This window comes from Alkaliphilus serpentinus (genome assembly GCF_009017255.1).
GTDB lineage: Bacteria > Bacillota > Clostridia > Peptostreptococcales > Natronincolaceae > Alkaliphilus_D > Alkaliphilus_D serpentinus.
The window spans coordinates 1-84,923 of sequence record NZ_WBZB01000016.1 but is presented as its reverse complement, the minus strand read 5'-3'; the positions used below and the strand labels follow the sequence as shown (position 1 = coordinate 84,923).

The 84,923-nt window shown below is 36.0% G+C and carries 75 protein-coding genes and 1 pseudogene; 16 read left to right on the top strand and 60 right to left on the bottom strand.

Annotated features, from left to right (window positions below):
• Window positions 1–222: 222 nt before the first annotated feature.
• From F8153_RS06500 to F8153_RS06485, 4 genes are all read right to left on the bottom strand, one after another.
• Window positions 223–1,329, bottom strand: coding sequence for an endonuclease/exonuclease/phosphatase family protein (locus F8153_RS06500; protein WP_151865568.1), 1,107 nt, complete (start codon window positions 1,327–1,329; stop codon window positions 223–225).
• Between the two features lie 167 nt (window positions 1,330–1,496).
• Window positions 1,497–1,943: a GatB/YqeY domain-containing protein gene (locus F8153_RS06495; protein ID WP_151865567.1), complete on the bottom strand. Its 447-nt coding sequence runs from the start codon at window positions 1,941–1,943 to the stop codon at window positions 1,497–1,499.
• A 20-nt stretch (window positions 1,944–1,963) separates the two neighbouring features.
• Window positions 1,964–2,146, bottom strand: coding sequence for a 30S ribosomal protein S21 (gene rpsU / locus F8153_RS06490; RefSeq protein ID WP_151865566.1), 183 nt, complete (start codon window positions 2,144–2,146; stop codon window positions 1,964–1,966).
• 128 nt (window positions 2,147–2,274) lie between these two features.
• Complete coding sequence (locus F8153_RS06485; RefSeq protein ID WP_151865565.1) at window positions 2,275–2,622, bottom strand: histidine triad nucleotide-binding protein; 348 nt, start codon at window positions 2,620–2,622, stop codon at window positions 2,275–2,277.
• A gap of 419 nt (window positions 2,623–3,041) precedes the next feature.
• On the opposite strand from F8153_RS06485, the gene F8153_RS06480 reads away from it, so the two are divergent.
• The gene (locus tag F8153_RS06480; protein ID WP_151865564.1) at window positions 3,042–5,513 is read left to right on the top strand and encodes an ABC transporter substrate-binding protein; all 2,472 of its coding nucleotides are present in this window, start codon (window positions 3,042–3,044) and stop codon (window positions 5,511–5,513) included.
• A gap of 226 nt (window positions 5,514–5,739) precedes the next feature.
• Here F8153_RS06480 and F8153_RS06475 read toward each other — a convergent pair whose 3' ends face one another.
• The 13 genes from F8153_RS06475 to lepA form a co-directional block, all read right to left on the bottom strand.
• Window positions 5,740–6,945: an ABC transporter permease gene (locus F8153_RS06475; protein ID WP_151865563.1), complete on the bottom strand. Its 1,206-nt coding sequence runs from the start codon at window positions 6,943–6,945 to the stop codon at window positions 5,740–5,742.
• A gap of 6 nt (window positions 6,946–6,951) precedes the next feature.
• Window positions 6,952–8,130, bottom strand: coding sequence for an ABC transporter permease (locus F8153_RS06470; RefSeq protein ID WP_192929694.1), 1,179 nt, complete (start codon window positions 8,128–8,130; stop codon window positions 6,952–6,954).
• Window positions 8,131–8,247: 117 nt separating this feature from the next.
• Window positions 8,248–9,312: a DUF6583 family protein gene (locus tag F8153_RS06465; protein WP_151865561.1), complete on the bottom strand. Its 1,065-nt coding sequence runs from the start codon at window positions 9,310–9,312 to the stop codon at window positions 8,248–8,250.
• 82 nt (window positions 9,313–9,394) lie between these two features.
• A complete protein-coding gene (locus F8153_RS06460) occupies window positions 9,395–10,108 on the bottom strand; it encodes an ABC transporter ATP-binding protein (protein WP_192929693.1) in 714 nt (237 codons plus the stop codon).
• Between the two features lie 98 nt (window positions 10,109–10,206).
• Window positions 10,207–11,511, bottom strand: coding sequence for a tRNA (N(6)-L-threonylcarbamoyladenosine(37)-C(2))-methylthiotransferase MtaB (gene mtaB / locus F8153_RS06455; protein WP_151865559.1), 1,305 nt, complete (start codon window positions 11,509–11,511; stop codon window positions 10,207–10,209).
• Window positions 11,512–12,267, bottom strand: coding sequence for a 16S rRNA (uracil(1498)-N(3))-methyltransferase (locus tag F8153_RS06450; protein WP_151865558.1), 756 nt, complete (start codon window positions 12,265–12,267; stop codon window positions 11,512–11,514).
• Window positions 12,260–13,213, bottom strand: a complete 954-nt coding sequence (prmA, locus tag F8153_RS06445) for a 50S ribosomal protein L11 methyltransferase (RefSeq protein ID WP_151865557.1) — start codon at window positions 13,211–13,213, stop codon at window positions 12,260–12,262. Before prmA ends, F8153_RS06450 begins: the two co-directional genes overlap by 8 nt.
• Window positions 13,214–13,345: 132 nt before the next feature.
• Entirely contained in the window at window positions 13,346–14,485 is a 1,140-nt protein-coding gene (gene dnaJ / locus F8153_RS06440; RefSeq protein ID WP_151865556.1) for a molecular chaperone DnaJ, read from the bottom strand.
• A gap of 354 nt (window positions 14,486–14,839) precedes the next feature.
• Entirely contained in the window at window positions 14,840–16,675 is a 1,836-nt protein-coding gene (gene dnaK / locus F8153_RS06435) for a molecular chaperone DnaK (protein WP_151865555.1), read from the bottom strand.
• Between the two features lie 57 nt (window positions 16,676–16,732).
• Complete coding sequence (grpE, locus tag F8153_RS06430; protein ID WP_243136921.1) at window positions 16,733–17,335, bottom strand: nucleotide exchange factor GrpE; 603 nt, start codon at window positions 17,333–17,335, stop codon at window positions 16,733–16,735.
• A 91-nt stretch (window positions 17,336–17,426) separates the two neighbouring features.
• Window positions 17,427–18,455 (bottom strand): heat-inducible transcriptional repressor HrcA, encoded by a 1,029-nt coding sequence (gene hrcA, locus F8153_RS06425; protein WP_151865554.1) that lies wholly within the window; start codon window positions 18,453–18,455, stop codon window positions 17,427–17,429.
• Window positions 18,456–18,635: 180 nt separating this feature from the next.
• Window positions 18,636–19,790 (bottom strand): radical SAM family heme chaperone HemW, encoded by a 1,155-nt coding sequence (hemW, locus tag F8153_RS06420; RefSeq protein WP_151865553.1) that lies wholly within the window; start codon window positions 19,788–19,790, stop codon window positions 18,636–18,638.
• Window positions 19,791–20,025: 235 nt separating this feature from the next.
• Window positions 20,026–21,834 carry a translation elongation factor 4 gene (gene lepA / locus F8153_RS06415; RefSeq protein WP_151865552.1) on the bottom strand — a complete coding sequence of 603 codons (1,809 nt, stop codon included), beginning with the start codon at window positions 21,832–21,834 and terminating at the stop codon, window positions 20,026–20,028.
• A gap of 233 nt (window positions 21,835–22,067) precedes the next feature.
• On the opposite strand from lepA, the gene F8153_RS06410 reads away from it, so the two are divergent.
• The gene (locus tag F8153_RS06410) at window positions 22,068–23,375 is read left to right on the top strand and encodes a helix-turn-helix domain-containing protein (RefSeq protein WP_151865551.1); all 1,308 of its coding nucleotides are present in this window, start codon (window positions 22,068–22,070) and stop codon (window positions 23,373–23,375) included.
• Between the two features lie 208 nt (window positions 23,376–23,583).
• Here the strand turns inward: F8153_RS06410 and F8153_RS06405 are convergent, their stop codons facing one another.
• The 3 genes from F8153_RS06405 to gpr form a co-directional block, all read right to left on the bottom strand.
• A complete protein-coding gene (locus F8153_RS06405) occupies window positions 23,584–23,889 on the bottom strand; it encodes a hypothetical protein (protein ID WP_192929692.1) in 306 nt (101 codons plus the stop codon).
• Between the two features lie 90 nt (window positions 23,890–23,979).
• On the bottom strand, window positions 23,980–25,188 hold the full coding sequence (gene spoIIP, locus F8153_RS06400; RefSeq protein WP_192929691.1) for a stage II sporulation protein P: 1,209 nt from the start codon (window positions 25,186–25,188) through the stop codon (window positions 23,980–23,982).
• Between the two features lie 74 nt (window positions 25,189–25,262).
• Window positions 25,263–26,237, bottom strand: coding sequence for a GPR endopeptidase (gene gpr, locus F8153_RS06395; protein ID WP_151865548.1), 975 nt, complete (start codon window positions 26,235–26,237; stop codon window positions 25,263–25,265).
• A 171-nt stretch (window positions 26,238–26,408) separates the two neighbouring features.
• On the opposite strand from gpr, the gene rpsT reads away from it, so the two are divergent.
• A complete protein-coding gene (gene rpsT / locus F8153_RS06390) occupies window positions 26,409–26,672 on the top strand; it encodes a 30S ribosomal protein S20 (RefSeq protein WP_151865547.1) in 264 nt (87 codons plus the stop codon).
• A 94-nt stretch (window positions 26,673–26,766) separates the two neighbouring features.
• On the opposite strand, the gene holA is transcribed toward rpsT, so the two are convergent.
• The 5 genes from holA to F8153_RS06365 all read right to left on the bottom strand — a co-directional run bounded on the left by holA (window position 26,767) and on the right by F8153_RS06365 (window position 31,885).
• On the bottom strand, window positions 26,767–27,804 hold the full coding sequence (gene holA / locus F8153_RS06385) for a DNA polymerase III subunit delta (protein ID WP_151865546.1): 1,038 nt from the start codon (window positions 27,802–27,804) through the stop codon (window positions 26,767–26,769).
• Window positions 27,801–29,237, bottom strand: a complete 1,437-nt coding sequence (locus tag F8153_RS06380) for a ComEC/Rec2 family competence protein (RefSeq protein WP_192929690.1) — start codon at window positions 29,235–29,237, stop codon at window positions 27,801–27,803. Before F8153_RS06380 ends, holA begins: the two co-directional genes overlap by 4 nt.
• 219 nt (window positions 29,238–29,456) lie before the next feature.
• Window positions 29,457–29,768: a hypothetical protein gene (locus F8153_RS06375; protein ID WP_151865544.1), complete on the bottom strand. Its 312-nt coding sequence runs from the start codon at window positions 29,766–29,768 to the stop codon at window positions 29,457–29,459.
• Between the two features lie 73 nt (window positions 29,769–29,841).
• Window positions 29,842–30,579, bottom strand: coding sequence for an MBL fold metallo-hydrolase (locus F8153_RS06370; protein ID WP_151865543.1), 738 nt, complete (start codon window positions 30,577–30,579; stop codon window positions 29,842–29,844).
• Window positions 30,580–30,604: 25 nt separating this feature from the next.
• A complete protein-coding gene (locus F8153_RS06365; protein ID WP_192929689.1) occupies window positions 30,605–31,885 on the bottom strand; it encodes a tetratricopeptide repeat protein in 1,281 nt (426 codons plus the stop codon).
• A 381-nt stretch (window positions 31,886–32,266) separates the two neighbouring features.
• Here F8153_RS06365 and F8153_RS06360 point away from each other — a divergent pair, with 381 nt between their 5' ends.
• Window positions 32,267–32,947 (top strand): hypothetical protein, encoded by a 681-nt coding sequence (locus F8153_RS06360; protein WP_151865541.1) that lies wholly within the window; start codon window positions 32,267–32,269, stop codon window positions 32,945–32,947.
• Between the two features lie 112 nt (window positions 32,948–33,059).
• Here F8153_RS06360 and F8153_RS06355 read toward each other — a convergent pair whose 3' ends face one another.
• Window positions 33,060–34,499, bottom strand: coding sequence for a TolB-like translocation protein (locus F8153_RS06355; protein ID WP_151865540.1), 1,440 nt, complete (start codon window positions 34,497–34,499; stop codon window positions 33,060–33,062).
• Window positions 34,500–34,925: 426 nt separating this feature from the next.
• On the opposite strand from F8153_RS06355, the gene F8153_RS06350 reads away from it, so the two are divergent.
• Window positions 34,926–35,786, top strand: a complete 861-nt coding sequence (locus tag F8153_RS06350; RefSeq protein ID WP_151865539.1) for a ComEC/Rec2 family competence protein — start codon at window positions 34,926–34,928, stop codon at window positions 35,784–35,786.
• On the opposite strand, the gene F8153_RS06345 is transcribed toward F8153_RS06350, so the two are convergent.
• The gene (locus F8153_RS06345; protein ID WP_151865538.1) at window positions 35,776–38,019 is read right to left on the bottom strand and encodes an Eco57I restriction-modification methylase domain-containing protein; all 2,244 of its coding nucleotides are present in this window, start codon (window positions 38,017–38,019) and stop codon (window positions 35,776–35,778) included. The genes F8153_RS06350 and F8153_RS06345 overlap by 11 nt on opposite strands.
• 243 nt (window positions 38,020–38,262) lie before the next feature.
• On the opposite strand from F8153_RS06345, the gene F8153_RS06340 reads away from it, so the two are divergent.
• Window positions 38,263–38,919, top strand: a complete 657-nt coding sequence (locus F8153_RS06340; RefSeq protein ID WP_151865537.1) for a hypothetical protein — start codon at window positions 38,263–38,265, stop codon at window positions 38,917–38,919.
• Between the two features lie 9 nt (window positions 38,920–38,928).
• Here the strand turns inward: F8153_RS06340 and F8153_RS06335 are convergent, their stop codons facing one another.
• On the bottom strand, window positions 38,929–39,810 hold the full coding sequence (locus F8153_RS06335) for a hypothetical protein (protein ID WP_151865536.1): 882 nt from the start codon (window positions 39,808–39,810) through the stop codon (window positions 38,929–38,931).
• 418 nt (window positions 39,811–40,228) lie between these two features.
• Between F8153_RS06335 and F8153_RS06330 the strand changes: the two genes are divergently transcribed.
• Window positions 40,229–40,690, top strand: coding sequence for a hypothetical protein (locus F8153_RS06330; protein WP_151865535.1), 462 nt, complete (start codon window positions 40,229–40,231; stop codon window positions 40,688–40,690).
• A gap of 59 nt (window positions 40,691–40,749) precedes the next feature.
• On the opposite strand, the gene F8153_RS06325 is transcribed toward F8153_RS06330, so the two are convergent.
• Window positions 40,750–41,199: a hypothetical protein gene (locus F8153_RS06325; protein ID WP_151865534.1), complete on the bottom strand. Its 450-nt coding sequence runs from the start codon at window positions 41,197–41,199 to the stop codon at window positions 40,750–40,752.
• A gap of 95 nt (window positions 41,200–41,294) precedes the next feature.
• Between F8153_RS06325 and F8153_RS06320 the strand changes: the two genes are divergently transcribed.
• Both F8153_RS06320 and F8153_RS06315 read left to right on the top strand, forming a co-directional pair.
• Complete coding sequence (locus F8153_RS06320) at window positions 41,295–42,293, top strand: hypothetical protein (protein ID WP_151865533.1); 999 nt, start codon at window positions 41,295–41,297, stop codon at window positions 42,291–42,293.
• A gap of 44 nt (window positions 42,294–42,337) precedes the next feature.
• Window positions 42,338–43,549, top strand: a complete 1,212-nt coding sequence (locus tag F8153_RS06315; protein ID WP_151865532.1) for an alanyl-tRNA editing protein — start codon at window positions 42,338–42,340, stop codon at window positions 43,547–43,549.
• Window positions 43,550–43,695: 146 nt separating this feature from the next.
• On the opposite strand, the gene F8153_RS06310 is transcribed toward F8153_RS06315, so the two are convergent.
• Window positions 43,696–45,321, bottom strand: coding sequence for an amidohydrolase (locus tag F8153_RS06310; RefSeq protein WP_151865531.1), 1,626 nt, complete (start codon window positions 45,319–45,321; stop codon window positions 43,696–43,698).
• A gap of 147 nt (window positions 45,322–45,468) precedes the next feature.
• Between F8153_RS06310 and F8153_RS06305 the strand changes: the two genes are divergently transcribed.
• The 4 genes from F8153_RS06305 to F8153_RS06290 all read left to right on the top strand — a co-directional run bounded on the left by F8153_RS06305 (window position 45,469) and on the right by F8153_RS06290 (window position 49,893).
• Window positions 45,469–45,951: a phosphatidylglycerophosphatase A family protein gene (locus F8153_RS06305; protein ID WP_151865530.1), complete on the top strand. Its 483-nt coding sequence runs from the start codon at window positions 45,469–45,471 to the stop codon at window positions 45,949–45,951.
• 233 nt (window positions 45,952–46,184) lie between these two features.
• Window positions 46,185–47,690 carry a spore germination protein gene (locus F8153_RS06300; protein WP_151865529.1) on the top strand — a complete coding sequence of 502 codons (1,506 nt, stop codon included), beginning with the start codon at window positions 46,185–46,187 and terminating at the stop codon, window positions 47,688–47,690.
• On the top strand, window positions 47,672–48,793 hold the full coding sequence (locus F8153_RS06295; RefSeq protein ID WP_243136920.1) for a GerAB/ArcD/ProY family transporter: 1,122 nt from the start codon (window positions 47,672–47,674) through the stop codon (window positions 48,791–48,793). Before F8153_RS06300 ends, F8153_RS06295 begins: the two co-directional genes overlap by 19 nt.
• Window positions 48,790–49,893, top strand: a complete 1,104-nt coding sequence (locus F8153_RS06290; RefSeq protein WP_151865527.1) for a Ger(x)C family spore germination protein — start codon at window positions 48,790–48,792, stop codon at window positions 49,891–49,893. The genes F8153_RS06295 and F8153_RS06290 overlap by 4 nt, the downstream gene beginning before the upstream one ends.
• A gap of 93 nt (window positions 49,894–49,986) precedes the next feature.
• Here the strand turns inward: F8153_RS06290 and F8153_RS06285 are convergent, their stop codons facing one another.
• The 10 genes from F8153_RS06285 to F8153_RS06240 all read right to left on the bottom strand — a co-directional run bounded on the left by F8153_RS06285 (window position 49,987) and on the right by F8153_RS06240 (window position 59,933).
• Window positions 49,987–50,511, bottom strand: a complete 525-nt coding sequence (locus F8153_RS06285) for a peptidylprolyl isomerase (RefSeq protein ID WP_151865526.1) — start codon at window positions 50,509–50,511, stop codon at window positions 49,987–49,989.
• A 394-nt stretch (window positions 50,512–50,905) separates the two neighbouring features.
• Entirely contained in the window at window positions 50,906–51,631 is a 726-nt protein-coding gene (locus F8153_RS06280) for a hypothetical protein (protein ID WP_151865525.1), read from the bottom strand.
• A 2-nt stretch (window positions 51,632–51,633) separates the two neighbouring features.
• A complete protein-coding gene (locus F8153_RS06275) occupies window positions 51,634–52,359 on the bottom strand; it encodes a fluoroquinolone export ABC transporter permease subunit (protein WP_151865524.1) in 726 nt (241 codons plus the stop codon).
• Complete coding sequence (locus F8153_RS06270) at window positions 52,352–53,203, bottom strand: ABC transporter ATP-binding protein (protein ID WP_151865523.1); 852 nt, start codon at window positions 53,201–53,203, stop codon at window positions 52,352–52,354. Before F8153_RS06270 ends, F8153_RS06275 begins: the two co-directional genes overlap by 8 nt.
• A 32-nt stretch (window positions 53,204–53,235) precedes the next feature.
• Window positions 53,236–53,559 (bottom strand): transcriptional regulator, encoded by a 324-nt coding sequence (locus tag F8153_RS06265; protein WP_151865522.1) that lies wholly within the window; start codon window positions 53,557–53,559, stop codon window positions 53,236–53,238.
• A gap of 3 nt (window positions 53,560–53,562) precedes the next feature.
• Window positions 53,563–54,231 (bottom strand): hypothetical protein, encoded by a 669-nt coding sequence (locus tag F8153_RS06260; RefSeq protein WP_151865521.1) that lies wholly within the window; start codon window positions 54,229–54,231, stop codon window positions 53,563–53,565.
• 294 nt (window positions 54,232–54,525) lie between these two features.
• Window positions 54,526–55,389, bottom strand: coding sequence for a putative beta-lysine N-acetyltransferase (gene ablB, locus F8153_RS06255; RefSeq protein WP_151865520.1), 864 nt, complete (start codon window positions 55,387–55,389; stop codon window positions 54,526–54,528).
• Window positions 55,390–55,839: 450 nt separating this feature from the next.
• Window positions 55,840–56,934, bottom strand: a complete 1,095-nt coding sequence (gene mnmA, locus F8153_RS06250) for a tRNA 2-thiouridine(34) synthase MnmA (RefSeq protein ID WP_151865519.1) — start codon at window positions 56,932–56,934, stop codon at window positions 55,840–55,842.
• Between the two features lie 168 nt (window positions 56,935–57,102).
• Window positions 57,103–58,188, bottom strand: coding sequence for a TMEM165/GDT1 family protein (locus F8153_RS06245; protein WP_192929688.1), 1,086 nt, complete (start codon window positions 58,186–58,188; stop codon window positions 57,103–57,105).
• 392 nt (window positions 58,189–58,580) lie between these two features.
• A complete protein-coding gene (locus F8153_RS06240; protein ID WP_151865517.1) occupies window positions 58,581–59,933 on the bottom strand; it encodes an MATE family efflux transporter in 1,353 nt (450 codons plus the stop codon).
• Between the two features lie 176 nt (window positions 59,934–60,109).
• Between F8153_RS06240 and F8153_RS06235 the strand changes: the two genes are divergently transcribed.
• Window positions 60,110–60,790 (top strand): TIGR00266 family protein, encoded by a 681-nt coding sequence (locus tag F8153_RS06235; protein ID WP_151865516.1) that lies wholly within the window; start codon window positions 60,110–60,112, stop codon window positions 60,788–60,790.
• Window positions 60,791–60,861: 71 nt separating this feature from the next.
• Here the strand turns inward: F8153_RS06235 and F8153_RS06230 are convergent, their stop codons facing one another.
• The 6 genes from F8153_RS06230 to F8153_RS06205 all read right to left on the bottom strand — a co-directional run bounded on the left by F8153_RS06230 (window position 60,862) and on the right by F8153_RS06205 (window position 68,038).
• Window positions 60,862–61,065, bottom strand: coding sequence for a zinc-ribbon domain-containing protein (locus tag F8153_RS06230; protein ID WP_151865515.1), 204 nt, complete (start codon window positions 61,063–61,065; stop codon window positions 60,862–60,864).
• A gap of 223 nt (window positions 61,066–61,288) precedes the next feature.
• Window positions 61,289–63,010, bottom strand: coding sequence for an NADH-dependent [FeFe] hydrogenase, group A6 (locus F8153_RS06225; protein WP_151865514.1), 1,722 nt, complete (start codon window positions 63,008–63,010; stop codon window positions 61,289–61,291).
• The gene (locus F8153_RS06220) at window positions 63,003–64,298 is read right to left on the bottom strand and encodes a complex I 51 kDa subunit family protein (RefSeq protein WP_151865513.1); all 1,296 of its coding nucleotides are present in this window, start codon (window positions 64,296–64,298) and stop codon (window positions 63,003–63,005) included. The genes F8153_RS06225 and F8153_RS06220 overlap by 8 nt, the downstream gene beginning before the upstream one ends.
• The gene (locus tag F8153_RS06215) at window positions 64,299–64,778 is read right to left on the bottom strand and encodes an NADH-quinone oxidoreductase subunit NuoE family protein (protein WP_243136919.1); all 480 of its coding nucleotides are present in this window, start codon (window positions 64,776–64,778) and stop codon (window positions 64,299–64,301) included. It lies immediately after the preceding gene.
• 15 nt (window positions 64,779–64,793) lie between these two features.
• Complete coding sequence (locus tag F8153_RS06210; protein WP_151865512.1) at window positions 64,794–65,153, bottom strand: (2Fe-2S) ferredoxin domain-containing protein; 360 nt, start codon at window positions 65,151–65,153, stop codon at window positions 64,794–64,796.
• 227 nt (window positions 65,154–65,380) lie between these two features.
• Entirely contained in the window at window positions 65,381–68,038 is a 2,658-nt protein-coding gene (locus F8153_RS06205) for a sigma 54-interacting transcriptional regulator (protein ID WP_151865511.1), read from the bottom strand.
• Window positions 68,039–68,403: 365 nt separating this feature from the next.
• Between F8153_RS06205 and F8153_RS06200 the strand changes: the two genes are divergently transcribed.
• Window positions 68,404–69,783, top strand: coding sequence for a PhoH family protein (locus F8153_RS06200; protein WP_151865510.1), 1,380 nt, complete (start codon window positions 68,404–68,406; stop codon window positions 69,781–69,783).
• Between the two features lie 325 nt (window positions 69,784–70,108).
• On the opposite strand, the gene F8153_RS06195 is transcribed toward F8153_RS06200, so the two are convergent.
• From F8153_RS06195 to F8153_RS06125, 14 genes and pseudogenes are all read right to left on the bottom strand, one after another.
• The gene (locus F8153_RS06195; RefSeq protein WP_192929686.1) at window positions 70,109–70,315 is read right to left on the bottom strand and encodes a ribonuclease H-like YkuK family protein; all 207 of its coding nucleotides are present in this window, start codon (window positions 70,313–70,315) and stop codon (window positions 70,109–70,111) included.
• 113 nt (window positions 70,316–70,428) lie between these two features.
• Complete coding sequence (locus F8153_RS06190) at window positions 70,429–72,225, bottom strand: GGDEF domain-containing protein (protein ID WP_151865508.1); 1,797 nt, start codon at window positions 72,223–72,225, stop codon at window positions 70,429–70,431.
• Window positions 72,226–72,400: 175 nt separating this feature from the next.
• Window positions 72,401–74,377 (bottom strand): transketolase, encoded by a 1,977-nt coding sequence (gene tkt / locus F8153_RS06185; protein ID WP_151865507.1) that lies wholly within the window; start codon window positions 74,375–74,377, stop codon window positions 72,401–72,403.
• Window positions 74,378–74,568: 191 nt separating this feature from the next.
• Entirely contained in the window at window positions 74,569–74,730 is a 162-nt protein-coding gene (locus F8153_RS06180; RefSeq protein WP_151865506.1) for a DUF1328 domain-containing protein, read from the bottom strand.
• Between the two features lie 103 nt (window positions 74,731–74,833).
• The gene (locus tag F8153_RS06175) at window positions 74,834–75,997 is read right to left on the bottom strand and encodes an aldo/keto reductase (RefSeq protein ID WP_151865505.1); all 1,164 of its coding nucleotides are present in this window, start codon (window positions 75,995–75,997) and stop codon (window positions 74,834–74,836) included.
• Window positions 75,998–76,317: 320 nt separating this feature from the next.
• Window positions 76,318–76,908, bottom strand: coding sequence for a DUF4397 domain-containing protein (locus F8153_RS06170; RefSeq protein WP_151865504.1), 591 nt, complete (start codon window positions 76,906–76,908; stop codon window positions 76,318–76,320).
• 349 nt (window positions 76,909–77,257) lie between these two features.
• Window positions 77,258–78,685 (bottom strand): M20/M25/M40 family metallo-hydrolase, encoded by a 1,428-nt coding sequence (locus F8153_RS06165; protein WP_151865503.1) that lies wholly within the window; start codon window positions 78,683–78,685, stop codon window positions 77,258–77,260.
• 9 nt (window positions 78,686–78,694) lie between these two features.
• Entirely contained in the window at window positions 78,695–79,354 is a 660-nt protein-coding gene (locus F8153_RS06160) for a hypothetical protein (protein ID WP_151865502.1), read from the bottom strand.
• Window positions 79,355–79,365: 11 nt separating this feature from the next.
• Window positions 79,366–80,088 carry a DUF5058 family protein gene (locus tag F8153_RS06155; RefSeq protein WP_151865501.1) on the bottom strand — a complete coding sequence of 241 codons (723 nt, stop codon included), beginning with the start codon at window positions 80,086–80,088 and terminating at the stop codon, window positions 79,366–79,368.
• 13 nt (window positions 80,089–80,101) lie between these two features.
• Window positions 80,102–81,344 (bottom strand): annotated as a pseudogene (locus F8153_RS06145) (Na+/H+ antiporter NhaC family protein).
• 58 nt (window positions 81,345–81,402) lie between these two features.
• The gene (locus tag F8153_RS06140; protein WP_151865498.1) at window positions 81,403–82,065 is read right to left on the bottom strand and encodes a FadR/GntR family transcriptional regulator; all 663 of its coding nucleotides are present in this window, start codon (window positions 82,063–82,065) and stop codon (window positions 81,403–81,405) included.
• Window positions 82,066–82,330: 265 nt separating this feature from the next.
• On the bottom strand, window positions 82,331–82,984 hold the full coding sequence (locus F8153_RS06135; RefSeq protein WP_151865497.1) for a KilA-N domain-containing protein: 654 nt from the start codon (window positions 82,982–82,984) through the stop codon (window positions 82,331–82,333).
• A 313-nt stretch (window positions 82,985–83,297) separates the two neighbouring features.
• Entirely contained in the window at window positions 83,298–83,846 is a 549-nt protein-coding gene (locus F8153_RS06130; protein ID WP_151865496.1) for a Gmad2 immunoglobulin-like domain-containing protein, read from the bottom strand.
• A gap of 304 nt (window positions 83,847–84,150) precedes the next feature.
• The gene (locus tag F8153_RS06125) at window positions 84,151–84,351 is read right to left on the bottom strand and encodes a hypothetical protein (RefSeq protein WP_151865495.1); all 201 of its coding nucleotides are present in this window, start codon (window positions 84,349–84,351) and stop codon (window positions 84,151–84,153) included.
• Window positions 84,352–84,479: 128 nt separating this feature from the next.
• Here F8153_RS06125 and F8153_RS16645 point away from each other — a divergent pair, with 128 nt between their 5' ends.
• A complete protein-coding gene (locus tag F8153_RS16645; protein ID WP_192929685.1) occupies window positions 84,480–84,659 on the top strand; it encodes a hypothetical protein in 180 nt (59 codons plus the stop codon).
• The last annotated feature ends 264 nt before the right edge of the window (window positions 84,660–84,923 follow it).

Sequence of the window (84,923 nt, the reverse complement as noted above, 5' to 3'; positions counted from 1 at the left end):
TTAGCAAAAAAGAACAAAAGCATTTCATGCGTTAAATTTCTATGGTTAAAATGCTTTTGTTTTCCAGAGAACCCATGCGTTCTCTAGGGCGCTTCCCTGTACTCTCCTTATTTCTATAAGGGGGTTACCCCCTTAAAATCCCCCATTTAATAGGAAAAAAGAAAACTTTCCTATTAAATAAAAAAACCTTCCTTTATGGAAGGCTGAGATCACTTTACATTGTTATGGCAAAGTAAGCTTAACCTCTATGGGATAATGATCAGAGGCTCTACTTTTTATTACTCTATAGTCCTTTAATTCAATGGTTGGGGATATAAAAATATAATCTATCCGGCCTGAAATAAAGGGAAAATCAAGGGTAGGTTGTTGATCTTGGCCAGCAGCATAGCCTGTATCCAGCATCTTCTTACTGATGCTTCTAATATCTTCATCCCTAGATGAAGAATTAAAATCCCCTACAAGGATGACCTCTTCTGTAAGGGTTTTTGTATAATCCTGTATTACCCCCATTTGTTTTGCCCTTTCAGCAGAGTTTAGTCCCAGATGGGTAGATAGAAAATGTACCTTTTTTCCATCAATATCGATATCCGCCCTTAGGAGCCCCCTTTGTTCCCGCCTGCTGGGTAATAAAAGATTTTCGCTATAGGTAATGGGATATCTACTAAGGATTCCATTCCCATATTTTCCGCTCAGAAAATTTACATTTTCACCATAAACATAATACATAGATAATCTATCGGCTAAGTATTTTAGCTGATTTCTAAATTTGGATCTATAAACACCTTTATCGATTTCCTGAAGACCAATAATATCAGCTCCGCTGGCTTCAATCAGGTCTGCAATGGTATCTAAGCTATCTCCTCCTAGTAAGCTTTTGCCGTGATGAATGTTATATGACATTACAGATAAGTCCCTCATCATCTTTAATTCATTCCCTCCAATAGCAGCACTGTTTATATCTATTGTTTGTATTTCCTGCATATTATATAGCTTGCTACTACCATTAGGAGGGTATACTGAAAGCTTAGAAAAGTTCTCTAACTGCCCCTTTGATCTTGTTATATAGAAATGGTTTCTTTTATTTCCAGCATGATCTGTTTTTTTTATAGGTTGATTTAACACCGCGTAATGCACAGATTGATTTTCATTGTTTATTGCCTCTGCCACTACTTCCTCTAAGGCACCCGCCGTTACTATTTCAATATAATGGATTTGATCTCCATTCATATACTTCAGTACATTTATATCCTCTTGGGATGTAACATTCATTAAAAAGCTAGATACCATAACAAATATTATCATTGCTGCAACTATTGCCATCTTTTTCATGAATATCACCCTTTCCCTTTTTAGATATGTATCTAATTATAGCATAGGATCTAAGGGGTATTAAATCGGTAAATAATTCAAAAAATTTAAAAAAGGAAGGTAATTCAAGGGTTACCTTCCATATTGGCTAAATTAATAAACCCGGATATAATCCGGGTTTTAAATCATTAATTTTGTAAATGCTCTTTTACAAATTGGTTAACAAGTTTTCCATCGGCCCTACCCTTAAGTTTTGGCATAAGGGCAGCCATAACCTTACCCATTTCCTTTATAGAAGTAGCATTTAATTCTTTAACTGTTTCACTAACAATCTTTGCGATTTCTTCTTCTGATAACTGCTCAGGTAAGTATGTCATCAAGATTTTAAGCTCATCTTGAGTTTGAGCTACAAGGTCTTCTCTTCCGCCTCTAGTAAACTCTTCTAGGGCATCCTTCCTCTGTTTAACCTGTCGAGTTATTATGTCAATTATTTCTTCATCATTAAGCTCAACTCGTTTATCAACCTCAACTTGCTTGATGTCAGAGCGAATCATCGTAACTACATTTTTGCGAAGGTTGTCTTTTTCCTTCATTGCTTCCTTCAAATCAGCAGCTAATCTTTCTTTGAGGGTCAATTTATTCACCTCTACTTATACTAGAATTTCTTGCTTTTATTACGGCGAGCAGCCTCTGCTTTTTTCTTACGCTTAACGCTTGGCTTTTCGTAATGCTCTCTCTTTCTAACCTCTGAAAGGATACCAGACTTTGCACATTGTCTCTTAAATCTACGAAGAGCACTATCCAAGGTTTCATTATCTCTAATTTTTATCTCTGACATTTACTTCTCCCTCCCTCCGCTAGCACCCCTGCGTGCTTTATCATAGCAACATATATGCTATATTGCTGTGGGATTATTACAATACCTTGTTATTATACATTAAATATTTAGGTTATGCAATAAAAATTTTAGCCTAATGATAACTGAAGTTGTTGGCCTCCTAATATATGAAAATGCAAGTGGGTAACACTTTGTCCTCCAAACTGACCACAGTTATTTACGATTCTATATCCCTTTGAATCGAGATTAAATTCTTTAACCAAATGGTGAATTGCAGTAAATATTTCGGGTATAAGCTCCTTTATCTGAATGGCTGTTAAATCTGTTGCAGAAGGAATATGCTCCTTTGGGATGACAAGCAGGTGAATGGGAGCCTGAGGATTAATGTCCTTAAAGGCAACCACATGCTGATTTTCATATAATAACTCACTGGGTATTTCACCCTTTGCAATTTTACAAAAGATACAATCTGACATGATACACCTCCTTATCTAGTATTTAAATATTATTTCAACAGAGGAGAAAAAAATCCTTCTTTAGACTGTTGATACTTTATATTATGGTTATTTTATCAGTCAGTAAACTATTATCTTCATTTTATCCCTTCAATATACTTAGAACCATGGTCATATGCCTAAGATCGGGGTTTTATATTCAATTTATTATACATAATACATGATATGATTTCAATCTACCTATTGCATTCTTCATATGTTATAGGAAGGATTTATCATTATAGTATTAGACTATTTCAGAATATATAGTTGTGTACATTGAAAGAAAGATAAAGGTGGAATAACAGGAATAAAAAACTATTATTGCTAATTTGACAGATTTATTATAATATTTACTTAATATGATTTAATTCGTGGATTTTTGATAAGGGGGATGGTTTATGTTTTCATTTGCTAAGAAGAGAAGCAAAACAGATACTGCCAAAAATAATGTATTAGATGTGGAATTTCAACATGATAAAGAAAAAAAGTTCAATATCTTAAATCATAATCAAAGTATCAATGTCAAAAAACTCTATAATCGTATTGAAGAAGCCGGTTTTGCAACAGATAACCTAATCGATGTTATTAACACCATCTCAAAAAATGTAGAAATCCAAATTAAAGCGGTGGATATGTTAACTGAGGCAATGGATAGTTACTCAGCCATATCACAAGAAGTTTTTGCAAGTACTGAGACCTCAGCAAATATCGCAGCGGGAACTATGGAGATTGCAAAGGAAGGTAATATTGCTGTAAACAATTCGATAGAAGCCATGAAAGAAATTGAACAATCAGTAGGTTACATAAGAAATGTCGTTGGGAACCTTGAAGATAAAGCCAATGAAATCGATAAAATGTTAAACATTATTAAAGATATATCAGCTCAAACCAATCTCTTAGCTTTAAACGCAGCCATAGAAAGTGCCCGTGCTGGGGAGGCTGGTCGAGGTTTTGCTGTGGTAAGTGAAGAGATTAGAAAATTAGCTTTAAAAAGTGATGAATCTGCTAGAGAAATATCTACCACCATCCAAGATATTAAAAGTAGTGTTATAGCAACAACTGAAACAATTGATTACAGCAGCGCAAAGGTGCAACATGGAGTTGATATAGCCAACGAAACCACCTCAGTGTTTAATAAAATCATAGACTCCATCCAACATACCTCCGAAGTTACAAAAGAAATCAGTACGGCAATCCAAAGTCAAACAGAAAACTTAGAGGATGTTGTTGGACAGGTGGACCATATAAATAGCGCATCTTTAGCTACCATGTCTTTAGTCGAAAAAGCCCTTATGAATACTCAATATACCCAAGCCTCAATAAGTAAGATGACGGAAACAGCTACCTACTTAAAGGGCTTTACCGATAGTATTGTAAAGGAAAAGTCCAGTAAAGTCGAAGAAACATACAGCATTACTACTACCACTCAAGAGCTAGAACAACTTAACCCTATAATGGCCTTCGATCAAAGCAGTGCTAACATATTTAAGAGCGTATATGTAGGCCTGCTGGTTTCTGATGGAAATGGGAATGTGTTGCCTGGCATCGCTAAAAGTTGGCATTTAGATCAAGACAATAAAACATGGATATTTAACCTGAGAAAAGGAGTTAAGTTCCACAATGGCAAAACAGTAACCATCCAACATGTTATTGATTCCTTTGAACGACTTCTTAGCCCTAAAACGAATTCACCCAATGCATGGTTCTTAAACCCCATAGATGGAGCTAAGGAATATAATCTAGGAACAGCAGATTCTATCAAAGGCATTAGGAAACTGAATGACTATGCGTTGGCAATCACTCTGCAAAGTCCTTATAGTGGCTTTATATTAAACCTAGCCCAACCCTGCTGTGCCATTTTTGATACAGAGGACTATAATAAGGGTATTTACACAGGATGTGGGCCCTACAGATTTATTATTGATGAAGTTGAAAAAAAATATATCCTTGAAGCCTTTAAAGACTATTTTGGTGGACAACCCTATGTTGATAGAATTAATATCCGCTATGATGTAACAAGGGAAGCCGACTTGATGGAGGAATTTTTAGCAGGAAAGATTGATGTTCTAACCTTCAAGAATGGTGCTAATCTAGAAAGGCTGAAGGAAAATGGATTTGAGAAGAATATTAGAATTAAGGATGCTATGACTACCTCCTACTATGGTTTTAACTTTGACAGAAAATCAATTTTCTCTGAAAGTAGAGAAATAAGGCAAGCAATCAATTACGCAGTTAATAGGCCTAGAATGATTTCTGAGGTTCTAAACAATCTTGCTTCTGAGGCAAAGGGCGTCTTCCCTCCTGCCATTGTTGATAACTCATATCTTAAGGGCTTCCCCTATAACATTAACAAAGCTAAAGCATTACTAAAGGCTGGAGGTTATAATGGACAAACCCTAAAACTGCTTACAAGGGAATCAGATAAGCAATTAGAAAAGAAAGGTATGACGGACTATATCATAGAAGACCTAACTCAGATAGGAATAAAATGCGAGAAGGTTTACGTGGAAGCAAAGGAATATATGAAACCCAATAGTATTGCAAAGGCAGATCTTTATACAATGGGTTGGGTGGCAGATACAGGGGATGCTGACAATTACTTAGAACCCCTATTCACTCCTGATAACTATACCAACTTTGGGAAGTATAATAATCCAAAGGTTGTCTCATTAATGAAGGAAGCTAAGGAGATCATTAATCCAACTAAGCGGCTAAATATGTACAAGAAAATTCAAGATGTAATTATTGATGACTGCCCTTGGTTATTCCTGCATCATCCACAAAACTCCTTTGTTCAAAGTGACCGAGTAGATAATGTTCAATTGGACCCATCGGGTCGGCTACAATTCGAAGATATGATTCCACTTTAAAACTCTAAACCTTCAAAGAAAGTTTCAGAAGAATTTTATATTTTAGATATATCAACAGGAAGGAGCTTTGATAGATTATCAACAGCTCCTTCCTTTTATACTCTATTTTTTATACCTTATTTTTCAACTAACACTTTTCATTCTTCATTCTTAACTCTCAATTTATACCTCCAAATTCCTTTAGTTTATAGTATGAATCAACCAGTATTATAATACAGATTTTAACCTAATTAACTAAAGCCTTTATCCTTATATTACTGATAATCATTAATAATAGTGCAGCTGCTACTATCATGATAAAATATAGCACCACTCCATTAAAATTGTTTAATACAGTCATTTTAAACATCTCCATAGTAATTCCCTGAGGTGTAAATAATGCTAATCTCTGTAGGATTTTAGGCATCAAATCCACCGACCAAAAGCTTCCTCCAATGACAGAGGATAATATCACAAAAATGGAGTATTTATTTTGTAAATTTTCCCCTCTATAAGAGAAGGTAGATATTAGAATTACTAACGAAGAAATCAGTAGAAGGTATGCAAAAACCGTTATTGTCAAATAGATATATGAAACATCTAAATATAAATCAAAAAACTGATTTAGTGTATAAAACAAAATACACCCTTGGAAAGACAAAATAATTAGCAGAGGTATGATATTACCTAAAATCAAAGTCTTTGATGAATTGGTTATCAGATATAGTCTTTTAAAGCTTTCAGATTTATGCTCCTTCGAAAAGGCTCCTAGGCCATATATCCCAGATAAAGCTAAGAAAGTAATTAATACACCAAAGGGGCCTTCTGAAAAGCCCACAATATTGGTTTTTTCATCGGAGGTCTGATTTAAATATAAGGATTGATATTCTAACTTCATAAGCTGCTGCGGATACCAGTAGGACTCAGAATGATTGTATACCTCCATCCATAGTTTCTCTTTCTCATCTTCAGTTAATGACCTTTCCTTATCATATTCCTTAACAATGATATTAGCAGCTCTAGCATTGGATTGTAGCCTAACCAGTCCACTGGCAATTATTTCACTAATGGCATCTGCTCCATAGGAGTTTGAAGATTTTAGCACATCAATTTCTGGATTAGAATCCTTTTTGATTTCAGCCTGAAACCCTTTTTTGATGATGTAAGTTCCCTCCACCTTATGTTCCTTTACAAGGTTTAATCCATGCTCTTCATCAGTTTCTAGGACTTCCAGTAGTTCTTCATTTTTAATTAACTCTATAAGAAATCTTGAAAATTGGCTATTATCCTCATCTACAATGGCTATTGGAATCCTATCACTAGCGGTTTTAGGGCTATATATGCTCCCTGCCAGGAGGGTGAAAAGTAAGGGAATGATAAATACCGTTAACCAAGCTGTTCTAGACTTTAATAGACCCTTAAGCTTAAACAGAGTTATGATTAGAATCTTCATTTATCGTCACTCCTTTCCTTTGGTATAAGCTGTATATGCTAATATCATTGTAATGAAAGCAAAAATCATCATGATTACCAAAGGTTGTAAGCCATCTACAATGTATTTACCCGAAAAGCTAATAACACTTGCCATTACCCAGTAATGTAGGGTTAAAAAGGAAATCTCCTTTATGTAATCTGGCAGATACATGTAGGGAATGAATCCCCCACCAATGATTACCGAAGTCATAATCCCTATACTACCTACGTATTGAAATTTATCTGTTTGGTAAATCAAAACAGACCCAGCCATTGTTAAGGATGTAATTACAAATACACTCACCAACAATATGCTACCTGAATATACCCAAGACACATTGAATTTTGCCTCCAAAAAATAGGCAATTGGAATAAAAAAGATTGAACCTTGAACTAGGGTTATTATAAATAATCCAAGGGCCTTACCTAAAAAATATTTCCTTGGAGAAACTCCTGCCAGAAATATTCTATCTGTTACCCTCTGCTTCATATCCTCAATTATTTCTTTGCCATAAGAAACTCCCTTCAGCATGATGATTACCAAGACCACCGATATGCTGTAAAAAATCACTGGTGGAATGCTATTAATCCCGGGTAAGGTTTTTTTCTGAATGGTATTAGACCTAACAAAATAAGCCCTAAGGGTGATATCATTGATTACAGCTTCTATTTTTTCCCTTCGTTGGTTTCTATCCATACCCATTTCAATATAATAATCCCAAACTGCATTCACTGCACTTTGACCTGCTGAGACACTTTTCATATAACTCTCCATAATAGATTTGATCATATGGGCCTTTACTGGATGCTTTAGGCTGGTAATTAGTCTAACAGAATGATTGGTGCCTTCTTCTAGACTATTTATAAAGCCATCGGGAATAATGACGGCTGCCACAGCCTTGTCGGTTCTAACAAGCTTTTCAGCCTCCTCTTCCCTTTCCAATACTGTAATATCCACTAGGCTTGCAAGGTTTTTATCCTCTTCTACCTGATAAACAAGGACTTTGGATAATTTATGAGTATCCTGATTAACCACAATCACTTCAAAAGGTTCCAAATATATGCCATTATCAAATAGTCCCTTTAATCCATAAGACAAAAAAGTTAATGAAATCAATGGAAGCAAAATATAGATTATGAGTTTTTTCCAATCATGAAAAGCCATCTTTATTTGATTAAATGATATTACTAAAATTTCTCTCAAATAATCACCCCAAAGTTATAGTTAGAAAAAGCTGGTATTTAACCAGCTTTTTCTTTTTAACCTGTTGTATTAATCTAATTAAAACCCGTATAATAATTCAAATACATCTATACTATTTTCTTCATTGATCTCTGGTATTTCTATAGTAACAGGCTTGTTGATGTTCCATGCATCTGAGGTTACATTAAATGTAACATCAAAGGATTCTTCGCCTTCGGTTACCGCTATGGTCATCTCCATTGTAGATCTAACTGTATAGTCATTTTTATCAACATACATTTTGGTTTTAAGCCCTGATTTTGCAAAGTCGACAACCTCTGCCATTTCTTGAAAGCCTTGGTCAATTGCATCTTTAGCTTCCTGTGGGTCCATTGCATTTAACTCTTCTTCAAATTCTTCCCTAGTCATTAAAGGGTCACCACTCTTAACCATTTCAAAAACTAAATCTCTAAAATCTTTATCCTCTAGCAAGTCTACTACTCCAAGGGCAAGGGTCTTCATTTCTTCCATTCCGATGTTCAATTGGATCTCTTCTACCTTAACAGATTCTCCGCCAATCTCGATTGTAGAGGAACCATTTTTAGTTAATGCATTTTCCCCTAACTTATCAATTACAGTATTGAATAGTTTCACTGCAATTTTTTGTGTTTCTTCTATATTGGTCATATCCATTGTACTACCTTGCATTTCGGCCATTTCCTTTAAATCCATAACCAAATAACCATCTGAAAGTCTTGGATCTCCAAGAAATTGCGTAAGGAAAGGCATATGGATTGCTAGCTTTTCATCATACATATACATCTCACCATAAAAGGCCATGCCACCCATATCTGCATTGAACTCAATTGCGTGCTTCTGTTGATCTAGGTCTGATGTATAATTAAAATCTACTTTTAAATTATTGATCATGTTTAGGATTGCAACAGCATTTGGATCATTTAAGCTAGTTACATCGAGTCCATCCATGTTTACATTTAATGTTAGCTCCATACTACCCTGTGAAGTTTTTATTTCTGTTTGCTTTTGAATTACATCCGTCAACATTTCCTTTGCACTTCTACTAGGCTTTGAGCAACCTCCTAAAATCATAGCGGAGGCTAAAAGTACAATCAGTAAAATCGACATTATTCTTGTTTTTTTCATAGGTCTTCCCCCTAAAGTTATATTTATCTACATTATTCATGGTACCACAGGGGGAAATTAAAGTCCATATTCATTACAAAATTCAATCTATTAAATTATCTTCATACAACAGATCTTCATTTAAAAGAGCGGATTTCAATTGGTCTCTTTCCTTCAAGGAGGTCATCCTTCCATCCTTTAAAACTAAGATTTTTGAGCAGACCTTTAGAATCTCATCGTAATAATGGGAGGAGTATAGAACTGTAACCCCACTGTTTTTCATACTGTTTACCGCATTTAAAATTTCATTTCTAGATTGTGTATCGATACCTACAGTAGGTTCATCCATAATTAATATTTCTGGTGAACTCAGCAAGGCAGCTGCAATATTTACCCTTCTTTTCATTCCCCCAGACAATTCTTTAATTTTTTTACCTTCCTTTGTGGATATTCCCGTTAGTTCACAGACCACTTCAATCTGTTTTTTAAGTTTATCCTTCTTTAAGCCATATAATCTTCCAAAGAAGCTTAAATTTTCATTGGGGGTCATATCCAAATATAATGCAATTTCTTGAGGTACCAAACCAATCCTCGTCCTTAAATCTTCAATTTCCTTATTTTCATCATTAAAATAGGTTATTGTTCCTTCAGTGGGCTTTAAAAGAGTTGCACAAAGAGTCATTAATGTGGACTTACCAGCACCATTGGGTCCCAGTATACCCAATACCTCACCACCCTCTATAGAGAAGCTTATATCCTCTAAAACCTTATTTTTCTTATAGGCATAACCTAAATTACTGCATTTTATGATTTCCATGTTATTCCCTCCAGTAAAGTAGATGATCAAGCTATAACCTATTGTATCATAGTAGATTATTAATAAAAAGGAAGGAGCATCCTTCATTCTTCATTTGCCTACTCCACGATACTTCCAATAATCGAATCCTTCCAGATTTCATGAAGGGTAATTCTTCTTATTTCCCCTTCCAGAGGATCCTCAGACTTTACCAGAACCTTTAAGTAATTTTCCGTTAAACCTTCTGTATATCCCGGTTTGTCTTTGACTTCTGCTTCAAAAAGGACCCCTTTAATTTCTCCTAAAAACTGACGTTGATACGCTACCCTCATTTCCTCACCTAGGGTAATGAGCTCCTCACTTCTTCTATGCTTTTTCATACCATCCACCTGTTGCTGATAATCTGCTGCAGGGGTACCCTTTCGAGGGGAGTATTTAAATACATGGATATCACTAAAGGCCATTTCCTTAACAAATTCATAGGTTTCTTTAAAGTCTTCCTCTGTTTCACCAGGAAATCCTACAATGATATCGGTGGTAAGGGCAATTTTAGGATAAACCCTTCTTATGGCCTGGACAATTTCTCTATACTGCTGGGTTGTGTATTTTCTATTCATAGCATGCAATATTTTTTCAGAGCCGCTTTGTAGGGATAGATGAAAATGCTGACAAACCTTTTCTAGAACTGAAAGCTCCCTTAAGAAATCCTCAGTAAAAAGGGTGGGCTCCAGGGAACTTAAGCGAATCCTTTCAAGGCCTTCAATAGCATGGATGCCTTTTAATACCTCGATTAGAGCGTCCTTTTCTTTAAAATCCTTCCCATAGGAGGCAACATGAATTCCTGTTAGTACAACCTCTTTAAAGCCATTGGCTACAAGGGTTTTTACTTCCTTTAGAATGTCCTCCTGCCTTCTACTCCGCACCGGCCCTCGAGCATAGGGAATAATACAATAGGTGCAGTACTGATTACAACCCTCTTGAATTTTCAAAAAGGCCCTTGTCTTCCCCTTTATTTCTGCCACGGTCATCTCTTCAAATTCCCTAACCTTCATAATATCATCAACAATATTAATTTTTTCATCGGGCTTACATTCTTCAACATATTCAACAATTTTATTTCTGTCATTGGTGCCCATGACTATATTAACCCCTTCAATATCCATCACTTCATTGGCGGCGGTTTGAGCATAACAGCCTACAACAGCTACAATGGAATTGGGGTTGTTTCTTTTTACCCTCCGTATAAACTGCCGGGATTTTTTGTCCCCTATGCTGGTTACAGTGCAGGTATTTATCACATAAGCATCGGCAACCTCTGTATCGGCAACAACGGTATAGCCTGCCTTCTGGAAAAGCTCAGTCATTGCTTGGGTTTCATATTGATTTACCTTACAGCCTAAGGTATGAAAAGCTACCTTTTTCAATTAAAGCCCTCCTAAATCTCCCAGCTGGTACATAATCATTGAAAGAAGTGCAAAGCCAGCTGTTTCTGTCCTTAGTATTCTGGGTCCAAGGGTTACGATATGAAAGGCATCTACTGCTGTCCTTTGAACCTCTGCTTCTGTATAGCCTCCTTCGGGTCCAACCCAAATTCCTATAGAGTGAACCTTTGGTTTTCCTGAAAGGGTACTCTTTAAGCTGATATTACGTTCCCCTTCATAGGCTAATATATTCATTTGATTGCCTTTACTGTGGTTTAGAGCCTCAATAAAGGATAAAGGCTCATGAATATCTGGGATAATGCCCCTTTTGCTTTGCTTAGCCGCCTCTAATGCGATTTTTTGCCATCTCTCAGTCTTCTTTTCTTTATCCTTTTTACTCTCCAGCTGAACCACCGTTCTATCAGTTAATACCGGAACGATACTAAAGATCCCCATTTCTGTAGTCTTTTGTATAATTAAGTCCATTTTGGACCCCTTTGGCACCCCTTGGTATAGTGTTACCTTTATTGGAGCCTCTGTAGAAATTTTTACTTGTTCTAGATATTCTACTAAAACCATATCCTTTTGAAGATCTTTTATCTCACCAATATATTGATATTTTTCACCATCGCAAATTTCAATTTTATCTCCTCTACTAAGCCTTAGAACCTTTGAAATATGTTTAACGTCCTCACCAGTTATGGCAATTTCCCTCAAAGATTCATTTACCTGTTTAGGCTCTACAAAAAATCTATTCATGGTTTTCACCCTTTTTTTTAGATATAATTGCAGCCCATTCACCCATCTGATTTACTTCAATTATTTCAAGTCCATTGGCAATAAGCTCCTCTTTAACGAGATCCATTTTTTCTGTAATAATGCCAGAGGCAATAAAAACACCTTCCTCCTCCATAAAGGATGAGATTTCCTTAGAAAGTAATATGATGATATCTGCAATAATGTTGGCTACTACAATATCTGCCCTTTCATTTATAGTATCCATCAAATTGCCATGCTTTATAGTTACAATATCCTCCACTCCATTAATAGCCACATTTTTCTCTGCAACTGCAACTGCTGTTGCATCTAAATCTACTGCAATTACCTTACTGGCTCCAAGCTTTGCAGCAGCAATGGATAAAATTCCACTTCCACAGCCGATATCAAAAACCTTGGAGTTTCCTTTTACGTATTTTTCCTGTGCCTGGATACACATTACGGTGGTTTCGTGGGTGCCTGTTCCAAAGGCCATACCGGGATCAAGCTCTAGGATGATTTCATCTCCTTGACTTTGATATTCCTCCCATGTGGGTTTTATAACTATTTTATCGGAAATTTTGACGGGCTTGTAGTATTGTTTCCAAGCTGAACTCCAGTCTTCCTCTGAAACCTCAATCGTAGTGATTTCCCCAATCCCTATATCCAGGCCAAATTGAGGTAGCAATTCAACGGATTTTCTTATAAGTTCAATTTTATCCACTAAATCAGCAGATGCTGGTAAGTAGCCTTTAACAATGGCACCCTCGTAATCCCTTATTAATAGGGCTTCATCAACATAATCCCACGAGGTTTCTTCTTGCTTCATAAATAAAAAATCTTTAGGATCTTCAATTGCAACACCATTGGCCCCGGCATCATATAAAATATTGGTTACTGCCTCCACTGCCTCAGTTGTGGTTTTTATTGCCACCTCTGTCCACTTCATATAATCACATCCTTAATCATCTTTCCTTACTTACCTTATCATATATTTTATCCATTGTTATGGCAATATCAACATTTTTATTTTAAATAAATAAAATGCGACAATGAGAAGACTCCCCCTGTCGCATATAATTTATACCCCAAAGGCATCCTTTACCTTATCGAAAAAGCTCCTTCTTTGCTCATGAACCTCTTCTCCGCCTTCAGCAGCAAATTGCCTTAAAATGTCTTTTTGTTTCTCCGATAGCTTTTTAGGAATTTCAACAATAACCTTCACATATTGATCTCCCTTACCATATCCCTTAGGACTGACAATTCCCTTACCCTTTAATCTAAAAATTGTTCCACTTTGGGTACCTTCAGGTATTTTGTATTTAACCTTACCCTCTAGGGTTGGAACCTCCAGCTCATCACCTAAGGTAGCTTGCACAAAGGTGATGGGGATTTCACAAATAACATCGGATCCATCTCTAGTAAATATAGGATGGGATAGTACCCTGATTACAACGTATAAATCCCCATGGGGGCCTCCCTTTAACCCAGGCTCTCCCTCTCCCCTTATGGGGATTACCATTCCGGTATCAACACCAGCAGGGATTTTTACTTTTATTTTCTTAAGCTTTCGCACCTTGCCCTTACCTTTACAGGTATTACATGGCTCGTTAATAATCTCTCCCTCACCATGACATTGGGGACAGGTTTTTACATTTACGATTTGTCCAATGGGAGTTCTTTGAGCATAGCGTATTTCACCAGTTCCTTTACAATGGCTGCAGGTATGCTTTTGGGTACCTGGTTTAGCTCCTGTACCATTGCAGGTATCACAATTATCATATTTATGGAATTCTACCGTCTTTTCTGTACCAAAGGCAGCCTCCTCGAAGGAAATCGCTGCTTCATATTTTATATCAGCACCCTTTTGAGGGCCACTTTTTCTTCTTGATGAAAAGCCTCCGCCTCCGAACATATCGAAAATATCTCCAAAAATATCCTCAAAGCCTCCGCCACCAAAGCCTCCAAAGCCTTCAAAACCACCAGCCCCATTACCATTAACCCCTGCGTGGCCAAATTGGTCATATCGCTGCTTTTTTTCAGGTGAACTAAGAATTTCATAGGCTTCGTTTAATTCCTTAAATTTCGCCTCTGCTTCTTTGTCATCGGGATTTCTATCGGGATGATACTTCATTGCCAGCTTTCGATAGGCCTTTTTAATATCATCAGGGTTGGAATTTTTATCTACACCCAGCACTTCATAATAGTCTCGCTTGCTCACCTTCTCACCACCTCTCTTGTCTTAATAAAGCTGTCTAAAATTCATAATTATTATATGTCACTTGAAGGGGTAAATCAAGCTTTTCCTGTCATTATACTCCACTCTATGATCGAAAGAGAAAAAGTTCATTAAAACTCCTATATTCTTAAATAACGAGAAATCTGCGGAGATAAAAATAAAAGAGGGAGAAAATTACGGAAAAGTATTTTCAATGTCTGAGCCGAAGGTGAGTTTTGAAAATGCCCGTAATTTTTGACCTCATCCTGCCTCTTGCCCGAGAGCCAATTTCTCAGTTTTAAAATATAGGAGTGTGTCGATAACCTCAGGACACCCTATGGGTGTCCTGAGTTTTAATTACTTATTCTCGTCCTCTTTTACCTCTTCATATTCTGCATCAACAACATTTTCATCCTTAGGTCCTTCACTAGCACCTTCTTGACCTTCTTGTTGAGAAGCTGTTTGTTGATAGATTTGTTGAGCGATGGCATGGAAGGCATTATTTACATCCTCAATGGCCTTCTTCATATCATCAACATTGTCGGCTTCAATTGCCTTCTTCAATTTTTCAAGCTCTTCCTTAACCTTAGACTCATCCTCTGGCTTAAGCTTGCCTTCAAATTCCTTTAGGGATTTTTCAATTTGATAAACTAAAGAATCTGCTTGGTTTTTAACTTCAATCTTTTCTTTAATCTTTTTATCTTCTTCAGCAAACTTCTCTGCTTCTTTAATCTTCTTTTCGATTTCTTCATTGGATAGGTTGGTTGAAGCAGTTATGGTAATCTTTTGCTCTTTGCCAGTACCTAAATCCTTGGCTGATACATTGACAATACCATTGGCATCTATATCAAAGGTAACCTCAATTTGTGGCACTCCTCTAGGTGCTGGTGGAATTCCGGTTAATTGGAATCGTCCAAGGGTAATGTTATCTGCAGCCATAGGTCTTTCACCCTGTTGCACGTGTATTTCAACTGCTGGTTGATTATCGGCTGCTGTTGAGAATACCTGACTCTTTTTCGTTGGGATTGTAGTATTTCTCTCTATAAGCTTTGTAAATACTCCTCCTAGAGTTTCAATTCCAAGGGATAGTGGAGTAACATCCAGAAGCAATACATCCTTAACCTCTCCAGTTAATACCCCAGCCTGAATGGCTGCTCCAACAGCAACACATTCATCAGGATTTATACCCTTGTGGGGATCCTTACCAGTGATTTTCTTAACGGCCTGTTGTACGGCAGGTATACGAGTTGATCCCCCTACAAGGATTACCTTATCTATTTCACTAGCTGTTAATCCTGCATCACTTAAGGCCTTCTTCATTGGATCTAAGGTTTTTTCAACCAAATGAGCGGACAATTCTTCAAATTTGGCTCTAGTTATATCTAAGGTTAAATGCTTTGGTCCATCGCTGGTGGCTGTTATAAAGGGAAGGTTTATGTTTGTGGTCATAGTGCTAGATAGCTCCTTCTTAGCCTTTTCGGCAGCCTCCTTTAATCTTTGTAGTGCCATTTTATCTTTTCTTAAATCTATGGCCTCTTGCTTCTTAAATTCTTCAGCTATATAGTCAATAAGTACTTGGTCAAAGTCATCTCCACCTAAATGGTTATTTCCACTGGTGGCTAATACCTCAAAAACTCCATCCCCAAGCTCAAGAATGGAAACATCAAAAGTTCCTCCTCCTAAGTCGTAAACAAGGATTTTTTGGTGTTCTTCTGTTTTGTCTAAACCATAGGCTAAAGAAGCTGCAGTAGGCTCGTTAATAATTCTTCTTACATTTAAGCCAGCTATCTTTCCTGCATCCTTTGTTGCCTGTCTTTGACTATCAGTGAAATAGGCTGGCACTGTTATAACCGCATCCGTTACCTTCTCACCTAAATATGCTTCTGCATCTGCCTTTAGCTTTTGTAGGATCATTGCAGATATATCCTGCGGAGAATACTTTTTACCATCTATTGTTTCGCTATGGTCTGAACCCATATGTCTTTTTATTGACATAATGGTTCGGTCTGGATTAATAACAGCTTGTCTTTTAGCAGGCTCTCCTACTATTCTCTCGCCATCCTTGCCAAAGGCGACTATTGAAGGTGTTGTACGATTTCCCTCTGTATTGGGTACAACAACTGGTTCACCGGCCTCTAGCACTGATACGCATGAATTGGTGGTTCCTAAGTCAATTCCTATAACCTTACTCATTTTTGCTACACTCTCCTTTATGAATATTTATAATTATATAATTTACTATTTAAGAAGCTATTTTGCTACCTTTACCATGGCTGGCCTTAAAACCTTATTATTGATTTTATAGCCCTTTTGGAATACCTCTGTAACAATATCAGCTTCAGCGTCAGCTTCTTCTTGTACAACAGCATGGTGAAGATTCATATCAAAGGGTTTGTTTAATGCGTCAATTTCTTCAATGCCATGTCTTCCTAGTGTGTCTGTCAATTGCTTCATGACCAATTGAATTCCTTGGAAAAGCTTATTACTTTTATCCTCTTCAGAGGCGGCAGTAACAGCCCTTTCAAGATTATCTATGATAGAGAGAAGGTCCTCTGCCAATTTTTCGTTGGCATATTGATAGATTTCACTTTTTTCCTTCTCTACTCGCTTCTTATAGTTAATAAAGTCTGCTTGCAATCTTGTCAAACGATTTAGGCAATCCTTTGCTTCATCTTCCTTCTCCACTAGCTGTTTTTTCAATAACTCCACCCCATCATTGGCTCCTTCTTCCTCTTCTGCCTCTTCTCTAATGATCTCTTGTTCTGCATTTAAATTGCTATGTACTTCATCCTCTGTTACATTTTCTCCCCCTATTTTTTGATCCTCTTCCATGACCCTTTTGTTTTTATCCATTTTCTGCACCTGCCTTTTTTATATCTTAATCATCTCTAGTACTAACAAAGAGAGAGTGCAAAATGCCCTTAGCACTTCGCACTATATTATTCTAATATTCATCTTTTAATAACTGATTAATTTGCTTGCTGATTTGACCCATTACACTAATTACATTTGAGTAATCCATTCTAGTTGGGCCAATTAAGCTTAACCAACCAACGGGGGCTCCATTAAGTTTAAAGGTTGCCGTTACCAAACTACAATCCTTCGCCTCTTGACAGGTATTCTCACTACCTATTGAGACAACCATCCCTTCTCCACCGGAGGAAGCAATCAGGCTTCGCAAAAGCTGTTTTTCTTCTAGCATTGTTAAAAAGGATTTTGCCTTAAAGATATCACTGTACTCTGGAAAATTAAATATATTGGTGGCACCATTGAGGAATAAATCAAAGTCATTAATGTCTTCAAGGGTCTTAAAAAGCTCAGGCATAACCCTATTAATGATATTGTTGAATTGGAAGATTTCTTTATCCATATCGTTAGACATCTTATGCTCTATATCCTTAAGGGTGCTTCCAGCCAGTTTATCATTAAGGACCTTTGAAACATTATATATTACTTCTTCATCAAAGCCCCCTTTAATTCTAAGTAGGGGCTTTTTAACGACTCCAGTATCGGTTATTATGATGGCCACTAAGTTTTCGTTATTTATTGGCACCAACTGAAGCTGTTTAAGTCTACTGCCCTTTAGCTGTGGTGTTAGAGCTAAAGTAGTGTAATTGGTAAGTTCGGCTAAAACTCTAGAGCTATATTGCAATAGTTGTTCAAGCTCTCCAAATTGCCTCAGGATATTGGCCTTAATGTAGTCCCTTTGAACCTCTGCTATTTTCTTGATCTCCATTAAGGTATCAACATATAATCTATAGGCTTTGTCGGAGGGAATACGACCAGCAGAAGTGTGGGGTTGCATTAAATATCCCAATTCCTCTAAGTCTGCCATTTCGTTTCGTATAGTTGCAGGACTAACCCCCAAATTGTATCTTTTGGTTATAGTCCTTGATCCTACAGGCTCAGCAGTATAAATATAGTCCTTTATAATGGCCTGCAGTATTTTCAACTTTCTTTCGTTTAACTCCATACTACCACCTCTTTTTATTAGCACTCTTTGTTGTTGAGTGCTAATGGTACCTGTCTTTAAAATATCACTTCATTTTCCATTTGTCAATACCATCATGCTAATTTTTTAAAGTAAAATTACCTTATTTTTTAAGCACAACTATAGCACAATTAGAACCGTCCCCACTGTGCATGTCATTTTTTATTTTTCACTGCTTTGATCAATGATCATTTCACTAAAAACCAAATTTCCTAAATCTAGGCCCTTTGGGGTTAGCTTAACTCTCTCCTTAGAAAGCTCTAGTAACCCCCGTTTTTCTAAATCCGTCAATACCCTTCCATAGATATCTACGGGGGATTTTCCAAAACGTTTGACAAAATCGTCCTGATTTATTCCTTCTAGCATTCTTAGCCCTAAAAACATCGTTTCACTAATTTCATCCTCCCGGGTAAGGATCATGTCTTCTATTATTATATTTTCACCTCTATGAACCTTTTTAATGTAGGCTTCAAGGTTGGCTTCATTAGAAAACCGTCTTCCATTAATACAGGAGTGGGCACCTGCCCCTAAACCCAAATAATTTTGGTTTTTCCAGTAGATGATATTATGCTTACATCTATAGCCTTCTAGGGCATAATTCGATATTTCATAGTGCTCATAGCCCTTTTCCCTTAAGAAACTCATTGTATAATGGAACATTTCTAGCTCCAAGCCTTCTTCCATCTGCTGAAGTTGATTCTCCATTAATAATTTATGAAAGGATGTACCCTCCTCCCATATAAGGCTGTAGGCTGAAATATGGGGAATATCTAATGCAGTAATTTCCTCTAGGGTCCATTGCCAATCCTTAAGGTATTGGCCTGGTAGACCCATCATTAAATCTACATTAATATTTTCAAAGCCCTGCCTTCTAGCTTCTTGTAGGTTCCTGATAAAGTCCTGATAGGTATGTATCCTCCCGAGCTTTTCTAAAAGCCCTTGTTGGCATGCCTGAAGACCCATACTGAGGCGATTGATGCCAGCCCTTCTATAACCATTAAGCTTTTCAGAGTTTAAGGTACCCGGATTCCCCTCCAAGGTTATTTCAATGTCTGGCTGAAGATTGAAGGCCTTATCTATAGCCACCAATAGATCATTAGCCTGCTTGGCCTCCATTAAGGATGGGGTTCCACCCCCTATAAAGATTGATTTGACTGGCCTTTTGTTAACCTCCCTGCTGTAGAGGCTTATTTCCTGTATGAGTCCCTTTAAATAAGCTTCTATGTGGTGATGCTTACCACTAAAAGAGTTGAAATCACAATAATTACACTTCCTTTGGCAAAAGGGGAAGTGGATATATAAGCCTATTGGATCCATGTTATTACCTCCAAACTAAAATGAAGAATGTAGAATGTAAAATATACGTAAAAATTTTCATGGGAAATTTCTATAGTATATTTCTATGTAATCCTTTTAGTGTTAAACTCTTCATTCTTAATTCCTTAATCATTCCTTGTTACTACAAAACCCAGCATTCTCACGTATCTTTATGTACGCTACAATCGCTGGGTTTTCTTGCGCCTAGACTCTGGCGGTTTTAAACAGTCTGGTTTTAGCTATCTAATTTCAGTACTGACATAAAGGCTTTCTGTGGTACCTCAACGCTACCTACCTGTCTCATTCTCTTTTTACCCTCTTTTTGCTTCTCTAATAGCTTTTTCTTACGGGTAATATCTCCACCATAGCACTTAGCTAGAACGTCCTTTCTTAGGGCACTGATGGTCTCTCGAGAGATGATTTTTTGCCCAATAGCTGCTTGTATTGGAACTGGAAACTGATGCCTTGGAATTTCTTCCTTTAACTTTTCACACATAGCCTTACCCCTTGGATAAGCCTTACTTTCATGGACTATAAAGGATAGGGCATCCACCTGCTCGCTATTAATTAATATATCAAGCTTAACCAGCTTAGATTCACGATATCCAATAAATTCATAGTCTAAGGACCCATAGCCCTTTGTTTTAGACTTTAAAGCATCGAAGAAATCATAAATTACCTCATTTAAAGGCAGTTCATAGTGAAGGGTTACCCTGGTAGCATCAATATATTCCATATGCTTCATTTCACCCCGGCGATCCTGACAAAGCTCCATAACAGTTCCAACATAAGTATTTGGTACCATGATGTTGGCCTTTACAATGGGCTCCTCCATCTTATGGATTTCTTGCTGTTTTGGAAGGTTTGCAGGGTTTTGGATCATGACTACCTCACCATCGGTTTTAGTGATTCTATAAATAACACTAGGGGCGGTTGTTACTAAGTCTAAATCAAACTCTCGCTCCAGTCTTTCTTGAATAATTTCCATGTGAAGTAATCCCAAGAACCCACAACGGAAACCAAAGCCTAGGGCTGCTGAGGTTTCAGGTTCGAAAACCAGTGCTGCATCATTTACCTGTAGTTTCTCTAAAGCATCCCTTACATCCTCATATTTTTCTCCTTCTGCTGGATAGATACCACAGTAAACCATAGGGGTTACCTTTCGATATCCAGGAAGGGGTGTATCTGTAGGGTTCTCAGCATCGGTGATGGTATCCCCCACTCTACAATTTCGCACATCCTTTATACTGGCTGCAATATATCCAACATCACCAGCACTTAGGGAGTCCAACTGAATTGCTCCAGGTGAGTATACTCCAACCTCCGTTACTTCAAATTCTTTATTTGTTGCCATCATTTTGATTCTTGTACCCTTTTTAACAGTTCCCTCTACGATTCGTACGTAGGCAATAACCCCTTTATAATTATCGTAGTAAGAGTCAAAGATTAATGCCTTTAGGGAATCCTCTCCACTGCCCTTTGGAGCAGGCACCTTTTCGACTATTGCCTCTAATACATCTATAATATTAATACCGTCTTTTGCAGATATCAACGGTGCGTCACTGGCATCTAACCCTATTATATCTTCTATTTCCCTTTTAATTTCATCAGGACGGGCACTTGGTAAATCTATTTTATTTATAACCGGTATGATTTCTAGATTCTGCTCCAGTGCCAAATACACATTGGCTAAGGTTTGAGCCTCTATACCTTGGGCAGCATCCACCACCAATATGGCTCCCTCACAGGCAGCAAGGCTTCGGGATACCTCATAGGTAAAATCCACATGACCAGGTGTATCAATTAGATTTAAGTAATATTCTTCTCCATCCTTAGCTTTATATATTAAGCGAATAGATTGTAGCTTTATGGTAATACCTCTTTCTCTTTCCAATTCCATATTATCGAGGATTTGATCCTGCATTTCTCGATCACTAACTAGACCTGTATGCTGAATAAGTCTATCGGCTAAGGTAGATTTACCATGATCAATATGGGCTATTATGGAGAAATTTCTGGTTCTTTGTTGTCTTGGACTAGCCATAACAAGTTTCCTCCTTTAATCTGCGTAACTTTATAAATTATATCATAAACTCTCAAAAGGTGGTAGTGAAAATTTCCATTGTTATTATAGGTATATATGTCTACAGATATTAATTTTTTTTTATATTTATAAGTAATTGTCTATCCTTAATTGAATTGTTCTATTTGTTAGTATATATTTAAGTTGAGAATATAATACTGCTTAATCAAGGAATCAAATAGGGGGGTAATTATTTGGAATTTTCAAGCGTAGGAAAAAAGATTAAGAAGCTTAGAAGAGATTTAGGATTAAGGCAGGATGCACTAACCAATAATGAAATTACCAGAAGCCTCATAAGTATGGTTGAGAATAATAAAAGGACCCTCACCTATCATTCTGCCCAAGTCATAGCAGAATCTCTAAATAAATATTATGAAAATCTTGGTAAAACCATTACGGCTGAATATTTATTGGAAACAGAAGAGGATCAAGCCCGAAACTACATTTATGGTCAGTTAAAGGATTTAGAAGAAAACCTACAGGCAAGTAAAGTATATAGCCTTATGGATATAGAGAACATTTTTAATAGATTGTTGGAAATTTCAAAGGAATGGAATTTAAAAAGAGAGCAGGCTGAGGTCCAACTGCTGAGGGGCAAAGTTCATTTTAAAAACAAACATTATTATGAAGCCCTTTCTGATTTTTCTATAGCTTTATTATATTTTACCCAGCAAATGGAGTATAATAGCGCTGTAGATATTGAGTATCATAAGGGCCAATGCTATCAGGAGTTAGGCCTCTATGAGGAGGCATCTATTCATTATTATATTTCCTATCTATTGATGGTGGAGCATAGGATTGATGATAATGAACTAAAACAACGGCTGTTATTATCAACCGTAAAATGCTATATAAAATTAAAAAAATATGAAATGGCCCTTCAATATGTCATTCTTTTCAAGGATTTATATTCATATATTGATGAATACTATGATCAGGTATTATTACAGGAAGCCAACTGTTATAGAGCCATTGGTAATTTCAAGAAAGCTGAAGACTTATATCAAGGACTCATAAAAAGGTCAGCTAACCTTTCAATTGATTTACTAATAGAAGTTTATAGGAATTATTCTATTTTGTTTAAGTTTCACCATAACCCCATCAAATCCTTAGAATATTTTGATATGGCTCTAAAAGAAGCTAAGGATTATCATGTTGAATTGCATTATCAGCTAATACTAGAGAAATCCCAGCTATACATTGAGAACAATCACATTAACGAAGCTATAGAGTTGCTGGAAAATTCAACCATTAGTGTCAATACCTCCATTTGTATATTAATGGATATTTATTTAAAGCTAAGCCATCTTTATATCCAAAGGGGAGACTATAAGCAAGCTGAAAATTACCTTAAAAGGTGTGAGGCATTTATCCTTGAAGGGAAGTATCAAGACAGAAGAAAACAATACTACAGCCTTTACGCTGAGCTTTATGCTTGTATTGGAGAAAGAGAGATGACTGTTGAATATATAAGAAAGCTTAGAGAAGCAATAAACAATTAATGATTAATAATTAATAATTAATAATTCGTAATTAGAGAAATGAGGAATTATATAAGCAGATGACAAATATCCTTTAGTTGTGCTGGTAACTTAAAATCACTTCGGTTTATCGAAGTTACATCAATTCAACATTCAACATTTAACATTCAACATTATAAATGATATATTATTTTCAACAGCACCAATTTTCCATTTTCATTATCCTAAGTTAACCTTCAAAAATACAAAAGGACAAACTCCCCATATTAATCGGCAGTTTGTCCTTTATCCATCTATATCCCTTATCAATCCATTCTCTAATTTCAGAGGTCCAAAGAGAAACCTTTTCCCTAACCAATGCACCATCTATGTAGTAAATGTTCCCCATCAAATATATTCCATGTAAATCTTCCATTCTCTCGTAACCCAAAAGCTTTCCATCATAGATGGCAAGCATTTCCCTCATTGTATAATCAGTTGCCATTAAGCCACCCAAAAGCAATAGAAAGATTAATAGGAATAAAAGTTTTACCATTCTGGTGCTTTTTTTTCGTTGTTTTTTTAACTCCATTCTACTCATAAGCATCACCATTGGTATTTTAGCCTATAAATTGATATTCTAAACCTATTCCTTAAGATCATCTAGGGCTGTAGCAAATATATCTACTATATATATAGCCGATAGCTTAGCCTCTTCTATTGTATTGGCATTACTGCCGACCTCCACCAATGCATAATGGTCTGCTAAAAACTGGTTAAAGCTGCCGTAGGGCTTAACCAATATAGGCTTACTGAAGTCAGGATATTTTATATCACTATAGGCCTTAATATACTTTGCAAAGGTTTCTACCTTTTGACGATTAGGAGTGGCTGAACCGATAACAAGCTGAAATTTCGAAGAGGTTTTATCATTATGAGTATATCTATTATTAGCAGTAATTGTATTTCGATTTGGGTTGGTATCTATTTTATCATAACCGTCCCTATGAATATCTAGTACTACCTTAATGCTAGGATTCTTTTTCAATATGTCCATTACAGTGCTCTCAGATCTAAGATATGAGCCATTATAGGAGGGATAATCATGATAGGTTGTATCATGGATTACTTCATATCCCCTTTTTTCAAACTCCTCTGCCATAATCTTACCTATTTCAATAACTGAGTATTCCTTCCTCTGGGTGTGATAATTCCCTTCAGATGCTGGCTTATAGGATTCAGTTCCATGGGTATGATAAATAAGAATTTGGGGCTTATCCTCTTGAAAACTTAACTTTTGTGGAATTTCTACACCAGAAATCTCAACGTCACCTTCAATACTATCAATTATTGAATCGTCTTCGGGTAAGTAAATACCGTCTATATCTTCCCCTTTATCATCATCATTTATTGGATTTTCTTTATTGCTAGGGTTATCCACTTCCTTTGTTTCATTATTCTCCACAATATCCTTTGGATTAAATGCTTCTTTTTCTACTTCTTTATATTCAATCCCAGTAACTAAAGCTACAGCTGGAAATTGGTTTTTTATAAAGGTTAAAGGATTTTTAAAATCAAAGAAAAAAAGCCCTCCAATTAAGCTTTTATAGGTTTTTTTTAACTGAAGGGAGTTTTTCACACTTTGATTAAAACCAGTAGCTGGAAAAATCTGCTGTATAGATTTATAAAAAATAGGGCTTATTTCCTCTGTCTTGTTTGGGTTTAATTTAGCCAATTGGTTTTCAATAATATTCTTACTTAGTACTGTATTCAGTGTTAGGGCAGTGATCCCAATAATTAACACGATAATTATGATGTTTTGGATAAGCCTTATTCTTTTAATCTTTTTGTTCATCATATAGCATCCCAACCCTTCTGTGGTTTTATCTTATAAATCATATGTGGGCTGCTATAAAATTATACCTCTAGCTATTGAATATATCTATTAACATCCTTAAGGTCTATCCCGGGATGAAGGGCAATGTTTATGCCATTGGCAATTATCTGTGATAAAGTTGATATGACTTCATCCACCTCCTTGGGAGTAACCATTACATTTGCATTGTAGGGCTCCAGCACCTCTCTGATTAATGCATATTTTTCTTCATCCTTCAAATCCATCAGCATATTATAAAACTGTGAGCCCTTTGAGGTTTGCCTTGCAAAGGCCTCTATCACCATTTTAATTGTGTCGTTGGTAAGGGTTGCAGCGTCCACAACAGTAGGAACCCCTATAGCAATAACAGGCACCCCTAAATTTTCTTGATTGAGGGCCTTTCGCTTATTACCAATCCCAGATCCAGGGCTGATCCCCGCGTTTGACAACTGTATTGTAGTATTTACCCTTTCCATCTTACGAGATGCTAATGCATCTATTGCAACAACCACATGGGGCTTGGTTCTTTCTACTATCCCCTTAATGATCTCTGTAGTCTCTATTCCAGTCAGACCCATAACTCCTGGGGATACTGCACTGATTTCTGCCAAATCATCATCCTGATCTTTATTATAAAACTGAAATAAGTGACGAGTGACAAATACTTTTGAAACAGCTTTGGGGCCTAGGGCATCTGGGGTTACATTCCAATTACCCAACCCAACCACCAGAGCCTTTAAATTTTTTTCTGGCCCAACAAGAGCCCGTAGCTCCTTTGCCAATAGCTGACTAATTTCATCCCTTAAATCTGCATCACTCCTCCTTAAGGCTGAAGATTCAATGGTGATATATTTTCCTATGGGTTTACCCATGATGGCTTCTGCTTCCTTTTCTAAGACCTCAACTCTGGTAATGGTAACATCCTTAAAAAAATCCTGATCAACAGCCACACCGGGTATTTCAATTTGCTTCTCTTCATGGTATAATTCTCTTGCCTCCATCGCAAGGTCAGTTCTAACTTGAAACATTTCTTCACCTCATCTCATTTTTTATTAGTATTTGATTAAATGTTATAAAATATAAACAAATGTATCATATTATTGTTAATGGCAATAAAACAAATATAATTTTTTTATTGCATTTTATATGCTTTTCTGATAAAATTACTGTGTTAATGACCACGCAAGGGGGTGAATAGGTTGGCAAATATTAAATCAGCAATGAAGCGTATTAAGGTTATTGCTAAGAAAACTGCAAGAAATAGAATGGTTAAATCTCAATTAAAAACTGCAGTGAGAAGATTTGAAGAAGCAATAACTGCTGGAGCTTTAGATGATGCCAAGGCAAGATTAAAATTTATCGAGAAGAAGCTACACCAAGCTGCTGCTAAAGGTGTAATTCACAAGAAGAAGGCCTCAAGAAAGGTATCAAGACTAGCTTCAAGATTAAACAAGGCAATGTAATTCCTGTGTTGAAAAAATCCGTGTCTCGATTCCATTCAATACTTAGAATAAAAAAACAGCGTACAAAAGTACGCTTTTTGCTTTTTTTGATTTACTATCCCTTACACAATTCCATAATTAATATTTCAAAGGCTAGTCGATCATTAATTTTTCCCGATTTAATCATGTACTCCATTTCCAAAGCTTTATTTAATAATTCCTTAAGTCTACTTACAGTAAAGCCTTTGCTATGGGTTGCAGCCTTAGATGCGACATAGGGGTGAATTCCGATCTTAGTTGCGATCATTTTAGAATTATATCCCTCCTCCATTAGGAGCTTCACCATGAGAATATTTTTTGTTTGGTTGACAATTGTGGCCATTAGCTTAAATACAGTTTCTCCACCATCAAGGATATCAGTTACCCCCACCATAGCTTCCTTCAAATTCTTTGCCCCTATGGCATCTAATAGCTTAAAAATATCACTTTGATGCTTAAATACAGATATATCTTCAATATCCTGCATTTCTATCCTTTCCTTGTCTCCTACATATGCAATGATTTTATTCATCTCATTTTCAATATCTAAAAGACTCTGGGTGGCATTTCTCCCAATATAGTCTAAATTACTCACCAATGTCATGGAATCCTTTTGGGGGAGTGTTTTCCCTCTTTTTTGAAAGTACTTTATAATCCATGTTTCCAATTCTTTATCCTTTAATTTGTTGATTTGAACTACTTCACCATATTTACCAATGGCTTTAACCAATTTTCTTCTTGAATCAACGGAGGGCAATCCATAGAAAACCAAACAGGTGGTATCCGGTAACCCCTCAAGATATTTTATCAATTCCTCTTCTTCTTCATCTGATAGCTTCTTTTTTCCTTGTAGGACTTCAAAATCCTTTACCATTACTAGTTTTTTATCCGCCATAAAGGGTAGGGTTTCACAGGCATCTATCAGGGTAGACACCGATATGTCCTTACCTATTAGATTTGTATAGTTTAGCTCTATAAAATCAGGGGAGATTAGGTGCTTAATAATTCTTTTAACACTGTCCTCCATAAGATAGGGCTCTTCTCCATAGATTAAATATAAGCCTCCTAAAGAGTTGGCTTTTATTTGTTTTAAAAGGTCCTGATAGTTGATCATTTGTTAGTCCCCCATATCCTTTTACTTGATAAATGATAGATGACAATAAGAAAAATATAATATGTAATGAATGTGATGACATTGATGTTGGTTATTTCAATGCTACTGTAGTTAAAGCTGCTTAGAAATTCAACAACCCATAAGGTATAGCTTAGAAGCAGGTTGGTTAATTGATTTATAATGACTGCAAAGCTCAAATTCAGAATGCCTAAAATAATACTAAAAAGAGCTAGACCTAGAATAATAGACATAAAGGGTACAATTAAAAGATTTGCCAACCATGCTACAATGGATATTTCCTTGAAATGATAGGCTATTATTGGTATGGTGGCAAGCTGTGCTGAGATAGTAACCGCCAGAAGTCCTCCAATAACCTTTGGTACAAAGGCAAATAGCTTATTCAGTTTAGGATAAAGAAGGATAATCCCCATAGTGGCTGCAAAGGATAGCTGAAAGGATACCGAAAATATTGCAATTGGATTAAATAAAAGAATAATAAAGGCTATTGCAGATAGACCATTAATAGAATCATAGGGTCTGTGGAGGTTATATCCCAAAATGAATACTCCAAACATTGCTATGGCCCGTATAATGGATACAGGAAAGGCTGCAATATATCCATAAATTAAGAGAAGGGCTAAACTTATTAGATATCCTGTATTCTTACTGAAGCCCATCCAAGCCATAGCCCTACCAAGAATCAGGATGATAATGCCTACATGGAGGCCGGATATGGCAATTACATGGGCTGTGCCACTGCGAGAAAAGGTTTTTAGAACCTCCTCTGATAAATATCCTTGATTCCCAAATACCATACTCTTAGCTAAACTCCCTTGATTATAGCCCAAGGTTTGATCAAAAATCTCCTCTGCAATCCCTTTAAACCTCAAACTGCTTATTAATGGATTCCATTTTACTGTATCGATAACTTCTATAGAATTGGCGGAAGCGGATAGGATATGGTCTATTCGATTAGACTTTAAATAAAGGTTATAACCCTCTGGTCTGTACCCTTCTATATACTCATAAGAGGATATATCCTTTAGTTTTATCCATTGGCCACCCTTCATGGGCGGAGTGTCACCATCATGATAGATTAACAACCTTGCTTTTTCCTGAAGCTTCATCTCCCACTTATTAGTCTGTAGCTTTGTAACCTTTATATCCACCTGCCAGTTAAAATCACCTTTTATTGGATCCCTTAATACCTTAGCAATTCCATAGTGATGATCCTTTGTTAAAGGAACAAGTCTACTTTCTTGGGTAAATTGTAACTGATATAAAATAATTCCCAGAATGAATAGGATAACCCCTATGAAGAATGTAAACTTTTTATCTATAGTAATGATACAAAATAATGCTCCTAACATTATGATCACTAAAAAAGCTACATTTACTCTAATTGCAATCCAATATGAAAATACGATTCCCATAGCTAGAAAAATGAATAAAAATAGAAAAGGTCTTTTTTTCAGCTTCAACAAAAATTCCATCACCATACTATTTACCCATAGAAGTGATCTTCTCTTTATTTACTAAAATAAAAATTATTATAGAGGCTTTCATCCATACTCCCCCCAAATATTTAAACAGCTACTTTATGCCATTATACAAAAAAAAAAGCAGAAAGTCACGTAGACCTTCTGCACCCATTATTTTAACTTCTTACTGGTAATACTTAGATATTGATGGGGAGTATAATATTCATCGGTATGGGTATTATCCTCATAGTTTAAAAAGGCATAGATGTTTATAGAGTGATTGGCTTTATCATGCTTAATTTTAATAGAGTCCGGTCTACCATCATCCCTATGGTAACCAAGAAATAATTTAAGAATATTTGTAGCTGCTTCATCGTTTACATCTTCATAAATATTGAGATATTCCTTTTCAGGTATTTCTAAATACAAATCATAACCACCATCATCCTTTTTAACTCTTCTCTCCATCATACTATTTAACATAATATAGCCACCTTTCCTTTAAAGGTTCTCTATATTATTTTTACCCTATAGCTTAAATTTATGAATTACAGATTTAAATATAATAAGTCTTTCCTTCCTCTGCAATTTCAATTATATTAGGGAATATTTCACGGGCTTCTTCATAAAGATTGACAACCTTAACCGGTGGGTAAATATGGGTAAGAATCAGTCTTTTTAAAGAAACTTTTTGGGCAATTTCTGCTGCCTGTAAAGCGGACAAATGGGGAGTGTCATCCTTTCGATTGGCTTCAAGAAAGCCACCCTCACATAAAAACAAATCGCATTTTTTTACATAATCATTAAGCTCTGGAAAATATTTTGTGTCGCCAGAATACACAAATTTTTTAATTCCCTTATCAAAAATCATCCCATAGCATTCAATAGGATGATTGGTTCTAAAAAAGGTTATTTTAATCCCTTTAATTTCTATCCTCATTCCATCGTCTATGATATGTCTATTAAAGGCCTCTTTATAGGGTATTCTCTCATATTCTTCCCTTGGACTTGAAGGCAGATAAAGGTCAATTGACTTTTTCACCCGACCTTCCATTTGGCCAATTGCTATGGCGTATCTCAGTACCATTAGGTCACTCATATGATCAGGATGTAAATGGCTTATTAATATTGCATCAAGGATATTCAAATCTCCACAATGGGCAAAATACTTTGATATTACGCCGTTTCCACAATCAATAAGAATTTTAGTATCCATATCCTCCAACAGATAGCCTGAGCATGCACCTTTAGCCTTTGGATAGGGTCCGTAGCAACCTAAAACTGTTAGCTTCATTTGTTTAACACCCCTCTACAAATCTTCATTCTTCATTCTTCATTCTATTAGTACCCTCTTCCAAAAACTGCTTCAGCATATTAATGGCTTCATGAACGGGCTCATAGCCTGGCATCATTCTTCTGGCTTTATAAAGATACCACTTAGCCTTTTCATAATTTTCTAGTTGAAAGTAAATAATTCCCATTTGATATTGAGGGTAACCATTCTCTGGGATAAGGTCTAAAAGCTTTTTTGTATAGCTTAAGGCAGAATCATTATCCTTTAGCTTATACAGATAAATCTGAGATAAGCTTAAAAGAGTGTAAGAATCATCGGGGGAGAGCTTTAAGGACTTTTTATAGTTTTTAACCGCCTCTTGGTAATCCTCCAGTTCATAATAAACCGCAGCTATACCATTATACAAATCTATAGTAAAATCATCGATATTCTTAACCTTCATTTTCTTCAAAGCCCTTTGGTAGCAATCCAGAGATTCTTCATTCATTTCCTGCTCGTAATATATGTCTCCCAATAGCTTCCAAAAGAAGGCGTTGTTTGGATGTATATGAATTACTTTTTTCAAATAATCGATTGAATATTCGTAGTTTCCCATGTTGTTTAATGCAATTATTAGATTACTGATTAAGTACTTGTTATAGGGCTTCTTCTTTAAAGCAGTTTGACAAACCTTTACTGCCTCCTCCTCCATTCCATTTATGATAAAGAAGCTGCTCATATTTAAATAGGGTTCTATGGAGTCGGGTTGTAACATGATGTGAAGCTTTAGGCATTTAATAGCCTTGCCTAAGTTATTACTTTCTTCAAAAAGATAGGCTAGCTCCTCAAATATATAAAATCTCTTATATTTCTTTAAGAAAAAAGGATTATATTTTAAGATCACCTTTAAACCCCAATAGGCCACCATGTATCGTTTTTCCTTCATATGACTCTTAACCTCGGCATAGAAAACCCGCCATTTATCTTCCTCCTCATCTAAGCTTGAAATATGATATTTGTTTATCCATCCATTTTCCAAATCTATGGCTTTTTCAAAGGATTTTGGATAAAAAATTCCTTTATCAGAGGTACCTTCTTTATTTAAGCTATGATATAGCCCAACACCCTTTAAGCTCTTGCAAAATTCTATCTCTAGCCAGTATCCAGGCATATGCTTGTAGCTACCCTTGAGCTTCAGTCCCTGAACTCCAGAAACATCTGGATCTATCTGCTTGTTGCCCTCTATTGTAGCTTTACTTATGTTAAAGTGGTCTATCATAAAGTTTGTTCTATTGGCTTTACTGGTAAAAAATAAGTTTAACTTCATGTTTAAAGCCTCCCTTCTAGTCAGCTTGTGCATCTATTATTCTACTATAAGTATGCTGATTTGTTAACCATAAAAAGTAAATTCATTGAAAAAGGGCTAATGATTCATTAGCCTTAGGTTAAAATTACTAAGAAGGGGCTATGTACAAAGACCCAATTAACAAACGATGAAATAAGACTTTAGTTGGAATTTGTTATTTTTATACTTTTGCTATTTACATTGAGGATTATAACTGATAATATACATTTAATTACAATATTTTCTTTATTTTTCTATTTTATTTATTTATCGTTATTAATGTTTTTATTTGTGATTTCGTAGCCATGTTATCATATTTTATATACCCAATTAAGTAAATAGCAACCCTCAGGAGATGATTGTATGAAGTTAAAAAATACTAAATATTTAGTAGTATTTCTCCTTCTAATTTTACTTACTTCAAGTTGTTCTCCAGCAAAGAAAAATTTGGAAGATAAAAATTCTAATGATATAAATGTGGAGGAAGCAATAATACCAGCAAATAATACGGAGAATGGAAAAAATGAGGAAAACCCAGAAAATCCTTATGCCTTTACAGGAGAATTGACAAACAATCCTCTTGATGAAGTTAACATTTATGTTTTCAACTACAGCTATTTTAGATATCTTTTGCCTTATGATAAGAGTTATAGCAATGAGCTAGGATGGGATAATATATCATCAATGCTACAAGAGGTCTTTAATGCAGTTAAATCTCAAGAAGGCCAATATGTTGAAAAGGATACTATGCTAGTAAAAGAAATGCTCTTTAATTTGGGATTTCCTGAAGGAGATGAAAAAATAAAGTATAATGCAGCATTGAAATATATTACCATCCATTACAAGCACCCAGTAGAATTTACATTTCATGATTTTTCTATATTGGCAGATGGCATTTCAATTTTGTTAAACCCTGATACCAATATTGTAGAATTGTATATGAAAAATAATGACGAAATCTATAAATACTATGCTGAGGATATAGAAGAATATTACGATAACTGGTTTGCTGATTTTTTAAGGAGCCAAGAGATATATCCATAGTACATCTTTCTAAAAAATAACAAAACGTGCTATTCTGTTACCACAACAGTCATAGCACGTTTTGTTATTTTCAGTTCAGATTGAGGGTTAATAAGTCATTGTCTTGGGGAATTTATTCTTTAGGGTTGTAAGGAACCACAGCAATTTCTGTTGCTGGTCCATCCTGAAAAACAACAGCTATTGAACTAATATTGCTGAGATATTGTATGCTATCAATCTCTCTTCTGTTCTTAAAAAGGCACCTACTATTTTGACTATCTAATGCATACAAAGAATTCTCCTTTATATAGATAATCTCATCATTGATGATTAAAAAGGGAATTTCTTTATTGGTCTTTGATAGCTTAAAGCTATTAATTTCGTCAATTGTTGTACTACTACCATCCCCTGTATTCACAACCTTTAATCCAGTTCCTTCATCTTGAGAAACATTGAGAACTAAGCTTTGATTCTCCAGCAGCTGATAGCTGATTATGAAGGCATCATTCTTATAGGTGGTTATACTTTTACTCTTTACTGTATATAGATAAAGGAGTGATAGATCAGTATCTCCACCAGTAAAAATAAGGATGTCGTCATTGGGAGTCCACTGGGCCCCACCAATGATTTTATTAGGACCCTCAACCTCGGTGACTAAACTGATTTTTCTGCTTCCCCGATTAAATATCCCAAGCTTATCGGAGGTATATAGGGGTACACCATTTATAGTCTCCTTTGCTACAGCCTCCGAACTACTTCTATAGAGATAGGCAATATGATTCTGATTGTTGCTCCATACGGGACAAACACCATAAATTAAATCATGAAGGATTTTACCACTATCTGAGTAAAAGCTCTTAAAGCCTTCTATTCCATTATCATCCTTCGTAATTAAGGTTAGATAAGTTCCCTTAGGAGATAAAATAACCCTTTCATGAAAATTCTTTAAGTACTCTTCCACTTCTATGTCTAAATTAAAGCTTGTAAATTGTTTTGTATTCAAGCTATAGATGCTGATATTTTTTGTTTCATCATCTATAAATGCTATCCTGCTGCCATCTTTACTAATTTTATAACTGGGATAATCTTCTCCAGCAATGGTTGCTATGGATTTAAAGCTATTCTTGCTTAGATGATACAATGTAAAACCTTCAGTCTCTTTAATGATGAAATATCTTCCCTCTAAGGGGCTTTCTATTGCTACAATCCGCTCACCATCATTAAGTAAGTCAACTATAGGGGGATTCGTCTCTTCCCATTCTATTTCTTGAAGCTTAAGAAGGAGGGTTTTTCCTGACTCCTCATCAGTCAATAGCAATTGCTCCTCATTCTCCCAAATAAAAAAGTCTTTAATTTCTCCACCGGTTATACGAAAATGGTCTTCATTTTTCTCGATTTTTATATCAAAAACTTCTTCAATTTCCGGTTCTTCCTCAACTTCTGTTGCTTCTTTAATTTCCTCTACTTGAAGGGCCAATGATTCTGTTTCTATATCATCGGTAGCTGTACATCCAGTTAATAACAATGAAATCACCATCAATAAGATGAATAATCTATGAGCTGTCACTTTCATCCTCATCCTCTCTTTTTAATTTAATAGGAAAGTTCTCTTTTTTCCTATTAAATGGGGGATTTTAAGGGGCCCCTCCCCCTTATAAAAATAAGGAGAGGTGAGTTGTGTCACGAATAAGTGACACTGTGCTACGAACGGCGTCGAGACGGTGAGACGACCGAAAAAGAAGTGTCCTAGAGAACGCATGGGTTCTCTGGAAAACAAAAGCATTTTAACCATAGAAAATTAACGCATGAAATGCTTTTGTTCTAAGTGTTAATTCTCCCTTCTTAGGCAGTAAGTATTGCCCTCCAACTACCAATTTTATACCATTTCATTTTGACTGATTTCTAATTCATGATCTCTTATAATATAAAACATAAGGTTCTTTTCTTTTTAGTGGACTTCTTATATGATTATAGTATAGATAGATTAGGTAGGTGTTTTATGTTCTCTAAGCGTGTAATTTTATTATTGGTTTTTACGATACTTATAACCAGCCTTGTGGGCTGTGAGATTTCACCCAATGTCCAAACAATCTCCAACGACAGATTTCTAAAGGTTCATGTGCTAGATGTAGGTCAAGGAGATAGTATTCTTATTACCACCCCTGAAAACAAAGCAGTGTTGATAGACGGTGGCCAGCCTCAATATGGCCCATACATTGTAGACTATTTAGAGGACCAAGGGGTTGATACCATAGACATTCTCATTGCCACCCATCCCCACGCTGACCATATTGGTGGGCTAAAGGATGTTATAGAAGCTCTAGAAATAAAGGAAATGATTATGCCAAAGGTTAGTCATACCAGTAAAACCTTCGAAGAGCTATTACTTACAATTGAGAGTAAAAATCTATTAATCACTCCTGCTAAGGGAGGCTTAACCTATCAGTTGGACCCTGATATTAGCCTATCAATTTTAGCTCCCTTAAGGGATGGCAACAGTTTAAATAATTGGAGTGTTGTCGCTAGATTGGTTTATGATAACAAAGCCTTTCTTTTTACTGGTGATGCAGAAATTGAGGTTGAAGAAGACCTTTTGGCTACCTATGAAGAAGTCAATTTAAAAAGTCATTTATTAAAGGTTGGTCACCATGGTAGTAAAACCTCCACCAGCAAAGAATTTTTAGATGCCGTAGAGCCTGATATCGCCGTTATTTCCTTAGGTAAAAACAATACCTATGGCTTTCCCCATACTGAAACCTTGGAAAAGCTACAAAATTTCCATATCTATCGAACAGATCACCATGGTACAGTGGTTTTTTACAGTGATGGTAAGGAGATATGGACCAACACTAAGCCCTAAGTACTCCTATTTTGATTTTGGCATTGCAGAAATCTTTAATATAGTATATTTCTTCCTCTTCCAACCTGTAAAGCTCAAATACCAATTGGTCTATTCTATGATAGCATTGTTGAAATTGGTCTTGATCTAAATTACCAAAGGTCAGCTGGTAGGCAGTTCTTTCGATCTCTTTTATGACCTCAAGATCATCTGTGTAACAGATGGGAATCGATTTTAGGGGAGTAGAGTATAGCTCTAAATACTCTCCCTTTTTTTTGCCTCTATGATAGAGCCAGTAGTATATTACTGATGAGTTTAATATTCCTAAAAGATAGAATATGGAGTTTGATTCATCCTTCAGAGTGATGTAATAAACGTCTGCACTGGCATACCATGGACCCTCATGGTATGCAAAGGAATTCACATTAGCTCGTTGAGGCACTAAAAGCTTTTTCCCTTCAAAGATTTTTTTACTTCTAGGCCATTGTAGGGCGTACCATTTTCTTGTCCCCTTTTTAACCTCCCTTCTTTCCATTAAAAGAGTTTTATATTCTTTCAAATGGTTATAAAGGGCAGGATAATCTATTATATCCTTAGGATACTCATCATCCAGATACAAGATCTTTAGACCCCTACTGGTTTTAGTAGAATATCTAACTATATCGCTATTTTTATAGAAATCTTTAAGGAAATTTTTATATAAAGGATGATCAAGGGCCTTTTCCTTTACCTCTGCTTCTTTTAACACAAATATCCCCTTCCCAATATTCTGGCTAAGTCCAAGGGCATTACCCCATGCTGTAGATAGTCTATCGGCTCCACTAACCATCCCTTGGTTGATATTGCATAGTTCACCTAAAGCTTTTGTAGAAACCGATAGTAGTTTTTTCTGTAGCTTAAAATCCATCTTCTCTTGATAAAGGACTATGTTGCCCCTCTCATCATATAAATCTACATTAAAAACCTTGGAGTTGACAACCCCTTTAACCTCTTTACCATTTAAAGCCTTATGAATATCCGATAGCTTTCTTGTTTTATCCCCCAAATGAATGATCTCAGCTTCAATGCTTTTTTTGGTTTTCTCAGCTAAAAATATCAGATTGTGTTGACCCTTTGCTTCCTTAAATAAATTTACCTCATTAAAATTTACCAGCCATCGAAAGGTCATATGCTTTCTAAAAAAGGCCCTTAGCTTTTGTCCTCCATCGGCAGTAACAAAATAGTTTGTTGTAATATAAATCAATGTTCCCTCCTGCTTTAATAGCTGATAGCCACGATATATAAAAAAGTAAAAATAGTCCATCTTACTTTCATAGTAGGAGTCTCCAAAAGAGGTTTTTTTGATTTCCTCAAATATTCTCTTATTACCCTTTTCTCCTATATAAGGCGGATTTCCAATTACTAAATCAAATTCTCCCTCTAATTTCCTTTGGTTGATTTCATCTGTCAACAAACCATCTGCTGCAAGAATATTTAGGGTGTAATCCTTTGCTTCTGTAGTAGACCCTTTATTAATCTCCATCAAGAGAAGGAGCTTACAAAGGGCTACAGTATCCTCTTGGAGATCAATACCATAAATATTATTTAAAATTAGCTCTTTTATTTCCACAGTTTGCTTTCTGACACCAAGAAGGCTATATAATGTTAATAAAGCCTCTGTGATGGTCTTTAAGGCCTCCCTTAAAAACACGCCTCCGCCACAGGCGATATCAATTACTTTGATTCCCTCTAGGTGGGTAATTAATTTCCTTGCAATAGCTTCTTCTAGATTAATACTTTTGTGATCTAATACAGCTTGTAACATTTTTTGTTGCTTACCCTCTTTTACAGTAGCTAATATCCCTCTATTCACCATTAAATCAACAATTTCAGCAGGAGTATAATAGGTCCCGGTTTTACTTCTAAGGTTATTTTGCAAGGCTCCCTCAAATAATATCTCAAATTCCTTCAAGGCTACCTCCTGAAGGTCCCCTATCTTCTTAAAGGAGAAACGCGATAGGATTTTTTTATGGACTTCATTGTAGAATTCCTCAGGGATTTCAGTAAATCCACTAAGATATGAATTAAAATGATGATCTCCATCTAGATAATCTAGAAATGTCTTTTTGCTATTTAATGGAGTATTCTGTGGGTATAAATTATAGTAGTATATTTGGAGGTATATCCATAGTAATCCTTCAGGTTTTTTAAAAGATAGCCCTTGAAGGTTTTCGTTTATAAAGCTTTTACATTCTAAGTAAAATTCTGACCTCATCACATGCCTCCTTTGAAAAAAATTACTATTTTAAACAAAAAAAACAGGTGAAGATAAATCTTCACCTATCCTCAATCATATTTGGGCATTTATATGATTGAACTTGCGCTTTTGTTGGCATTGTATTGTTTCAACATTTCACCTTAAAAACCCTTCTTTTTTTTAAAAAAATATTTTTTTATGTAATAAAACAATTCTCAATTCTTAATTCTTCATTTTCTTTAAGAGAGGAGGCTACCAACCGTGAGTAAAGTATCCCGTGTAAATAGCGAACGATTAAGAAATATGTATGTAGACAGAAAGGTGTCTGTGAATTCAATATCAGCTCCACCTGCTGTTGACCCAATTAAGCCTGCAAAAAATGATACCACCTTTTCAAAGGACACCTATTTACTATATTCAGAAGCATTCTATGAAAAGCTGAGGGATTTAAAAAAGCATTATAAACGCTTTTATCTAAACCAGCAGCAGCTTGAAGATACCCTTGATTCCTTTAAGGAGAATGAAGATTATGATTCTATAAACCAATTGACCCAGTTATTAAGGGACCTAGTTGATAAATATAATCATGCCTATGAGAGCTTGAAAAAATTAGAAAGTCACCTTAATACCCTAGAATATAGCAATCAAATTAAAGAAACCCTGTTAAAATATCAAGATTCCTTAAAGAATATCGGAGTTACTATGGATGAGTTTTTCCATCTTCATTTTAACTCTGTTGACATAAACCTTCAATCTGATATTCTTTTTCTCTTTGATTATGAAAATGGTTTAATTAGAAAGCTCTTCAATATTTTTAGAAGCATTAAACTCTCAAGAGCTACAAAAAACAAGACCTATGATATTGACTCCCATGGGACCTTCTCTATAGCTGGTATGTTGCTAGATAAAAGACTATAGAGTTTGGAATTATAGGATGTCATCTATTGTAAGGTTTTCATCCCGTATATGTAATATATCCTTACCCAGCTTGGCTTCTAACGTTGACCTGAGTTTTTGTCTTTCTGAACTGCTTTTACATTCCACCTCAAGGTTTTTTTCACTGAGGACAATTTCTGCTACTACCCTACCTTTATGAGAAAGGCTAAATATTTCTTCATTTCCGTTGATCTCTGGGGAGGTATCCATATCCCTCAGAAGACTTCTAACCCTTTTATGGTCCTTTACGGCATAGACACTTTGATAAACAGTCAAATCTGCCCTTTGGTTTTTGTAGGAGCTAATACTGGTTACGATTTTTAGAAGGACTAAGGGATATTTTTTAAAGAACTCTTCATAGGTTAAAGAAGCCTCTAGATTTCTTTTTCTGTCATATTCCTCAACGATATGGCCTACAAGTATGGTTTTAAACTGACAGGGTAAAGATATCACAGCTGATCCCAGCAGTCTGCCATTGGGACTCCTCATAAACCTTCCAATAACTATATCATACTTTTCGATTTCCTCATCCATTTCATCCTTTGATACCTTTATTTTAAATCTGGTAAAGACATCCTTAAGAATTAGATAATTTTCTTCGAATCTATCAACCTCATAAACCCCAACAAAGGAGGTTAATGCTGCTTTAAGATATTCCTCATCCTCCTTAGGTATAGCCTCTTTATCTATAGGATAATAAACCTCACTAAAGGGTTCTTTGTTTTTATCTAAATAATCGTAAGCTAACCAATCGATAAACAACTGGTGATTTTTACAGACCTTAAAAAATTCCTCCTCTAATATGGCTAATTCTTCTATATTTCCTTTCTTATAGATAGAGGTAACGATTTTTTCCGTTATTAGACTATTCATTTGACCACACCTTTCCCTATGTATATCATTATTTTATATTGAATATTTAAATATAATAATCAAGCATATTTATATGGATGATAAATGATAAATGTTGAATGGTGATGATGTTTTGCAGCATATATCTAGCTAAGCGACTAACTCAAATCAGAGATTTGGTTATCTGCTTATTTTCACTTTTAACTTTTAACTATTACCTATTACTTATTACTTATTACTTTCACCCTATAAAAAACCATCATTCATCTATAAAGGTAAATTTATGTATACATATAAAAAACCTTGAAAATCAGAAGATTCAAATGCTATTTCGTCAATTTAGATTTATATGACCTATAGACAATTTGATTAAATCTATTCTCCGATGTATATTATACGTAAAATTGCTTAATGTCACAAGTATAGGGAGGCATAAAACTTGACGAAAATCTTATCTATGGCTGAGCATCTTGAAAAGAAAAAGGATCGAGAAAGAAAAAAAGCCTATTGGCATTCTCTTTGGTTTGCCCATATTAACAATGGTATTAAAGACCTTGCCTATAAGGATAAAAATCGAATATTAAAAAGTATAGACCGAAATTATTTTACAGATTATATAAAAGCAATGGGTACATACAATTCCCAAGGGGATGCTAGTATTAAAAATTATATTTTAGACAGTTTAAATATATCAAAGCCCTTTTCAATAGATCATGCTGTTGAATTTACCAGCGATCACCTAGATTGTTGTATAAGCGATTCCGATTGTGAGAACATAGCCGATATTATTGTTAGAGTAAGTCTTTGCTATACTTTAGACCTATTCTCCGAGGATATGGAACCTATTAATTTGGCAAGACAATATAAATGGGAACATATTTTAATTGAGGAAAATCTGTAATTGTTGATCATTATTTTATAACCCGATCTAGAGTACTCTAAATCGGGTTTATTCATGGTCTATTTATGAAGTTTCTTTCTTTTATTTAGTATTAAATTGGTTATTTTTATTGTAGGATTTTTTACTGTATTTTGTAGTTTTTCTTGTATTTGTTTTAATTCATCCAAAATGAGTTTTCCATTAAATGCTTCTTTATCTATATAATAATTTATAACATCATTAGAAAATACCAAATCACTTTTCATAAAGGTGTCAGTGGCCACCACCAGTGGCATATATTTTTTAATTTCAGTAACACTAGGAACATCCTTAAACCTACCCATTTTGGCTATTTCAGCATCGACATTTAGAGTATATATTACAATGATCCCTTCATCACTAATTTTATAAGTATATTTCACCAGATTCCCAATTAGTAATTGTAGCACCTTAAATTCATCTGTTGCCATAGGGATCGTAAAAATCAGATCTACTGTGTATTCTAAACCATTCTGTGCAATCAATGTCATTATTTTAACCCTTCTTCCAGTACTTCTTTATTTTATATTCATGTCATATCCATATTTGATGATTTACAATCATATATTTCATTGAGGTGATTAATTTGAAAAATATAATTACTATACTATTATTATTACTATTATCCTTCTTTTCCTTTATTTTAAACAATATTTTTTATTCTGATACAGAATACATCAAGGTACTTAAGGAATATTCATCACCAGAATATATGATAACACAAACCTTATTGGATGACTACCTATTAAATATGGAGGATAAAGCAAGCAAAAACATGATTGCCGATAGAGTTCTCAGATCTATTGGTTATCTCCAATGGCTGGAATATATAGATTATATAGAGGTTTTGGTTTACCAGTCTAGTATTATGCCTCAAGAAGAGCCCCAGTTAATTGTTGTTTTAAATTTGACAAAGGACTTTGCAGTAGCAGCAGTATTTGAAAAAAATCTGAATCACTATGTTTATGTTAATCATATTGAAAACCTTGTAAAGGTGGAGTCCCTCCAGTTTATTCCCCTTCCACAGAAGGATTATCATATGATGTTAATCTATCAAATACTGGATGAAAGCTTTGGTGGATTTTTCTATGAAAAATTTGTTGATGTATATAATTACATTGGTGATGATTTCAAAGAAGTTTGGCAAAAAACCCTCTATTATGAGGAAATCTATAATGAATCCTGGATAAATCCCAATGGTGCTAAGGATAAATGGTTTAAGGTAATTGAAGAATCTGTAATAGATTTTTCATTAAATTATCCATTGAAGGTTAATACCATTACAACCTTTAAAAAATATATTGCAACTTCAGAGGATCTTCCTATGGAAGAAGTCTTTAGTCTCACAGAATCCAATTCCTTTACCAATACCTATATATGGGAGGAGGAGTATCAGACCTTTATTATTGGAGAAATTCCAGCCTCAATATTCCCCTATAAGGTGGCTATTATAGAGGATATGGAAAATGATATTTATGAGTTTTATGGTATTAAAAATGATAATTTTAAGCTTAAGACTTCCTTAGGAGACATACTATACATACCGAAAAGCAACCTAGAAAATATGTTAAAAACTACTAATTAATGATATAATCAAAGTTATACTAATGAAAACAGAGGTGATTTTTGATGACTAAGAAACTTTTTTGGGAAGATCCCTACCTTTCTACATTTACCTCTTCAGTTATTTCAGTAGAGGAAAACGAAAACTGGCCGGGAAAATTTCTTGTTGTTTTAGATGAAACAGGCTTTTACCCTGAAGGGGGTGGACAACCTTGGGATGAGGGAAATATAGGTGATGGCTATGTAAGCTATGTATTTATTAAGGATGGAGTTATATATCATGTGGTTGATCAGGATCCTGGTAAAGGTGCTATACAGAAGTGTAGAATAGACTGGGATAGACGCTTTGATTTCATGCAGCAGCATCTAGGTCAGCATATACTTTCTTCTGTGTTTGAAAAACACCATAATGCAGAAACCGTTGGCTTCCACCTAGGAACAGAAACAGTTACAATAGACCTTACCATGGATTCCATATCCGATGAAGAGTTGCAGAAGGTAGAGCTAGAGGCCAATAATCAAATTTATAAGAACCTAAAAGTTCAATCATTATTCCCATCGGTTGAAGGGTTAAAAGAGCTTCCTTTAAGAAAACAACCAACTACCGATGAGGATATACGAATAATTGAAATAAAGGATTACGATTATTCCCCCTGTGGCGGTACTCATCCTGCCTATACTGGTGAAGTTGGGATGGTTAAGGTGAGGAAATGGGAGAAGGTTAGGGGTAATATTCGTATAGAATTTGCATGTGGCTTGAGGGCTTTAAAGGACTTCATTTGGAAAAACCAGCAGATCAATTCTATATCTGCCCTTCTATCCCTTAAGGATGTAGAGGCCTATGAAGGTACAGAAAGAATCTATAGAGAGCTCAGGGATTTAAATAAAAAGTATAATCAACAAAGTCGTCTTTTACTGGAATATCAGGTTAAGGAGTATCATAGGGAGGCAGAGGAATATCAAGGAATTTCCTTAGTTTCTTTGGTCTTTGAGGATAAGGATATGAAGCAGCTTCAAACCTTAGCTGCCGCCTTAAATCAATATCCTAATACCGTTGCTCTATTGGCTGCCAAGGGGGATAAAGCACAGGTAGTTTTTACCCGCTCAAAAGACCTATCCCTTGATATAAGCAAGCTTTTTAAAGAGGTTATTGGTTTAATTGATGGCAAAGGTGGAGGCAATCCCATTACAGCCCAAGGTGGAGGCGACAATGTAGCCAATCTTCAAGGGCTGATGGATGCAGCTGTTATAAAGCTTAAGCATGAGTATGTAAAATAGAAGGTCCAAATATGTGTTAGATAACTTACTGTAAGACCGTTCAAAAATTCTTAGATTCGAGGCGCAAGAAAACCTAGCCCCGCAGCGTACATAATTAGTACGTGAGGATGCTAGGTTTTTGAAGTAACGAAGAAGATGAGGGTTTTTCAACGGTCTATTTTATATACACATTCTCCTCCTACATAGGTAGCCTCCACCTCTAAGTCCTTAATTTCCAAAGGATTGATCTCCATAATATCTTTATCAAGGACAATAAAATCTGCTAAATAGCCTTCCTTTAGCTTTCCCTTAATCTCCTCCTCAAAGGTGGCATAGCTGGAGCCTACAGTATATAGCCTAATTGCTTCCATTATCGCAAGACATTCCTCTGGATACCAGCCTCCTTCAGGCTTTTCATCAAGGTTTCTTCGGGTTACAGCAGCATAAATACCCCAAAATGGATTAAAGGATTCTATTGGTGCATCGGAGCTACCAGCCACCATTACTCCCTGATTGAGCATACTCTTCCAAATATAGCTATCCTTAGCCCTTTCCTTACCTACTCTATTTTCCACCATCTTCATATCTGTCATTACAAAGCTGGGCTGGATATCAGCAATCACCTTTAACTTTGCCATTTTTTCAAGGATTTCTTTATTGGTAATTTGGCAATGTATGAGCCTTGGCCTTTTTGTGTCATCATGAAGATATATTTCCTCATATAAATCCAATAGCTCAACCATGGTTCTATCCCCTATGGCATGGACAGCTAGCTGAATATCTGCAGCTGCTGCAGTTTGTAAGAGGTCCCTTAGATAACTTCTACTATGAATTAATATTCCATTGTTTTCCTTATCGTCCTCATAGGCCTCCTGTAGGGCTGCTGTCCTACCTCCTAGAGATCCATCGGCTAAAACCTTTAAGGGCCCATATTTTAGTAAATCACTACCAGTGCCTGTTTTAATATTTGAAGCAATAATTTTCTCTAAAGTACTTTTGTTCACCAGCATTTGAAGGTTTATTCTAACATTTAAAGCATTTTCCTCTTCTAGAGATTTATAGGCTTCAACCACACAGTTATAATCCTTTACATGGCCAAAATCGTCGCTTTGAATAGAAGTTAAACCTACCCTCAACCCGTCTTCCACACTATCTGAGATCAGTTTTTTTAGTACTTCCACCTCATCGGATATGGAAATTAGGTTATAGGCCATGAGCAAAGCATTTTCCCTCAGTACACCCGTTGGTTTTCCATCCTCATACTTATCTATTTTTCCACCCTCAGGACTCTGGGTGGTATTATCTATACCTGCCAGCTGTAGGGCTTTATGATTAACTGCTGCCATATGGTAACAAGCCCTAGATATGTAAATAGGTCGATCCTTACATATATCATCTAAAAACTCTGCAATAGGATATTCTGGTAAGGAAAAGTTCTCTTCATTCCAGCCATGACCAACAATCCAATCGCCAAAGTATTTTTCTTCTTCAGTTTCAAGATACCCTAATATTTCTTCTCTTATATCCTGTAGACTTTTGCATTGTCTTAAATCCACTTTTTTTATTGATAATCCATAGCTCAATAAATGCATATGACTATCATTCATTCCGGGAAGTATTCTCTTACCCATCAAATCTATGATTTCAGCATCTTCAGCAATAGAAAGAATTTCTTTACTACCACCTATTTTCTTAACTTTATCATCTTCCACTAACATTGCTTCTACCTCTGGATGTTTTTCGTCCATGGTTAAAATTTTACCATTAATAAAGGCCTTTTTATTTGTAATCAAATCTACACCTCCTCAGTATACTATAATAATACTAACATACAATTGATATCTGATAAAATCCTTTATTAAAAAATTCCATGTTTTTGAATAGGCAATTACAAATGTGGTATATTATTTTATTAGATACTTTTATGGGGAGGTTCTTGAATGAAGGATATTACGATTGCAATGCTGCAGAAAAGAGGGGTTAAGCTATTAGATATGGCAGAACTGGTTTATGAGCTTCAAAAAAAGTATATACCTGTAACCCTTGAAAGTGCATTAGAAAATGTAGAAAAGGTTATTGAAAAAAGAGAGGTTCAAAATGCTATTCTAACAGGAATCCATTTGGATATGCTGGCAGAAAAAGATGTAATTGACGAGCCCCTTTTAAGTGTGTTAAAAAATGATGATTCCCTCTACGGAATAGATGAGATTTTAGCCTTAAGTATAACCAATATCTACGGCTCTATAGGCTTCACAAATTTTGGTTATTTAGATAAGGTAAAGCCAGGAATCATTGGTGTTGTCAATGATCAAAAAGGTGGTCAGGTAAATACCTTTTTGGATGATTTGATTGCAGGTATCGTTGCTGCCGCTTGCTCCAGAATGGCCCATGCTGCTGAGGATGATAAGATAAAGAGGGAATAACTAATAGCAAAGGAATAAGTAATATGTAATAAGTAATAGTTAAAAATTAAAAATTAAAATGAAAAATCAAAATAAGCTGATTAAGGGAATCTGTAATTTATGTCAGCCCCTTAGCTAGGAACTTGACATACAGGAAAAAGTCCAAGTTGGGCTTTTTTTGTGTTTATAGTAATGTTACATATTTCTAGCCAAATTATATACACTAATACTATTAACTTAACCGGAGTGAGAGTATGCTTATTGATGACTTAAAAAGAAAACCCTTATCAAAGGATATAAACCATAATATAACGGAGCTTAAAAATATTTTAAAGGATTGCACCGATGTGATCTTTAGAGAAATCATTATGGATGGTCCTATAAAACCCCAAAGGATGATGATTTTATATACCGATGGTTTAGTAGACTCAAAAAACATAAACGAAGCCATTATAAAGCCCCTAAATAATTATAGTCCTCCCAATAAAAAACCTCGCATCTTAAAGGACTATCCGATTGAGGATATTAAAAGAATTATAAATGTTAATGAAATCGAGGAAATTGATAATTTTGGTGATATCCTTCAGCAGATTTTTTCAGGAAATACGGTACTATTTTTGCACGGAAGCAAGGAAGCCTTAAATCTAGACACTAAGGGCTGGGCATCTAGAAGTATTCAAGAACCCAGTGTTGAGAATGTAACTAGGGGGCCTAGAGAGGGCTTTACTGAAAGCATCAGAGAAAACACAGCCATGATAAGAAGAAAAATTAAGGATCCCGCCTTAAAGATCAAGGAGATGAATGTTGGTACAAGATCAAATACCTTTCTTTTTGTAATATATATGGATGATATTGTAAACCAAGTTTTATTGACGAGGGTTATAAAAAAATTACAGGAAATCCAGATTGATTCAGTTTTTTCCAGCGGCTACATAGAGGAGTTCCTTGAAAAATATACCTATTCTCCCTTTCCCCAAATGCAGCTTACTGAACGTCCCGATAAGGCTTGCGCCAACTTAATGGAAGGAAAGATCATAATACTTCTGGACGGAGTTCCCCAGGCTTTAATTCTACCCATTAATTTTTTTCAGTTGTTCCAGTCCCCTGAGGACTATGATGAAAGGGTAATCTTTGGGAACCTAACCAGATTAATTAGACATATAGGCTTTATCATTGCCATTTCTTTACCTGCCATTTATGTAGCTTTAATATCCTTCCATCATGAAATGGTACCCGTTAGAATGATCGTAGATCTAGCTCAAAATAGGGTGAAGGTTCCCTTTCCTCCTGTTATTGAAGCTTTGCTGATGGAATTAACTATAGAGCTTTTGAGGGAAGCCAGTGGAAGATTACCAAGCACAATCGGACAAACCATAGGGATTGTAGGGGCTATTGTTACTGGCGAGGCTGCCATAAGGGCTAACATGGCCAGTCCAACTATGGTTATTGTAGTAGCAATAACTGCTATAGCCAGCTATGTTTTGCCCCATTACAGCACCACCTTCCCCATTAGACTTCTTCGCTTTCCGATGATTATTATGGCCTCCCTATTTGGAGCCTTTGGGATTACTATTACATGGACCTGGATTATCATCCATATGTGTGGCTTAGATTCCTTTGGTTATCCCTATTTATCTCCCTTGGCTCCTTTGGATAGCGACCTCCTCAACGATGCAGCTATACGCAGACCCCTGTGGAAGTTGTGGAAGCGTCCCAAAACTGCAAGAAAAAACAATGTACGTTGGAAAAAGGAGAAGTGATGGTCTTGTATGGTAAATATAAGGATGGTGAAATAACCCCAATTCAATCCTATATTATTTTAATTAGCATTATGATCGGTACAGGGATTTTAGGCTTATCTAGGATTGTTGCTGCGGTGTCAAGACAAGATGCTTGGATATCCGTATTAGTAAACGGTATCTTTATATCAATAATCATGGCAATAATGGTGTTCACCATTAGCAAGTTTAAAGAATTAAACTTTTTAGAGTATGTATGTCATCTATTAAGCAAGCCAGTAGGCTATACAATCACAATTGGATTCATAGCCTACTCCATCTTAGCCACTGGAACCATTATTCGATTTGTATCTGAGATGATTGGCACTTGGTTTTTACCAATAACTCCCATTTATGTAATCAGTGCTATTACAGTGATCACCACTATTTATATGACCCGTAAAGGCTTAACGGTTCTGGCTCGCTTTAATGAGGTTATTGCCTTTATGCTAATTCCCTTTGCCCTACTGGTTTTCGTAAGCTATACGGAACTGAATTTTGTCTACATCAAACCCATTGGTGGCAGTGGAATAAAAAATATTATGGCTGGAGTAGTACCCTCCTTTTATGCCTTCGGAGGCTATGAGATCATGATGATTGTCTATCCGTATATTTCCAACAAAAAGAAACCGATACTGAAATATTCTGTGTTATCCATGTTATTGGTTACACTCTTCTATGGAGGAACAGTCTTTTTTCACATAGCTCTATTTGGGCCAGATGAAATCCAAAGGGTTTTATTTCCTGCAATTAACTATATAGGAGCCGTTGATTTTCCATTAGTTGAGCGAATGGAGATATTCTTTACGGTTTTTTGGAGCTTTACGGTTCTGTCCACAGTAGCACTACAATATATGACGGCTAATATCCTTTTACAGTCAGTATTTAAAAATGATAAAACCAGCCTTTACGCTTATATTCTATCTCCTATAGTTTTTGCCATTTCTTTAATTCCTAAAAACACCGTTGATGTTGCAGAAATGGGAGATCAAGTAGGCAGGCTCACAATTTTCTTTTCAATGATTCTTCCCTTATTGTTGTTTTTTACATATTTAATCAGGAAAAGGAGGGCTATCAAAAAATGAAAAAACTGCTGAAATTTTTAACTCTATTTGTGGCGCTAGGCTTATTAACCTCCTGTTGGGATGCAAAGAATCTTGAAGAGCTGTTAATTATATATACCGTTGGTTTTGATGTCAGCAAGGAGGACCCTGAAAAACTCTCTATTACTGTAGCCTTTCCAACAATTATAGAGGGTGCTCCAAAAGATAAAGCAGAGGTTACCACCCAATCCCCCTCCTTAGGGGGAGGAGAACAAAATCTTCAGAATAAGGTATATAGAGAGATATCCTATGGAAATACCCGAGTTGTTATATTTAGTGAAGAATTGGCTAGAAAAGGGATTTATCATCATATTGATAGTATGCTAAGGGAACCTCTTTTTCCAGCTACTTCAAGATTTGTAATCGTAAATACCAGAGCCATAGATTTAATAAACTATGATCCTCCCATGTCCTTGTTTGTCAGTGAATTTTTATTCGATGCAGTACGCCAGAGCAATCGATATACAGCGGTACCTTTTACAACCCTAAGAAATTTTAACCATCAGCTCTTCACCGATGGAATTGAACCAGCCTTACCCTATATTGTCTATGATAGTGAAGGGGAATCCATCACCATCAACTGTATAGCTTTATTTTTTGAAGATCGGATGGTGGACATCATACGGGATGATATGGCTATGGCCTTTATGCTGCTAAGGGGAGAGGTTAACCATGGCTTTATAACCGCCCCTTTGCCAGAGGATGATAAGCATCATTTAACCATAAGCCTAACTGGAGGCCATACAAAAATAAAAACATCCGTAAAGGATGATGTACTATATATAAATCAGGAGGTTATCATAAATGCTGATTTATCTGAGTTTACTAGGGTCGATTCCATCTTCGATGCAGCTATGCTAGAGAGCTTCGAAAAAATAATGGAAGATTATTTAGATGATTTATTAAGCACCACAATTGAAAGGATGAAAAAAAATCGATGCGATAATATTGGATATGGCCTTCATGTAAGGGCAAACCATCCAGATTTTTTTGAAAAGGACGAATGGTGCTGTCTCTTTCTCGATGCAGTTGTTGAGGCAAAATCTGATGTTAGAATTAAAAAGGTAGGAATATCCCATTAATCTTGATTTCCAAAAAAACATAAACTAGCACCTATAGATAAACATTCAATTTAAGGTGCTAGCTATAAAGCAAAGGTTTTTTTAGCCTATATACTACATTTTCTCAGGCTCTGGATACTCCATGCCAAAGGTTTCAACAGTCATTTCCTTAATGCGTTGATCCTCAAAGGGTTTATCTCTAAAATCTCTATCCACTGCCACGATTCTATCGGCCTCTTCGATACCTTCAGTCACCTTACCAAAGGCAGCATATTGACCATCAAGATGGGGTGAAGTAGCCACCATAACAAAGAATTGTGAGCCGGCTGAATTAGGATTTTGAGCTCGTGCCATTGAAAGAACCCCCTTGGTATGCTTTAAATCATTTTTAAAGCCATTGGAGGTAAACTCTCCCTTTATGCCATAGCCAGGACCTCCCACCCCAGTACCCTGAGGGTCACCCCCTTGGATCATGAAACCAGGGATTACTCTGTGGAAAATCACTCCATTATAAAAACCCTTCTTCGCTAATGAAATAAAATTATGAACAGTGTTTGGTGCAATTTCTGGATAAAGCTCCGCCTTCATGGTATTTCCATTTTCCATGGTTATTGTAACTATTGGATTTTTTTCACTCATTAACAACATCCTTTCTTACTTTTCTCATTACTAAGCTGTTAGTTAAATTTCCCAACTAATTAGATTATATACAATAATCCTTAAAATTGAAAATGAAAAATTCATAGATTTCTTTCATCCCCTCATCCGTCTCTCCAATGGTAGCCACAAGAGTCTTTAATCCTTCTTTTTTATTATTTATTGATCCTACAATAAAAGGACCACCCTAAGAGGGTAGCCCTTTCACATAAAAACATTTTTAGTCTTCATATTTATTGCTTTTGTCCTTACTCATTAGTTTCTTAAAGATCTTAAGCTTAAAATAACCTCCCACAACTACAACCGCTGCAATTAACACCCACCAATACCATTCCATTACCCTTCACCTCACTTTGCTTTATTTGATTTTTCATTTTTATAAATTGTTTTTCTTTTTGAATATAGCGTAGGTCCCTATTATTAATAAGAAATTGTATAGCAAACCAAAACCAATATATTGATAGAAGCTTAGATTCATCTCTACAAAAACTGCATCAATTTGGGGCGAAAGTAAGGAGTACTGCACTGCCTTTGCAGCCCAATGACCCGGTGCTATGGAGAAAAGCCATTCCTTTGCATCAAGGAAGAAGAAGCCCCCTATCGGAAACAGTAGTAAAAATCCTGAAGCCTTCATTGTAACAAAGCCCTCCACCTTATTGGTGGCAAAGGAGTTTACCAATAGGGCTGTTATAGGAGTTTGTAGGGACGCCAATATTGATATCACCAATAATCTTTCCACCGAAAGATCGAAGGCACCTGTATACCATATGATAAAGAAGCTTCCTAATACAGCCATAATATAAGCAAAGAAAAGCTTAAACCAAATATACACCTTAAGGGGTATGGGGGATATTTGAATTGAATCGAATACCTGGTCATCCCTATCATCTAAAAGAGAAAATCCTGCCATAGCTCCATAAGCGAATCCAGCCATAAGGGCTGTTATTGTGGCTACTACACCCATAGCCTGACCCTCGATAATCTCATTGGTAATCAAGTACCGGCCTAGGAATCCAAAGATTAAAGGATATACCATCATTACAGCTGTCATTTTTTCCCTTAATAGATTCTTAATTTCAAATTTAGCCATAGTCAATATCATCTCTACACCCCCGTTTCCCGCATTACATATTCTTTAAACTTAGGCTTTATATCATATCTGTACAATACAAGGGTTAAGAAGGTTAGATAGGAATACCCGAATATCAGCTTCCAGACCTCTACTTCCTTTATGCTGGCACTAATTAGCACATTGGAGGTTTCTGGTGGAAGTATAATTAAATATTTTGCTAATTCAGCATCTATAACCCCCATTAAAATTAAAATAGATGGAAATAGGAATACAAAGGTATATATCATAAAATAAACCAGTATGGATGTGAAATCCTTAGCATAATAGGCTATTTTTATACCGATGAAGGTATGGGTTACTGTTATGAAAATGACACTGATGGTTAACAGTAAATAGTTATAGGTTAAACCCTTCATAATGTAGAGGCCAGCTGAAATAAATACAACAGAAAATAAAGAGTTTAAAACATTTACCAGAGCCTTAGAATACAAGTATTCACTTTCCGTAACTGGTGAAATCATGATGGTATTCACTGTATGCTCCTTCTTTTCATAGAAAAGAGTTGCCCCCACCAGCAATATGGTCATCATTGTGCTATCCATAAGAAAAACAAATGGAATAAACTGCCTTAGGTGTTCCCCTTCAATAAACCATGACACCCCTAACCATAGGAGAAGGGCAACAAAATTTGCTGTAAATAAGTTGTATTTAGTTAAGCGCTGAAACTCGCTCTTAACAAGAAATATTAGTCTACCCACGAAGGTCCACCCCCGTAACCTTGATAAAAATCTCTTCAAGGGTTGTTTCCCCACTATGGATGGTTTCAACCTCCTTAGCTTGTAGGAACTGACAGAAATCTGGTTTCTTTATATCCTCCATAGGGAATTCCCTTGTTAGTATATTTCCTTCTTCCTTATATTCCACATTAATCGTCCGCTTACCATACTTCAGCTTCAAGTTTCTTGGAGAATCAATTTCCTTCAGCTTTCCATCTACAATAAAGGCAACCCGATCACATAGCTGGTCGACATCACTCATAATATGACTTGTTAAGAACACGGTGCCTCCCTGCTGTTTAAACTCCAACACCATATCCTTCATAATCCTTGCATTAACTGGATCAAGTCCATTTGTTGGTTCATCTAAGAATAACATTTTAGGATTATTAATAAGGGCCCTGATAAAGTTTAAACGGATTTTCATACCCTTTGAGTATTCTCCTGCCTTCTTATTCCGGGCATCCCACAAGCCTACTCTTTTAAGCAGAGGCTCAACATCTATTGTATTTTTATAGAGCTTTTTAAAGAACTCAAGGTTTTCCATTGCTGTAAGCTTTGAGAAGGATATTGGCATCTCGAAGGACACTCCAATGTCTTGATAAAACTCATCATTATAGTTGGATAAAGACTTCCCCTTGTACTGAATATCTCCATTATATTTTGGCAATAGCTTAATTAAGATCTTTTGAGTGGTACTCTTTCCAGCTCCACTGGGACCAAGAAAACCAAAGATTTCCCCTTCCTTTATCTCAAAATCAATGCCATTAATGGTGTTTTTTGTAGCCCTAGGATACATATAATTTACATTATGAACTTTAAACAACTTCACTCACTCCTTCATTAAAATTATTATTTTTAATCCTCCCGGGAGGTTTTAACCTTGTTAATTAACCCCTCCATTTGTTGTAAATACTCCATTAAGCTTTCTAAGCCTGCTACCGTTAAAGAGACGCTGGTAAGGGGCTTGTTATCCATAATTTTTTTATGAATTTTTATATATCCTGCCTCCTCTAGGTTTTTTAGCTGGACAGATAGGTTACCGGATGTAAAGCTTAAATTTTCCTTCAGCTCATTAAACTGAATCCTTTTTTCATTACTGCTGGCTAGATAAGATAAAATTAACAGTCTAGCCCTCTCATGAATGACCTTATCTATATCCACATGAAATTTATTATCCAAATCTTACTCCCCCTCCTGGCTTGAGGATAAGAATGTAGCAAAATACATGACGATGCACCCAAGGCCGAAGGTGAAGGCAAGGATTAAGGCTGTGCTGAAGGAAGATAGGAAAAATAAAGTAATAAAGCCTGTTATGATTAGCCAATCCCCCATAATGATTAGTTCCTTTATATGAAAAACACTCACAACAGAGTTTGTTAATAGGCCAACCAAGATCGCTACAATGGGCAATATATAATCCCCTAAGGCCTGCTGTTGTAAAAACACAATAAATAAAGCAATCGTAATAATGAAGGGAATCATAACCATTAAAGTCTGCCCCGTATAGACTTCCTTAATAAGCTTAGTTACAGTGATGTCCGATTGCACCTTTTGTGCAGCCCTTATCATAGTTTTAATCTTAAATATGACAACTATTACTAATGCAATGACAATCAGGAAATAGGTAAATCTTTTTAGTATAATTGGTGCAGCTTGAAAGGAATCATATTTTGAGATCAAATGGTTAAGCCATAAAGAAAAGGATATCACCACTAATCCAGAATAGAGTAAAACCCCTCTTAAGGCTCTACTGATGGAAAAATACTTGAAAATACTGTTGTTCTTCTTTATGGCTTCTTTTATAAACACCAAATCATCTACTAATTTTTCTACTTCACCTTTTTTTGACATTTTTCAACCTCCTTAGCTTATATCATGCTCTAAATAATATGGATTTAAAATTTAGATTGAACTGATCCTTAATAATCTTCTTATAAATAATAGCTTGTTTGTGTATATTTAAATATTAATTTTAGTTTATATCATAAACTTAATTATAGTATAAATTACTTTATGATAATAATCAATAGTTTTTGGAAAAATTTTTTAATTGATGATAATGATGTAAATAACGATTTTAGATATGAATGATCATAATAAAAACAGGTATTCTAAATTGAATACCTGCTCTCTATTAAACTAAACTTAAAGCTCTAATTGCTTAACCCATATGTTCATATCCTCAAAGCTACCAGAAATATCACAGTTTTGAACCAATGTTCCACGATAATCATAACCATGCTTTGCAATAACATGATTCATTCCAATAGATTGAGCCCTAGTTAAGGAAAATAGATTGGGCACTTCCCTTTCAATTAATCTTTCCTCTAGATTTGCTATTATGTGGGTTAAAAGACCATTCCCCCTGAACTCAGGCAGGGTTGCACAATCGGTTATTTCTGCATTATTATATTTACTATTGATATCAGCTGATGCAATGCTAACGATTTTGTCTTCATAGGTCACTAGGGTAAAAATCGTGTTGTCATCCATCACCTTTTTTATATATTTTGGTTCGTGCATTGGTGTAGGATAGGTTTTAAATACCTGCCGAAAAACATCTGCCATTTCTATTACATCCCTATGTCTAGCAGCCCTTAGATCAAACTCCTCCTGAAGCTGTGGGATTTCATCTATACTGCCCTTCTTTATGGCCGAAGAAATTATTTTCTCCTGTTGTTGTTTGTGTTTACATACTTCTCTTGTAGGATCTAAGAATTGTGAATAGATAAATGCATCCTCGCCATCAAAATATCCATCAATTTTTCCTTCAAATTTTAGATTCATCTCAGTAGCTTCAGCCACCTCTTCTATCTCCTGCAAGTTCTCCTCTGTTGCATACAGGCTAACCTTGTCTACAATATTTTTATCCTTCATAGCCTCTACTTCTTCTAGCCTCTTTTGTAGTAAATCAGCTTCATATTGATAAAATATTACTCTTTTATTAGGTTCGTCAACGATAATATGCTCATTGTTGGTTTCAATCATTTTATTTTTTAGTAATGTCAATTATATCCCTCCTAAAATTATTAACTTTTTCTGGAAAAAGGATATTAAAAAAGGGTACTCTTCCTCACATAGAGGAAGAGTACCCAGATTTCGCCTTTCGACTCATCTTAAACCATCAAAAATGATAGTCTATCACTGGCCCATTTTGAACCCGCGAGAATCCCATCTCCATAACTGTTTTTCTTTATGGGTTTTGGTTTCCGAGACCCTTATTTATATCTGTTAAATGATAAACATATATAAACTCGTTGCCTCACCTTTTTAACCATAAATACTTCACAATTACTATATATTTTTTTCCATGTAATATTATACCATGAAATTACCAATATGTAAAATCCATTGGAGTTCCCGCAGATACTCCTCTTGCCATTTGCATTTAACCCCATTAAGAGGACAAAAAAACCTAGTAGGGAATCTTATAAAGCTTTCTCAATTTGGCTTTTCATATTACTTGATAACCTCATTAATGGTTCCTCCACCGAGACAAACCTCTCCGTCATAAAAGACAACCGATTGACCGGGAGTAATAGCGCTTTGAGACTCATGAAAATCTACTCTACAGCCATCCTTAGTAATTTCATTTACCGTCACCCTTCTATCCCTTTGGCGATATCTAAATTTAGCTGTACACTCCAATGGACCTTGTGGAAGCTTACCACTTATCCAATTCACCTCTGTAGCCAATAAAGCCTTTGAATATAAAGCTGGATGATTTTCCCCCTGCACCACATATAAAATGTTTTTATCTAGGTCTTTTCCAGCAACAAACCAGGGCTCTCCAGTTCCTGCTCCACCTATTCCCAAGCCCTTCCTTTGGCCTAAGGTATAGTACATCAAACCATCGTGCCTACCCTTTAATTCTCCGTCAATGGTTCTTATTTCACCAGGCATGGCAGGCAGATAATTACTTAGGAATTCCTTAAAATTCCTTTCTCCAATAAAGCATATTCCTGTACTATCCTTTTTGGAAGCAGTGGCTAAACTATTCTCCTTTGCAATTTCCCTAACCCTTTCTTTAGGGATATCTCCTATTGGAAACATCGCTTTAGAGAGCTGATATTGATTTAGAGCATTCAAGAAATAGGTTTGATCCTTATTAGAATCCACTCCCCTTAAAAGTCTGTATTCATCATTATAGAAATCAACCTGAGCATAGTGTCCCGTTGCTAGATAATCTGCCCCCAGCTTTAAGGCATGATCCAAGAAGGCCTTAAACTTAATTTCCTTATTACACATTACGTCTGGATTAGGGGTTCTTCCCCTTTTGTATTCCTCCAAAAAATATGTAAATACTCTATCCCAATATTCCTTTTCAAAATTTACAGTATAATAGGGAATACCGATCTGACTACAGACCCTTATAACATCTTGGTAATCCTCTGAGGCAGTACAGTAGCCAAATTCATCGGCCTCATCCCAGTTCTTCATAAAAATTCCTATAACATCATAACCCTCTTCCTTAAGCAGAAGGGCTGCTACTGAAGAATCTACCCCTCCAGACATTCCAATTACTACACGGGTATCTTCCTTTTTCTTTATCAAAACCAATCTCTCCTTTACAGTTCTTCAATTAGTGTTAAAATAATCAATAACTACCTGCTTCATAATTATGTATTCAATATATCAAAGACCCTATGGGATTGCAAGACTTTAAGCTTCCCAAAGGCTTAGACCATACAAAACACTAATTATGATAGAGGCTTCAAAAGTCTAGGATCGAAAAAAGTTCGGATCAATTTTCTTTACTTCTTGAATATATTCCTTTTTAACACCATTATATTTGATTGGATGACCAAAATATAGGGTTTCCAACACCATTCTTGTCTGGTTGCCTACACAATTTTTATTATGGTTAGGGCATTCTAAACAGGTTTCTATAGCGGTTTTTAGACTACTTTTAAGCTTTTCATCATTGGTAATGATATCTTCTGTAATGGGAATGCTCCAATCCCCTTCTGCTTCAAAGCACTTGTTTTGGCAAGCCTCCTCTAAGTGAGCCTTAAGCTGTTGAATTGTACATTTTCCAGTTTGGCAGCTAATACATCCCTTATCATTACACAATTCATCTAAGGATTTATGAATTTTTTGGGCATTTATATATAACTGATCAGCTACACGTTTTAGAGAGGTTTGCTGCAATCCATGGAATCTCCTTAGTTTTAAAATCATAGTCGCGAGAATTACAGCCAAAACACCAACGAAGCCAACCTTTATACCAGCTGTTTGTAGTACCTCTGGAGCATTATTATTTAACCCTATCAATCCAAAGAAAATAAATACTCCCGAGGACAAAATCTTCATCGTTAATTCCGGTATTTTCTTACCTAGCTTACTACCCACCCATACACCTATAGCACTGGTTACCACCATTCCTATTACAGTTCCCATCAAAATAAACAGAGGATATGAAGCTTTACTGGACAAGGCTATAGCTGTAAGCTGAGTCTTGTCCCCCAATTCTCCAACGAAAAAAGCCAATGCCACCGTTAAAAGAGGCCCATATTTACTAGCCTTATCCACCTCTTCATCGTCATGGTCTATCCTTAAAGACCATAAGCCAAATAGAATAAAGGAAATTGCTGCAATAAAGGCTATGGTTTCAATGGGAAAGAAGTTTGTTACATAGGAGCCCAGCAGCACGGCTAATCCATGATTAAGGAAGGATCCTACCAACACTCCTAATAAAACCTTATGAACAGGATATTTCGCAGCAAAGGCCATGGCAAGTATTTGAGTTTTATCTCCCATTTCTGCAATCAATATCATTCCAAAGCCTAAAATTAATTCACTTATCATACAACTTCCTCCTAAGTAATAGTATGCTAAAGAACAAAAGCATTTCATACAAAAACATCTAAAAAATATAATATTATTACAATCCTATAATCTTAAGAATAAGGAAAAGCTCTTGTGAAAGAGCATAGAGTGATTTAACAAAAGGGATCTTTCCACAAAATTAAAGGAACCAAACCTTTATGTTTAAAAGGCTATCATTAGCCCATTAAACGTAAAAGTCTCGCTCCTTTAGGAATCTAAAGTGGATAGAACCAGGTCTTATGACCAGTATGTTGACTCTACCCGTAGCATTGCTACAGCTACTCCCTTTTCCATATTAGTATAACCTAAATAATACAAGTTATATTACCATAAGTATATTAAAATGTCAAATCTATGAAAGCATCATCTAGCTACATGGTTTCAATAACATTTTTTACCCATTTTTTCGATAGAACCCTATAAATTCCTACAATCCCCTTAATGATTTCTTCAAAGGATACAAGGGCAATTACCCAGTAAATTGGAAGCTTTAGAACATGGGCTCCAATAAAGGCCATTGGAACTCCATATAGCCATACACTACCCATTTCCAAGAACATAGAAAACTTCGTGTCCCCACCACTTCTTAATATCCCTATAATTAGCAGGGTGTTGAAGAACTTAAAGGCCATAAAGAAGGCAATAATATATAGTATCCGTTGGGCGTTAAATTGAACCTGGGGAGATATGTTAAAGAAGCCAATGATTAAGGGTGAGGCTATAAACATAAGGATGCCTATAACAAATCCAGCAAGGGTTCCCAATACAGAAAATCTACCAGCATATTCTATTGCCTTGGTCTCTTCCTTTGCTCCAATCACATTTCCAATCATTATAGCACAGGCGTTTCCTAAACCCATGCTTACCACCATAAAAATACTCTGTACAGTGTTGGTGATTTGAACTGCAGCTATGGCCTCTGTACTAATTCTTGCATAGGATATTGAATACATAGTCATTCCCAGTGCCCAGAAGCCCTCATTTAGAATCACAGGTATGGTTGTGTTTAAGATTCTAATAACAAAGGTTTTTGAATGTTTAAAGTCCTTTAGTCTCCTAATGGCCAATTCCTTTTGGTAATTATAAACATAGAAGATTATTAATAGCATTTCTATGGCTCTGGATATAAGTGTTGCAATGGCAGCCCCTGCTACCCCCATGGATGGGATATTACCGAAACCAAAAATAAATAAATAGTTTAACAAGGTATTCGTTAGTAGGGATATCGTACTGACAAACATGGTAAGCTTGGCATTTCCAATACTCCTTAAGGTAAAGGAAAAGGCGAAGGAAAAGGCAGTAAATATATAGCTAACTGATACAATCCTTAGATAGCTTGCCCCTAACTTTATAACCTCTGCATCATTGGTAAAAATCCTTAAGATTAGCTGTGGAAAGAATAAAGCCCCGGCAGCAAAGGCAGCACTTAAGCCTCCTCCTAGGATTATTGCCAAGGATAAGACCTTACGAATATTTGAAGTATCCCCCTTACCCCAAAATTGAGATGTAAATATGGATACACCACTGTTAATACCAAAAAGAAGCAAAACAAATAGAAAGAAAAATTGATTTGCCAAACCTACAGATGCAATTTCAATTTCTCCCAATCTACCGATCATTAAGGTATCCACCATATTTAATGAAGACGATATTAGGTTTTGCAAGGCTATGGGCAGTGCTATAGCCAGTAGCTTTATATAAAAGCCTCTATCTTTAAAATTCATTGAAAACATCCTTATAACTCCCTTACACTTTCTATTATCATTTAGAATACCTAATTATTATATCAGAATCCATCTAAAATAATAACAATCTTATTTTTTTCATCATTAGAAGGTTTTTTATATTATTTAGCATATTATTATATAGGGTTAAATTACATATATTGGAGGTTTGAGGAATGGATTATAAGATTATTGGCAGTGTTATGCCCCTATTACAGCTTACCCTAAATAAAGGTGAGCTGATTAAATGCCAATCAGGGGCAATGGTTTGGATGGACAACGGTATTTCTATGAAAACCAGCATGGATGGAGGTGTTGGTGGATTTCTAAAAAGAAAGCTAATGGGGGAAAGCGGCTTCTTAAATTTCTTTGAAGCACAGGCAACAGGACAAAGGATCGCCTTTGGCCACACCTTCCCAGGACATATTATTCCAGTTTCAGTGGATAAGCAGTCTATAATATGTCAAAAGCGTTCCTTTTTGTGTTCAACAGAAGGGGTAGAAACCAGCATCGCCTTCCAGAAAAAAATTGGAACCGGCTTCTTTGGTGGTGAAGGCTTCATCATGCAAGAATTAAAAGGAAATGGGATGGCCTTCGTAGAAATTGATGGAGAAAGCGTTATGCTGGAATTAGCAGCTGGAGAATCCATAAAGGTTGATACAGGAGCCGTTGGTATGTATGAGTCCTCTGTAAATATGAGTGTTGAGATGGTTAAAGGCTTCAGCAACATTGTATTCGGTGGTGAGGGCCTATTCCTAACTACCTTAACAGGCCCAGGTAAGGTATGGATTCAAACTATGCCAATTCAAAATATGGCTGGTGAACTATTCCCTTACTTACCGATTTCATCGAAATAATATCCTCCTCTGGGGATGTTGACATTAGACATTAATCATAAAAAATAGAGAGAATTTCTTCTCTCTATTTTTTATGATCTTCTATTTCCGAAGCCGCCTCTATTTCCGCCACCTCTATTATTGTTATTATTTCTTTGTTGCTTTTTTTTCTTTCTGCAATCAGGACATCTTTGAGGTTCATTTTCAAAACCCTTCTCCTTATAAAATGCCTGCTCATTCTCGGTGAATAGAAAGTCTGAACTACAATCCTTACATGAAATAGTTTTGTCCGCCATTTTTAAATTCCTCCTTAATTTATCTGGACCTATAATTCTTAACCTTCCTTAAATAAATCAAGGAGAGTAGTTCAGAAATAAAAAATCCATTTTTTTGTATTGATTACACCTTCATATTAACATACCCACAAACATTTAACAAGATACCAAATCCAATTTATTCCTGTACAAAAATCAATTGATAGGTTTATTTTATGAGACTTTACACTAAAGATTTATCTATTTAGTTGCTTCGATCTACATAATGGGTATGCAGTAGATGATGGGATTTTTCTCCCAATGGCTTTTCTAAGAACTCCTCATATAGGACCTTCACAGCTGGGTTCTCATGGGACTTTCTTAATGCTAGCTTTTTATCTGCATTATAGATGCCTTCTACCCTCTTTCTTTTTATTTCATTGGTTCCTGGAATCGGCTGTCCACCACCACCAATACAGCCTCCTGGACAACACATCACCTCTACAAAGTGATAATCCGCCTTTCCTTCCTTAACCATATCTAATACCTTCTTAGCACTCATCAGACTATTGACAACAGCCACCTTAACATCTAAATCTCCTACCTTAACTACTGCTTCCTTAAAACCCTCAATACCTCGGAGGTTAACAAAATCTATATTTTCTAGTTCTTCCCCTGTTACAACCTCATATACAGTTCTGAGGGCGGCTTCCATAACTCCACCAGAGGCTCCAAATATAACTGCGGCACCAGTGGATATTCCCAAAGGCTCATCAAACTCTTCTTCTGGTAAAGAGATCATATCGATACCTGATTCTTTGATCATCCTACCTAGTTCTCTAGTGGTTAATACGATATCTACGTCCTGATACCCACTATCGATCATTTCATCTCTTGCTGCTTCAGCCTTTTTAGCAGTACATGGCATGATGGATACAACTACTATATCCTTTGGATCAACATTCTCCTTCTCTGCATAATAGGTTTTAGCCAATGCTCCAAACATTTGCTGAGGAGATTTACAGCTGGATACATGATCAAGTAACTCAGGATAGAAGTTTTCTATATACCTTACCCATCCAGGACTACAGGAAGTAAACATTGGAAGGGTTCCACCGCCATTTAATCGATGAAGGAACTCATTTCCTTCTTCTAAAATTGTTAAGTCGGCAGTAAAATCCGTATCAAAAACCTTATTAAAGCCTAGTGCCCTTAAAACTGCCACCATTTTTTTCGTTAATATACTGCCAGGAGGCATTCCAAACTCTTCCCCTATGGAAACCCTTACAGCCGGCGCAACTTGAACCACCACATGCTTACCCTCATCCTCTAATGCTTTCCATACTCTATCTATATCGGTTTTTTCATATATTGCACCAACTGGACATACATTAATGCATTGGCCACAGTAGACACAGGAAATTTCACTCAAATCCTTACCCAGGGGAGTACCGATTTCCATGTTAAAGCTTCTATTTAAATTGTATATAGCTCCTACCCCTTGAACATCGTGACAAACCTCAATACATCTACCACACTTAATACACTTGCTACTATCTCTAACAATAGAAGGATTATCATCTTGGATTGACACGTTACTAACAATCTTCTCCAATCTTGTTTCCTTCATGCTCAGCTCTTTACTTAATGCCTGTAACTCGCAATTTTCACTTCTTACACAAGCTAAACAATTGTCGTTATGACTGGCTATGATTAATTCAAGAACCTTTTTCCGTGCATCTCTAACTCTTTTGGTGTTGGTTCTTACCTTCATTCCGTCCCTAACTAGGGTACAGCAGGATGCTTGTAAATTTTCTATCCCTTCTACCTCAACAGTACATACTCTACAGCTCCCCTTTATGCTTTGATCTGGATGATAACATAATGTTGGTATTTGAATATTTAACTCCTTTGCAGCCTCTAATATAGTTGCTCCGTCCTTTACAGTGATATCTCGACCATCAATGTTAATGGTTACCTTATTCATTTACAACCTCTCCCCCCTTCATGAAGCATACTCCAGTTCTGCAATACCCTTTTATATGCTCATTGTATTCTCCTTCAAAATAGTTTAGTGTTGTTAATAGAGCCGTAGGCGCTGCTTGACCTAAGCCACATAATGACATTTCCTTCATGGTTAATGCAACATCCTTTAGGATTTCTAAATCCTCTACTGTTGCTACACCATTAACGATTTTATCTAGTAATTTAGTTACATGCTTATTTCCTTCCCTACATGGTGTACATTTTCCACAGGACTCATGCTCAAAAAACTCTGCTGTGGCTTTAATAAATCCTAGTAAGCAGGTGGTATCATCTGCAACAAGTATAGCTCCTGATCCTAAGCTAATATTCCTAGATCTCAAATCATCAAAATCCAATTTTGTATCTAGTAGATTTTCTGGTAAACATGCCCCAGCAGAACCCCCTAGCTGTAAAAACTTAAATTTACTATTTTCCGTAAGTCCCCCACATGTTTCATATACGATATCTTTTAAGGTAACACCAAACTCCACCTCAAAAACACCTTTATTTACAACACTACCAGATACAGATATTAGTTTGGTACCACTACTGGATGCTGTACCATATTCTTTAAATTTTTCTGCCCCCATAGAAAGAATAATGGGTATATTGGCTAAGGTCTCAACATTATTAACAAGGGTTGGCTTACCCCACAGACCCTTGTTGGGTGGATAGGGGGGCTTTGTTCTTGCTCTACCAGGATTTCCTTCAATGGACTCTATAAGGGCTGTTTCTTCACCACATATATAGGCTCCATATCCTGACCTTACCTCTATGTCAAAGCTAAAATCGGTATCTAAAATCTTATCTCCTAAATATCCTTCATCCTTTAGTACTCCAATAGCATTTCTTAACATTTCCTTTGATTTAGGATACTCTCCTCTTATATAAATATATCCTTTTGTTCCACCAACAGCATATGCAGCAATAATCATTCCTTCGATCAATAGAAAAGGGCAGCCCTCTAAAAGGACCTTATCCTTAAATGTACCAGGTTCTCCTTCATCAGCATTACAAATAATGTATTTGGTTTCATTGCTTTCATTTGCTGTAAATTGCCATTTTAAACCCGTAGGGAAGGTAGCTCCTCCTCTGCCCTTAAGGTTTGAGCTTATAACCTCATCTAAAATTTCTTGAGGCTTCATTTTATGCAAAGCCTTCTCTAACCCTTCAAAACCACCATTTTCTTTGTATTCTTTAATAGATAATGGCTTTGTTTTGACATAAAATTTTGATAAAATATTGGCCATCTATCTTTCCCTCCTTATGATTTCTTCTAGAATGCTCTTTACCTTAAATCTATCTAGATTACCAAATACTTCATCATTAATCTTAACAGCAGGTGCCATATGACAAGCGCCTATACAACTCACAAATTCTAAAGAGAATAGGCCATCATCGGTTACCTCTCCAACTTTTATTCCTAGGTTCTCTTCGAATGCCCTTATGATCTCAAAGGCTTTATTTACATAGCAAGGTGCACTATTGCACAGTTGAATTACATATTTTCCCCTCTGCTTTAAAGAAAGCATTGAATAAAAAGTTGCAACTCCGTAGGCCTTGCTAAGGGTTACTCCTAGACCCTTTGATACAGAAACCAACTGCTCTTCAGAAATATAATTTTCCTCAGAGCTCTCTTGAACTGCAATTAATACTTCCAATAATTTATCAGGTGTGTTTCCTACGTTGTCAATAATCTCCATAGTCTTGTCTTCTAAAACGATACACATTAAAATAACCCCCTTTTACATTTTTATTAACCATTCCTCAACATCCTCTTCATATAAAGAATGGTTGATGACAATTGCCATAGCCTTTTTGGGTGTAACCAGTTCATAGGTAAACTTTTTATCATCGGGCATTATTACGTCGATTAAAGGCTCCTTGGAACATAATCCTACACACCCCGTTGTTTCAATGATGACATTTCTTAACTGCCCATATGCCACAGCCTCCTGTAAAGCCTTTAGCACTTCATTGGCTCCCACCGTAACACTACAGGTTGAGTACCCTAACAGTACACGAATTCTCCCCTTGCAATTTTTTTTGGCTAAAGAATCCTCTGCAGCATTTCTTAATTGATTATAGGTTAGATTGGTTTTCATACACTCCCCCCTTTAAACTTTTCATCTAAAGATATCGCACGAAGTATGCCAAATTTTTAACAAACTTAGTTTTTTCACAAAAAAACTGAAATGCTGGTAGTTTATACCTACCAGCATCTTAGAATTACTACATTCAATTTTCTTAAAAACATTTAAGATTCTTTTTCATAAGATTATCCAACTCATTAGAAGGACCAAAAAAGATCCCTTTTAATGCATTACTGCATTTAATAATGCTCACCTGCATCTTCCTTTAAATATTTTTGGATCTTCCTTACAATTGTTGATTGATTTACGCCTAAGGCCTTGGCCATTTCATAGGTGGTACTGTATTTTTTATGGGCTCTGTATATGAGTTTTTCTTCCAATAACTCAACAGCTTCCTTTAGGGGAAGGATCCCATCAACCTCAATCTTTTTACTCATGTTTTCATCCTTTTGAAAAATAAAGGATGGTAAATCGTCCACATCAATTATATCCTTATTCACCGTCACAACCAATCTTTCAATCAGATTTTCAAGCTCCCTTACATTGCCAGGCCAGCTATAATCTAACAAAGCACTTTCTGCATTAAAGGTAATTTCCTTATTGCAGCCATACCTTTTATTGTATATATCAATGAAATAATAACAGAGAGGTAATATATCCGCCCTTCTATGCCTCAGTGGAGGTATCTCTATGGGAACTACATTGAGTCTATAGAATAAATCTGCTCTAAACTTACCTTCTAAAACCATTTTCTGAAGATTTCTATTGGTGGCTGTTATTAATCGTATGTCGACATCAACCTCTTCAGTTCCTCCAATCCTCATGATCTTTCTATCCTGAATAACCCTAAGAAGCTTTACTTGGAGGTTGAGGGGTAGCTCTCCAATTTCATCTAGAAAAAGGGTTCCTCGATGGGCTAGCTCTATAAGGCCGGGCTTTCCTTTGCTTCTAGCTCCAGTAAAGGCGCCGGTTTCGTATCCAAAGAACTCTGATTCTATAAGGTTTTCTGGTATAGCTCCACAATTAATCTTTATCAGAGAATGATCTTTACGTTTGCTTAGTGTATGTATAAACTTAGCTACGATTTCCTTACCTACCCCCGATTCTCCCAATACCAGAACCGTCGAATCTACACCGGCTATATTACTGGCTGTTTGTAATATTTCTCCAAACTCAAAGCTATTGGCAACAATGTTTTCACTTTCTATATTTACTTTATCAATTATATTATTGTCAAAATTTTTATGGTACTTCTGCAATCTTTGTGCTTCTTCTATTTGCCTTTTTAATCGATTGAGCTCTTCAATATCCCTAGCATTAGATACAACCCTACTTACCTTTCCATCTTCTTCAAAAATGGGTGTTGCAGTTACTAAAAACTCTTTACCTGACCTTGTTTCCTGCATAAAGGATATTCTTCGCTTCTCCTTTAGGGCCATGAGGGTTGCTGATGGAAACATCAGATATTTATCCTGAATTTCATGGACGGATTTATCTATACTATCCTCCAAAATTCCCGATAGTTTACTCCATGCCTTATTGGTTTTTAGTATTTTCCCCTCCCCATCCGTAACCACTAGACCATCATAGGAGGATTCGATGACTGTCTCTAACTCTTCCTTTAAAATGGTTACCTCCTTAATCCTTTCAGACAACTCATCAAGAAGCTTTGTCTTTTTTGATAATAGATAGGGTAAGCACATATCCACTTCAGCTATTTCCTGAACTACAGCTACAGCCTTTTCTCTACAGGTATCATAACCGCAGGCTCCACAATTAAGCTCATCCTCTTGGGTAAACTTATTGGTTTTTCTTAAAACTTCTTCAATCTCATTTTCCGAAGGATCAGATAAGATATCTTTAATATTTCTATAGTGTCTTTTTAAATCTACATGATAATAAACTTTTTCTCTTTCTCCCACCTTGTTTGTCTCAAAAAACTCGTAAATCTTATTGAGCTTATCATAGTAATTCAATTTGCTATCTATTTTAGGCCCTTCGATACAACCTTTACACATTAATACGTCAATAAGTTTTCCTGAAACTTTATCGGTGGATAGAGCATGAATGAGGTTTGCACAATCTGATACATTTTCGATACACTCATATTGGTTATCTTTAAAGTTCTTTACTGCTTTAAGATTGGCTAATAGTCCTCCCGATAATGGATATAACCTTCCTCGATCACAATAGAGACTATCAAAATTCCCCTCTTTAGACTTGTGAATACTTACCCTTTTCTCCTTCAGGATTTCTTTAATTTCCTCAAAGGTTAAAACACTGTCTATTACTCCTTCAAATTGAGGGTCTTCTGCTTCAGATTTTTTTGCCACACAAGGTCCAATAAATACAATTTTTATATCTCTTTCTTTATAAATATCCTTAATAATCTTAGCAGTTGCAATCATAGGAGAGGCAAAGGGTAGAAGATACTTTATAAGCTCTGGATGATGCTTTTCGATCATAGTTACAAAGGCTGGGCAGGGAGAACTAATATAGGTTTTTTTCTGATGTTTTTTTTGAAAGAATTCATCCAACTGCCTTGTTAACTCTTCAGCACCTACTGCAACTTCCCATATCTGCGAAAATCCAATAGATCTCAAAGCCCCGATAACTTTTTTATAGGGATACTGGTGGAAGGATGCTACAAAGGAGGGGGCTAAGCATGCCACCACTTCTTGATGATTTTTCAAAATTTCTAAGGTTTTCTCTTTGCTATCAATTACCACCTTAGCATTTTGAGAGCAGGCCTTTATACACATTCCACAATTAATGCATCTGGAGTAAATCACAGTTGCCTGACCATTTTCAATCTTTATAGCCTTGGCCGGACAGTTTCTAACGCATGAATAACACTGTTTACATTTATTTTTGATCACTTTTATAATCTCTTTCATAAGGATCCCCCATTTATAACCACATTTGTTAATTTATTAACTACATTATACTTCTTTATTCATGTTTTGGCAATAAGTGTAAACTACTTTGCTTAGCTATATACTCCACCCTTTACTACCAATACGATCATACATAAAAACCACGACTTTTGACCCATTTGAAAAAACTCTTTTCATAGTCTTTATTTAAAAGCCTTGATACCAGTTGATTCATAGATTTTAGGATACAGATAGGATTATTTAATTCTATGTTAAATTAATGTATACTGGCAGGAAAGGGTCCTTTCATGTGTAATATATTAAACAAGGTTAATAAATATCCACAAATAAAGACAAAAACTACAATAGAATTGGAGGAAGGCACTGTGATTAAAAATTATATTATTGATACCAATGTTGTCATCCATGATCCAAAATTCATGTACAACTTTGAGGATAACCATTTAATCCTTCCTATTATTGTACTGGAGGAGCTAGATAATCTAAAAAAGAAGGATGGAATTGTGGGCTATCATGCCCGGGAGGTTTTAAAGGAACTGAATAAGCTAAGGCATTTGGGTAATTACAGCAAGGGTATCCCTCTACCTAATAAGGGAACCATTCGAATTGAAACCAACTATATGGATTTCACAGCTCTACCCGATGGTACTGATCGAAATAAAAATGATAATAAAATCATAGCCATAGCATTAAATCTAGCTAAGGCTCATAAAAAAACCCCTACCATCCTGGTTACTAAGGATGCTGCTATGACGGTACTGGCAGAATCCTTAGGCCTTCAGGTGCAGGATTATGAAAATGATAAGATACATGGAGATGAGCTTTACAGGGGTTATAGTGAGGTGTATTTAACCTCCGATATCATAGACAGAATTTATCGTAATAAGAACGGCATTCCCCTGCCAGAGGAGATGAAGGAGGAGATTCTCTACCCAAATCATTTTTTTCATATTAGAAGCTTGGACAAATCCAATCATGAGATTTTAGTTAAATATAAAAATGGACGTATTGTACCTTTAGAATATTCCAATAATATGACCTGGGGTCTAAAGCCCATCAACCGCGAGCAGAAAATGGCCTTTGAGCTGCTTCATGATCCCGATGTGCCCTTAGTGTCTATCAGCGGAGGAGCTGGAAGTGGTAAGAGCATACTGGCTATTGCCTATGCCTTAGAAAGTGTATTGGAAAAGGGGGATTTCCGAAAGCTTGTATTTGTTCGACCTGTTGTACCAGCAGGTAATGATATCGGGTTTTTGCCTGGTGAAGAGAAGGACAAGCTTCGACCTTGGATGTCAGCCTTTTATGATGCAGTAGACAACCTGATTGATCAGAAGAGCAGGCATAAACGGGAGGAAAAGATTAATATTATTAAAAAAGGTGAGAAACCTAATTTCACTGCCGATAACTTTGTAGAAACCTACAGTCAAATAGGTCTATTGGAGCTGAAAACATTTAATTACATGAGGGGTAGAACCCTAGCCAATACACTAGTAATTATCGACGAAACTCAGGAAACCACCCCCCACCTGGCGAAACTAATGTTAACTAGAGCTGGCCAGGGTAGCAAATTTATCATTATTGGAGACCCTTCCATGAGTCAGATCGATAACGTCCTGGTGGATGCTAAATCCAATGGCTTAGTTTATCTTATTGAAAAGCTAAAATTCTCACCCCTATCGGGACATATCACTCTAAAGCATGTAGAGAGAAGTCCTCTGGCAGTTTTAGCTGAAGGATACTTATAAAAAAGCATTCCTCAGGGTTTATAAATAATAATCTAATTTTAATAAATATACTATATTAACTACAGGATCCTAATTAAAACTTACTAAAGAAGAATTAATAACCCTACTGCATTAACAGTAGGGTAATCTTTTTTTAGTACTACAATCATAATCGATAGCTATCTCTTATACATTTAAATTCTTATTACTTACAATATTTCATGATAAGTATTACTTTTATACATTACTTGCTTTGGGTTCATATTAATTTTCTTAAACAATAATTAGCTCACTATACTGCCTCGCTTAGAAAGCCTATCTGCAATACCCGAGGATGAGTATGAGTCTACTTTCTAATATCATAAAAAAAGATGCCACCCTTTGATTTTCGAATTAAGGTAATAACAGAAACCATTTTTGTAACCCCCTCATAGCTTTGAGAGTCGGTTCCAATAGAGATTACATAGGTTCCTTGTAAGTCCTTCTTAGTGTAATCTTTTATTTTAGCACATACTTGTTCAAATGTAAGATCCCCATAGGTTATGCTTTTCACACTATGCACCTCCATGAACTCTTAGTAAGCTTTATATTTATATGATACACCTTCAGTTCCTTATTTTAGACGTGTTTATATTAAGAGTTCTTAAAAACTATGTTAATAAACCCTTATTCAGTGATATTTCCAATAATATAATTACTTTTCCAACATGCTTTACATTTTTTCTTAATCCTACTGGCATACTCTACCAACTGTGAAACACTCTCAAAGTTTTGGTATTTATTTGTCACAATTGCTATGGATAAACTCATTAAAGGATATTGCTCCATGACACCATGACGGTTTTCTGCCATAATATATCCATTTTTCTGATCAATTTCTGAATAGTAATCTAGAATGCTTCTATCAAACTTATCAATAATTGCATCGCATAAGTTATTGACGACATGGCTTTCTACTATTGCAACAAAGTCATCTCCTCCTATGTGCCCTAGAAAACCCTCCTTAAAATCTAATAGCTCCATCCACTGCCCTATCAAATTACCTAGCATTTGAAGAATTCTGTCTCCATTATCAAAGCCATAAACATCATTATAGGATTTAAAATTATCTATATCAAAGTAAAGCACTGAATAATCCTTTGTAGATTTAATGATATTTCTGATTTTTTGCTCTATAATAATGTTTCCTGGCAACCCTGTCAATGGATTTGCAAACTTAGCTCGATTTAGTTCTATCTCAGTTGTTTTCTGTAATAAATCTTTTATTGTGGCTATTCCACAGTATTTATGATTTTTAGTTACAATTATGTAATCATAGAGGGTATCATCATCTCTCTTCATAGCGATCTCAGAAACTTGATCTAAGGGCGTATCAAAATCTATAACCATTGGTGCGTTATCCATTAAATAATCTACAGGTCTATCCATAAAAATTGAGTATCCATACTGTTTTCCTAAATAGCGATAAAATTTATGCTTCATAATTAGTCCTACGGGTTTATCATCATCAACCACCGGAAGACCTTGTATAGTTAAGTCATTTTCAAATATCATGTTTACTTCTTTTCCTAAGGTATCGACAAAAATATTTCTTATAGGTCTACTAATCTCTCCAATTCTAATAGTAGTAATATTTTGTAGTTTGATGTCACTGATAGTTAAATTTCTTTCTAATATATGTTGTTTTATATTGGAATGGGTATGAAGTAACTCATAAGAAGGTTTTTGAATATAATAACCTTGTCCATAGTGAACACCTAAATCTATTAACTCATCCAACTCAGCTTGGGTCTCGATTCCTTCAGCAATGAGCTTTGAGTTTGTATTATTAGCAAATGCTACTAAAGATTTAATAATGGCCTTCTTAAAGACATTTTTTTCAACATCCCTTACCAGTTCCATATTAATTTTCATATACAAGGGTTCTAAGTTGGTAAGAAGATTTAAACCTGCATATCCATTACCAACGTTATCAATGGCAATATCAATTCCAAACTTTTTATATTGATTTAGAGCATTACAAAAACGTTTATAGTCACCTATGCAAATCTCTTCTGTCACCTCAAATATAAGAAAGCTATAATCCTCATCCCATAATGTAAATAGATTTTTTAATAGGTTTATACCTTCTTCGTCTTCAAAAAGGCAACTGGGGTCTATGTTTACAAAAAGCTTAACTTTTTCGCCTTTGCTCTTAAATTTTTGTAGGGCCTTCCTTTTACAGATTTCCTCTAATTCAAGGATTCTTCCATATTGTTTAGCTGTATGAAACAGGTTTTTTGGATTCTCGTAGATTGTTCCTTTTGGTCCCCTGCATAAAGCCTCATAGCCTAATACAGTACCATCCTTCAATGATATAATACACTGAAAAACATTATCAACATCTTCTGTATTGATTATTTTTTCATATTGCATATTATCTAAAGATTTTATATTATCCTGTCCCACTTTACTCAACTCCATTTAATTCTATAAATTTAGTACTTTTATCCTATTGATTCCATTATACATATTTTACATATTTACTATATTAAATAATTGTTAATTCTTATGAACAGTTTTGTATAGTCATTAAAAAACTCTACTGTTTTCACAGTAGAGTTAGATTGAAGACAAAGTATTTAATAAGCTTTGTTATTTACATACTTTTTAAAATATCATTGGCAATTTTTTCTGCAACAAATCCAAATTTTCTTTGAACCTCTTCTCCTTTTCCACTGGCACCAAAGTCTTCGATTCCAACAACCATATGCCTATCCTTTAGTAGTTGATACCAACCTATCCCTACACCAGCCTCAATGGCTACCCTCATTGCTTGATCATCCCCTAAAACCTCATGGATATAGTTATTCTCTTGCTTCACAAATTCTCCTCGATCAGGTACCGATACAACCCTCACACCAATTTTCTTCTCCTTTAATAGTCCTGCTGTTTCAACTGCCAAGGCCAATTCGCTTCCCGATGCCATAAGGGTAACCTCTTGTTTCCCCTTTTCTTTTTCGACGATATAGGCACCCCTGGCCATATTAGAGATTCCAAACTCTTTTTCAATTAGGGGCAAATCCTGTCTTGTTAAAATCAGAGCTGTTGGGCCTGTGAGGTTTTCTAGAGCTAAAAGCCATCCTTCCTTTACCTCTTCTGCATCTGCTGGTCTGATAACCTTTAAATTGGGGATCAATCTTAGAGATTCCAAGTGCTCAATGGGCTGATGGGTAGGTCCATCCTCCCCAACGGCGATTGAATCATGGGTTAAAACATATATTACTGGCTGCTTCATAATGGCAGACATCCTAATTCCAGCCCTCATATAATCCGAAAACACAAGGAAGCTTCCGCAATAGGGTCTCAATCCTCCATGAAGGGAGATACCATTTGCAATTGCCGCCATACCATGCTCTCGAACTCCAAAGCGTAGATTTCTTCCATCATAACTTCCTTTTTGAATTTCGGAGTACTTTTTAAGATAAGTGTTATTTGAGGGTGCTAAATCCGCAGAGCCTCCAATTAAATAATGAAGATTATCAGCCACAGCTGTAAGCACTTCACTGGAGGATTTTCTTGTGGCACTTGGAGACTTAATTTTTAAGCCTGCAATATCCTCTCTTAATTCCTTTGGTAGCTCTAAGTTTAAGGCTTCTTCTAAATCCTTTCTCTTCTTTGGATAATCCTCTGACCACCTTTGATACTTAGTTACCCAATCTCGATATTTTTCTTCTAATTCCTTTATTCTTTGGGAGAAAAAGTTTTTTACCTCCTCTGATATATAAAATCTCTCGTTATTGGGAAGCCCTATTGCTTCCTTCATCAGAGTAACTTCAGACTCCCCCAAGGGGGAACCATGAACACTACTAGTACCTTCCTTATTTGGTGCTCCATAACCAATGGTGGTTTTCGCTATGATTAAGGAGGGTTTCTCCCCTTCTTCCTTAGCCGTTAGGATAGCTTCCCTAACCTCATGGACATTATGACCATCTATATTGTCTATCACCTGCCATCCATAGGCTCTAAATCTATCTGCAACCGACTCAGTAAAGGCTAAACTAGTATTCCCCTCAATGGTGATGTTGTTACTATCATATATGGCAATGAGTTTTCCAAGTCCTAAATGTCCAGCCAATGAAGCTGCCTCAGAGGTTACCCCCTCCATCATACAACCATCTCCCATCAAGGTATAGGTGTAATGATCTATAATAGTATAATCCTCAGTGTTATACTTTTTTGCAAGAATTCTTTCTGCTAAAGCCATCCCTACAGCATTTGAAAAACCCTGTCCTAAAGGGCCAGTGGTTGCTTCGACCCCAGGGGTTTCATGAATCTCTGGATGCCCTGGAGTTATTGAACCTAACTGTCGAAAAGCTTTTATTTCCTCTAGGGGTAAATCAAACTGGGCAAGGTGAAGATAGGAATACAGTAGCATCGAACCATGACCAGCTGATAATACGAAGCGATCCCGATTGATCCAATGGGGATCCTTTGGATTGTAATTCAGTACTTCACCATATAACACTCCTCCAATTTCAGCACAGCCTAATGGCAAGCCAGGATGTCCTGAAATGGCTGCCTCTACTGCGTCAGCAGATAGTCCCCTTACGATATTGGCTATAGCCTTTAACATGTAAGCACCTCCTACGATTTTTAAAAACTACTTATATTATATATTGTCATTTTTCAAGTCTATAACCACCGATGGAATAAAAATATTAAGATGGTTAAGACAAGATACGATTAATTGATTAGATCAAATAAGCAGAAAAGTCGCAATAATTGCGACTTTCATACCTTTGTTATAAAGTTTAGGATTCTATACTAAATGGCTAGACCTCCAAAAATAAGCGTAAGTACAAACAATACGACAAAGATGAAAAATAGCACTTTAGCAATCTGCTTAGATGTACCAGCAACGCCTCTAAAACCAAACAATCCTGCTATTACTGATATTATAAAGAATACTAGTGCCCATTTTAACATAGATAAACACCTCCTGTATATACTTATAGTGCCTGTCTAAATCAATAGATATTATATATATATCCAGTTCTCCTTGTATATAACATTTGGTCTTATTCAATTTCTATAACTTCATAAATTTCTTGATAAAATATCTAGCAGGTTTATAAAAGATGCCTTCCATTTTTTTAGCTGTTTTCTCAAGTTCATCTCCAATTGCGATTTTCTGAGGACAATATATTTCACATTTTCGGCATTTGGAGCACAAGGAGGCATTACTTGCATCAGTTTTTAGGCTGGTTTGTACTAAATACTTTATCTTACCCATAAGCTTCCCTTCTATCTCCACATCATTATAACAAGAAAAAACAGTAGGAATATCTACCCCCATAGGACAGGGCATGCAGTAGTTGCAGGCTGTACATGGAACCTTGATTTTTTCCTTAAGGATCCTCCCCACCTTATTGAATACCTCATAGTCCTCCTCCGTAAAGGAATTGGCCTCAGCTTGAGATGCTGCATTGATGTTTTCTTGGATCATTTCCATAGAATTCATCCCGGATAAAACCACTGTAACCTCTGGGTGATTCCAAATCCAATGAAATGCCCATTCTGCTGGAGAACGCTTTATGTGGGCCTTTTCCCATATTTTATATACTTCCTTTGGGAGGTTGGTAACCAGCTTTCCGCCTCTCAATGGTTCCATAACCATAACCGGTAATCCCTTAGCTGCTGCATATTGTAATCCAGTTTTTCCAGCTTGATTATTCTCGTCTAGATAGTTATACTGAATCATACAAAACTCCCAGTCATATTCATCGATAATCTTAATGAAATCTTCTCTACCACCGTGGTAAGAAAAACCAACATTGATTATCTGACCTTTTTGCTTTTTTTCTTCTATCCATCTTAAAACTCCAATATCAATTAACCTGTTCCACATATTTACATCTGATAGCATATGAATAAAATAGTAATCAATATAATCCGTCTGTAATCGTCTCAATTCCTCATCAAAAATTCGATCAAAATCCTCATATTTTTTAATTAAATATGGAGGGAGCTTTGTTGCAATTTTAACTCGATGGCGATAACCCTTGGCCAGCACCCTCCCTAATACCGCTTCGCTGTTGGGATAGATGTAGGCTGTATCAAAATAGTTAACACCATTTTCTATGGCATAAATAATCTGTTTTTCTACTTCCTTTTCATCCCTTGGAAAACGCATACATCCAAAGCCTAAAATAGAAAGCTGATCATTATTCTTAGGATTCACTCTATACTTCATTTTCAGCTTCATTCCTTTCACTGTTTCACAGATTACAAGGGCTAGTTACATATATACTTCCAACTAACGGTATATAAACCTCCTTTCTATTATACTACTAAATAACCCCATGAAAAAGACCGTATCAGAAGATACGGTTGTCCATTTGATTTTGGAAAACATCTTAATGAATAGACAAAGATCGAATTCGTTAAATGTTATCTGCTATAATATAGTCACTGGGCAATATTTTTGAAAATTCAATAAATACCCCTGCTTTATTATTAAATAACTTCTCTATAGTCATAGAATACTCTAATTAAAATTCCTCACATTAGGGGTTAGCATATTCTATCCACAGACAAGAGTGCCTGTAAAGGTGGCATTTCTCCAACTAGCCCTACTGCATATATCGTGTAGAAGGTTTTAGGATTCAAGGCCACAGGGGGTAAGTTAAGGACTACTTGATTTGTTCCAGCTATTCTTACTTGTAATTCATATATTCCTGGTGCTACCCTTAGATAATCAGTAACATCTTTAAATGACACATTACCAAAAATTACTGTCCCATCCCTCAAAGTGATGTCTACCGATGGTGCATTGGGGGATAAGTGGGCAAACCTTATATTGCTCTGATGGTAGGGATTACAAAATTTAGGTTCTTCAATAACAAGCAATCCAATAGTAGAAAGAGTTCCTACAGCAGCAACTGTAAGAATTTCCATAGGAGGTACTACTATATTGACATCCAGTACGGGAATACCCATACTACCAGCAGGATATATTTTAATATTGGTAGGTCCTGAAGGCAAGTATAAATACTGAGAGATATGTTTATAGGAAATATTATTTACTATTAAACAATTGTTGGCATATACATCTACTGCTGGTGCATCTGGAACAGCATGAAAGACTCTTATATATGAACTCATTTTTTTCCTCCTTTCTTTTGTACTACAATATATGTGAAAACTGATTGCTTGCTACACTTTAGCCAACAGCTTAGTTATACAAACTACAAAGTGCTTAGTGGAAAGTTTACTTATTATGTAAAACTTTGTAAGGATATTCATCTTCCAATTTTCTTGATTAACTAAAACTATTATCTATTACATTTTATACCAATCATACAGTTAATGTAAGTTATTATAATCATTTTACCAGCTCTAAAAACCCTACTGCAATCACAGTAGGGCTCATCTCGGCCTCTTTCCTTCTAGCTTCTCCGAGGGTAGTTGCTGTTTTGGTTTCTCCCCTTGGCTAACACCCAGCAACAGGTTATCAAAGCAGTTGCATCAACCGTTCATAAAAATCAATGGTATCCATCAAGGTTTTTATTGGTATACGTTCATTATTGCCATGGATTAACCCACGTTCTTCCTCTGAAAGAGACATAGCTGAAAACCGCAGCACATTATCTGATATACTGCAAAAATGTCTTGAATCACTGGCAGCCAACATAAGATAAGGTGTTACAATTGTACCTTCCCAAGTGTTTTGAATAGCAGTTTTTACTTTTTTCCATGCCTCCGTATTGGTAGGAGAAATGGGGGAAGCCTCCCTTTTTTCAATAACCTTCACCTCTATATCCTCGTTGTTGATAACTGTCTTGACATGTTTCAATGCCTCATCGGTGGTATCTTTAGATAACAGCCTGAGATTGACACCTATACTTGCTTTTACTGGCACCACATTAAAGGCTTCACTACCCTCAGCCTTCGTCACCGCAAGGGTAGTCCTAATCAAGGCATTCATTTCTCCACCTTTTCTTCCAAATAACCACTGGATTAACGGACTAAAACACCATAGGTTTGAAAAAACAAATCGATAAGTGAATGACGAATGTATCCCAAGGGTTTCAAAAAGCTCCTGTACAGGTGGTGTTAAATGAGATTTAAAAGGCCTTCTTTCAAGCCTTACTACCGCTTTTGATAGTAATCCTACTAAAGAATTGGGAGGAGGGGTGGATGAATGTCCTCCTTTACCTTTCATAGAGAGTTCAATGTCCATATAACCCTTTTCTCCAGTTCCAATTACAGCAATAGGCTTATCTACTCCTGGCAAGATGTTCTTAACAATAGCTCCTCCTTCGTCAAGAACCAGCGCAGGACGTATACCTTTTTTCTGTAAATATGATACAATGGCAGGGGCTGAAGGCCCGCTGATCTCCTCATCTCCTGAGAAGGAAAAATAAATATCATTTTCAGGAATATATCCCTGAGCAATCAGTCTTTCTGCTGCCTCTAGTATACCGCATAGAGTTCCTTTGGTATCTAGAGTCCCTCTTCCCCAGATTGTATTAGCTTCTACAATCCCTGAAAATGGTGGCTTAGACCATAACTCTTCATTGGCAGGCACTACGTCATAGTGAGACATGAGTACGGTCACAGCATCACTTCTATGTCCCTTCCACAAATACAGTATACCCGTTTCACTGTGAAACTCTCGGTCACAAACAGCATGAATTTTAGGGTAAAGAACTGGTAGCAGCTCTTTAAAATCTTCAAAAACCTGCCAATCCATTTTCTCCTTTTCAAAATAGCTTACAGTAGGGCATTGAATCATCTTTGAAAAGCGTTGAGTTACAGCCTCTACATCTCCATCCGATGCTATAAGGGATTTACCATTGGTAGACTCAACCTTAAACCATAAAGCTCGGATTACTAAAACCATTACAAAACATGCCAACAATAAAAATACAATCCACATATTAACCTCCTAGAGCTTCCCTTTTTTGTAAAGAATCCGTGCTGTACCAATAGCAATTACCACACCTATGGAAACCAATACAGATACAGAGCTTGCAAGGCTTGGTATCATAATAAACAAAGTAATCATAAACAACAGCGGGGTAAGTGCAATTTTCCAGTTCTTACCCACATACACTACAGCAAGCCCACCAAAAAGAGCTGGTAGTATGTTATCAAAAGCTGGTTTTAATAAATCCGACTGCAGCACTGGTGTCAATGGAGCTAGCATCAATATTCCCAAGGCGATAATTAGAGTTGTGACTATTGATGATACTGCAATAGCAATAGTAGAAATAATCTCACCTTCTAGAGAACCCTGTTTAACTTTTGCATTTTCCATAGCATACAAAGCACAAGGCACCTTTAAATTTGTAAGATTTCCTGTAACAAATCCAAGATAAGCTCCCCCTGATCCAAGCATTGGAGTAAAAGTTACAACTTCAATCACTGCAACAGTCCAAAATATGGGAGCTACACCCATTAACCCTTTAAAAACAGAACTAAATGTGGGCCATGCATCATAATAAAGACAAATGGAAGCTGGTATCATCAACATCATTAATAGTGCGAAAAACATCCAAAGACGTCCATACACATGAACCGAATCCTCATATCCTCTATTTTTCATATTTATCCCCCCTACACCAATATATGAGTAGTTAAAATGGCAAAGGCCATCCCCCCTAAAATACTAAAAGGAAGTGCATAGTCCTCAAGCCATTTAACATTATATTTTTTGATAGCCAATCCGCAGCACACCATAACAATTGCTGAGAAAATAAGAACAAACACAGGTATCCATCCTGCTATACCCTTACGTACTGTGGCAAATACCATTCCAAGGAATGCAGAAATCATACCCAGAAAAATAGCCGTCATAAAGTGTTCTCCCCATATCCTATCCCTGTTTTTTTGAGAAATTAATCCACCTTGTATTTTTTTAAGAAACAGAGGAATCAAAATTACACCAGGTATAATACCTAGAGTCATCACCCATGCAATAGTGGTATAAGCTTGAGGATTAGTAATCTGCTCTGTTACTGAGATGCCGACAGAGGATGCTGCAGATGCAGCTGCTGTCAGTTCATAGGTTAATGCTCCCAAAATACTAAGTCTAATCCAAGGCAATGGTAATCCTAAAAATTTTGATAAGGAAAGAACCCCCAAAAGAATTGAAAGTGCAGGTGCAATTGAGAATGCAGCACTGGATATAATGGTACTTTTTATAACAGCTCTGTCCATTCCCATAATCTTAGCCTGTTTAATGGCTCTATAAAGGAAAAAAACAGACTGGGCTATTACAAAAGTAAATACACAACCACCGATCATAAATAAAAAATTACTGTTTAAATTGAATTTCATAAAATCCTCCTTCTTATAGACCATAACCGAATCGATAAGCGATGGCCAACCATATTAGAGATAGTATTAATAGAAGCCCTTGGATAGGAAGAATAAATCTAAACCATTTTCCATAACTCACTCCGGATAATCCTAAGGCGATAAGCAGCACAGCATTGGTTGGATAAAGTACATTGGAAAAGCCATCTCCAAACTGGAATGCCAATATGCCCAACTGTCTGCTTATCCCAAGTAAATCTGTAGTTGGTACCAGTAAAGGCATTAGAATGAATGCTTTAGCGCTTCCGGAACCGATAAAAAAATTCAAGAAGAGAACCAATAGAAAAATCATTACGATAGCACCAAATGGAGAACTGATCAATGTTATTAGACACCCTAGATAAGATATAGTCTAAAATATGTCCTTCAATCATAATATGCTTAATGCCTGTTGCTATTAGAATTAAAACAATAGCTGGTGCCATATCACGGGCACCAATAGCATACTGTTTAGCAATCCATTTCATATTCCCCTTAACTAGCTGACCAACCCCCATGGCCGTTACAAAAAAGATGAGGGCGATTATCGGCAAACTCAGGTCACGTAAAATTGAGATAAATGGAGAGGTGGCGATGAAGCATCCCATTAAAATCATTGAAGACGAAAAAAAAATATAAGCCTTTTTAGGAATCTGTCCTTTAGGCTCAACAGCCAACACATCTTTTCTTATTGGAGTACGGGTCTTTTTTATGTGCCCCCATAAGAATCCAAGAAGAATCATATACACTGATTTAAAGACAAAAATCCTTAGCACTGCTCCAGAAAAAAGCGGTACCTCTGCTAATTCCTGTGCTACACCTATGGTAAATGGATTGGTGACTGCAGCTGCAAACCCAAGGCTACAGGCCAAAATACTAATACCAAGGCCAGTCATGTCATCCCAGCCCATACCCTTTGAAAGCAGGATTACAAGTGGGACTAGAGGCACCACTTCTTCAAAAACACCTACAAAAGCTCCCATAGCCATAAAGACCAATACCAACACACTTAAGAGTACAAATTCTTTTTCTTGGTATTTTTTTGCTGTTGCAATGATAACCCCTTCCATTAGTCCGGTCGTCTTAAGAATATGCAAGGCACCACCAATAATAAGTAAAAAAACTATGATTGCAATTATCAGAGGCCCCGAATCACTGAACAAAACAGTAATCGGTGAAAAATACCAATGTATAGAAGGGTTGGCACCTGGTACAACTCTTGTAAATAATCCCGTCATGGCAAGCATGCCACAAAGTACCAGAAGTGCACTCATAAAGGTTTTTACTACGGAATTTTTATTCACTTTTTTCTCCCCCTAACCATAATTTTTCAATGGTGTTAAACCATTGGTGAAGTAAAACCTCAATATCATCAATATGCCCTGATTCAACAGCATGATCGATGGACTTTCTTCCCTGCTGCAGAAACTGTTTATCTGCTTTTACAATGGCATCTCCAACATTCAAAATACCCAACTTAAATTCATTAAATAGCATTGTATAAATTACATTTTTTGAAGACATAGCATACCCATGCATCCAATTGAAAATATCCTCCCCTGATTCAATTGGATTTTGATGGAATTTCAGGGTATTAGATTTATCAGATGCTAATTCAATTAATAGTGATTGGAAGTTTCTGTGAATAAACCTAAGCATAGATCGGTTTAAAGCTGGATGGATGCCCTGTCGATTTAAGTCAAAAAGATTCTCTAATAGTTCAAGCTTCCCTGTTATTCTATAGTCGTTCACCATTACACCTTGCCTCGGTACGATAGTAACCAACCCTTTTGACTCCAACCTTATGATGGCCTTGTGAATAACAGGGCGAGTATAACCCAACTCTATAGCAAGCTGTCTTTCAGGCTTTAAATAAGTCCCTGGACTAACCTTACCATTTAAAATGAGCTTGATGAGATACTCTTCAACCTTAGATTCTGCATTTTTTTTAACAATCAATAGTACTCACCTCAGTTGTGGTATTACCACGTTATTTAAAACCATTATATCCAATTTAAAGTAGATATACAATATAAAGGATATTAGGGTCCAGCTAATTTTTAGAAGCCCACTCCAATAGCTTTCTTTCTTAAAAATTGGATAGGCTAATAATGGTAGAATGGAAGATGTTCAAATAAATTAATAAAAGTTAGATTTACGTGAACATGAAAACCCTACTGCTTTCACAGTAGGGTAATCTATTTATTGTCTAATAATTCAGATTTTAATACAATATAGCCCTTATGATTCTCCACTGTTTAGCTGTAATTCCGAAGAGGGCAACATTTAACACATCTGCTTCGCTGGCATAAGTCATTGAAATTTGAAATGGCTTCAATTCCGGTGGGAGTAAATTTTCCTTAATAGCATCGGTATGAATTCTATAGTTAAGTTTGGATATCTCCCTATTTAAATTCCAACCTAAGGAAAGCCTGCTGCTTTCATCGTTTTTTAATCTTTTATAATCCTTAATAATATAGAGCTTAAACTCTGCTGATATCCATGAGGCAAATTCAAAAGCAATGTCGGAATGAGCAAATGTTCCACCATATCGACCTGACTTTGAGACAATGCCAATTGCATTTACAGTTGTAATCCATTTTGTCGGAGACATTGTAAATGCATTCAAACCAGCTTCTTTTTTAAACCCGTCGAATTCGACGGGTTTAAAGCTTGGATTATGCAAGCTTTCCCATAAACCTAAAAATTCTATTGTATCCCGATTTCGCATCCAATTTTTAATAGCATCATTAGGTTCATCGCTCTTATATCTTGCAATATCTGTAAGAGAAATAAACTCGTTTCGAAAATCTTCCGTATAAATTGCAATATCAATACCTTTCGCCTGGATTGTCCCTTTAATAGGTTTCTTTACCATCTCATAGCACCCCCCATATTCGCAAATCCTCACAACTGCAGTGAGAGAAAATCATAACAGTTCTATCTGCATAATCTTCTACGAGTTAATACCAATATTATATCAGTCATTTGTTATTAGAACAAGTGTTCTCATTGGGTTTATACATGCTCTGTAAAAGAAACGTAATAAATGTATTCTCAACCGTCAGTTGTAGGAGATATACAATCTATGGCGTTTTTTATGTTATTGAGTAATATATTTTTTGCCTAAATGTGTAAAATAGAAATCGCAACTTTTAGATTAGCAAATACATTTTTTCAACTTAATTATTTTACTGAATAATCTTAACAGGAATGATTAACTCATTTCTTCTAGAGCCGTCTTTTGCACTTTCTTCATACAAAATAACACTTCCTGAATCATTAGCTACATCTTTATCAAGCTGTATAACAATCTCAAATTCTCCCCATCCTGGAGCACCTTCTGTAGCTGTTGTAAAACCTTTATCAAGGATATTATGACCGTCTTCAAACTCATATAATACAGTACCTTCAAAAATCCTTGCTAATCCCTTAACAACTATTTTTTCCTTTACTTCAGCACCAGGAGCTGGCTGATAGATCCTAAATACATCATTTTTTATGACAACCTTCCTTAAATCAACTTTACCATCAGATGGAGCATCTTTTACATTATTCTCACTATCATCTTTTGGATTAATATTTGTGTACTCTGAACTTTGTTGATTATTATGTGACTCATTATTTATCTCTCCGGTATTGGGCTCATTATTTTCATCAGGAACTGTAACATCTTGAGTACAGGCCGTATAAACAGAGATACTAATAATCATGGCTATTAAAAATATTGTTTTTTTCATTATATAATCACCCTCCTTATTCAAGTTTATTTTATATCTTTCATAGTATCATTGAATTTTTCTAAATAATTTCAATGCTTTCAATAAACCCCCTCCTCTCTAGATAACCACAGTCACTGGTCCCGGACGGTTCTTGTGGTTATGTGTGTATCTTAATACCGTTGATAAATAAGCTTCATCTTCTATTGGCTCGCTTTTGCATCTATCTTGAAACAAATGTCCAATTCTATTGTATCTTCAATTGTACCAATACATATAACTGGCTCCTATGCTTCACATTACTATTTCTAATCCTTCTTCTATTTCATGTATTATGAAATGTATATGATTTTCCCATAAGAGAATATCCATATACCATATATCCTCTTTTCACTTTGTAATTATTTAATGTTTGTAAAAACTTTTCCTTATCTTCTTCGTCTTCAAATATTATATGCTTATTAATTCCTTGCAGGATTATTTGATATAGGCCACTTTCACTTATTTGTCGCGCTATTATTAACATAAAAAACCACCTTTAAATATAGACTAGCATACATTTGGAGGTGTTTCAACCAACTTGATGAACTGCATACAGCCCATCCCACTTGGAGCTACAGGATGCTCACTAAGACAATTCGCCGTGAATTGAAAGTGAACCAGAAAAAGAAGGTTCGGCGAATGGTGAGGGATATGGGCTTTTATACAATCTATCCTAAGCCAAAGAATAGTAAGCGTTATCATGCCCAATATAAGGCCCTACTTACTCAGAAAGTTGAACATCAGCAACTTAAAAAATTCATTTCGTGTCTTGACATTGGGGGGGCATTATAATATCTTATATGGAGTAACATGGTTAAAGAACTGAAAGCTTAAGCAAAGTATAGTATTGCAAATTAACAACAAGTATTTCTTTGTTACATGAAGTTATAATTAGCTGTTGCAGCTGTAATTGAAGCTATATAAGTTGCTGGGGTTTAGGAGGTTAAAAGATGGAAACATTGAAAAGACTATGGATGATTATTGCTAGTGCATATATACTTTTGTTCTTTTCTGAGTACTACTTTTTTAATGAAGGTGAAATGAAAAAGTAACTTC

Coding starts and splice junctions, on each gene's coding strand:
- F8153_RS06180 (WP_151865506.1), bottom strand. CDS start 74,730: ATGTTAAAATGGGCACTAGTATTCTTTATAATATCAGTAATAGCAGGA.
- F8153_RS06125 (WP_151865495.1), bottom strand. CDS start 84,351: ATGTTAATAATAGCGCGACAAATAAGTGAAAGTGGCCTATATCAAATA.
- F8153_RS06465 (WP_151865561.1), bottom strand. CDS start 9,312: ATGAAAAAAACAAGAATAATGTCGATTTTACTGATTGTACTTTTAGCC.
- F8153_RS06190 (WP_151865508.1), bottom strand. CDS start 72,225: ATGGAGTTGAGTAAAGTGGGACAGGATAATATAAAATCTTTAGATAAT.
- F8153_RS06350 (WP_151865539.1), top strand. CDS start 34,926: ATGTTCTCTAAGCGTGTAATTTTATTATTGGTTTTTACGATACTTATA.
- F8153_RS06245 (WP_192929688.1), bottom strand. CDS start 58,188: ATGATAAGTGAATTAATTTTAGGCTTTGGAATGATATTGATTGCAGAA.
- F8153_RS06225 (WP_151865514.1), bottom strand. CDS start 63,010: ATGAATAAGGTAACCATTAACATTGATGGTCGAGATATCACTGTAAAG.
- F8153_RS06290 (WP_151865527.1), top strand. CDS start 48,790: ATGAAAAAACTGCTGAAATTTTTAACTCTATTTGTGGCGCTAGGCTTA.
- F8153_RS06370 (WP_151865543.1), bottom strand. CDS start 30,579: ATGAAGCTAACAGTTTTAGGTTGCTACGGACCCTATCCAAAGGCTAAA.
- F8153_RS06335 (WP_151865536.1), bottom strand. CDS start 39,810: ATGAATAGTCTAATAACGGAAAAAATCGTTACCTCTATCTATAAGAAA.
- F8153_RS06160 (WP_151865502.1), bottom strand. CDS start 79,354: ATGAAAAATAGAGGATATGAGGATTCGGTTCATGTGTATGGACGTCTT.
- F8153_RS06305 (WP_151865530.1), top strand. CDS start 45,469: ATGAAGGATATTACGATTGCAATGCTGCAGAAAAGAGGGGTTAAGCTA.
- F8153_RS06130 (WP_151865496.1), bottom strand. CDS start 83,846: ATGAAAAAAACAATATTTTTAATAGCCATGATTATTAGTATCTCTGTT.
- F8153_RS06240 (WP_151865517.1), bottom strand. CDS start 59,933: ATGAATTTTAAAGATAGAGGCTTTTATATAAAGCTACTGGCTATAGCA.
- F8153_RS06485 (WP_151865565.1), bottom strand. CDS start 2,622: ATGTCAGATTGTATCTTTTGTAAAATTGCAAAGGGTGAAATACCCAGT.
- F8153_RS06175 (WP_151865505.1), bottom strand. CDS start 75,997: ATGAAGTATAGAGTGAATCCTAAGAATAATGATCAGCTTTCTATTTTA.
- F8153_RS06360 (WP_151865541.1), top strand. CDS start 32,267: ATGAAGTTAAAAAATACTAAATATTTAGTAGTATTTCTCCTTCTAATT.
- F8153_RS06475 (WP_151865563.1), bottom strand. CDS start 6,945: ATGAAGATTCTAATCATAACTCTGTTTAAGCTTAAGGGTCTATTAAAG.
- F8153_RS06205 (WP_151865511.1), bottom strand. CDS start 68,038: ATGAAAGAGATTATAAAAGTGATCAAAAATAAATGTAAACAGTGTTAT.
- F8153_RS06405 (WP_192929692.1), bottom strand. CDS start 23,889: ATGGTAAAACTTTTATTCCTATTAATCTTTCTATTGCTTTTGGGTGGC.
- F8153_RS06215 (WP_243136919.1), bottom strand. CDS start 64,778: ATGTGTATCGTTTTAGAAGACAAGACTATGGAGATTATTGACAACGTA.
- F8153_RS06315 (WP_151865532.1), top strand. CDS start 42,338: ATGACTAAGAAACTTTTTTGGGAAGATCCCTACCTTTCTACATTTACC.
- F8153_RS06220 (WP_151865513.1), bottom strand. CDS start 64,298: ATGGCCAATATTTTATCAAAATTTTATGTCAAAACAAAGCCATTATCT.
- F8153_RS06470 (WP_192929694.1), bottom strand. CDS start 8,130: ATGGCTTTTCATGATTGGAAAAAACTCATAATCTATATTTTGCTTCCA.
- F8153_RS06280 (WP_151865525.1), bottom strand. CDS start 51,631: ATGATATTGACTATGGCTAAATTTGAAATTAAGAATCTATTAAGGGAA.
- F8153_RS06155 (WP_151865501.1), bottom strand. CDS start 80,088: ATGAAATTCAATTTAAACAGTAATTTTTTATTTATGATCGGTGGTTGT.
- F8153_RS06285 (WP_151865526.1), bottom strand. CDS start 50,511: ATGAGTGAAAAAAATCCAATAGTTACAATAACCATGGAAAATGGAAAT.
- gpr (WP_151865548.1), bottom strand. CDS start 26,237: ATGTTTCAAGTTAGAACTGACCTTGCGATGGAGGCAAGAGAATTATAC.
- F8153_RS06210 (WP_151865512.1), bottom strand. CDS start 65,153: ATGAAAACCAATCTAACCTATAATCAATTAAGAAATGCTGCAGAGGAT.
- F8153_RS06230 (WP_151865515.1), bottom strand. CDS start 61,065: ATGGCGGACAAAACTATTTCATGTAAGGATTGTAGTTCAGACTTTCTA.
- F8153_RS06365 (WP_192929689.1), bottom strand. CDS start 31,885: ATGAAGTTAAACTTATTTTTTACCAGTAAAGCCAATAGAACAAACTTT.
- prmA (WP_151865557.1), bottom strand. CDS start 13,213: ATGAAGTGGACAGAGGTGGCAATAAAAACCACAACTGAGGCAGTGGAG.
- F8153_RS06460 (WP_192929693.1), bottom strand. CDS start 10,108: ATGGAAATCATAAAATGCAGTAATTTAGGTTATGCCTATAAGAAAAAT.
- F8153_RS06170 (WP_151865504.1), bottom strand. CDS start 76,908: ATGAGTTCATATATAAGAGTCTTTCATGCTGTTCCAGATGCACCAGCA.
- F8153_RS06355 (WP_151865540.1), bottom strand. CDS start 34,499: ATGAAAGTGACAGCTCATAGATTATTCATCTTATTGATGGTGATTTCA.
- tkt (WP_151865507.1), bottom strand. CDS start 74,377: ATGTTAAAGGCTATAGCCAATATCGTAAGGGGACTATCTGCTGACGCA.
- F8153_RS06500 (WP_151865568.1), bottom strand. CDS start 1,329: ATGAAAAAGATGGCAATAGTTGCAGCAATGATAATATTTGTTATGGTA.
- F8153_RS06165 (WP_151865503.1), bottom strand. CDS start 78,685: ATGTGGATTGTATTTTTATTGTTGGCATGTTTTGTAATGGTTTTAGTA.
- hemW (WP_151865553.1), bottom strand. CDS start 19,790: ATGGATCCAATAGGCTTATATATCCACTTCCCCTTTTGCCAAAGGAAG.
- F8153_RS06380 (WP_192929690.1), bottom strand. CDS start 29,237: ATGGGAATCGTATTTTCATATTGGATTGCAATTAGAGTAAATGTAGCT.
- F8153_RS06260 (WP_151865521.1), bottom strand. CDS start 54,231: ATGTCAAAAAAAGGTGAAGTAGAAAAATTAGTAGATGATTTGGTGTTT.
- grpE (WP_243136921.1), bottom strand. CDS start 17,335: ATGGATAAAAACAAAAGGGTCATGGAAGAGGATCAAAAAATAGGGGGA.
- F8153_RS06480 (WP_151865564.1), top strand. CDS start 3,042: ATGTTTTCATTTGCTAAGAAGAGAAGCAAAACAGATACTGCCAAAAAT.
- hrcA (WP_151865554.1), bottom strand. CDS start 18,455: ATGGAGTTAAACGAAAGAAAGTTGAAAATACTGCAGGCCATTATAAAG.
- F8153_RS06450 (WP_151865558.1), bottom strand. CDS start 12,267: ATGAATAGATTTTTTGTAGAGCCTAAACAGGTAAATGAATCTTTGAGG.
- F8153_RS06375 (WP_151865544.1), bottom strand. CDS start 29,768: ATGTTAAATAGTATGATGGAGAGAAGAGTTAAAAAGGATGATGGTGGT.
- F8153_RS06235 (WP_151865516.1), top strand. CDS start 60,110: ATGGATTATAAGATTATTGGCAGTGTTATGCCCCTATTACAGCTTACC.
- rpsU (WP_151865566.1), bottom strand. CDS start 2,146: ATGTCAGAGATAAAAATTAGAGATAATGAAACCTTGGATAGTGCTCTT.
- dnaK (WP_151865555.1), bottom strand. CDS start 16,675: ATGAGTAAGGTTATAGGAATTGACTTAGGAACCACCAATTCATGCGTA.
- F8153_RS06345 (WP_151865538.1), bottom strand. CDS start 38,019: ATGAGGTCAGAATTTTACTTAGAATGTAAAAGCTTTATAAACGAAAAC.
- lepA (WP_151865552.1), bottom strand. CDS start 21,834: ATGGCTAGTCCAAGACAACAAAGAACCAGAAATTTCTCCATAATAGCC.
- F8153_RS06300 (WP_151865529.1), top strand. CDS start 46,185: ATGCTTATTGATGACTTAAAAAGAAAACCCTTATCAAAGGATATAAAC.
- spoIIP (WP_192929691.1), bottom strand. CDS start 25,188: ATGAACAAAAAGATTAAAAGAATAAGGCTTATCCAAAACATCATAATT.
- holA (WP_151865546.1), bottom strand. CDS start 27,804: ATGATCAACTATCAGGACCTTTTAAAACAAATAAAAGCCAACTCTTTA.
- F8153_RS06135 (WP_151865497.1), bottom strand. CDS start 82,984: ATGGTAAAGAAACCTATTAAAGGGACAATCCAGGCGAAAGGTATTGAT.
- F8153_RS06325 (WP_151865534.1), bottom strand. CDS start 41,199: ATGACATTGATTGCACAGAATGGTTTAGAATACACAGTAGATCTGATT.